The sequence below is a fragment of the Microbacterium testaceum genome (assembly GCF_001476285.1).
GTDB lineage: Bacteria > Actinomycetota > Actinomycetes > Actinomycetales > Microbacteriaceae > Microbacterium > Microbacterium testaceum_B.
In genome coordinates, this window is sequence record NZ_LDRU01000001.1 from 1 (window position 1) to 112701 (window position 112701).

The 112701-nt window shown below is 70.6% G+C and carries 114 protein-coding genes and 1 tRNA gene (1 of these 115 only partly in view); 36 read left to right on the top strand and 79 right to left on the bottom strand.

The features are described from left to right. The 5 genes from NS283_RS00005 to NS283_RS00025 form a co-directional block, all read right to left on the bottom strand. Positions 1-655, bottom strand: a 655-nt coding sequence (locus NS283_RS00005) for a branched-chain amino acid ABC transporter permease (protein WP_058594833.1), incomplete at its 3' end; no start/stop codon positions are given. After that, complete coding sequence (locus NS283_RS00010; RefSeq protein WP_058594834.1) at positions 652-1506, bottom strand: branched-chain amino acid ABC transporter permease; 855 nt, start codon at positions 1504-1506, stop codon at positions 652-654. The genes NS283_RS00005 and NS283_RS00010, both read right to left, overlap by 4 nt. Beyond that, the gene (locus NS283_RS00015) at positions 1503-2264 is read right to left on the bottom strand and encodes an ABC transporter ATP-binding protein (protein WP_241490483.1); all 762 of its coding nucleotides are present in this window, start codon (positions 2262-2264) and stop codon (positions 1503-1505) included. Before NS283_RS00015 ends, NS283_RS00010 begins: the two co-directional genes overlap by 4 nt. Next, on the bottom strand, positions 2261-3103 hold the full coding sequence (locus NS283_RS00020; RefSeq protein WP_241492160.1) for an ABC transporter ATP-binding protein: 843 nt from the start codon (positions 3101-3103) through the stop codon (positions 2261-2263). The genes NS283_RS00015 and NS283_RS00020 overlap by 4 nt, the downstream gene beginning before the upstream one ends. Then, on the bottom strand, positions 3100-4296 hold the full coding sequence (locus tag NS283_RS00025; RefSeq protein WP_193752600.1) for an ABC transporter substrate-binding protein: 1197 nt from the start codon (positions 4294-4296) through the stop codon (positions 3100-3102). The genes NS283_RS00020 and NS283_RS00025 overlap by 4 nt, the downstream gene beginning before the upstream one ends. A 185-nt stretch (positions 4297-4481) precedes the next feature. Here NS283_RS00025 and NS283_RS00030 point away from each other — a divergent pair, with 185 nt between their 5' ends. The 10 genes from NS283_RS00030 (at position 4482) to NS283_RS00075 (ending at position 15847) form a co-directional block, all read left to right on the top strand. Then, positions 4482-6716 (top strand): ATP-binding protein, encoded by a 2235-nt coding sequence (locus NS283_RS00030; protein WP_058594836.1) that lies wholly within the window; start codon positions 4482-4484, stop codon positions 6714-6716. A 150-nt stretch (positions 6717-6866) separates the two neighbouring features. Further along, positions 6867-7583, top strand: a complete 717-nt coding sequence (locus NS283_RS00035) for an alpha/beta fold hydrolase (RefSeq protein ID WP_058594837.1) — start codon at positions 6867-6869, stop codon at positions 7581-7583. Next, the gene (locus tag NS283_RS00040) at positions 7580-9046 is read left to right on the top strand and encodes an aldehyde dehydrogenase family protein (RefSeq protein WP_058594838.1); all 1467 of its coding nucleotides are present in this window, start codon (positions 7580-7582) and stop codon (positions 9044-9046) included. Before NS283_RS00035 ends, NS283_RS00040 begins: the two co-directional genes overlap by 4 nt. Continuing rightward, positions 9043-10167 (top strand): NAD(P)-dependent alcohol dehydrogenase, encoded by a 1125-nt coding sequence (locus NS283_RS00045; RefSeq protein ID WP_058594839.1) that lies wholly within the window; start codon positions 9043-9045, stop codon positions 10165-10167. Before NS283_RS00040 ends, NS283_RS00045 begins: the two co-directional genes overlap by 4 nt. 77 nt (positions 10168-10244) lie before the next feature. After that, on the top strand, positions 10245-10964 hold the full coding sequence (locus tag NS283_RS00050; RefSeq protein WP_058594840.1) for a potassium channel family protein: 720 nt from the start codon (positions 10245-10247) through the stop codon (positions 10962-10964). A 115-nt stretch (positions 10965-11079) separates the two neighbouring features. Then, on the top strand, positions 11080-12009 hold the full coding sequence (locus tag NS283_RS00055; protein ID WP_058594841.1) for an ABC transporter substrate-binding protein: 930 nt from the start codon (positions 11080-11082) through the stop codon (positions 12007-12009). Further along, entirely contained in the window at positions 12006-13052 is a 1047-nt protein-coding gene (locus tag NS283_RS00060; RefSeq protein ID WP_081317166.1) for a FecCD family ABC transporter permease, read from the top strand. Before NS283_RS00055 ends, NS283_RS00060 begins: the two co-directional genes overlap by 4 nt. After that, entirely contained in the window at positions 13049-14083 is a 1035-nt protein-coding gene (locus tag NS283_RS00065) for a FecCD family ABC transporter permease (RefSeq protein ID WP_058594842.1), read from the top strand. The genes NS283_RS00060 and NS283_RS00065 overlap by 4 nt, the downstream gene beginning before the upstream one ends. Beyond that, the gene (locus NS283_RS00070; RefSeq protein WP_058594843.1) at positions 14076-14909 is read left to right on the top strand and encodes an ABC transporter ATP-binding protein; all 834 of its coding nucleotides are present in this window, start codon (positions 14076-14078) and stop codon (positions 14907-14909) included. Before NS283_RS00065 ends, NS283_RS00070 begins: the two co-directional genes overlap by 8 nt. A gap of 59 nt (positions 14910-14968) precedes the next feature. Beyond that, a complete protein-coding gene (locus tag NS283_RS00075) occupies positions 14969-15847 on the top strand; it encodes a siderophore-interacting protein (RefSeq protein ID WP_081317167.1) in 879 nt (292 codons plus the stop codon). Positions 15848-16036: 189 nt separating this feature from the next. Here the strand turns inward: NS283_RS00075 and NS283_RS00080 are convergent, their stop codons facing one another. The 4 genes from NS283_RS00080 to poxB form a co-directional block, all read right to left on the bottom strand. Next, entirely contained in the window at positions 16037-17863 is a 1827-nt protein-coding gene (locus NS283_RS00080; protein WP_193752601.1) for an amidase family protein, read from the bottom strand. Positions 17864-17898: 35 nt separating this feature from the next. Further along, complete coding sequence (locus NS283_RS00085; protein ID WP_058594845.1) at positions 17899-19032, bottom strand: cohesin domain-containing protein; 1134 nt, start codon at positions 19030-19032, stop codon at positions 17899-17901. Between the two features lie 168 nt (positions 19033-19200). Next, positions 19201-19479 (bottom strand): hypothetical protein, encoded by a 279-nt coding sequence (locus NS283_RS00090; protein WP_058594846.1) that lies wholly within the window; start codon positions 19477-19479, stop codon positions 19201-19203. A gap of 89 nt (positions 19480-19568) precedes the next feature. Next, on the bottom strand, positions 19569-21293 hold the full coding sequence (poxB, locus tag NS283_RS00095) for a ubiquinone-dependent pyruvate dehydrogenase (protein WP_058594847.1): 1725 nt from the start codon (positions 21291-21293) through the stop codon (positions 19569-19571). A 103-nt stretch (positions 21294-21396) separates the two neighbouring features. On the opposite strand from poxB, the gene NS283_RS00100 reads away from it, so the two are divergent. Next, entirely contained in the window at positions 21397-22296 is a 900-nt protein-coding gene (locus tag NS283_RS00100) for a hypothetical protein (RefSeq protein WP_058594848.1), read from the top strand. Here the strand turns inward: NS283_RS00100 and NS283_RS00105 are convergent. Beyond that, positions 22293-23069 (bottom strand): helix-turn-helix transcriptional regulator, encoded by a 777-nt coding sequence (locus tag NS283_RS00105; protein WP_058594849.1) that lies wholly within the window; start codon positions 23067-23069, stop codon positions 22293-22295. The two genes, NS283_RS00100 and NS283_RS00105, sit on opposite strands and share 4 nt — an antisense overlap. Before the next feature lie 49 nt (positions 23070-23118). Here NS283_RS00105 and NS283_RS00110 point away from each other — a divergent pair, with 49 nt between their 5' ends. Beyond that, positions 23119-23553, top strand: a complete 435-nt coding sequence (locus NS283_RS00110; RefSeq protein WP_058594850.1) for a DUF2000 family protein — start codon at positions 23119-23121, stop codon at positions 23551-23553. Positions 23554-23560: 7 nt separating this feature from the next. Here the strand turns inward: NS283_RS00110 and NS283_RS00115 are convergent, their stop codons facing one another. Genes NS283_RS00115 through NS283_RS00125 form a run of 3 tightly spaced genes read right to left on the bottom strand, consistent with a single transcriptional unit; the run spans position 23561 to position 25739 of the window. Beyond that, positions 23561-23785, bottom strand: coding sequence for a hypothetical protein (locus NS283_RS00115; RefSeq protein WP_058594851.1), 225 nt, complete (start codon positions 23783-23785; stop codon positions 23561-23563). A gap of 32 nt (positions 23786-23817) precedes the next feature. After that, the gene (locus tag NS283_RS00120; protein ID WP_058594951.1) at positions 23818-24483 is read right to left on the bottom strand and encodes a response regulator transcription factor; all 666 of its coding nucleotides are present in this window, start codon (positions 24481-24483) and stop codon (positions 23818-23820) included. Next, positions 24480-25739, bottom strand: coding sequence for a sensor histidine kinase (locus tag NS283_RS00125; RefSeq protein ID WP_058594852.1), 1260 nt, complete (start codon positions 25737-25739; stop codon positions 24480-24482). The genes NS283_RS00120 and NS283_RS00125 overlap by 4 nt, the downstream gene beginning before the upstream one ends. 132 nt (positions 25740-25871) lie before the next feature. Here NS283_RS00125 and NS283_RS00130 point away from each other — a divergent pair, with 132 nt between their 5' ends. Continuing rightward, the gene (locus tag NS283_RS00130; protein ID WP_058594853.1) at positions 25872-26579 is read left to right on the top strand and encodes an ABC transporter ATP-binding protein; all 708 of its coding nucleotides are present in this window, start codon (positions 25872-25874) and stop codon (positions 26577-26579) included. Then, entirely contained in the window at positions 26576-27874 is a 1299-nt protein-coding gene (locus NS283_RS00135; protein ID WP_058594854.1) for an ABC transporter permease, read from the top strand. The genes NS283_RS00130 and NS283_RS00135 overlap by 4 nt, the downstream gene beginning before the upstream one ends. Before the next feature lie 70 nt (positions 27875-27944). On the opposite strand, the gene NS283_RS00140 is transcribed toward NS283_RS00135, so the two are convergent. Together NS283_RS00140 and NS283_RS00145 are read right to left on the bottom strand one after the other, a co-directional pair. After that, the gene (locus tag NS283_RS00140) at positions 27945-28298 is read right to left on the bottom strand and encodes a YnfA family protein (protein ID WP_058594855.1); all 354 of its coding nucleotides are present in this window, start codon (positions 28296-28298) and stop codon (positions 27945-27947) included. 7 nt (positions 28299-28305) lie between these two features. Then, positions 28306-29295 carry a hypothetical protein gene (locus NS283_RS00145; RefSeq protein ID WP_058594856.1) on the bottom strand — a complete coding sequence of 330 codons (990 nt, stop codon included), beginning with the start codon at positions 29293-29295 and terminating at the stop codon, positions 28306-28308. Positions 29296-29404: 109 nt separating this feature from the next. Here NS283_RS00145 and NS283_RS00150 point away from each other — a divergent pair, with 109 nt between their 5' ends. Further along, the gene (locus NS283_RS00150; protein WP_275934949.1) at positions 29405-30409 is read left to right on the top strand and encodes a zinc-binding metallopeptidase family protein; all 1005 of its coding nucleotides are present in this window, start codon (positions 29405-29407) and stop codon (positions 30407-30409) included. Positions 30410-30504: 95 nt separating this feature from the next. Here the strand turns inward: NS283_RS00150 and NS283_RS00155 are convergent, their stop codons facing one another. After that, positions 30505-31173 (bottom strand): FadR/GntR family transcriptional regulator, encoded by a 669-nt coding sequence (locus NS283_RS00155; RefSeq protein ID WP_058594858.1) that lies wholly within the window; start codon positions 31171-31173, stop codon positions 30505-30507. Between the two features lie 165 nt (positions 31174-31338). On the opposite strand from NS283_RS00155, the gene NS283_RS00160 reads away from it, so the two are divergent. From NS283_RS00160 to NS283_RS00170, 3 genes are read left to right on the top strand one after another with little or no spacing between them, the layout of a single operon-like run. Next, on the top strand, positions 31339-33060 hold the full coding sequence (locus NS283_RS00160; protein WP_058594859.1) for a 2-isopropylmalate synthase: 1722 nt from the start codon (positions 31339-31341) through the stop codon (positions 33058-33060). Further along, positions 33057-33407: a hypothetical protein gene (locus tag NS283_RS00165; RefSeq protein ID WP_193752602.1), complete on the top strand. Its 351-nt coding sequence runs from the start codon at positions 33057-33059 to the stop codon at positions 33405-33407. Before NS283_RS00160 ends, NS283_RS00165 begins: the two co-directional genes overlap by 4 nt. 50 nt (positions 33408-33457) lie before the next feature. Then, on the top strand, positions 33458-36178 hold the full coding sequence (locus NS283_RS00170) for a hypothetical protein (protein WP_058594861.1): 2721 nt from the start codon (positions 33458-33460) through the stop codon (positions 36176-36178). A 30-nt stretch (positions 36179-36208) separates the two neighbouring features. Here NS283_RS00170 and NS283_RS00175 read toward each other — a convergent pair whose 3' ends face one another. Then, on the bottom strand, positions 36209-37180 hold the full coding sequence (locus tag NS283_RS00175; RefSeq protein WP_193752603.1) for an acyltransferase family protein: 972 nt from the start codon (positions 37178-37180) through the stop codon (positions 36209-36211). Positions 37181-37398: 218 nt separating this feature from the next. Beyond that, entirely contained in the window at positions 37399-37866 is a 468-nt protein-coding gene (locus tag NS283_RS00180) for a MarR family winged helix-turn-helix transcriptional regulator (RefSeq protein WP_058594863.1), read from the bottom strand. 192 nt (positions 37867-38058) lie between these two features. Between NS283_RS00180 and NS283_RS00185 the strand changes: the two genes are divergently transcribed. Next, positions 38059-38673: a hypothetical protein gene (locus NS283_RS00185; RefSeq protein WP_058594864.1), complete on the top strand. Its 615-nt coding sequence runs from the start codon at positions 38059-38061 to the stop codon at positions 38671-38673. 127 nt (positions 38674-38800) lie between these two features. Next, complete coding sequence (locus tag NS283_RS00190) at positions 38801-39727, top strand: signal peptidase I (RefSeq protein WP_058594865.1); 927 nt, start codon at positions 38801-38803, stop codon at positions 39725-39727. Between the two features lie 84 nt (positions 39728-39811). On the opposite strand, the gene NS283_RS18240 is transcribed toward NS283_RS00190, so the two are convergent. Continuing rightward, positions 39812-40564 carry a MerR family transcriptional regulator gene (locus NS283_RS18240; RefSeq protein WP_342586558.1) on the bottom strand — a complete coding sequence of 251 codons (753 nt, stop codon included), beginning with the start codon at positions 40562-40564 and terminating at the stop codon, positions 39812-39814. After that, positions 40519-41424 carry a CPBP family intramembrane glutamic endopeptidase gene (locus tag NS283_RS00200; protein WP_081317172.1) on the bottom strand — a complete coding sequence of 302 codons (906 nt, stop codon included), beginning with the start codon at positions 41422-41424 and terminating at the stop codon, positions 40519-40521. Before NS283_RS00200 ends, NS283_RS18240 begins: the two co-directional genes overlap by 46 nt. A gap of 317 nt (positions 41425-41741) precedes the next feature. Here NS283_RS00200 and NS283_RS00205 point away from each other — a divergent pair, with 317 nt between their 5' ends. Further along, positions 41742-42407: a hypothetical protein gene (locus NS283_RS00205; protein ID WP_153003232.1), complete on the top strand. Its 666-nt coding sequence runs from the start codon at positions 41742-41744 to the stop codon at positions 42405-42407. A 21-nt stretch (positions 42408-42428) separates the two neighbouring features. Here the strand turns inward: NS283_RS00205 and NS283_RS00210 are convergent, their stop codons facing one another. Continuing rightward, positions 42429-42569 (bottom strand): chemotaxis protein CheY, encoded by a 141-nt coding sequence (locus NS283_RS00210; protein ID WP_241490475.1) that lies wholly within the window; start codon positions 42567-42569, stop codon positions 42429-42431. 207 nt (positions 42570-42776) lie between these two features. Beyond that, positions 42777-42850, bottom strand: a tRNA-Pro gene (locus tag NS283_RS00215). 146 nt (positions 42851-42996) lie between these two features. Here NS283_RS00215 and NS283_RS00220 point away from each other — a divergent pair. Continuing rightward, a complete protein-coding gene (locus tag NS283_RS00220) occupies positions 42997-43575 on the top strand; it encodes a GNAT family N-acetyltransferase (RefSeq protein ID WP_058594870.1) in 579 nt (192 codons plus the stop codon). A gap of 42 nt (positions 43576-43617) precedes the next feature. Further along, on the top strand, positions 43618-44001 hold the full coding sequence (locus NS283_RS00225; RefSeq protein WP_058594871.1) for an RNA-binding S4 domain-containing protein: 384 nt from the start codon (positions 43618-43620) through the stop codon (positions 43999-44001). 219 nt (positions 44002-44220) lie between these two features. Here NS283_RS00225 and NS283_RS00230 read toward each other — a convergent pair whose 3' ends face one another. The 30 genes from NS283_RS00230 to infC form a co-directional block, all read right to left on the bottom strand. After that, on the bottom strand, positions 44221-45123 hold the full coding sequence (locus NS283_RS00230) for an NUDIX domain-containing protein (protein ID WP_058594872.1): 903 nt from the start codon (positions 45121-45123) through the stop codon (positions 44221-44223). 253 nt (positions 45124-45376) lie between these two features. Then, a complete protein-coding gene (locus NS283_RS00235; protein ID WP_058594873.1) occupies positions 45377-45820 on the bottom strand; it encodes a DUF805 domain-containing protein in 444 nt (147 codons plus the stop codon). A gap of 175 nt (positions 45821-45995) precedes the next feature. Then, complete coding sequence (der, locus tag NS283_RS00240) at positions 45996-47519, bottom strand: ribosome biogenesis GTPase Der (RefSeq protein ID WP_058594874.1); 1524 nt, start codon at positions 47517-47519, stop codon at positions 45996-45998. After that, positions 47509-48246 (bottom strand): (d)CMP kinase, encoded by a 738-nt coding sequence (gene cmk / locus NS283_RS00245; protein ID WP_058594875.1) that lies wholly within the window; start codon positions 48244-48246, stop codon positions 47509-47511. The genes der and cmk overlap by 11 nt, the downstream gene beginning before the upstream one ends. Then, complete coding sequence (locus NS283_RS00250) at positions 48239-49372, bottom strand: prephenate dehydrogenase (protein ID WP_058594876.1); 1134 nt, start codon at positions 49370-49372, stop codon at positions 48239-48241. Before NS283_RS00250 ends, cmk begins: the two co-directional genes overlap by 8 nt. A gap of 52 nt (positions 49373-49424) precedes the next feature. Beyond that, a complete protein-coding gene (locus tag NS283_RS00255; RefSeq protein ID WP_058594877.1) occupies positions 49425-50228 on the bottom strand; it encodes a pseudouridine synthase in 804 nt (267 codons plus the stop codon). Continuing rightward, a complete protein-coding gene (gene scpB / locus NS283_RS00260) occupies positions 50225-50830 on the bottom strand; it encodes an SMC-Scp complex subunit ScpB (RefSeq protein ID WP_058594878.1) in 606 nt (201 codons plus the stop codon). The genes NS283_RS00255 and scpB overlap by 4 nt, the downstream gene beginning before the upstream one ends. Continuing rightward, positions 50820-51734, bottom strand: coding sequence for a segregation and condensation protein A (locus NS283_RS00265; RefSeq protein WP_058594879.1), 915 nt, complete (start codon positions 51732-51734; stop codon positions 50820-50822). The genes scpB and NS283_RS00265 overlap by 11 nt, the downstream gene beginning before the upstream one ends. Next, entirely contained in the window at positions 51718-52620 is a 903-nt protein-coding gene (locus NS283_RS00270; RefSeq protein WP_058594880.1) for a ParA family protein, read from the bottom strand. The genes NS283_RS00265 and NS283_RS00270 overlap by 17 nt, the downstream gene beginning before the upstream one ends. Before the next feature lie 203 nt (positions 52621-52823). Beyond that, entirely contained in the window at positions 52824-53618 is a 795-nt protein-coding gene (locus NS283_RS00275) for a DUF4184 family protein (RefSeq protein WP_058594881.1), read from the bottom strand. Between the two features lies 1 nt (position 53619). Beyond that, positions 53620-54933 (bottom strand): tyrosine--tRNA ligase, encoded by a 1314-nt coding sequence (tyrS, locus tag NS283_RS00280; RefSeq protein WP_058594882.1) that lies wholly within the window; start codon positions 54931-54933, stop codon positions 53620-53622. A gap of 96 nt (positions 54934-55029) precedes the next feature. After that, the gene (locus NS283_RS00285) at positions 55030-55905 is read right to left on the bottom strand and encodes a hypothetical protein (RefSeq protein ID WP_058594883.1); all 876 of its coding nucleotides are present in this window, start codon (positions 55903-55905) and stop codon (positions 55030-55032) included. Then, on the bottom strand, positions 55902-56549 hold the full coding sequence (locus NS283_RS00290; RefSeq protein WP_058594884.1) for a SatD family protein: 648 nt from the start codon (positions 56547-56549) through the stop codon (positions 55902-55904). The genes NS283_RS00285 and NS283_RS00290 overlap by 4 nt, the downstream gene beginning before the upstream one ends. 50 nt (positions 56550-56599) lie before the next feature. Continuing rightward, positions 56600-58030: an argininosuccinate lyase gene (argH, locus tag NS283_RS00295; protein ID WP_058594885.1), complete on the bottom strand. Its 1431-nt coding sequence runs from the start codon at positions 58028-58030 to the stop codon at positions 56600-56602. A gap of 237 nt (positions 58031-58267) precedes the next feature. Next, positions 58268-59389 (bottom strand): heparan-alpha-glucosaminide N-acetyltransferase domain-containing protein, encoded by a 1122-nt coding sequence (locus NS283_RS00300; protein ID WP_081317173.1) that lies wholly within the window; start codon positions 59387-59389, stop codon positions 58268-58270. Beyond that, entirely contained in the window at positions 59368-60291 is a 924-nt protein-coding gene (gene argF / locus NS283_RS00305; protein ID WP_058594886.1) for an ornithine carbamoyltransferase, read from the bottom strand. Before argF ends, NS283_RS00300 begins: the two co-directional genes overlap by 22 nt. After that, the gene (locus NS283_RS00310) at positions 60288-61505 is read right to left on the bottom strand and encodes an acetylornithine transaminase (protein WP_058594887.1); all 1218 of its coding nucleotides are present in this window, start codon (positions 61503-61505) and stop codon (positions 60288-60290) included. Before NS283_RS00310 ends, argF begins: the two co-directional genes overlap by 4 nt. Beyond that, complete coding sequence (argB, locus tag NS283_RS00315) at positions 61502-62404, bottom strand: acetylglutamate kinase (protein ID WP_058594888.1); 903 nt, start codon at positions 62402-62404, stop codon at positions 61502-61504. Before argB ends, NS283_RS00310 begins: the two co-directional genes overlap by 4 nt. After that, on the bottom strand, positions 62401-63558 hold the full coding sequence (gene argJ / locus NS283_RS00320) for a bifunctional glutamate N-acetyltransferase/amino-acid acetyltransferase ArgJ (RefSeq protein ID WP_058594889.1): 1158 nt from the start codon (positions 63556-63558) through the stop codon (positions 62401-62403). Before argJ ends, argB begins: the two co-directional genes overlap by 4 nt. Further along, positions 63555-64604 carry an N-acetyl-gamma-glutamyl-phosphate reductase gene (gene argC / locus NS283_RS00325; protein WP_058594890.1) on the bottom strand — a complete coding sequence of 350 codons (1050 nt, stop codon included), beginning with the start codon at positions 64602-64604 and terminating at the stop codon, positions 63555-63557. The genes argJ and argC overlap by 4 nt, the downstream gene beginning before the upstream one ends. Before the next feature lie 511 nt (positions 64605-65115). Continuing rightward, entirely contained in the window at positions 65116-67626 is a 2511-nt protein-coding gene (gene pheT, locus NS283_RS00330) for a phenylalanine--tRNA ligase subunit beta (protein WP_058594891.1), read from the bottom strand. Continuing rightward, positions 67626-68666: a phenylalanine--tRNA ligase subunit alpha gene (gene pheS, locus NS283_RS00335; RefSeq protein ID WP_058594892.1), complete on the bottom strand. Its 1041-nt coding sequence runs from the start codon at positions 68664-68666 to the stop codon at positions 67626-67628. Before pheS ends, pheT begins: the two co-directional genes overlap by 1 nt. A 169-nt stretch (positions 68667-68835) precedes the next feature. Then, positions 68836-69750, bottom strand: coding sequence for an amino acid ABC transporter permease (locus NS283_RS00340; protein ID WP_058594893.1), 915 nt, complete (start codon positions 69748-69750; stop codon positions 68836-68838). Next, the gene (locus NS283_RS00345) at positions 69747-70397 is read right to left on the bottom strand and encodes an amino acid ABC transporter permease (protein ID WP_058594894.1); all 651 of its coding nucleotides are present in this window, start codon (positions 70395-70397) and stop codon (positions 69747-69749) included. Before NS283_RS00345 ends, NS283_RS00340 begins: the two co-directional genes overlap by 4 nt. An 84-nt stretch (positions 70398-70481) precedes the next feature. After that, positions 70482-71402 (bottom strand): glutamate ABC transporter substrate-binding protein, encoded by a 921-nt coding sequence (locus NS283_RS00350; RefSeq protein WP_058594895.1) that lies wholly within the window; start codon positions 71400-71402, stop codon positions 70482-70484. A gap of 122 nt (positions 71403-71524) precedes the next feature. Continuing rightward, a complete protein-coding gene (locus NS283_RS00355) occupies positions 71525-72286 on the bottom strand; it encodes an amino acid ABC transporter ATP-binding protein (protein ID WP_058594896.1) in 762 nt (253 codons plus the stop codon). A gap of 74 nt (positions 72287-72360) precedes the next feature. Further along, entirely contained in the window at positions 72361-73158 is a 798-nt protein-coding gene (locus NS283_RS00360) for a TrmH family RNA methyltransferase (RefSeq protein ID WP_058594897.1), read from the bottom strand. A 102-nt stretch (positions 73159-73260) separates the two neighbouring features. Continuing rightward, positions 73261-73644: a 50S ribosomal protein L20 gene (gene rplT, locus NS283_RS00365; protein WP_013583374.1), complete on the bottom strand. Its 384-nt coding sequence runs from the start codon at positions 73642-73644 to the stop codon at positions 73261-73263. Between the two features lie 29 nt (positions 73645-73673). After that, positions 73674-73868: a 50S ribosomal protein L35 gene (gene rpmI / locus NS283_RS00370; protein WP_058232311.1), complete on the bottom strand. Its 195-nt coding sequence runs from the start codon at positions 73866-73868 to the stop codon at positions 73674-73676. A gap of 48 nt (positions 73869-73916) precedes the next feature. Beyond that, positions 73917-74582 carry a translation initiation factor IF-3 gene (gene infC, locus NS283_RS00375; RefSeq protein ID WP_081317178.1) on the bottom strand — a complete coding sequence of 222 codons (666 nt, stop codon included), beginning with the start codon at positions 74580-74582 and terminating at the stop codon, positions 73917-73919. Between the two features lie 207 nt (positions 74583-74789). Between infC and NS283_RS00380 the strand changes: the two genes are divergently transcribed. After that, positions 74790-75215, top strand: a complete 426-nt coding sequence (locus NS283_RS00380; protein WP_058594898.1) for a DUF1844 domain-containing protein — start codon at positions 74790-74792, stop codon at positions 75213-75215. A gap of 437 nt (positions 75216-75652) precedes the next feature. On the opposite strand, the gene NS283_RS00385 is transcribed toward NS283_RS00380, so the two are convergent. The 6 genes from NS283_RS00385 to NS283_RS00410 are packed head-to-tail and all read right to left on the bottom strand — an operon-like array spanning position 75653 to position 79990. Beyond that, entirely contained in the window at positions 75653-76480 is an 828-nt protein-coding gene (locus NS283_RS00385; protein ID WP_058594899.1) for an SseB family protein, read from the bottom strand. After that, positions 76464-77210 (bottom strand): bifunctional 1-(5-phosphoribosyl)-5-((5-phosphoribosylamino)methylideneamino)imidazole-4-carboxamide isomerase/phosphoribosylanthranilate isomerase PriA, encoded by a 747-nt coding sequence (priA, locus tag NS283_RS00390; RefSeq protein ID WP_058594900.1) that lies wholly within the window; start codon positions 77208-77210, stop codon positions 76464-76466. The genes NS283_RS00385 and priA overlap by 17 nt, the downstream gene beginning before the upstream one ends. Before the next feature lie 46 nt (positions 77211-77256). Continuing rightward, positions 77257-77907, bottom strand: a complete 651-nt coding sequence (gene hisH, locus NS283_RS00395; RefSeq protein WP_058594901.1) for an imidazole glycerol phosphate synthase subunit HisH — start codon at positions 77905-77907, stop codon at positions 77257-77259. Beyond that, a complete protein-coding gene (gene hisB / locus NS283_RS00400; protein WP_058594902.1) occupies positions 77904-78518 on the bottom strand; it encodes an imidazoleglycerol-phosphate dehydratase HisB in 615 nt (204 codons plus the stop codon). The genes hisH and hisB overlap by 4 nt, the downstream gene beginning before the upstream one ends. Then, positions 78515-79600: a histidinol-phosphate transaminase gene (locus NS283_RS00405; RefSeq protein ID WP_058594903.1), complete on the bottom strand. Its 1086-nt coding sequence runs from the start codon at positions 79598-79600 to the stop codon at positions 78515-78517. The genes hisB and NS283_RS00405 overlap by 4 nt, the downstream gene beginning before the upstream one ends. A gap of 39 nt (positions 79601-79639) precedes the next feature. Further along, positions 79640-79990: a LysM peptidoglycan-binding domain-containing protein gene (locus tag NS283_RS00410; RefSeq protein ID WP_058594904.1), complete on the bottom strand. Its 351-nt coding sequence runs from the start codon at positions 79988-79990 to the stop codon at positions 79640-79642. A 258-nt stretch (positions 79991-80248) separates the two neighbouring features. Here NS283_RS00410 and lexA point away from each other — a divergent pair, with 258 nt between their 5' ends. The 4 genes from lexA (at position 80249) to NS283_RS00430 (ending at position 85083) form a co-directional block, all read left to right on the top strand. Then, the gene (lexA, locus tag NS283_RS00415; RefSeq protein WP_013583385.1) at positions 80249-80938 is read left to right on the top strand and encodes a transcriptional repressor LexA; all 690 of its coding nucleotides are present in this window, start codon (positions 80249-80251) and stop codon (positions 80936-80938) included. Positions 80939-81021: 83 nt separating this feature from the next. Next, a complete protein-coding gene (locus NS283_RS00420; protein WP_153003233.1) occupies positions 81022-82029 on the top strand; it encodes a hypothetical protein in 1008 nt (335 codons plus the stop codon). A gap of 94 nt (positions 82030-82123) precedes the next feature. Next, complete coding sequence (locus tag NS283_RS00425; protein WP_058594906.1) at positions 82124-83146, top strand: hypothetical protein; 1023 nt, start codon at positions 82124-82126, stop codon at positions 83144-83146. Positions 83147-83190: 44 nt separating this feature from the next. Next, a complete protein-coding gene (locus tag NS283_RS00430; RefSeq protein WP_058594907.1) occupies positions 83191-85083 on the top strand; it encodes a S9 family peptidase in 1893 nt (630 codons plus the stop codon). 59 nt (positions 85084-85142) lie between these two features. Here NS283_RS00430 and zapE read toward each other — a convergent pair whose 3' ends face one another. Then, positions 85143-86123: a cell division protein ZapE gene (gene zapE, locus NS283_RS00435; RefSeq protein WP_058594908.1), complete on the bottom strand. Its 981-nt coding sequence runs from the start codon at positions 86121-86123 to the stop codon at positions 85143-85145. Positions 86124-86229: 106 nt separating this feature from the next. Beyond that, entirely contained in the window at positions 86230-87747 is a 1518-nt protein-coding gene (gene hflX, locus NS283_RS00440; RefSeq protein ID WP_058594909.1) for a GTPase HflX, read from the bottom strand. An 88-nt stretch (positions 87748-87835) separates the two neighbouring features. Between hflX and NS283_RS00445 the strand changes: the two genes are divergently transcribed. Next, a complete protein-coding gene (locus tag NS283_RS00445) occupies positions 87836-88480 on the top strand; it encodes a class I SAM-dependent methyltransferase (RefSeq protein ID WP_058594910.1) in 645 nt (214 codons plus the stop codon). Positions 88481-88615: 135 nt separating this feature from the next. Here NS283_RS00445 and dapF read toward each other — a convergent pair whose 3' ends face one another. Genes dapF through miaB form a run of 4 tightly spaced genes read right to left on the bottom strand, consistent with a single transcriptional unit; the run spans position 88616 to position 92434 of the window. Beyond that, on the bottom strand, positions 88616-89470 hold the full coding sequence (gene dapF, locus NS283_RS00450) for a diaminopimelate epimerase (protein ID WP_058594911.1): 855 nt from the start codon (positions 89468-89470) through the stop codon (positions 88616-88618). A 41-nt stretch (positions 89471-89511) separates the two neighbouring features. Next, positions 89512-89964: a GNAT family acetyltransferase gene (locus NS283_RS00455; RefSeq protein ID WP_058594912.1), complete on the bottom strand. Its 453-nt coding sequence runs from the start codon at positions 89962-89964 to the stop codon at positions 89512-89514. Next, entirely contained in the window at positions 89961-90890 is a 930-nt protein-coding gene (gene miaA, locus NS283_RS00460) for a tRNA (adenosine(37)-N6)-dimethylallyltransferase MiaA (RefSeq protein ID WP_058594913.1), read from the bottom strand. The genes NS283_RS00455 and miaA overlap by 4 nt, the downstream gene beginning before the upstream one ends. After that, positions 90887-92434 carry a tRNA (N6-isopentenyl adenosine(37)-C2)-methylthiotransferase MiaB gene (miaB, locus tag NS283_RS00465; RefSeq protein WP_058594914.1) on the bottom strand — a complete coding sequence of 516 codons (1548 nt, stop codon included), beginning with the start codon at positions 92432-92434 and terminating at the stop codon, positions 90887-90889. Before miaB ends, miaA begins: the two co-directional genes overlap by 4 nt. 178 nt (positions 92435-92612) lie before the next feature. Between miaB and NS283_RS00470 the strand changes: the two genes are divergently transcribed. Then, positions 92613-95201, top strand: a complete 2589-nt coding sequence (locus NS283_RS00470) for a helix-turn-helix transcriptional regulator (protein WP_058594915.1) — start codon at positions 92613-92615, stop codon at positions 95199-95201. A 162-nt stretch (positions 95202-95363) separates the two neighbouring features. Here NS283_RS00470 and NS283_RS00475 read toward each other — a convergent pair whose 3' ends face one another. The 10 genes from NS283_RS00475 to dapA all read right to left on the bottom strand — a co-directional run bounded on the left by NS283_RS00475 (position 95364) and on the right by dapA (position 105494). After that, positions 95364-96065 carry a regulatory protein RecX gene (locus tag NS283_RS00475; RefSeq protein WP_058594954.1) on the bottom strand — a complete coding sequence of 234 codons (702 nt, stop codon included), beginning with the start codon at positions 96063-96065 and terminating at the stop codon, positions 95364-95366. A gap of 155 nt (positions 96066-96220) precedes the next feature. Further along, positions 96221-97276, bottom strand: a complete 1056-nt coding sequence (gene recA / locus NS283_RS00480; protein ID WP_058594916.1) for a recombinase RecA — start codon at positions 97274-97276, stop codon at positions 96221-96223. A gap of 317 nt (positions 97277-97593) precedes the next feature. Then, on the bottom strand, positions 97594-97818 hold the full coding sequence (locus NS283_RS00485; RefSeq protein WP_058594917.1) for a DUF3046 domain-containing protein: 225 nt from the start codon (positions 97816-97818) through the stop codon (positions 97594-97596). An 18-nt stretch (positions 97819-97836) separates the two neighbouring features. Continuing rightward, a complete protein-coding gene (locus NS283_RS00490) occupies positions 97837-98145 on the bottom strand; it encodes a helix-turn-helix domain-containing protein (RefSeq protein ID WP_058594918.1) in 309 nt (102 codons plus the stop codon). A gap of 151 nt (positions 98146-98296) precedes the next feature. Continuing rightward, a complete protein-coding gene (locus NS283_RS00495; RefSeq protein WP_058594919.1) occupies positions 98297-98824 on the bottom strand; it encodes a CinA family protein in 528 nt (175 codons plus the stop codon). Beyond that, positions 98821-99408, bottom strand: coding sequence for a CDP-diacylglycerol--glycerol-3-phosphate 3-phosphatidyltransferase (pgsA, locus tag NS283_RS00500; protein ID WP_058594920.1), 588 nt, complete (start codon positions 99406-99408; stop codon positions 98821-98823). Before pgsA ends, NS283_RS00495 begins: the two co-directional genes overlap by 4 nt. Then, positions 99408-102128 carry a DNA translocase FtsK gene (locus NS283_RS00505; protein WP_058594921.1) on the bottom strand — a complete coding sequence of 907 codons (2721 nt, stop codon included), beginning with the start codon at positions 102126-102128 and terminating at the stop codon, positions 99408-99410. Before NS283_RS00505 ends, pgsA begins: the two co-directional genes overlap by 1 nt. Positions 102129-102178: 50 nt before the next feature. Then, positions 102179-102670, bottom strand: a complete 492-nt coding sequence (locus tag NS283_RS00510; RefSeq protein WP_058594922.1) for a GNAT family N-acetyltransferase — start codon at positions 102668-102670, stop codon at positions 102179-102181. Positions 102671-102732: 62 nt separating this feature from the next. Further along, on the bottom strand, positions 102733-104409 hold the full coding sequence (locus NS283_RS00515; RefSeq protein WP_058594923.1) for a ribonuclease J: 1677 nt from the start codon (positions 104407-104409) through the stop codon (positions 102733-102735). Between the two features lie 107 nt (positions 104410-104516). Then, on the bottom strand, positions 104517-105494 hold the full coding sequence (gene dapA / locus NS283_RS00520) for a 4-hydroxy-tetrahydrodipicolinate synthase (protein ID WP_058594924.1): 978 nt from the start codon (positions 105492-105494) through the stop codon (positions 104517-104519). A gap of 83 nt (positions 105495-105577) precedes the next feature. Between dapA and NS283_RS00525 the strand changes: the two genes are divergently transcribed. Further along, complete coding sequence (locus NS283_RS00525; protein ID WP_058594925.1) at positions 105578-106114, top strand: NUDIX domain-containing protein; 537 nt, start codon at positions 105578-105580, stop codon at positions 106112-106114. 7 nt (positions 106115-106121) lie between these two features. On the opposite strand, the gene NS283_RS00530 is transcribed toward NS283_RS00525, so the two are convergent. Genes NS283_RS00530 through NS283_RS00540 form a run of 3 tightly spaced genes read right to left on the bottom strand, consistent with a single transcriptional unit; the run spans position 106122 to position 108182 of the window. Beyond that, positions 106122-106874, bottom strand: a complete 753-nt coding sequence (locus NS283_RS00530) for an SDR family NAD(P)-dependent oxidoreductase (protein ID WP_058594926.1) — start codon at positions 106872-106874, stop codon at positions 106122-106124. 1 nt (position 106875) lies between these two features. Then, positions 106876-107376, bottom strand: a complete 501-nt coding sequence (locus NS283_RS00535) for a dihydrofolate reductase (protein ID WP_058594927.1) — start codon at positions 107374-107376, stop codon at positions 106876-106878. After that, entirely contained in the window at positions 107373-108182 is an 810-nt protein-coding gene (locus tag NS283_RS00540) for a thymidylate synthase (RefSeq protein ID WP_153003234.1), read from the bottom strand. The genes NS283_RS00535 and NS283_RS00540 overlap by 4 nt, the downstream gene beginning before the upstream one ends. Positions 108183-108337: 155 nt before the next feature. On the opposite strand from NS283_RS00540, the gene NS283_RS00545 reads away from it, so the two are divergent. From NS283_RS00545 to NS283_RS00560, 4 genes are all read left to right on the top strand, one after another. After that, the gene (locus NS283_RS00545) at positions 108338-108775 is read left to right on the top strand and encodes a TlpA family protein disulfide reductase (RefSeq protein WP_058594928.1); all 438 of its coding nucleotides are present in this window, start codon (positions 108338-108340) and stop codon (positions 108773-108775) included. Next, positions 108768-109265 carry a DUF4395 domain-containing protein gene (locus NS283_RS00550; protein ID WP_058594929.1) on the top strand — a complete coding sequence of 166 codons (498 nt, stop codon included), beginning with the start codon at positions 108768-108770 and terminating at the stop codon, positions 109263-109265. Before NS283_RS00545 ends, NS283_RS00550 begins: the two co-directional genes overlap by 8 nt. 133 nt (positions 109266-109398) lie before the next feature. Further along, positions 109399-109824: an OsmC family peroxiredoxin gene (locus tag NS283_RS00555; RefSeq protein ID WP_058594930.1), complete on the top strand. Its 426-nt coding sequence runs from the start codon at positions 109399-109401 to the stop codon at positions 109822-109824. Next, positions 109817-110731 (top strand): TIGR01777 family oxidoreductase, encoded by a 915-nt coding sequence (locus NS283_RS00560; RefSeq protein ID WP_058594931.1) that lies wholly within the window; start codon positions 109817-109819, stop codon positions 110729-110731. The genes NS283_RS00555 and NS283_RS00560 overlap by 8 nt, the downstream gene beginning before the upstream one ends. 10 nt (positions 110732-110741) lie before the next feature. Here the strand turns inward: NS283_RS00560 and NS283_RS00565 are convergent, their stop codons facing one another. Both NS283_RS00565 and dapB read right to left on the bottom strand, forming a co-directional pair. Further along, positions 110742-111194 (bottom strand): hypothetical protein, encoded by a 453-nt coding sequence (locus NS283_RS00565; RefSeq protein ID WP_058594932.1) that lies wholly within the window; start codon positions 111192-111194, stop codon positions 110742-110744. Then, positions 111191-112003 carry a 4-hydroxy-tetrahydrodipicolinate reductase gene (dapB, locus tag NS283_RS00570; protein ID WP_058594933.1) on the bottom strand — a complete coding sequence of 271 codons (813 nt, stop codon included), beginning with the start codon at positions 112001-112003 and terminating at the stop codon, positions 111191-111193. The genes NS283_RS00565 and dapB overlap by 4 nt, the downstream gene beginning before the upstream one ends. Before the next feature lie 156 nt (positions 112004-112159). Here dapB and NS283_RS00575 point away from each other — a divergent pair, with 156 nt between their 5' ends. Beyond that, positions 112160-112701: the 5' portion of a class I SAM-dependent DNA methyltransferase gene (locus NS283_RS00575; protein ID WP_058594934.1), read on the top strand. Its footprint extends 94 nt past the window's final position; 542 of the gene's 636 nt are visible here — the first part of the coding sequence; the start codon lies at positions 112160-112162; its stop codon lies off the right edge, out of view.

The window sequence follows — 112701 nt, forward strand, 5'->3', positions numbered from 1 at the left end:
CACAGCCCAGGGCCCCCGCGAACCCCGCGAACCCGCCCGCCACGGCGAACACCGTGAGCTTGCTCCGCAGGATCGGCACCCCGCTCGACGCGGCGGCGGATTCGCTCCCGGCCAGCGCACGGATCCCCCGACCGAAGCGCGACCGCACGAGGTTGTGGCAGACCAGCAGTGCCGCGGCGAGCGCGGCCAGCGCGACGTACGAGTACACCCGTTGATCGGTCACGACGAGACCGGCGACCGAGAGCGGAGGGATGCCGAAGATCCCGACGCCGGCGCCGAACAGCGGTGCGGTGGCCATGACCGTCTGGATGATCAACAGCACCGCGAGCGAGCCGAACGCGAGGTAGTGCCCGCGCAGCCGCAGCAGCGGCCAGCCCACGAGAGTGGCCACGAGCGCCCCGAGGACGGGAGCGGCGACGAGCGCGACGAGGGGCGGGATGCCGAGGGTCACGGTCCCGACCGCGACGGTGAGTCCGCCCACGGCGACGAAGGCCCCCTGACCGAGCGAGGCCTGACCGGCGTAACCCATGAACAGGGACAGCCCCGTGACGACGAGAGCGGTCAGCGCGGTCTGCACGAAGAACGTCTGGTCGGTCAGCAGCAGCGGAGCGATGGCGGCGGCGACCGCGGCCAATGCGATGACGATGCGGGTCATTTCGCCTCCTCGGCGGTGAAGGAACGCGACCGCGCGATCATGATGACGAGCATCATGATGAGCGCGATCTGGGTCTGGTACGAGCCGTTCGCGTAGCCCGCGACGAGCTGCCCGGTCACCCCCAGGACGAGGGCGCCGACGAACGTCATCCACGGGCTCCGGAGTCCCCCGAACACGGCGGCGGCGAGCGCGCTGAGCACGAACGGGAGGTCGGAGGTCACCGACACCGCCGTGGTGGGCGCGATCAGCACCCCGGCGAGACCGCCGAGCACTCCCGCGATCGTGAACGACAGCAGGCCCATCACGCGCGTGTCGATCCCGACGAGTCGGGCCGCCCGGGGATTGGATGCCGCGGCCGTGAGCGCGCGGCCGATGTCGGTGCGCGTGAACAGCAGGCTCATCGCGGCGAGCGTCACGACGGCCACCGCGAGGGTCAGCAGCCGCTGCGTCTCGATCTCGGCACCGAACAACCGGACGGTGCCCGAGATCCCCGCCGGCGAGACGGGGTTCTGCCCCCAGACGGCGATGATGACGGCGGCGGCGACCAGCGACATCCCGAGCGTGATCAGGAGCGACGTCATCGGGTGCGTGCCGGGCTTGCCGATCGCGACGGCTCCCACGACGAAACCGATGAGACCGACGACGACCACCGCCGCGAGCTCGGAGAGTCCGGGCGGGAGCCCGAGCTGCCGGAACGTCTGCGAGAGGAACGCGCCGAACACGACGAACGACCCCTGGGCGAAGTTCAGCACGTGGGTCACGCGGTAGACGACGACGATGCCGCTGCCGACGAGAGCGAACGATCCCGCGAGGGCGAGACCGCTGAGCAGGTAGGTGGCGAGATCGCTCATGAGAGACCGTCCTGACGGGTGATCGGGCGGGAAGAAGGCGTGAGGTCGACCCCGTCGCCGTTCCCGACGGTCGCCGAGTGGTTCACGGTCGGTTCCTGTTCGTCGAAACCGCCGAGATAGGCGGCGCGCACCTCGGGCGCGGCGGCGAGCTGAGCCGTCGGCCCCTCGGCGACGATGCGACCGGCATCCAGCACATACGCGCGAGAGCACAGACCGAACGCGAGCCCCACCTCCTGCTCGATGAGCAGCACGGCGGTTCCGCGATCGGCATTCAGGGCGGCGAGGTGGCGCACGAGGTCGGCCGCGATCAGCGGCGCGAGCCCGAGCGACAGTTCGTCGACGACGAGCAGGTCGGGTTCGGCCATGAGTGCCCGCCCCACCGCGACCATCTGCTGCTGACCGCCCGAGAGCGTGTCCGCGCGCTGACGACGGAGGCGCTGCAGGTCGGGCAGCAGCTCGTACACGGCATCCGTCCGCCGAGATCGCCGCCGCCAGGCGCCGAGGCGCAGGTTGTCGTCGACGCTGAGGTCTCCGAACATCTGACGTCCCTCGGGTACCTGGGCGACCGTTCCGCCGACCCGGACGGTTCCGGACGCCGGACGCACGAGCTGGCTGACGGCGTTGACGAGCGAGGTCTTACCGGCACCGTTCGGTCCGACCAGCGCGACGAGCTCACCCGGGTCGACCCGCAGCGAGACGCCGTCGAGGGCCGTCGCCGAGCCGTAACGCACGACCAGGTCGTCGACCTCGAGCATCATGCGGCGGCCTCGCTTCCGAGATACGCGGCGATCACCGCGGGATCGCGGCGTATCTCTTCGGGCGTCCCGTCGGCGATGAGCCGACCGAGATCGAGCACGGCGATGCGGTCGGCCAGGGCCGTCACCATCGCCACGTCGTGCTCGATGAGGAGGATCGTCGTGCCGTCGTCGTGCAGCTCGCGGATGAGACCGCGCAGGTCGTCGCGCTCGTCCGCGCGCAGGCCCGACGCCGGCTCATCCAGGAGGAGCACCCGGGGGCGCGCGGTCAAGGCTCGCGCGACCTGCAGCCGGCGCTGCTGCCCGAGCGGAAGCTGCTCGGCACCCCGACCCGCCCAGTCGGCGAGTCCGACGCGGGCGAGGGCCTCCTCGGCATCCGCCCTGATCTCCCTCTCCTCGCGGCGGTGACGGGGCGAGCGGACGGCGGCGTCGAGAGCCCCCGAACGGGTGCGGGCGTGCGCTCCGACGGCGACGTTCTCGAGCACGGTCATGCCCGGGAACAGGCGCGCGCCCTGGAAGACGATCGCGACACCGCGCCGGGCGCGGCGGTGCGGAGGCAGGCGATCGATGCGCTGACCGTCGAGGCGGATGACGCCCTCCTGAGCGCGGACGTGTCCGCTGATCAGACCGAACAGGGTGGACTTGCCGGCCCCGTTCGGCCCGATCACGCCACGCAGCTCGCCCGGCGCGACCCGGAACGAGATGTCGCGGTTGGCGTAGACCCCGCCGAAGCGGCGGGAGAGGCCCGCCAGCTCGAGTCCGGCGGAGGAGTTCTCGGCGGGGCGGTTCTCGACGTCCTCGTGCGCCACGAAGCCGATCCCGGCGGGTTCGGGCGTGCTCACTGCGGGAGCTCGGTCGCGAACTGCTTCGTCGCGGCTTCGGTCGGGACCCAGGCGCCGCCCTTCGCCTCGAAGATCGCGAGCGAGCTCGCATCGAGTCCCATGTGGTCGGTGGGGCTGTACGTGTAGCGCCCGTTCGAGGTCAGCAGGTCGGTCTTCTCGAGAGCGTCGCGGATCTTCTGCCGATCGGTCGAGTCGGCCGCGTCGATCGCGGCGGCGAGGAGCTCGACACCCGATGCCCCGCCGAACGCGAACTCGGGCGGGTACGCCCCGTTGTTGGCATCCATCCAGGGCTTCGCGACCGCCATGACCTTGGTCTTGTACGCGCCCTCGGGCAACGCGTCGCCGCCCAGGGCGATGGTCGCCGCGGCCTTCACGCCTTCCGCGGCGTCTCCCGCGGGCTGGAGGTACAGGTCCGATGCCTCGGCGCCGGTGAAGTACGTTGCGATGCCCTTGCCCGCGATCTGCTTCGTGATGATCACGGGAGCGGGGCCCGCACCCCAGACGACGAACGCGTCGGGCTTCGCCGAGACGACCTTCGTGACGAGCGGGGTGAAGTCGGTCGCGGTCTGGTCGTACGACTCGTCGAGCACGACGTCGATGCCGGCTTCCTTCGCGTACTCCGCCGTCGCCTTGTCGCCGTTCGTGCCGTAGAGGTCGCCGCCGGTGTAGCCGATCGCGAGGGTCTTCACCCCCTGGCTGACCCAGTAGTCGACGAGCGCCCGCGCGTACACCGCCGGGATGGGCGGCGAGGTGAACGCGTACGGGTTGCTGCCGTCGGCGAAGGCGTCGACCGGCCCGAGGGCGATCGTGGGGATCTTCGCCGACTGCGCGGTGCTGCCCACGGCGGTCGCGGCGGAGACGAAGCTGCTCGCGAGCATCGCCGAGTACGAGGGATCGGATGCCAACTGGTTGAACTGCTTGACCGATTCGGTCACGTCGGCCTTGTCGTCGACGACCGTCAGCTCGACCTGTCGTCCGTCGATGCCGCCGGCGGCGTTGAGGTCGGCGACGACGCGCTCGGCCGCTTCCTTGTCACCCTGGCCGAGGGCCGAGAGGAAGCCGGTCAGCGGCACGACCATGCCGATCTTGACGGGTCCGGACCCGTTGCCCGAGGCGGTGGAGCCCCCTCCCGAACAGGCGGTGAGGGCGAGGACGAGAGCGGCTGTGGCGACCACGGGGACGGTTCTGCGCATGGACTTCTCCTGGTTCGTCATTGAACACATCGTTGGACGAGAGGACCCGATGGGCCCGGCGCCATTGTTCGGGGGACGACGACGGTCCCGTCTATCCGTGAAATCACGTAATCCGCGCGGAAAGCATTCCGGTGAATCGACCGCCGACCGATAATGAGAACTCCCGGACGCAAGGAAGCTCCCCCGTGATCAGAGAGCCGCGCAGCGAATTCGTCGGGCGTCGGCGCGAATTGGACGCCCTCGCCGACGCGCTCGAACGGAGCCGCCTCATCACGCTCACCGGCGTCGGCGGTGTGGGGAAGACGCGTCTCGCGGTGCGACTCGCCAACGCCCACGCGCGACGCACGTCGACGAACGTCTACTTCGTCGGTCTCGACGCCGTGAGCGATCCACGACGCGTGGTCGCCGCGATCGCGCAGTCGCTCCCCTACGGCGACCTGTCGGCCCGCGAGCCACTCGAGTTCGTGGTCGACGTGCTGAGCGACGAGACCGCCCTCCTCGTCCTCGACAACTGCGAGCACGTCATCGACGCCGCCGCCTCCGTGGTCGACGAGCTGCTCGACGCCCTGCCGTCCCTGACGGTCGTGGCCACCAGCCGACGCCGCCTCGACGTGGACGGGGAGCAGGTCTTCCCCGTGCCCCCACTCGGGACGGAGACCGCCGGCGACGAGCCCGCCGAGGCCGTGGAGCTTCTGGTCGCGCGCGCCCGCGCCGCGGACGCGGGGTTCGAGCTCTCCCCCGCCGACCAGGCCGTCGCCGCCCAGCTCTGCCACGCCCTCGACGGACTGCCGCTCGCGATCGAACTCGCTGCCGGGCGCCTGCGGACCCTGTCGGTCGCGGACCTCGCCCGTCGCCTTTCGCAGCGTTTCACCCTGTTGCGAGCGGGGTCCCGGGCCCCGGTCTCCCGTCAACGGACCCTCCGCGCGGTCGTGGACTGGAGCCACGAGCTGTGCACACCGCCCGAGCGCGCGCTCTGGGCGGCGCTGAGCGTGTTCGCGGGCCCGTTCGACCTGCCCGCGGCGGCGGCCGTCGCCGGCGGAGACGAAGCCGCGACCGTCGAGACCCTCGAGCAGTTGATCGACCAGTCGCTCGTCGAAGCCGACCGTGAAACCGGCCGGTTCCACCTCCTCGAGACTATCCGCGGCTACGGGCGCGACCGCGCCGAGGAGTCGGGGGAACAACACGATCTCGTGCGGCGGCACCTCGAGTACTACCGCGGACTCGCACGTCTCGCGCGCACGCACTGGTACGGGCCGGCTCAGCGGCGCATCCTGGCCGGTCAACGCGCCGACCGCGCCGAACTGGATGCCGCCCTGCGCACGGCCGCGGCGAGCGACACCGACATCGCGCTCGAGCTGTTCTCCGACCTCCGCTACCACTGGGCGGTGGGGGGATTCCTCTCGGAGGGGCGCCGATGGAGCCGCCGGCTCCTGCGGTTGACCGGTGGCTCCGCGGAACGACGGACACCCGCGCTGCTCGTGGCGACCTGGATCTGCGTTCTCCAGGGGGCGCTCGACGAAGCGCGAACGCACCTCGACGAGGCACGCTCACTCCTCCCCTCGCTGTCTCGGGCCGACCAGGAGCAGTGCGAGGTGGAGCTGCGCCGCTGGAGCGGGACCCGCGCGCTGTTCGCGGGCGAGGGCGATCTCGCGCGCGAGGAGCTGAGCCGGTCGATCCGCCTCGCCCGCTCGCTCGGCCGCCCCGAGGAAGCCCTGCTCGCGCAGTTCCAGCTGACCGTGGCCCTCGTGCAGGGCGAGGTTCCCGACACCCTCGGTCCCGCGCGGGAGGCGCTGCGACACGCCACCGAGATCGGCGAGCGATGGATCCGGTCGCTCTCGCTGTGGGCGATGGGCCTCGCCCTCTACGCCGACGGCGAGCTCGACCAGGCTGAGCGCCACGCGCGCGAGGCCCTCGCCCTCGAAGAGGGCATCGACGATCCCGTCGGCGACTGCCTCGTGTTGGAGCTGCTGAGCTGGATCGACGCCGCGCGGTCCCCCACCGAACGCACGGCCGTCCTTCTGGGGGCCGCGCGGGCCTGGTGGCGCCGCATCGACTCGGGTATCGCGGTGCACGGGCCCCAGATGCTCGCGCAGCACGACCGCTGCGTCGCGGTCGTGCGCCAGCGGCTCGGCGAAGAGGCCTTCCAGCGGCTCTCGGCGGTCGGCGAACGCCTGTCCCCCGCCGAGGCGGCCGCGTTCGCCGGAGCTCCCGGACGGCCGGCCGCGGGCCTGAGCGCCCGCGAGAGCGAGGTCGCCGCGGGGGTGCACGAGGGCCTCAGCAACCGCGAGATCGCCGAACGGCTCGTGCTCAGCGTGCGGACGGTCGACACGCACGTGCAACGGATCCTCGGCAAGCTCGGCTTCACGTCGCGCGCGCAGATCGCGGCCTGGTACCGGTCGACGCTGGTGAGCGTGCCATGACTCCGGCCGCCAGCGCCCGAGGAGCTCGGCCGCGCCTCCGGACACGGGCCCGTCCCCGCGTTCCGTAGTCCTACGGATACCGCCCCCTCCGTGGGCGGCGGACACTGGCGAAGACGACGCCGAGGTCGTCCCCGTCCGAGGAGCGTACGCATGACCCCTTCCCCTCCCCGCATCCTTCTGGTCCACGGCGCCTGGGCCGGGCCCTGGGTGTTCGACCGTCTCGCCGCCGAGCTGAGCGCCCGCGGCTTCGCCGTCGACACGGTGGCCCTGCCGAGCATCGGCAGCACGGCCGACCTGTACGCCGACGCGGCCGCGGTCACGGCCGCCCTCGACGCGATGGACGGCCCCGTCACCCTGATCGCGCATTCCTACGGCGGGATCCCCACCACCCAGGCCGGCGACCACCCGGCGGTCGAGCGCGTCGTCTATGTCGCCGCCTTCGCCCTGGACGAGGGCGAGACCCTCCAACAGGCGGTCGGTGGTGGCATCCCGGACTTCTGGGGAATCGCCGACGGCATGGTCTCGATGGGCCGCTCGCGCGAGGAGCGCGTCGCGATGATCGCGGCCGACCTGCCCCCGGACGTTCCCGCAGCCCTGGCGGAACAGCTCGCCGACACGTTCCGGCCCCAGTCGCTCACGGCGTTCACCTCGCCGGTGACGAAGGTCGCATGGCGCGCGAAGCCGACGACGTACGTGCTCACCGAACGCGACGAGCTCGTGCCGCCCGCCTTCCAGGAGCACCTCGTCGCGCGCAGCGGCGCCCAGGTCGTGCGCGTCGACACCGGCCACACGCCGTTCGAGGACGACCCCGTGTGGTTCGCGGGCGTCCTGGCCGACATCGTCACCCCCGCGGAGGTGGCGCGATGAGCCTCACGGTCACGACCGCACCCGGCCGTCTCTTCATCGACGGGCGATGGACGGATGCCGCGGACGGCGGCCGCATGGACGTCATCGCCCCGTCCACCGGCGAGAAGATCACCGACGTCGCGCGCGGCACGACCGCCGACGTCGACGCCGCCGTCGCCGCGGCCCGCCGGGCGTTCGACGAGGGCCCCTGGCCGCGGATGTCGAGCCGCGAACGCGCCCGCATCCTCCAGCGGGCCTACGCGCTCATGCGGGAGCGCAGCGAAGAGCTCGCGCACGCCGAGAGCCTCGACGTCGGCAAGCCCATCACCTTCGCCCGCCTCGTCGATGTGAACAACGCCGCCGAGTTGTACGAGTACTACGCCGCTCTCGGCCATCGCCTCGACGGCGACGTGCGCGAGATCACCGCCGACGCCCACGTGTACGTGCGTACCGAGCCGCTCGGCGTGGTCGCCGCGATCACGCCGTTCAACTTCCCCCTGATCCTGTCGAGCACGAAGATCGCCCCCGCGCTCGTGGCGGGGAACACCGTCGTGCACAAGCCCGCGAGCGACACCCCGCTCACCGCCCTGCTCATGGCGGAGCTGCTGCGTGACGCCGGCGTGCCCGACGGCGTCTTCAACGTCGTCACGGGTCCCGGGTCGACGCTCGGCGACCACCTCGTCTCGCACCCCGACGTCGACAAGGTCGCGTTCACCGGCTCGACCGAGATCGGCGCGCACGCGGCGGCCCTCGCCGGTCGGTCGCTCAAGCCGTTCACCGCCGAGCTCGGCGGGAACGCGGCGAACATCCTCTTCGCCGACGCCGACCTCGACCGCGCGATCCACACCGTGATCTCGGCGTTCGTGTTCAATGCGGGGCAGTTCTGCATGGCCGGGCCCCGGCTGCTGGTCGAACGTCCCATCTACGGTGTCGTGCTCGGCATCCTGAAAGACGCCGTCCCGCACGTGCCCTTCGGCGACATCGACGACCCGGCGACCGTGATCGGCCCGGTCGCGAGCCGCACGCAGCTCGACAAGGTCGCGGCGATGGTCGACCGGGCGCGCGCCGCGGGTGCGCGGGTCGTGACGGGCGGCCACGCGGTCGAGCGAGACGGCGGGTTCTACTACGCGCCCACGGTCCTCGCCGACCTCGATCCCGAGGCCGAGGTCGTCGTGGACGAGGTGTTCGGCCCCGTCCTCACCGTGCAACCGTTCGACACCGAGGACGAGGCCGTGGCCCTCGCCAACGGGACGAGGTACGGCCTGGCGAGCGGCATCCAGACCGGTGATCTCGCCCGCGCCCACCGGATCGCCGCGCGCCTGCGCGCCGGCATCACCTGGGTGAACGGCTGGGCGATCCTCGACCCGGCCGTGCCCTTCGGCGGGGTGAAGGCTTCGGGCTGGGGACGCGAGGGCGGCCCGGAGGCGCTGCAGTCGTACCAGAAGGCCCACTCGATCGTGTTCGACCTGGGCGGCGCGCAATGACCGCGGGACGCGCGGCCATCGTCGAAGAGAGCCGAGACGGCGCCGCTCCCGCGACGCGGACGATCTCGGTCGCCGACGTCGAGTACGCCGAGCCCGGGCACGGCGAAGTGCTCGTGCGGCTCACCGCGACCGGGCTCTGCCACACCGATCTCGGGGTGCTGGCCGGTGGCATCCCGTTCCCCACCCCCGGGATCATCGGGCACGAAGGGGCCGGGCGCGTCGAGCGCGTCGGGCCGGGCGTGCGCGGGGTGAGTCCCGGGGATGCCGTGCTCTTGAGCTTCACCTCGTGCGGCGCGTGCGACGCCTGCGTCGGCGCCCACCCGGCGTACTGCGAGACGTGGCTGCCGCGGAACCTGCTCGGCGGTCTCCGCGACGGCGACTCGGGCGGGGTCACGCGCGACGGGGAGCCGGTCGCCGCGCACTTCTTCGGGCAGTCGTCGTTCGGCACCCACGCGATCGCCGACGAGCGCTCGCTGGTGCGGGTCGCCGACGACGCCGACCTCGCGGCGCTGGCTCCGCTCGGCTGCGGCGTGCTCACCGGCTTCGGATCGATGTGGAACGTGCTCGACCCGGGACCCGCGGATGTCGTGGCAGTCTACGGAGCCGGGGCGGTCGGCCTCTCCGCGGTGATGGCGGCGGCGCTCCGCGAGCCCGCGCGTCTCATCGCAATCGACCGCGTGTCCTCGCGCCTCGACCTCGCGCGCGAGCTCGGGGCGACCGACACCATCGACGCCGTACACGAAGACGTCGCCGCACGTCTGGCCGAGCTGACCGGTGGCCGCGGCGTCACCCTGAGCTTCGACACCACCGGGCACCCCGGGGTCGCCCGGACCGCCCTCGATGCCGCCGCCGCGCGCGGCACGGTGCTCGTGTGCGGGGCTCCGCCTCCGGGAACCGAGATCCCCGTCGACATCCAGCGCATCCTGACCGGCAAGATCCTCCGCGGCGTCACGATGGGCGACGCCGACCCGCGCGAGCTCATCCCGCGACTCGTCGCGCTGCACGCCGAGGGGCGCCTCCCGCTGGAGAAGCTCGAGCAGCAGTACCCCCTCGACGACATCGCCCGGGCGATCGACGACATGCACCACGGGCGGACGGTGAAGCCGGTCATCGTCCACTGAGCACCGGATGCCGTGCGCCCCGCGATCTCGCCGATCGCCCTCGCGCACGGCATCCGTGTTCCCGCCATAATCGCTCCATGTATGGAGAACGACTCGCCCGCTGGGAGAGGAAGGTGGAGTGGCCGCTGGTCATCGCGGCGCTCCTCTTCCTCGCCGCGTACGCGGCCCAGATCCTCGCCACACCGGAGGGCGTCGTCGAGACGGTGGCCGAGGTCGTGCTCAAGACGACGTGGGCGCTCTTCCTCTTGGACTACGTCGTGCGGCTCGCGATCGCCGAGCGTCGGTGGACGTGGTTCTGGCGGCATCTGCTCGACCTCGCGATCGTCGCCCTGCCGATGTTCCGGCCGCTCCGGCTCATGCGGTTCTTCACGATCATCGCGCTCATCCAGCGCAACACCGGCACGATGCTGCGAGGCCGGGTCGCGATGTTCACGATCGGCGCGACCGCCCTGACGGTGTTCGTCGCGGCGCTGGCCGTGTACGACGCCGAACAGAGCAGCGGCGGCCCCATCTCGACCTTCGGCGACGCCGTGTGGTGGGCGTTCGAGACCATCACGACCGTGGGCTACGGCGACTACTACCCCGTCACGGTGACCGGGCGCATCGTCGCCGTCGGCCTCATGGTCGGCGGGATCGCGCTCATCGGCGTGGTCACGGCGACCCTCGCCTCGTGGATCGTGCAGCGCGTCTCGGTCGAGGCGGAGGAGGCGTCGGCCGCCACCGAGACACAGGTCGAGGCGCTCCGCGGAGAGATCGCCGAGCTGAAGCAGATGCTGCGCGAGGCACCGCGGGCGTAGCCTCCGGGGACACGCCCGAGCGCGGGGCGAGGTGGCGGGGCGATGGTACGACTTCGGTAAGGTAACCCTTGCCTAAGTCATCGACGGCATCCCCCACCCGAAAGGACATCTCGCCATGCCCGCTCCCCGCTCTCCTCGACGGTTCGCCCTCCTCGCCGCCGCCGCGGGTCTCGCACTCGCCCTCTCCGGCTGCGCCGGCGGGGCGTCCGCCTCGCCCGCCGAAAGCGCGGCCTCGACCCACGAGGTGACGCACGCGCGCGGCACGACCGCGGTGAGCACGGCGCCGCAGCGCGTCGTCACGCTCGAGCCGCTCGAACTCGATACCGCGGTCGCGGTCGGGATCACCCCCGTCGGGGCGGCCGTGGCGAACATGGTCAACGGCGTGCCGAGCTACCTCGGCGTCGAGGGCGTCACGCCCGTCGGCACGGTGAGCGAGCCCGACCTCGAGGCCATCGCCGCGCTCAAGCCCGACCTCATCCTCGGCACCGAGTCCCGCCACTCCGGGCTGTACGACCAGCTCAGCGCGATCGCACCGACGGTGTTCATCGCCACGCAGGCCGATCCGTGGCGCGACAACGCCGCCCTGATCGGCGAGGCGCTCGGCCGCGAGGACGACGTGACGAAGGCCGTGGATGCCGTCGACCAGCGCTGCGACGAGATCAAGGGCGCGCACGACCTCGCCGGGAAGACGGCCGAGATGATCCGCCCGCGCGACGAGACGACGCTGAGCCTCTACGGCCCGGTCTCGTTCGCCGGGAGCCTGCTCGAGTGCGTCGGCTACACGATCCCCGACCACGAGTGGGAGGACGGCCTGCAGGCCGACATCTCGCCCGAGAACATCGCGAGCGCGACCGCCGACGCGGTCTTCGTCACCACGACCGACGTGAACGACCCGTCGACCGTTCCCGCGGCGATCGCGCAGAACGCCGCGGCGTTCCCCGTCGTCACGCTCGTCGACACGAGCACGTGGGTCGCGGGCGTCGGACCGAAGGGCGCGCAGTCGGTGCTCGACGACATCGAGACCTTCCTCGCATCGGGGAAATGACCTCGGTCGTCTCCCCGCGGGTGCCGGACACGGCACCCCGATCCCCACGGATCGGTCGGACCGCCGTCGGCACCGTCGTGCTGGCGGCGGTCCTCGCCGTCGCGATCGCGCTGTCGCTGATGATCGGCGCGAACCCCCTGCCCTGGCACGCGGTGTGGGCGTCGCTCACCGGCGCCGGCACCCCCGACACCGACTTCGTGGTGCAGGGACTCCGCGTGCCCCGCACCATCGCCGGCATCGTCGCCGGGGCCGCCCTGGGCGTCGCCGGAGCCCTCATGCAGGCGTTCTCGCGCAACCCGCTCGCCGACCCCGGCATCCTCGGCGTCAACGCGGGAGCCGCGTTCGCCGTCGCCCTGACGGTGGCACTGTTCGGCATCCAGAGCTCTCTCCTGCTCGTCTGGCCCGCGTTCCTCGGGGCGCTGGTCGTCACGGTCGCCGTCGCGCTCGTCGGCTCGTCGGGGCGCGGACCGGCCGATCCGATCCGTCTGACCCTCGCGGGTGTCGCGGTCGGTGCGGTGCTCTCGGGCATCACCTCGGGCATGATGCTGAGCAACCCCGACGCCTTCGACCTCATGCGCGGGTGGAACGCCGGATCGCTCCTCGGACGCGGTCTCGACGTCGTCCTCCCCGTGGTCCCTTTCATCGCGGTGGGGCTCGCGCTGGCGTTCGTGCTCGGCCGCGCGCTCAACGCGCTCGCTCTCGGCGACGACCTCGCCCGCGCCCAGGGCATTCCCGTCGGCGCCGTGCGGGTGGCATCCATCGCCGCGATCACCGTGCTCGCGGGAGCGGCGACCGCCCTGGTCGGACCCCTGTCGTTCGTCGGGCTCATGGTGCCGCACGTCGTGCGGTGGATCGTCGGACCCGACCAGCGCCGCATCCTCCCCCTCAGCGCTCTCGCGGCACCGATCGTCGTGCTGCTCGCCGACGTGCTCGGCCGCGTGATCATCGCCCCGGCCGAGGTGCCCGCCGGCATCGTCACCGCGTTCGTCGGCGCTCCCGTGCTCATCGCGCTCGCGCGCCGACGGAGAGCGAGCGCGCTGTGACGGCCGTCGACGTAGGGTACCGCCGGGTGGTCCTCGGCGCGCTGCCGGTGCGGCTGCGGAGCATCGTCGTCGGTGTCGCGGTGCTCGTCGCCGTCATCGTGCTCGCGGTGCTCTCGCTCGGCTGGGGCACGTATCCCGTGGCTCCGGATGCCGTCGTCCGCGCGCTCCTCGGAGCGGGAGACGCCCTCGACACCACCGTGGTCGTGAGCTGGCGCCTCCCCCGCGTCCTCGCCGCCCTCACCCTGGGCGCCCTCCTCGCGATCGCCGGGGCCCTGTTCCAGACGGTCACGCGCAATCCGCTCGCGAGCCCCGACATCCTGGGACTGTCCAACGGTGCCTTCACCGGCATGCTGCTGACGCTCGTGCTCGTCTCGACGTCGTGGCCGGCACGGGCGGCGGGCGCGCTGATCGGCTGTCTCGTGGCATCCGCCGTCATCTGGTTCCTGTCGTACCGCGGTGGTGTTCAGGGGTTCCGGCTGATCGTGGTGGGAATCGGCGTCTCGGCCATGCTCGCCTCGCTCAACACGTGGATGCTCCTGCAGATCGAGCTCGAGACGGCGATGTTCGCGTCGGCGTGGGGGCACGGCTCGCTCAACGGCGTCACCGGCGATGCGCTCGGCGGGGTGCTGCTGTGCGCGGCGCCGTTCGCGATCGCGGCCTTCGCGCTGGTGCCCGCGCTCCGTCAGCTGGAGCTGGGCGACGACATGGCCGCCGCGTCCGGCGTGCGCCCCCACCTGGTGCGCAGCCTCGCGCTGCTCGCCGGTGTGGTGCTCGTGGCCGCGGCGACCGCTGTCGCCGGCCCGATCGCCTTCGTCGCCCTCGCCGCCCCGCAGATCGCGCGGCGACTCGCCCGAACGCCGTCGCTGTCGCTCACGCTGTCGGCCCTCGTCGGCGCCCTGCTGCTGCTGGGCTCGGATGCCATCGCGCAGCACCTGCTGCCGGTGACCCTCCCCGTGGGCGTCGTCACCGTCTCGGTCGGCGGCGCGTACCTCATCGTCATGATCGTTACGGAGATCCGCCGCCGTGTCTGACCCCTCCCGCCTCGAAGCCCGCTCCGTCTCGCTCGCGTACGACGGCACCACCGTCGTCCCCGAGCTGACCGTCGCGATCCCACCCGGGTCGTTCACGGTGATCATCGGCCCGAATGCGTGCGGCAAGTCGACGCTGCTGCGCGGGCTCTCGCGCCTCCTCTCCCCCGCCGCCGGGACCGTCGTGCTCGACGGACGTGACATCTCGAGCTACCCCGCGAAAGAGGTCGCGCGCCGTCTCGGCCTCCTCCCGCAGAGCGCGCTCGCCCCCGACGGCATCACGGTCGCCGACCTCGTCGGCCGCGGCCGCTACCCGCACCAGTCGCTGCTGCGACAGTGGTCGAGCGCCGACGAGGCAGCGGTGAAGGAGGCTCTGGATGCCACGGGCACGACCGATCTGTCGGCCCGCCCCGTCGATGCACTCTCGGGTGGGCAGCGTCAGCGCGTCTGGGTCGCGATGGTGCTCGCGCAGCAGACCGACCTGCTGCTGCTCGACGAACCGACGACCTACCTCGACGTCGCGCACCAGGTCGAGCTCATGGAGCTGTTCGCCGAGCTGAACGCGCACGGTCGTACGGTCGTGGCCGTTCTGCACGACCTGAACCACGCCGCGCGGTACGCGAGCCACATCGTCGCGATGCGCGACGGCCGCATCGTCGCCGAGGGCGCTCCGCGCGAGGTCATCACGAGCCGACGCGTCGAGGAGGTCTACGGCCTGCCGAACGTCGTGATCGACGATCCGGTGACGGGCGGGCCGCTGGTGGTGCCGCTGCGCGGCGGGGCGTTCGCCGCGCGGGCCACGGCGGCGGCGACGGGACTCGACGCGTGAGCGGGGAGCGGATACCGGGGGTGGCGGCGGCAGGGGCTTCCCGCCCGGGCGACGACCGGATGCCGGCGGCCGGTGCCGCGGCGGGACCCGACGAGTCGTCGACGGCGGGGGCCGAGACCCCGCCGAGCGCGAGCCGCCCGTGGGAATACAGCGCATTCCCCGTCACCGTGTCCCGACGCGAGATGCTCTCCCCGAACTTCCTGCGGCTCACCTTCTCGGGCGACGCGCTGCAGCACTTCGCGCCGTGGGGCCTCGACCAACGCATCAAGCTCGTGCTGCCCCTCCCGGGCGGAGGACTCGCCGACTTCGGCCTCCTCGACGACCCCACCCCGCACCCCTCGGACTGGTACACGCGGTGGAAGGCACTGCCGCCGGACGAACGCAACGTCCTGCGCACCTACACGCCCGCCGCGATCCGCGCCGAGGCCGGAGAGATCGACGTCGACCTCTACCTGCACACCCCCGACGGTCCGGCATCGCGCTGGGCGCGCGGCGCGCGCGTGGGCGACACGCTCGTGATCACGGGCCCCGATGTCCGCAACGGATGGACGGGGTACGGCATCCATTGGCATCCGCCCGAGCAGTACACGTCGTTCCTGCTGGTCGCGGACGAGACGGCAATCCCCGCCGTGCGGGGCATCGCGGCGTCATTGCCGCCCGCCGCTCGCGGGATCGCGATCGTCGAGATCGGTGATCACGCCGACGACGTCACCGTCGCGGGCCTGAGCCGCCAGGTCGACGTGCGGGTCGTCGGGCGCGGCGAGACCGAGGCCGCCGTGCGCGCGTGGGCCACGCCCGACGTCGACGTCGCGTGGCTCGCCGGAGAATCGGGGGTCGTCACGGCTTCGCGACGCGTGCTGGTCCGCGAGCTCGGCCTGCCGCGCGAGCGCGTCGCGTTCCTCGGGTACTGGCGCGAGGGCGGAGCGCTCGTGGACTGAAGCGCGGCGGGCTGCGCGAAACTCCTGAGTTTTCGCGTTCCCGAGCGGACAAGCAGTCCCTTGTCGCCCCCCGCGAGCCGGTTTCTCAGGAGTTTCGCACAACGCGACCGCACCACGGCGCGCGCGGACGAAGGCCCGCGTCACGGCAGAGCGTCGGCGCTCGGGTCAGGGCTCAGGTCAGGGCTCGGGTCAGGGCTCGGTCGGCAGATCGGGGAACAGCGAGGGCGCCTGCCTGTGGTGGGTCTGCTGCTCGTAGGCGTACGCGAAGCCGATCAGGCGGTCCTCGGCATAGGGCGCGCCCAGGAACTCGAGACCCCGGTGGATCCCCAGGATCGTCCCCTCCGGCAGGTCGACGTCGGTGGCCCCCATGGGAACCGAGATCGCCGGGTAGCCGCTGGCCGCGCTGATGAGATTGTTGAAGCCCGAGAGGAGGTCGGGGGCGCCCGTGCTCGGATAGATGAGGGCGTCGAGGTCGTTCTCCCGCATGAGCTGGTCGATCCGCTCCTGGACCGCCTTCTGCCCCGCGCGGAAGGGGCCGTAGGCCGCCTCGCGCTGCTCCGTGGTCGTCGAGGCGAACTCGCGCACGACCTCCGCCGGCCAGCTCGAGAGCGGGTGCCCCGCCGCTTCGGCATCGGCGACCTTCTGCGCCAGGTCGGCGAACGTGTAGCCGGGCCGGTAGTAGGTGTCGAGGTACACGTCGACTCCGTGGGTGAAGGTCTTGCTCCCGTGGATGTCCTCCATCCGCCCGCCACCGACCGGGTCGAACGAGGCGATGTCGACCACCGTGGCTCCCGCGGCCTCCAGGTCGGCGCGCGCCGCGGCGACGAGCTGGAAGTCCCCGGTCTGCGCGTCCGTGGGTCCACGGTCCACGAGGTAGCCGACGCGGACGCCCTGAAGAGCGTTCGGATCGAGGCTGCTCGCGTACGAGGCGGGCTTGCGGAACGCCTCCGGAGCGATCGCGTGCTCGCCGGGCGCGGCCTCCGCCAGCGCGTCGAGCGTCAGCGCGGCATCCGAGACCGTCCGTGTCATGGGACCGATGGTGTCGCGGTACTCGTCGAGGGGAAGGACACCCTCACGACTGACGAGGCCGACGGTCGGACGGATGCCGACCAGGGCGTTGTACGAAGAGGGGACGCGTACCGAGCCGCCGGTGTCGGTGCCGAGCCCCACCGCTCCGAGGTTGGCAGAGACCGATGCGCCGGTGCCGCCGCTCGACCCGCCCGGGGGGAGATCGAAGCCGTAGGCGTTCTTGGTGTTGCCGTACGAGCTGTTCGACACGACGGTCGACATCGCGAACTCCGACAGGTTGGCCTTCGCGATCACGATCGCCCCCATCGCCTTCAGCCGCGAGATGGCCTCGGCGTCCGTCGAGGTCACGTTGTCGGCGAGGCACGCGCAACCCGCAGTGGTGGCGAGACCCGCCAGGTTGATGTTGTCCTTCGCGATGACCGGGATGCCGTGCAGGATGCTGCGCGGCCCGGTCGCTGCCCGCTCCGCGTCGAGAGCCGCAGCCTCGGCCATGGCCGTCGGGTTCGTCGCGATGATGGACTCGAGCGCCGCGTCCGGGTCGCGGGGGTCGAGCCCGGCCGTGCGATCGTAGGCGGCGATGCGGCGCAGGTATTGCGCCGTCAGCTCCTGGGAGGTGAGCGTCCCGGCCGTCATCGCCTTCTGGATCGCGACGACGTCGGTCTCCTGCAGCTCGAAGGGGTCGTCGTCGTAGACGAACTGCTTCGAGAGCGCGGCGACGTCGGTCACCGTGATCGCGCCGTCCTGATCCGCGTCCGCCGCGGCGACGGCATCCCATCCGGGATCACCGGCCTTCCGTCCGACGGCGGTCATCAACACGGTCAGGTCGTCGCGGTCGACCTTCGCATCGCCGGTGAGTTCGCCGCGCTGGTAGGCGGGGGCCGGATAGCTGACCGAGTCGGTGTCGGCGCGCGCCGGCGCGACCGTGCCGAACACCAGCGCCGCCGCGGTGACGGCGGTCGTCGCCGTCGCGATCATCGTCCTTCTCACGGGTGTTCCTCTCCCCCGGTCGGAGCGGGTCGGGTTCATGCTTGACCCCCGTGATTGCGCGCGGCGCGACGGAGCCGTCGCCTCATCAGCACGATCGCGGCCGCCCCGAGCAGCACGACGACCGCGATGAGCGCCCACACCAGCGCGGCGGTCGAGTCCGCGGATACCGGCGCGGCGTCGGCGGCCGCCTCGTTCGTGACACCGGCGGCTCCGGCGGAGGGGCTGGCCGAACTCCGCGGGGCGGATTCCGCTTCGTCCGCCGCGCGGATCGTGATCGGGAGCGACGTCACCGCGAGCCCCCGCGAGAGGACGATGATCTCGTGCTCCCCGGCGGGGGCGGTCGCGGGGATCGTCGCCTCGAGGGCGAACGATCCGGTCTCGTCCGCCGTCACCTCGCCCAGGAGCGTCGAGTCGGAATCCAATCCGACCCGATACGCGGAACCCGGGGTCATCCCGCGGGCGGTCAGGGTGATGGTCTCGCCGACCCGCGGGGTGAGCGATGACGCCGTGATCCTCGGCGATGTCGCGGTCGGGGCCGCGGACGACTGCGGGGCCGAGCCGCGGAACGTCGTGTCTCCGCCGCGCGGTGCGCTCGAACCCTGCCCCGTCACCGAGATCGCGGGCGGCTCGGCCTGCCCGCCCGGCGTGGACGGCTCCGGCGCCGACGACGAGGGAGCGACCGTGTAGCTCAGGCCGATGGCGGGCGCGAGCGTCGTGCCGACCAGGGCGGAGTCGATGATCGTGACCTCGTCGATGCGGAGGAACGCCTCTCCCGGTGCTTTCGCCACGAAGCCCAACGACCCGAGGGAGAGGTCGCCCGCTCGGCCGCTCGAGGTTCCCAGACGCGTCACGGTGAAGTCGATCGCTCCCTCGACGCCCGACACGCTGAACATGCCCGGAAAGTCCGACGTCACCGCGGCGGGGTCGAGAACGACACGGTCGGCGTCGTAGGTGACGCGCACCGTCGCGGCGTAGAGGTCGGTCGCCCCGGCCACTCCGAGGTCGAGTGCGACCGGATCCCCCGCCGCGCCGTCGGTGTCGGACAGCTCCGCCCTCAGCGACGGAGAGGACTCGGCGGCCATCGCGGCGGATGTCGCGGAGCCGAGGAGCGTGGTCGCCACGATCGTCGACAGCAGGAGGACGAGCCAGCGGCTTCGGAGTCGCGGCATGCGATGGGCCTCACGGTCGGCGGGAAAACGCGTCGGGTTCGCCGACTCCGCCCACCATACTGTGAATCGCCTGACGGTTCGTTCTGTCTCCGCTGAGTCCGAGCGGGACGCTCGGTCCCGCCGTCTGTGTGTCCGCGCGGAACCACGGCGTCCGGTGCCGACCTCGCGTCAGCGCATCAGGTCCAGCACCGACAGTCCGGCGCCGACGACCCACCCCTGGGTGAGGGCGGCGAGTTCGGGGACATCCTGCAGCGCGACTCCCCCGCTGGTGATGACCACGACGGTGCGGTCGCGCACGACCTGCACACTCGTGATGTTGACCTGCGCGGCCGGATCGTACTGTCCGCCCGCCGTGAGCGCCCACGCGTCGTCGGCAGCGAGCGGAGGGTCGTCGATCGTCCAGCCGAGATCGTCGTAGTCCTGCTCGATGAGGCTCGGGTCGCGCATGATGCCGATGCTGATCCCGCCGTAGGGCCGACGCGCGCTGCACCGCCCCGTTCTCGTGCGCTCCCCTGTTCTCGCGACGTGCACGCCGCTCAGAACAGCTGCCGGAAGTTCGTCGCGGCGAGGTCGATCAGCTCGTCGCCGCGCCCCGAGAGCACCGTGCGGATCGCGTAGAGGGTGAAGCCCTTGGCCTGCTCGAGCGTGACGGAGGGCGGCATCGACAGCTCCTGCCGCGCGGTCTTCACCGAGACCAGCGCCGGCCCGTCGTGCGCGAGGGCCGCGGACAACGCGCCCTCGAGGTCGTTCGCGTCGTCCACGCGGAAGCCCTTCAGTCCGATCGCCTCGGCGACCGCGGCGAAGTCGGGGTTCTTCAGATCGGTACCGAAGGTGACGAAGCCCGCGGCCTTCATCTCGAGCTCGACGAAGTTCAGCGAGGAGTTGTCGAAGACGACGACCTTCACCGGCAGGTCGTTCTGCACGATCGTGATGAGCTCGCCGAGCAGCATCGCGAGGCCGCCGTCACCGGCGAGGGCGATGACCTGCCGATCGGGGAACGCCGACTGCGCTCCGATCGCGTGCGAGACCGCGTTGGCCATCGTGCCGTGCGAGAACGACCCGATCAGGCGACGTTCGCGCGTCATCGTGAGGTAGCGCGCGGCCCACACCACGGGCGAGCCGACGTCGGGGATGAAGACGGCGTCGTCCTCGGCGAGGCGGTCGAGCGTCCGCGCGACGAACTGCGGGTGCAGCGGCTTTCCGCGACCCGTCGGCACGGCGAGGTCGTCGAGCTTCGCGCGCGTCTTGCGGTAGTGCTCGCGCGCGTCGTCGGCGTGCCGCGAGGACTTCCCCTCGGTGAGCAGCGGCAGCAGCGCCTGGACCGTGTCGCGGACGGTGCCGACCAGACCGATGTCGACCGGATGCCGCCGGCCCAGCTGCGCACCCCGGATGTCGACCTGGATGTGCGTGGCGTGCTGCGGATAGAACTGCGGGTACGGGAAGTCCGTGCCGAGCATCAGCACCACGTCGGCGTCTTCCATCGCGCGGTAGCCCGACGAGAAGCCGAGGAGTCCGGTCATCCCGACGTCGTAGGGGTTCTCCCATTCGATGTGCTCCTTGCCGCGCAGGGCGTGCACGACGGGCGCCTGCAGACGCTCGGCGAGTTCGACGACCTCGTCGTGCGCCCCGGCGACGCCCGCACCCGCGAGGATCGTGACCTTCCGGGCGGCGTTGAGCACCTCGGCCGTGCGTCGAAGCTCCTCGTCGGAGGGAAGGATGCGAGGGGTCGCGCGCTCGATCGCGACGACCCGCTCGTTCTTGGCCTTCGCCAGCAGCACGTCTCCGGGGATGACGAGCACCGCGACCCCGCGCTTCTCGATCGCCTCGCGCATCGCGATCTCGAGCAGGCGCGGCATCTGCACGGGGTCGGCGACGTACTCGACGTAGACGGAGCACTCGCGGAACAACTCCTGCGGGTGCGTCTCCTGGAAGTAGTTCGTGCCGATCTCGGCCGTCGGGATGTGCGCGGCGATCGCCAGGACCGGAACCCGCGAGCGGTTGGCGTCGTAGAGACCGTTGATGAGGTGAAGGTTCCCCGGCCCGCAGCTGCCCGCGCACACCGTGAGCTCGCCGGTCAACTCGGCCTCGGCCGCGGCCGCGAAAGCCGCCCCCTCCTCGTGCCGCACGTGCTGCCACCGGATCACGCCGTCTCGGCGGATGGCGTCCGTGAAGCCGTTCAACGAATCGCCCGGAAGGCCGTAGACCCGTTCGATGTTGTGGCGGCGGAGGGAGGCGACGATGTTCTCAGCGACGGTGGTCACGGGGAGTCCTTTCGACGAGCGTGCGGTACCCCTCACGCTACGCCCGTCCGGGAACGGGGAGACGGGCCCACCGAGGGCCACGGATGGATGCTGAGATGGACCCATGAGCGTCACGTTGGCTCCCTACCCCCTGCCGCCCGGCTGGAACCTCCGCCCGGCGCGGCCGCGGTCGCGGCTCCTCACCAGCGTGCTCGTCGTGTGCTGCCTCGCGCTCTCGGCTGCGCTGTGGGTCGCCGTCGTCGGCGAGCAGACCGTCCTCGGGACGATCGTCGCGCTGGTGCTCCTCGGGTTCCTCGCGGTGGTCGCCGTCGGGGGCGAGCGTGCGGGCGGCGAGCGCGCGCTGCCCGAGTTCGTGAACGCGCTCGCGCTCACGCGCGCCGAGACAAGACCCGCCGACTCGTGGGTGTCGTTCTTCCGGCAGCGCGCCCCTTCGCTGTGGTCGTGCCTGTGGCTGCTCGGGGGTGGTCTGGTGACGACGGTGGCGTGCGGCATCCTGATCGTCCGCTGCATCGTGGAAGGCGGTCAGTCGCTGCTTGTTCTCGTCTTCCTCGTGCCGCTGACGCTGGCCGCGGCGATCGTCGCTCTCGCCGGCGCGAACTCACTCGCGGTGCGCGGGCGTGCGCGGTGGTTCGCGCGGCGTCCGCGCGGCCTGGTGGTGGGCCGCTCCGGCGTCACGCTGTACTCGTTCGATCGCGGCGACTACGACCGCTCCTGGCCGTGGGACGCGATCATCGACGTCGTACCGGGCGGACCCGTCGACGCACGGCGCGGGAACACGGTGCCCGAGCTGAAGCTCCGCGCCGCGGGCGCCGACGGGTCGATCGAGGAACACCGCGTCCCCGTCGACTCGCTCGCGTCGCACGCGTGGCTCGTGTACGTCGTGCTCCGGTTCTGGAGAGAGCACCCCGAGGTGCGCGACGAGCTCGACACGAGCGCGGGCCAGGACCGCATGGCGTCCTGGATGGCCGGGTTGACCGAGGCGGCGGACGCGCGCCGCGTCTAGGCCGCGCGGATCGTGCCCGGCGTCACACCCCAGACGCGGCGGAAGTGCCGCGCGAGGTGGGCCTGGTCGTGGAAGCCTGTGCGGGCCGCGACGTCGGCAGGACGGCATCCCTCCCCCAGCAGACGACGGGCGGCGTCGACCCGGCGGCCGACGAGGTAGCGGTGCGGCGCGATGCCGTACGTGGCAGAGAACACCCGGACGAGGTGGCTGGGGTGCGCGCCGAGCTCTGCGGCGGCCTCGGCGATCGTGAACGACTCGGTGTAGCGGTCGTCGAGCATCGCGCGAAGCCGTCGGGCGAGCGGCGTGTCTCGGCGTGCCGACGCCGATGAGCCGGCGTGCGCGAGCACGGTGTCGCGGACGGCGAGCAGCCAGTGCTCGGCGGCCATCTCGTCGCCCGGGTGGGCGAGCGCCGCGTGCACGCGCCGCGCGGCGGTCTGCGCCGGGGCGTTCGTGAGCGTGGGGCGATCCGCGATGCGGGCGGCGACGCCGGCGTCGAGCCAGTCGCCCCGGAGATACAGCACCTGCTTGCGGTAGCCCGAGCCGTCGACCGACGGACGACCGTCGTGCGCGATCCCGGGCGGCAGCAGGGTCAGCGCCGTCGGCGTCGCGTGATGCTCGGCGCGGTCGAGGGAGTAGGTCACGGCACCGCGATCGACGAGCATCACGGCCCAGTCGTCGTGCGTGTGCGGCGGGTAGCTGTGCGCGAAGCTCGCGTGATACACCTCGCGCAGCATCGGGACGTCGGGATGCCACGCCCGCACCCGATCACCCATGCAAGAAACGTACAAGACACCCCCGACACCGGGGTCCGAGGCTGGAGGCATGACCGATGCCTCTCCCGCTCCGCTGTTCGACACGAAGGTGGTCGTCGTGCTCGCCGACGACCTCGCCCCCTGGCAAGAGCTCAACGTCACGGCCTTCGTGATGAGCGGCATCGCCACGAGCGCCCCCGACCTCGTCGGCGAGCCGTACCGCGACGCCGACGGCACGACCTACTCGCCGATGCTCCGTCAGCCCGTCATGGTGATGACCGCGGATGCCGAGACCCTCGCCCGCGCGCGAGCGAAGGCCGCGGCGCGCGACGACGTCGCCCTGGCCGTGTACACGCGCGAGCTGTTCTCGACCTCGCACGACGCCGCGAATCGCACGGCCGTCGCGGCGGTGGCCGCCGCCGACCTCGATCTCGTGGGGATCGCGCTCCGGGGACCGCGCAACGCCGTCGACCGGATCACGAAGGGGGCGCGCTTCCACGCGTGAGGTGGGGTCAGCCCGCCGAGCCCGCATCGAGACGCGCCTCGAGCGCGGCGATCCTCTGCTCGAGGAAGGCGATGTACTCCGCGGTGTACGCGAGCTTCGCTTCGAGACGGTCGAGGCGCGGGGCGACGTGCCCGACGTTGTAGTGCAGCGGCGTCTTGAGCGGATGGTCGGCGTCGATGGCCGCCAGGACGGCGGAAAGACGGGTCGTCGGATCACCGGAGGGAATGGTCATAGGGCCAGTCTCGCGCTCCGCGGGCCGAGCCGTCACCGTCCCGGCGTGAGCAGCCCGCTCTCGTAGGCCGCGATGACGAGCTGGGCGCGGTCGTGCGCGCCCAGCTTCAGCATCGTGTTCTTCACGTGCGTCTTCGCGGTGTGCGGAGAGATATACAGGTGCGCGGCGATCTCGTCGTTGGAGCGCCCGCGCGCGACGTGCAGCAGCACCTCGCGCTCGCGGTCGGTGAGGCCATCCAGCGAGACGGGAGCCGGCACGTCCGATGACCCCGTGGCCCGCACGTACTTCTCGATCAGCGCGCGCGTCGCGGCGGGTGAGAGCAGCGCCCCGCCCTCGTGGACCGACAGCACGGCTCGCACGATGTCGTCGGGTTCGGCGCCCTTGCCGATGAAGCCGCTCGCCCCGGCGCGCAGCGCGGCGACGACGTAGTCGTCTTCCTCGAAGGTCGTGAGGATCAGCACCCGGGTCTCGGCGAGCGCCGGATCGGCGCAGACGAGCGCGGTCAGCTCGATGCCGTCGCGGCGCGGCATCCGGATGTCCGACACAACGACGTCGGGGCGGAGCCTGCGCGCGAGATCGACCCCGGCGTCGCCGTCCGCGGCCTCGCCGACGACCGAGATCCCCTCGGCCGCATCCAGCAGGTCCCGCACAGCCGTGCGGATGAGCGCCTGGTCGTCGACGACGATCACGGTCGTCATGACGCCCGCTCCGGCGAAGACTCGGGCCACCGCGCGGCCCGGGCCGGCCCCCCGGCGGGCGCTCCCTGGCGCGCGGGCAACGGCAGCCGCGCGGCGAGCCGGTAACCACCGGGAGCGAGCCCCGCCTCGAGGGCGCCGCGCACCGCGTCGACGCGCTCTCGGAGCCCCACGAGTCCGAAGCCAGACGGGGGAAGCTCCTGGTCACCGGCGTCGGGCACTCGCTCGATCGGATTCGTCACGACGATCTCCAGTTCGTCACCGTCGCGACGCAGCAGCACGTGCGCGCGGCGGGTGGTGCCGTGCTTGAGCGCGTTCGTGAGTCCCTCCTGCACGACGCGATAGGCCACGATGTCGACGCCGAGCGGGATGCCGGCGGCCTCGGCATTCGTCCCGATCTCGTCGCGCACCACGACGTCCCACCCGGCGACGCGCACCGACTCGACGATCTCGGGCACTCGCGCGAGCCCCGGCTGGACGCGGACGGGAGCGTCGTCGGGGGCGCGCAGGACGCTCATCATCGTGCCGATCTCGCCGAGCACGTCGCGTGAGGCGGTGCGGATGGTGGCGAGGGCCTCGCGCGCGCGGTCGGGGCGCGTCTCGAGCATCGAGGTGGCGACACCCGCGTTCAGGCTGATCACCGAGATCCGGTGCGCGACGGCGTCGTGCAGGTCGCGGGCGATGCGCAGGCGTTCCTCGGTGACGCGGCGCCGCGCCTCGGACTCGCGCGTCTCCTCGGCACGGCGCGCCCTCTCGACGACGGCTTCGACGTACGCGCGGCGCGAGCGCGCCGCATCGCCCACCGCCCCGGCAAGCGACAGCGACAGCGCCACCTGGAGCACGCGGGTGTCCATGCCCGACACGAGCGAGACGATCACGCCGGTCGAGAGCACCGCGACCACGGCGGCGGCCGTCGCGATGATCGACGAGCGACGCGGGGTGCGGTGCGCCACGCCGTAGGTCGCGACGACCATGGCCACCGCGCCGCCGGGAGAGAGAGTGCCGAGCGTCAGGGCGGCGGCCCACGCGGCGACGCACACGGCGAGCACCGTCCGCGGCCACCGACGGCGGAAGGGCAGGGCGAGCGCGGGCGACAGCACGAGGGCGTACGCGAGCGGGCTCGAGGGCCGCATCTCGGCGAAGGGAAGGGGCGCGAACGCCGGGCCGGCGACAAGCACGACGACGAACGCGTCGATCAACCACGGGCGACCGGCCCACGGCCAGCGCGGCACCGCATCGCTCGTCTCGTCGGCCCTCACCGCTCCAGTCTCGCGCGTCCGGACGCCCCGGGCCATCGCCCGACGGGGGCATCCGCGAATCCCCCACGCGGGGTAGACGGTCACCCCACCGGTGGGACGCGCAGCGCCCCACCCGCGAGCGAGGGTGAGGGCATGGCATCCGACCCTCCTCCCCCGCTCCTCTCGGTCACCGATCTGCACAAGTCCTACGGACGCGGCTCCGCGCGCTTCGACGCCCTCCGCGGCGTGAGCCTCGACATCCGTCGCGGCGAGAGCATCGCGATCGTCGGCAAGAGCGGATCCGGTAAATCGACGCTCATGCACCTGCTCGCCCTCATGGACGCTCCGACCCGGGGCACCGTGCGCCTGGACGGAGTGGATGCCACGACCCTGCGCGGCCGTCGACTCAACCGCACGCGCAACCAGACGTTCGGATTCGTGTTCCAGCAGTTCTTCCTCACCCCCAGCGCCTCCGTGTTCGACAACGTCGTGCTGCCGCTGAAGATCGCGGGCGTGGGCCGCGCCGAGCGTTCCCGACGTGGAAAGGCGGCGCTCGCCGAACTCGACATGGCCGACAAGGCACGCAACAAGGCCACCGCGCTCTCGGGCGGGCAGAAGCAACGCGCGGTCATCGCGCGGGCTCTCGTGAACGACCCCCAGGTGATCTTCGCCGACGAGCCCACCGGCAACCTCGACACGGCCACCGGCGCCGTCGTCGAGGACATCCTCTTCCGCCTGAACCGTGAGCACGGCATCACGCTCATCGTCGTCACGCACGACGAAGACCTCGCCGCGCGCTGCGATCGACGGGTGCAGATCCGCGACGGCCTGATCGTCGCCGACGAACGGAGCGCCGCATGAGAACCGTCGACCTCGTCTCCACCGCCGTCGCGAACACATTCCGCTCGAAGACGCGCACGATCCTCACGGTGCTCGCGATCTTCGTCGGCGCCTTCACCCTCACCATCACGAACGGTCTGGGCACGGGCATCAACGCGTTCATCGACAGCACCGTCGCCTCGATGGGCGCCTCCGACGTGCTGACCGTGACGAAGACCACCACGGCGACCTCGACCGGGCCGCAGAAATACGATCCGGATGCCGTCGCCTCGGCGTCGCAACCCGGGGGGCGCCCCGGCGGCACGACGGAAGTGACCGCGCTCACCGACCAGGACATCACGACGATCGGCGGAATCGCGGGCGTCGAGAAGGTCGTCCCCGTGACGTCGGTGTCGATCGACTACGTCGAGGCAGCGGGCGGCGACCCGTACGTGGCACAGGTCGGTAGCCTCGTCGCCGGCCAGACCCCGCGGATCGCCGACGGGTCCGCACCCGACGACGGCTCCGACACGCTGCAGGTCGCCCTCCCTTCGGCACTGGTGACGCCCCTCGGCTTCGCGGACGCCGCGGACGCGGTCGGGGCGACCGTGACGATCGCGGTGACCGACCCGGTGCGCACACAGCATCTCGTCGAGGCGACCGTGACCGGGGTCACCGAAGACGCGTTCGGCGGCACCACCTCGCTCACGACGAACACTGCCCTCGAGAAGGAGCTGTTCACGCTGCAGAACACCGGGGTCCCCGCCGACCAGCTCGACCGGTACGCCTCGGCGAGCGTGACGGTGTCGGCGGGAGCGACGCCCACGGAGATCGATCAGGTGAAGGCGGCGCTGAGCGACGCCGGCTACACGGGCACGACCGTCGCCGATCAGCTCGGCACGTTCGAGTCGGTGATCAACGGCATCGTCCTGGTGCTCAACGCGTTCGCGATCATCGCGCTGCTGGCGGCGAGCTTCGGCATCGTGAACACCCTGCTCATGTCGGTGCAGGAACGCACGCGGGAGATCGGCCTCATGAAGGCGATGGGAATGGGGAGCGGGCGGATCTTCTCGCTCTTCAGCCTCGAGGCGATCTTCATCGGCCTGCTCGGCAGCGCTCTCGGCGCGGTCATCGCGATCGGTGTCGGCACGGCGGTGAGCGCGCAGCTCGCGGCGAGCCTGTTCAGCGACCTGCCGGGGCTGCAGCTGATCGCGTTCGACCCGGTGTCGATCCTCGTGACGACCCTCGCGGTGATGGGCATCGCATTCCTCGCGGGCACTCTCCCGGCGGCGCGGGCTGCGCGGGCCGATCCCGTGGAGTCGCTGCGCTACGAGTGACGGCGAAACGGGCGGCGGACCTCCGGGTCCGCCGCCCGTCGGTCGCGAAGGGCCGGCGTCACGGCATCCGTCACGAGATCTCTCCCGCCGTCGACTGGCCCGGGGCGAACATGATGATCGCCGCGCCGACGAGGGCGATCGCCGAGCCGACGTAGTCCCAGGTCGTGGGACGGAAGCCGTCGACGACGACCCCCCACGCGAGCGAGCCGGCGATGAAGACTCCCCCGTACGCGGCGAGGACCCGCCCGAAGTTCGCGTCGGGCTGGAGCGCCGCGAAGAACCCGTAGGCGCCGAGAGCGACGATGCCCAGCAGCGCGAACCACCAGCCCCGGTTCTCGCGCACGGCCTGCCAGATGAGCCACGCCCCGCCGATCTCGGCCAGGGCGGCGACGGCGAAGAGGATGACGATCCGGGCGGTGGTCATTCCGCCATTATCCGGGTGAGCGCTCGAGGGTCGTCTCGCCCGCTCGCGCCCGCTTCCCCGCCGACACCGTCAACCCCGCCCCCTTCAGCGCGTGGAGCAGGCGTCGCGGGAGCTCGGGGACCGTCGGCGCCGTCCCTCTCGGTCGGCGCGCCATGCCGACCAGCAGCACGAGTCCGGGCCCTTCCGCCGGGCGTACGACGATCCGCGTCGGCGGGTTGCGCGACGACACGGTCAGGCTCCGGATGCCATCGGTCCCGGCATCCATCAGCGTGACGCCGTCGATGGTCCGCACCCGCACGCGCTCCGCGCTGAGGCACAGCTCCACCGTGGTCGTGCGCGCTCGCGCGAGAGCGCCGACCACCAGGTACACGGGCGCCCCCACCGCCCAGCCGAGCAGGAGGAGGATCGCCATCGGGCCGAGCCTCTGCGCGAGGTCGGCGAAGACGAGCACGAACGTCGCCATCGCGCCGGCCGCCAGCACGCCGAGCACCGCGCCGACCGCGAGGTAGGCCGAACGTCGGAGCGGCACGACGGGGAGCCGGAGCGTCCACTCGCTGCCGCAGCGCTCCCACGCGGGCTCGATGAGCTGGGCGGCCCTCTTATCCGAGGTCGTCTGGACGGCCGCGGTCACTCGCCCGACCAACGAGAGCCAGATCCAGCCCGCGAAGGGCGCCATCGCGAACGAAAGGGTCGAGCGCACGGTCAGCGGTACCGCCACGGGCCAGTCCCCCGGCTGCACGATCAGGAAGACCGCGAACCCGGCCGCGATCCCCAGCGCGAGGTGCGCCGCCACCGACACCGCGCGGGTCCGCACGAACGCGAGCGCGTGCAGAAGCGTCTGCGCCAGCGCCCATCCCGCAACGAGCGAGAGCAGGAAGCCCCAGAACTCCTGCGCGAGACCGAACAGCGCCACCGCCCCCGCGAAGCAGACGACCGCCCACGGGAACGGATGCCACAGCACCCGCCGCGCGAGGGATCCGGCCGGGGTGGGGGTCACGGGAGTCCTTCCGGTGGGCGACCTCACGATTCTAGGAAGACCGCGCAACCCCGTCCCCGACACCGAGCGCCCGTGTCAGGCTCGACAGGTGAAATCCTTCCGATGCCGCGTGTGTGGGAACGCCCTCTGGTTCGAGAACTCGGTCTGCGTGTCATGCCACACCCCGCTCGGCTTCTCGCGCGACGAGGTCGAGATCGTTCCCGTCGATGCGAATGGTCGGTACATCGATGCGGAGGGACGAGCCTGGCACGTGTGCCGCAACCTGAACCTGTCGGGCTGCACGTGGCTCGCGCCGGTCGAGGGAGGGCAGTGCTCGGCCTGCGATCTCACCCGCGTGCGCCCGAACGACGCCGACGCGAAAGGGCTCTCGCAGTACCCCGTCGCCGAACGTGCGAAGCGCTGGCTGCTCGTCGAGCTCGACCGTCTCGGCTTCCCCGTCGTCGGCAAGGCCGAGGACCCCGAGCGCGGCCTCTGCTTCGACCTGCTGTCGAGCGTCGCCGAGGACGTCACGATCGGCCACGCGGACGGGGTGATCACGATCGACCTCGCCGAGAGCGACGACGCGTACCGCGTCCGGGTTCAGGAGCAGTTGGGCGAGGCGTACCGCACGATGCTCGGCCACTTCCGCCACGAGAGCGGGCACTACTTCGAGTGGATCCTCGTCGAGGGCACCGACCGCCGCAGCGAGGCGCGCGCGCTCTTCGGCGACGAGACCGCCGACTACCAGGCCGAGATCGACCGCCACTACTCCGAGGGTCCCCCGGCCGACTGGCCCGAGCGCTACATCTCGACGTACGCGACCATGCACCCCTACGAGGATTTCGCCGAGACCTGGGCGCACTACCTCCACATCACCGACACGGTCGAGACGGCCGCCGCCAACGGTCTCTCGCGCGTCGACTCCTCGGCATCCGTCCCCTTCCGCACGCTGGTGACGGATGTCTGGATGCCGCTCGCGAGCGCCCTCAACATGGTCAACCGGTCGATGGGCAAGGACGACCTCTACCCCTTCCTCCTGCCGGATCCGGTGCTCGACAAGCTCGACTTCGTCGCGTCCCTCCGGGACGGGGAATCGGGGAACGGGTCAGCCGGCGCCGACCAGCGCTCGCGCTGAGCCCCAGGAAGGTGCCGCCCCGCCATCTGGACGACGGCGAGCACCGCGGGGTGTGAGATGAGGGACAGCGATCGCGCAACCCCCGACGGTGCTCCTCAGGCGAACCCCGCCTTCAACGCGTCGAGGTGCGCGCGCGTCGCAGCGGCGGCGATCTCGGCCCGGCGCTCGCCGATCGCCGCGACGACGTCGGCGTGGGCGTCGTGGTCACGGCCCTCGTCCGCGACGGGGCGCAGGCGCAGCATGTCGACCATCGCTCGGCGCACGCGCGGGACGAAGCCGTCGAACATCTCGGTGAGAACGTCGTTGTGCGCCGCGACGACGATCGCGCGGTGCAGCACCATGTCGGCATCCACGTGTTCCTCGACGCTCTGCCCCGGCGCCGTGCGCTCCGCCAGCGCGCGCTTGATGGATCGCAGGTCGGACGGGGTCCGGCGCACGGCCGCGAGCGCGGCCGCCTCGACCTCGATCGCCGTGCGCGCCTCGAGCACCGTGACGATGTCGGCGCGACGGAGCACCTGCTCCCAGTCCTCGGGAACGTCGACGGCGGTGACGTACACGCCCGATCCGTGTCGCGAGTCGAGCACGCCTCGACCCGCGAGCTGCCGGATCGCCTCGCGCACGGTGGACCGTCCCACGCCCAGTTGCGGCGCGAGGGTCGTCTCGCCCGGGAGCTTGGCGCCCAGCGCCCACTCCCCCGCCCGGATGCGCGCGAGCAGCACGTCGGCGGCCTGGTCGGCGAGGGGTACGCGTTTCAGGTCCGGCATCCTGACTCCTCAACTTGTCTGAGGACTTATGCTACCGTCTTGCCATGTCCTTCCGCGGATTCCTCCTTCTTCGTCGCCACGACGGGGCCTGATCAGACCGGCTCCCCGTCGTGGAGCCGCACGCTGCGACGGTCGCCCCCGCGACACCCCGAGGAACCGAGAAACATGACCACCTGGAACAGGCAGCGCCCCTCGCACATGCCCTCTCACCGCTACACCGACGTCTTCTCGCGCGTCGACGTTCCCCTGGCCGACACCGAACGGCAGTGGCCGACGCGCCGCATCACCGAGGCACCGCTCTGGGTCCCCGTCGACCTGCGCGACGGCAACCAGGCGCTCGCCGAACCCATGGACCCCGAGCGCAAGCGCCTCTTCTTCGACCTCATGGTCCGGATGGGGTACACCGAGATCGAGGTGGGCTACCCCTCCGCCTCGCAGACCGACTTCGACTTCGTCCGGCTCATCGCCGAGAGCGACATCGCCCCCGACGACGTCACGATCGTCGTCTTCACCCCGGCGCGCCGCGACCTCATCGAACGCACGGTCGCCTCGATCAGCGGCATCCGGAACGAGGTGGTCATCCACCTCTACACCGCGACGGCTCCGACCTGGCGCGAGACCGTGCTCGGCAGGGACCGCGACGAGCTGCGCGAGCTCATCCTCGCCGGAGGCCGCGACGTCTGGGAGCTCGCGGGGCACCTCCCGAACGTGCGATTCGAGTTCTCGCCCGAGGTGTTCAACCTGACCGAGCCCGACTACGTCCTCGAGATCTGCGACGCGATGACGGAGCTGTGGGATGCCACGCCCGAGCGTCCCGTCATCCTGAATCTGCCGGCCACGGTCGAGATCGCCACCCCGAACGTGTACGCCGACCAGATCGAGTACATGCACACCCACCTCGCCCGGCGGGATGCCGTGATCCTCTCCGTGCATCCGCACAACGACCGCGGCACGGGCGTCGCCTGCGCCGAACTGGCCGTGCTCGCCGGCGCACAGCGGGTGGAGGGCTGCATCTTCGGCAACGGCGAGCGCACCGGCAACGTCGACCTCGCGACCCTCGCGCTGAACCTGCACGCGCAGGGCGTGGATCCGATGATCGACTTCTCCGACATCGACGGAGTCCGCCGGGTCGTGGAGCACTGCAACAGACTCGAGCTCTCGCCCCGGCATCCGTATGTCGGAGACCTCGTGCACACCGCCTTCAGCGGAACGCATCAGGATGCCATCCGCAAAGGCTTCGCCGAACACCGCGACCGGGCCCTCGCCGAGGGCCGCGACGAGCGCGAGATCGCGTGGCGCGTGCCCTACCTGCCGATCGACCCGGCGGACATCGGTCGCACCTACGACGCCGTGATCCGCGTCAACTCCCAGTCCGGCAAGGGCGGCATCGCGTACCTGCTCGAGACGGCGTACGGCCTGGAGATCCCCCGCCGCCTGCAGATCGACCTGTCGCGCCAGGTGCAGCGGCACACCGACCGCACGGGCGACGAGGCCACGGCCGACGACATCTGGGCGATCTTCGCCGAGGCGTACCTGTCCGGCCCCGACGACGCCGTGCGGGTGACGTCGCTGCGGGTCGATGCGGGCGCAGAGGTGGCGGTCGAGGTCGACGGTTTCGAGTATCGCGGCGTCTCCGAGACGGGGCCGGTCGATGCGCTCGTCGGCGCTCTGGACCGCGGCGGCATCGCGCTCGAGATCCTGTCGCTTCACCAGAGCTCGCTGCGGGCGGGAGCGGATGCCGAGGCCCTCACGCTTCTCGAGTACCGCGGCCCCGACGGCCCCGCGTGGGTCGCGGGGCGGAACGGCTCCGTGCTCACCGCCTCGGTGGACGCCGTGGTCCGCGCCGCGAACGCGGTGGCGGCGTCGCGGGAGGTGGTCGGATCGTGATGACCGTCGTCCACCTCTTCCACGACGACCCCGACTCGCTCCTGATCGGCAGCCGGCTCCCCCGCCGCATGGCCGAGGCCGCGCGCCCCGACGATCCGCCCCTCGAGGTCTTCGTGTTCGACGCCGCGCAGCGTCGCCTCGGGCGCACCGACACCGACCTCGACCGCCGCTTCAACGAGCAGATCGACGAACTGCTCGCCGCCGGAATCCCCGTGGGCGCGTGCATCACGCTCGCGCGGGCCGACGGCCTCGAAGACGCGCTGCGCGCCCGCGGGCTGAGCCTCGTGATCGCGCGCGATGCCTTCCTGCGTTACTCGCGCGAGGGTGCCACGGTGATCGGCTTCTGAGCGAACGCGCCAGCCCGGTACCGGTCTGGAGCTCCGCATAGCATCGACATATGGGGGACAAAGGTCGACGCAAGAACGCCCTGTACCGCTCGAAATGGATGGTGCCCGTCGTCGCGGTCGCGCTGGCGGCGCTGTCCGCGGGGCTCGCGCAGGTCGCGCAGGCGCACATCCTCGCCCAGCCCGACAAGCCGATCACCTTCCTCGTCGAGGGTGATCTCCCGTACGGGATCACCCAGGAGACCGTGGATGCCGCGGCCCGGGGCCGCGCCCTGAGCTACGAGCCGTTCACGGTGCTGGTCGTCGAGCGCGAGCTCACGTGGGACGAGTACGAGAACGGCGAGCTCCCTCGCGGCGCCGACGTCATGGTGTCGGTGGGGATCGATCCCGACGATCCCGACCTCGTCCTGCCCGATGTCTCTCGCGCCTCGGTGGCGAAACGCCTCGAGGGAGACGATTGGAACCCGAACTACTCGGCGGCCGTCGACATCCGCGAGGCCTTCCTCAACAACCTGACGCAGGGCCAGGGCCCGGGCGCCGTCGTCGGCGCGGCACTCACGGCGGCGTCGCGGGCGTTCGACGGCGGCCCCCGGTCGCCGGTGCTCTGGGTCTCCCTCGCTGCACTTCCGCTGCTCGTCGGACTGTTCATGATGGTGCTCTGGGCGCGCTATCTCGCGCGAGAGCGCAACCGGCGGCGCACCTTCTCGCGGGCGCGGCTCGAGCTCGCCCGCGTCGTCCTCGAACTCGACATCCTCGAGGCGCACGTCGACATCGCCGGCGCCGAACTCGATCGCGGTGCCGACGCTCGCGCCCGGAACGTCGCGAAGGACGTCAATGAGAAGCTCCGCAAGGACTGGGCGGCGATCCGCAAGGAGAGCCTGAAGCTCGCCCACGAGGAGCAGGTCCTCACGCGCGAGCTGCTCGACCCGTGGACCCGCGTGCACGAGCGCGGCGCTCCCGAGACGCCGCTGGATCTCGCGGAGTTCGCGAGGCGCACGGCGGCTCTCCGCCGTCGCGCCGATGCACTCGTCGCTGCCTCGTCGCTGCGTGTCGGGCACGCCGCCGGCGGCACGATCCTCGGACGGATCGCCCTGACCTCCACACTCGCGGTCGACGATGTCCTCGCCCGCCCGGAGCTCCTCTCCGAGAAGGAGATCGAGAGCCTCGGCCGCCAGCGGCGCGACCTCCTCGCTCTCGTACGCGAGGCCGACACGACGTTCGGCGACGACAACGGCCCCGAGGCCGTCGTGCGCCACATCGACCTGATGACCAGGTGGCGCGAAGCCGAACGCCGCCTCTCCGTCACGCTGGCGAGGATCGAGAACCGTCTCGAGAAGAAGATCCCGCGCGGCACGACCTCGCACATCGCCGCCGGGGCGCTGGATCGACGCCTCGAGGACCGGGCGCGCATCGCCACGGGAGGCGCAGCCGAGACGCTCGACGAGCTCCGCTCCTCTCTCGACCTGACCCCGCGCAAGGGCCTCCCGCCGGCGCACCACGCCGAACGGATCCTGCTCATCGCGGACGCTCTCGACGCCGCGAGAAGCGGCACCACTCACCCGCGGAGGTCGGGATCCGGCATCCGGGTCGACAAGCTCGCACCGGACTTCACCCCTCTCACGATCGCCGGGATCCCCCTGGTGGCCGCCCTCATCGCCGGCTTCGTGGCGACGTCCGCCATGGAACGCAGCGATGCCACCTACGGACGCGAGCTGACCGGCGACGTCCCCCTCGCCAGCCTGGAGGTCGTCGGCGACCCCACCCTCCTGCCGACCTACAACAACCCCGAGGATGCCGAACGCGAAGACCCCAACATCGAGACGCTGTCGCTGGATTTCGTTCGGGATGCCATGGAGCGCACGGCACAGCGCAGCGACGACGACGCACTGCTTCCGGAGCGGATCGACCTGGTCGTTCCCCTGCTCCCGATCGACGACTACGTCACGGTTCGCTCGAACCCCGAGGTCGAGGGAGGCGTGAAGCTCGACTACTTCGAGGTGCTGGAGGCCTACGCACGTATCAAGACGGAGGTCGAGGCCGCCGTGCCGGGAACGCTCGACCCGGCGACCGGCGACGTGCGAGCGGGTCACGCGATCCTCCCCTTCTGGATCCGCGACGACGGCTCGTACGGCGTCGGTCTCCCCCTGACGGGAACGCTCAGCACCGGGACGGAGAGCCGGCTCGGAGCCTACGACTTCCTCGCGACGGAGCCCCGCTTCACGAACGAACCCGGCGAGGACTGGGCGAATCCCGCGGGGTGGGTCGTGGCATCCGAGATGATCAAACTCGGCCGCCAGTTGGAGTACAACGACCTCCGTGTGAGCTCCCTCTCCCCCGCGACGCTGTTCTGGGTCGTCGCCCTCGCGACGTGGACCGGCGTCCAGACCCTCGCGATGATCGTGTGGTCACTCGCCCAGCTGCTCCTGCGCGGCGCCGGATCCCGCCGGACGCGCGCCCAGCTGCGCGAGCTGCGCGCCAAGCTCAACGCGCTCGCGATGGGCCTCGACCTGTCGAGACTGGATGCCGTCGCCGTCCTCGGCACGGCCGACGGTCACCGGGGACGAGCGGCCGAGGCGGACCAGCAGCTCTACGAGACGGTCCTGTTCACCGCCTGGCGCGAGGTGCAGGCCCTCGAGGCACTGCCCCGCCGCGAGCAGCGGGGCCCGGAGTGGCGGCAGCGCGTCGAGCGGATGAGTGCCGTGATCGATGCGCTCGCCGTGCGCGAGGCCGGGGTCGCGGAGCGGGCGCTGGTGCTCGTGCGCTCGTACAGCTGAGAACGGGTCGGAAAGAAGCCTCACCCTCGCTCACACGAGATGCGGTCGCCGCCGCGGTATCCGGAACAGCCAGGCGACGGGAAACCTTGACGAGTGTCGCGCCAGCACCGAAGACACCAGGAGACCGACCACGAGGTTGGCGGCGACGAGCCATAGCCCCAGCGGCACGTGGAGCGCCGTCGCGATCTGGCCGACCGCCACCATCGCCGGAAAGTGCGCGAGGTAGAAGACGATCGAATTGCGCCCCATCCAGGCGATGTAGCGTCCCACGTTCGTCGAGGTGACGGCCGGCGCGATGCGGCTTGCCACGATCGCGGTGAGGAGGATCATCGCGCAGACAGCGGGTGCGGTGATGATCGAGAACTGGAAAAAGTGCTCCCCGCTCGCCGCGCTCAGCGTCACCGACGCGACCGTGAACACCACGGTCACACCCGATAAGGCCAGAACCCACACGGCCCGAGCCCGCAAGATGCCCGGCATGACGCGCGCAAGGAAGTATCCCCCGAAGAAGAACACGGCGAAGAATGACATCTTTCCGAGCGTCGAATCGCCCCCGACCGCCGAAAGCATCGCCGCCGGCAGGATCACGATCGGCCACGCCAATCTCGTCGCGAGGGGGGCGACGACGGCGTAGGCGAGGAGGAAGAAGATGAACCACAGATATCCCGTGGCGATCCACGACCGCGGTGACACGATCGAGCCATTGGGAAACGGAAAGGTCAGCAGGTAGAGCGCTGACCACACGAGGTACGGCCACAACAGGGTGCGAGCCTTGCCTCGGTAGTAGTCGAGGAGATCCTTTCGAAGTGCTCGCGTCAGGAGCATGCCCGAGAGAAACATGAGCGCGGGCATCCGCCACGGCATGAAGATCTCGTTGACGAGGAAGAGCCAGACGGGCATGTCCCATCCGAGATAGGCCGGGAGGGACGAGGCGTGCCAGAGCAGGAGAAGCACGACCACCACCCCGCGGAGGAGGTCTACCCAGCCGATGCGCTCAGTCACGATCCATTTCATCGCGGGCACGATCACTCCACACCAAGCGCGAGCGGTCACCCGGGACGTGCGCGCCTCTTCTTCGGCTCCTGATCGCGGGGCCGATACCAGCGGCCGTCTGGCCGGAACGGGCGTGCACCGCTCGCGCGGAGCGCCGAGCGCCACGCGTCGAACGCCGCTGAATTCACCCCTCTACCGCTCGCGGTCGAGGGCATACTCACCACGCATCAGTACGAGGCCGCTTCGCGCAGCCCCTCTTCGATCTGCTGCGTGGCGGTGAGGATCGCGTCCTGGTCGGGGTGGCCGAACAATCCCGACAGCGCTCGGCCGTACAAGCGGCGCAGCTGATCCACCACGGCACGACCCCCGTCTTCGAGCTGCAGAAGGGTGCTGCGACGATCCCGGGGGTTCGGTTCGCGTCGGACGAAGTGTCGCAACTCCAACCGTTCGATCACGGCGCTCGCGAGGCTACTGCCGGCCTGGAGGAAACGGGCGAGGTCCTTGGGCGTTCGCGGTTCGTCATCCATGCCGAGGAACTTCAGAGCCCGGAGATCGATCGGATTGAGTTCGTGCTCCAGCGCCAGACGCTGAAGGAGATGGGCGTTCTGCACCTGCATCCGGTACCACGCTGCGACGATCTCGTCCGGACTCGCGGAGGGGAGCGATTCCCTCGCGGGATTCTGCTCATACCCCATGGACCAAGAATAGTCCACACTCTGTCTCATATTTTGAGTAACTAGTTTACCGTACTTATAGTTCGGCTAGGCACTTTTCGAAGTGCTCAGAGAGCAGTTCCCGGCAGCCTCGGCCGCCCGTGTTTGAAGAATCACCCCGCCTGCCGTACGTCCTTCATCCCACTCGCCCTCCCCGTTCAAGGAGTCTTCGTCATGCGAAAAATCCCCGCCACGCCCTCGCGCCGCCTCGGCAAGATCGCAACGATCGCCGTGATCCCTCTCTCATTGATCGCCGCGGGAGCGCTGGTCTCCACCGCGTCGTACTCCGCTTTCTCGGCGACGACCTCGAACCCGTCGAACAACTGGTCGGCCGGTTCGGTCGGCCTCACCAACAGCTCGCCCAACAGCGCGGCGTTCGACGCGACGAACCTGAAGCCGGGATCGACGGGCACCACCTGTGTCGCCGTCACCTCCACCGGCAGCCTGCCTGCCGCGGTCAAGCTGTACGCGACGGATGCCTCCCAGAGCCAGGGGATCGGCGACTGGCTGAATCTGACGGTCACCCAGGGTACCGGCGGCGGCAACGGCAGCTGCAACGGCTTCTCGCCGATCTCCTCCGGCGCGTCGGTCTACGACAACACGCTCACCTCGTTCGTGAACGACGCCACGGACTACGGCAGCGGTGTGGGGAACTGGGCTCCCGCGGGCGGCGACTCCCCCGAGACACGCACGTTCCAGATCACGTACTCGGTCTCGGCGAACGCCCCCTCGTCGATCATGGGCGCCACCGCGAACGTCAACTTCACCTGGGAAGCGCAAAATCAGTGAGCTGAGGAGTCGCTCCAGAGACGGCGCGGGCGGGTCATCCGTCACGGATCCCGCCCGCCCGTTATGGGCTTGGCTCCGCTTCTGCGCTGTCATCGCCGCACGGGCCGCCCTCGCCGTCGTCTTCGGCATGACATTCTGGGCGGTCGCGCCGCTCGCGATCGGATGGCAGACGACCACGGTCATGACCGGCTCGATGGAACCGGCCATTCAGACCGGCGACCTCGTCGTCAGCCGCCCCATCGACCCCGCCGAACTGCGCCCCGGTCAGGTCGTCCTCGTCCACGATCCGGACCGCCCCGGGCGGCTCCGCCTCCACCGTCTGTACGCCGTCGAGGGCGCAGAACTCACGACGAAAGGCGACGCCAACCCCGAGGCCGACTCGTCGCCGGTGCTCCGGTCGGACGTTCTCGGCATCGGAGTCCTCCGCGTTCCCTGGATCGGCATCCCGATCCAGCAGGCTCGCGACGGTGACGCTGTCGCCCTCGCCTCGACGGTCCTGGGGCTCGTCGCCGTCATCGTGCTCGCTCTCGCTCGTCCGACCGCACGGAACGACGACGATCCCCCCGCGCCGCGCCCCGAGGTGCGCGACAGCGAACGGTCACCGGATGCCGGGACCCGCCGTGCCAGATCGCGGACGATGGCCTTCGTCGCGGCGTTCACGGTCGCCGCGGTCGCCGCAGCCTCGCCGGCGCACGCGGCCGCCTTCTCCGACCGCACCCAGACCCTGGGGTCCGTCCGCGCGGCGACAGCCGAAGCGCCGTCGGACCTGACCTGCCAGAACAATCTGGACGGGTCGGTGACCATCGGCTGGGCCTACGACGCCGAGACGCCCGTCAACTTCGAGATCCTCGTCGACGGCCGCGGCTCGATCGCCACCCTCGGCCCGGACGCTCGCTCCGTCCAACTCCGAGCGAACACCCCGTTCTCGTTCGGCAGAACCTCGGTGGTCCGCGTGCGCACCAACCTCACCCCGACGTGGGGCGCGACGAGCTCGGACTCGCGCAGCGTCACGACCATCACGATCCTGTGGGTCGGCGTGGCGCGGTGCGCCTGAGGCCGCGAGACCAGGACGCGCCACACCGGCTTCGAGCGTGCGGTCGTCGACCCGCATAGCTCGTCGCCTCGATCACCGCTCTCCTCAGTCCCGCAATCGCCTCACCGCGCGGCGTACCGTCTCGCGCTGGACGGGCGGAAGCTGGTCGTCGACGTAGACGTCGAACGATCGCGCGACATCCGGAGTGGGCCGTGAGGCCAAGAGCAGAGGCGTCACCTGGCGGAGCACGGATACGAGCGCGTCCACGACCGTGTCGAGGTGCTCGCGAGAGGCATCCTCGTCGAGGTCGAGAAGAGCGGCCGACACGTCCGCCAATCGCTCGATCTCATCCTGACGAAGCGCGGTGAGTCGTGAGATCGACGCCGGGTCGAGGATCGACTCGAGGAGGAGAGCCGCGTCCCGCTCGATCTCCACCGACGGCGTCGGGAGCTCACGCCGCCCACCCACCACCGCGAGATACTCCCGCGCGAAGGCGGGGGTGTCGACGGGGGTGTCTCGCTGGCGCAGGGCGCGGATCGCTTCGCGACGTCGTCGGAGATGCTCGATCTGCCGGGCGTAGTCGTCGTCCAACAAAGCGAGCTCGGCGTCGATGTCCATGAGGGGATCGATCCGCGAAAGCGGCATTCCCAGATCGGTGAGACGCCTGACCCGCAGAACCCGGATGAGATCGGATGCCGCGTAGCTGCGGTAGCCGTTCGCCGACCGAGGCGGCTCGGGGAGCACCCCGATCTGATGGTAGTGGCGCAATGTTCGTACCGAAACGCCCGCGAGTCGAGCGAGATCGCGGCTTCTCACGTCATCGCCTCCGTCCGCCGAGGTACCCGTGCCTGGAGCCACGGGGTGATCCTCCAGAGTACGAGAGTGAGGGTGACGACCAGGAGCACGGGCACGATGAGGATCGGGCCGGACGGGGTCGAAACGGATGCAAGCTCGCCCGCGAGAATGACCGGCACCAGCAGCAGCGTGTTGTTGACCGCGTGGATGAGCACAGGAACCTCCAATCCCCCGGTGCGCTCGGCGAGAACCGCGAAGCTGATCCCGATGACGATGTAATACGCAACGGCCCAGGGATCAGCCGATCCGTGAATCACGCCGAACTGGACGGCGGTGATCGTCGTCGCGACGAGGAATGCGACCACGGGGCGAACGAACCGCGCGCCGACGGCGCGGAAGATCAGCCCGCGAAACAGATACTCCTCCCCCGCCGACTGAAGGGGGATCGTCACGATGGCGACCAGGCCGAGAAGAAGATGGGAAGCGCTCCACACGGGCTGTCCGGTGCCCAGTACCGGCTGGATGATCGCCGCGTACGCACCCCATACGGGCACGACCACCGCCGCGGCCCGTGCCATCACTGACCAGCGGAACCGCCCGGACACGGACGACAACGTGCCCCACCCCGCACCGTAAATGAGCTTCTGCAGCAGCATGCTGGCGGGGATCAGCAGAGCGAGCAGAAGGTTGCCGGCGACCCAGAACCCGATCGTGAATGTCGGTCGAGACGGGTCGAACGGCGCGACCCCGATCCACCTGTCCACCGCCATGCCGGCGGGAATGGCAAGTCCTCCCAGCACGACGAGCATGACCAGAAGACCCCCGACGACAGCGGCGATCGTCCGCCACGCCTGCGGCCTCGATCGGAGCCCCTGAAGGTATCCGGAGAATGGCGACGACGAACGGGAATGGTGTGCGGTCATGAGGGCACCTGTCTCTGCGAGGAATTCGTACCCCCTCAGGCAAAACGATGACGCCGCGTCGTAGTCAAGGCCGGGGGCCGAGACGAGGTCTGAGACAGTTCTGCGGGTCGGGGTGGAGCGGCGCGGATGCGCCTCCGCGGAAGGCCGCCTCGTGGTCAGTCGGGCCCCTCGATCCCGCTGAGGTTCGTCCCGGTCAGGTCGTCCTCGTCAACGACCCGGACCACCCCGGTCGGCTCCGTCTCCACCGCCTCTTCGCCGTCGAGGGTGCCGAGCTGATCACCAAAGGCGACGCCAACCCCGAGGCCGACTCGTCGCCCGTGCTCCGATCCGACGTCCTCGGCATCGGAGCCCTCAGGGTCCCCTGGATCGGCATCCCCATCCAGCAGGCCCGCGACGGCGACGCCGTCGGTCTCGCCGCGACGGTCCTCGGTCTGGTCGCCGTGATCGCGATCGCGCTCAGTCCCCCGATCGCTCGAGGCGCGGGCGACCCCCCTGAGCCGCGCCCCGAGCCTCGCGAGAGCGCCCGGTCACAGGATGCCGAGACCCGCCGCAGCCGATCCCGCACGATGGCGTTCGTCGCGGCGTTCACGATTGCCGCCGTCGCCGCAGCCTCACCGGCTCGGGCGGCATCCTTCTCGGATCGCACGCAGACGCTCGGCTCCGTCCGCGCGGCGACGGCCGAAGCACCCTCGGATCTGACCTGTCGGAACAACCTCGACGGCTCCGTCACCATCGGGTGGACCTACAACGCCGAGACACCCGACAACTTCGAGATCCTCGTCGACGGCCGCGGCTCCATCGCCACCCTCGGCCCGGACGCCCGCTCCGTCCAACTCCGAGCGAACACCCCGTTCTCGTTCGGCAGAACCTCGGTGGTCCGCGTGCGCACCAACCTCACCCCGACGTGGGGCGCGACGAGCTCGGACTCGCGCAGCGTGACGACCATCACGATCCTGTGGGTCGGCGTGGCGCGGTGCGGCTGAGCGCGGACCCGCGACCCTCGGTCACCCGCCGCGCAGCTGCTCCACGAGGTCTCGGTGAACCGGGTGAAGGAACAGCACCGCACCGCTCGGCCGAACCGCGTGGTGGAAGCTCTCCGGGGCGATGGCAGCCGTGAAGCGCACGTCGATGCTCGGCTGCTCCACGAGGAGCCTCCGTACTCGTTCCGAAACCCGCTCTGGCACCCGCCCCAAGTTAGCCGCGGCTTCGTTTCAGGCGCAATGTTCCCGCGCCCCGACCCTCAGACCATCGCCACGCCGACGCGCCGACGAAAAGCCTGTCCGGCCGGAAAGGCACGGAAACGACAAGAGGCCCGAACCCCCGCAATCCTGCGGAAGTTCGGGCCTCGACTGTCGGGATGACAGGATTTGAACCTGCGACCCCTTGACCCCCAGTCAAGTGCGCTACCAAGCTGCGCCACATCCCGTCGCCCGCGAGCGGGCAACTCCCCTATATTAGCCGCTCCGCGACCGTGCCGCGAACCGGCCGCAGCCCGGGCGTGTGCGCGAGCAGGAGAAACCGAGCGACCGGCAATCCCTTGCCGGTGTCGGACCCCCTCGCTACCGTCGCCGCATGAGCATCGAGATCCTCCCCGCGACCGGTGACCGCTTCGACGACGCCGAGGTCGCCCTCGACAGCGGCGACGGCCCGGAATGCCAGTGCCAGTGGTGGCTCCTCCCCAACGGCCCGTGGAGAGAGGCATCCGTCGCCGAACGCACCGAGCTCTTCCGCGCCGAGTTCAGCGACGGCCGCCCGCCCGGACTCATCGCGTATGTCGACGGCGAACCCGCGGGTTGGGTGCGCGTAGGACCCCGCACCGCCCAACCGCGCCTCGCCCGCACGCGCGACGTCACCGCCTCCACCACCGAGCCGCTCGACGCCGACGACGTGTGGGCGGTCTCGTGCTTCGTCGTCCGCGAAGAACACCGCGGCAGGGGGCTCACCGGCCAGCTCCTGGATGCCGCCGTCGCCGCCGCCCGCGACGGCGGGGCGCGCGTCATCGAGGGGTACCCACTCGACCCCGCCGCCGCGAAGCGGTCGTCGAACCAGCTCTTCCGCGGCACCGTCTCGGTCTTCGAGGCCGCCGGCTTCGACGTCGTGGATCGCCCCAAACCCGACCGCGCCCTCGTCGCGCTCACCCTGCACGACTGACGGCCCGTCCTACGATGGAGGTTCGCCGACGAAAGACCTGACATGACGGATGCCACGACCACCGCGCGCGTCGACGCCTGGCTGTGGGCGGTTCGGGTCTACAAGACCCGCTCGGCGGCGACCACCGCGTGCCGCGCGGGGCACGTCCGCGTCAACGGCGAACGCGCCAAGGCCGCGCAGCCGGTCCGACCCGGCGACGAGTTGCGCGTCCGGATCCAGGGGTTCGACCGCATCCTCGTCGTCAAGAAGACGATCGCGAAGCGCGTCGGTGCCGCCCTCGTCGCCGAGGCGCTCGACGACCGCACTCCCCCGCCACCGCCGCGCGAGAGCATGCCGTTCGTCCCGGTTCGCGACCGCGGCGCGGGACGCCCGACCAAGCGCGACCGCCGCGACATCGAAAAGCTTCGCGGCCGCGACCTCGACTGAGATGCTCACCGCCCCGGAGTCACGCACCCGCCGGTGACGAGCGGAGGGCGAGGGATGAGCGGAGGACGAACCGCGCGAGATCATCCTCCGCCGGTCCCCTGTCCTCCGCTGGTCACGCCCGGACGCCCCGACGCCCCGAGCTCCCGAACTCCCGAACGAAGGCACCGGGGCCGAGGACCACAGGGCCAGCCCGAGAACCCCAAGAGACCCGTGGGTCCGTCAGCCCAACTGATCCAGCAACCACCGCGTCCCACGCACCGATGCCCCCAGAGCCTCCACGCGTTCCGTCAGCCCGCGGTCGCTCGTCACCACGATCACCGGATCCCATGAGCCGACGAGCTTCGACGTCACGCGCACGATCTCGTCATCGCCCGACCCGCTGGCCCGCCACACCGCGACCAGGTCGTGATCGACGTCCGTCGCACGCGCATCGCCCTCCAGCACCGCCGCAACGAACGGGAACCAGCGCGTGGCGGAAAGGCCGAGGGCCTCGGCATCCATTCCCTTCGACGCGAGTGCCGAGAGGCGGGTGAGCAGTCGCCCGGCCGCGCCGGCGCGGTCTTTCCACCAGCCGTCGGGCACCGACCCCATGACATTCGCGACATCGACCACCACCGCGGGACGCACCGACAGCGCGGAGCGGAGGGCGGGCCACGCCGCGGCGAAGCCCGGGTGGAGGGGCCGAGACTCGACCTCGTCGACCGGCACCCACTCGAGCGCCACGCTCTCGGGGTCGCTGATCACGGGTTCGAAGGGCGAGGTGACGTCGGCGACGAGGGTCGTGTAGGTCCAGATGCCGAGGTCGAGCACGCTCTCGAAGCGCGCCTGCACGGCGTCCTCGGGCACGCCGGCCTCTTCGCCCGACTCGCGCAACGCACCGTCGCGCGCCGACTCGTTCTCGTGACGCGCACCGCCGGGGAGCGCCCACGTGTCGCCGAAGTGGCTCCACGACACGCGGTGCTGCAGCAGCACGCCCCGCTCGGCGTCGAGGGCGAGCAGACCGGCGGCCCCGAAACGCCCCCAGTACCTCTCCCCCGTCGGCGCGACGACCCACGCATCCCCGGGATCGCGGGGACCGTGCGGGCGCCGCGGTTCACCGGCGGCAGGGGGCTCGATCGTCATCCCGTCCAGCCTGGCACACCTCGGCGCGCCCGGGTCAGCCCGACGACTCATGGCGCCGCAATCCCGTCCGGAGCCACCCCCGAGCCGTCACGCGGATCCGGATGCCGACACGCCGACCCCACGTCACCGGAAAACGGCGTGTCACCCACCGACTCCGCCCGACGGCCCACCCCGCACCACGGGCCCCACGGCCCCGGAACAGCCGCGTGCCCCGACCCCCGCAATCGGGGCCGGGGCACGCGAAAGAAGTATGTCAGCGGTCGAAGCGCGCACCCTCGGGCTTCGAGCCCAGCAGCGTGAAGACGAAGAGGATGATCGGCCCGACGAGCGGCACGAAGTAGATGAAAGCCCAGAAGCCGCTGCGGTTGGTGTCGTGCAGGCGGCGCACGAGAACCGCGATGTGCGGGACGATCGTGGCCAGGCCCCAGATCACCGACAGCACGACGAAGATCACACCGATCCCACCGGCGAGCTGCACCTCGCCGTACGGGCCCGTGGTGACCCCGCCCGTCACGGCCGCGAGCACGTTGAGCACGAGGACGACGAGGCCGTTCGCGAGGATCCACCACCAGTACTCGCTCCGGCTCGCGCGGCCGGTGAAGGTCGCGTACTTCTTGAAGATGCGGCGCACGGCGGCACCGAACGGCGCTCCGTAGTACGGCTGATCGAGTGCCGGTTCGGCCTGCAGATTGGTCATGGAGATCCCCCTTGTCAGCGGCCGACGTGCCGCACGCGGGCGGACCCTGTAGCCCACCGCTGATGCAGCGTATCCATTCCTGGGAGGTTTCTGTGAGGAAACGCGTGATTGTTTCGCGAACAACGACGAAACGCCCCGGCCACCACGACGGTGACCGGGGCGCTCTCGAGGCGACTCAGCGCTGGCGCTTCTCGCGGATACGCATGTTCAGCACGATCGGCGTGCCCTCGAAGCCGTAGATCTCGCGCAGGCGCCGCTGGATGAACCGGCGGTAGCCCGGGTCGAGGAACCCGGTCGTGAAGAGCACGAATGTCGGCGGACGCGTCGCCGCCTGCGTGCCAAACAGGATGCGGGGCTGCTTGCCACCGCGCAGGGGGTGCGGGTGCTCGGCGACGAGCTCCGACAGGAACGCGTTGAACTTGCCGGTGGGGATGCGGGTGTCCCACGACTCCAGCGCCGTCTCGAGGGCAGGCACCAGCTTGTCGAGGTGACGGCCGGTGCGGGCCGAGATGTTCACGCGCGGAGCCCACGCGACGTGCGCCAGGTCTTGCTCGATCTCGCGCTCGAGGTAGCGACGACGGTCCTGGTTCTCCATGTCGTCGTCGTTCAGACGGTCCCACTTGTTGAACGCCAGCACGAGCGCGCGCCCGGACTCGAGCACGAGGTCGATGATGTTGAGGTCTTGCACGCTGATCGGCTGCGACACGTCGAGCACGACGACGGCGACCTCGGACTTCTCCAGCGCCGTCGAGGTGCGCAGCGACGCGTAGAAGTCGGCGCCCTGCGACAGGTGCACGCGGCGACGGATGCCGGCGGTGTCCACCAGCGTCCAGAGCTTGCCGCCGAGCTCGACGACTTCGTCCACGGGGTCACGCGTGGTGCCCGCGAGCTCGTTCACGACGACGCGTTCCTCGCCAGCGGCCTTGTTGAGCAGCGACGACTTGCCGACGTTGGGGCGACCGAGGATCGCGACGCGGCGCGGCCCGCCGATCTCGTACTTCGCGACGGCCGAGACGTCGGGAAGCACCTTCATGAGCTCGTCGAGCAGGTCGGCAACACCGCGACCGTGGATCGCCGACACGGGGTGCGGCTCGCCGAGACCCAGGTTCCACAGGGCCGTGGCCTCGGGCTCCTGGCGGGCGTCGTCGACCTTGTTGGCGATGAGGAAGACGGGCTTCTTGCTCTTGCGCAGCAGCTTCACGACGTGCTCGTCGGTCGAGGTCGCCCCCACCGTGGCGTCCACGACGAAGAGCACGACGTCGGCGAGGTCGATCGCGACCTCGGCCTGCGCGGCGACCGAACGGTCGATGCCCTTCGCGTCGGGCTCCCACCCGCCGGTGTCGACCAGCGAGAAGCGGCGGTCGAGCCACTCGGCCTTGTACGTGACGCGGTCGCGCGTAACCCCGGGGGTGTCCTCGACCACGGCCTCGCGGCGCCCGAGGATGCGGTTCACCAGCGCCGACTTGCCGACGTTGGGGCGACCGACGATCGCGACCACCGGCAGCGCCGGCAGGAACTCGATCGCTCCCTCGCCCGAGGCGAGACCGGCGAGGAGCGCCGCGTCGTCCTCGTCGAGGTCGAAGTCCTCGAGGCCCGCGCGCAGCGCCTCGGCCCGCTGTTCGGCGAGGACCTCGTCCAGCTCGGCCATCTTCTCGGCGAGCTGGTCGGGCCCGCCTTCGTACTCGTCTTCAACGCCCATCGCGGGCTCCCATCGTGGAGTCGACGACGCTCAGCACGGCATCGACGGTCTGTTCGAAATCGAGGTGGGTCGAGTCGACGACCTCGACGCCTTCAGCGGCGGTGAGGAAGTCGACGACCGTGGAGTCGGCCGCGTCGCGCTTGTGCAGCGCGGCAGCGACGGCTGCGGCATCCTGTGTCGTCAGTTCTGCGCTGCGCCGCGCGGCGCGCACCTCGGGCGCCGCGGTCAGAAGGATCCGCACCGGCGCATCGGGGAACACGACGGTCGTGATGTCACGTCCCTCGACCACGACGCCCGGAAGAGCAGCGGATGCCACGAGCCGACGAAACAGCTCGGTCACCGCGTGCCGCACGGGGGCGACGCGCGCGACCCCGCTCACGGCGTCGGTGACCCGGGGCTCGCGGATCGCGGCGGTCACGTCGACGGGGCCGACGCGCACCCAGCGGTCGGCCGTGTCGAGCGAGATCGCGTAGTCGAAATCGCCGAAGACTTCGAGCACCGCGGTGGCGTCGGACGTGTCGACGCCGTGCTCGAGAGCGTGCCACGCGAGGGCGCGGTAAGCGGCGCCGGTGTCGAGGAAGCCGTAGCCGAGGCGCGTGGCGGCAGCCTTCGACACGCTCGACTTTCCGCTGCCGGCGGGGCCGTCGATCGCGACGACGACGGGTTCGCTGGCCGACGAGCCCTCGACGGGGGCGCCGAGAGCGGGCTTGAGGAGGGGTTCAGTCATGGGTGGTGCTCGCAATCCGCCAACCGCGCTGCTGGAGCCCGTCGACCGCCCGGCGGACCGCGTCGGGGACGACGCTGATCTCGGCGAGGCCGAACGGGGCTCCGGGCGAGTGCTCGAGGCGTAGGTCTTCGACGTTGACGTCGAGGTCGCCGAGTTCGCCGAAGAGGCGACCCAGCTGGCCGGAGGTGTCGTCGACCATGACGACGAAAGTATCGAAACGGCGGTTCTGGCCGTGCTTGCCGGGCAGGCGCTCCACACCCTCGTTACCGCGGCGGATCGTGTCGGCGATCGCGCGCCGCGCGCCGGGCACGTCGGGGTCGCGCAGCGCCTCGGCGACCTCGGACAGGTCGGCGGCGAGCTGGTCGAGCACCTCGACCACGGGGGCAGCGTTCGCGCCGAGGATCTGCACCCACAGTTCGGGAGCGGATGCCGCGATGCGCGTCGTGTCGCGCACGCCCTGGCCCGCGAGGCGCAGGGATCCGTCGGGCGCCTCGACGAAACGACCGGCGAGGAGGCTCGCGACCAGCTGGGGCACGTGCGACATGAGCGCGACGGACTCGTCGTGCTCCTCGGGCGTCATCTCGATGAGCGTCGCGCCGAGGTCGAGCGCGAGCCCCTCGACGAGCGACAGGTCGTGCGCGGAGGTCTCGGCATCCCGGCACACGACCCACGGACGACCGATGAAGATGTCGGCCCGGGCAGAGATCGCTCCCCCGCGCTCGCGTCCGGCCATGGGGTGCGAGCCGATGTAGTGCGTGAGGTCGACGCCGCGCTCGCGCAGGGTGCGCAGCGGTTCGAGCTTGACGCTCGCGACGTCGGTGACGACGGCATCCGGGAACGCCTCCAGCTCACGCTGCACGACATCGGCGATCACGTCGGGCGGCGTGGCGACCACGATCAGCGACGGCCGGTCGTCGGGGCGCTCGGCGCGGCCCGCGCCGTAGTCGATCGCGAGGCGTAGCTGCGAGGGAGAGGCGTCGACGAGCACGACGTCGACCCCGCGCGCGGTGAGCGCGTGGCCGATGCTCGCCCCCAGCAGGCCCGAGCCGACGACGCGGACGGTTCCGCTCGTGCGGGTCGCCAAAGGACCGGCCGCGCGCGCGGACGTTCCGTTCGGTTCGCTCATCGGGTCTCCTGCCCTGGGCGGCGCCCCTCGCACCGCGAGACGCCCCGGAGGCTCACTCCGCGGGAGTGTCGCCGTCCCGACGGGACAGCGTGAGCAGGGCGCCGCGTTCTACTGTAGTCAACTCGCGCGCCTTGCCCACCGGGAGTGTTCCCAGGTGCAGGGGCCCGAACTGCCGACGCACCAGCTCGACGACGGGGTGGCCGACCTCGGCCATCATCCGCCGGACGATGCGGTTCTTGCCCGAGTGCAGCGTCAGCTCCACGAGGCTCTCGCCGCGCGACGCGTCGAGCAGGCGCGCCTTGTCGGCCGCGATCCGTCCGTCCTCGAGCTCGACGCCTTTGATCAGTCGCTGGATCGTCTGGGGCAGCACCTGCCCCTCGACCTTCGCGATGTACACCTTCGTCACGCCGAACGAGGGGTGTGCGAGCACGTGGGCGAGGTCGCCGTCGTTGGTCAGGACGAGAAGGCCCGAGGTGTGGGCATCCAGTCGTCCGACGTTGAACAGGCGCTCGTCCCAGTCCTTCGTGTAGCGACGCAGATCAGGGCGCCCGCGGTCGTCGCTCATCGAGCTGACGACGCCCGTCGGCTTGTTCAGGATGACGTAGCGCTTCGATGCGTCGAGCTGAATCGCCGTGCCGTCGACGTCGACGAGGTCGACCTCTGGATCGATGCGCGAGCCGAGCTCCGTCACGACCACGCCGTTCACGCGCACGCGGCCCGCGACGATCATCTCCTCCGAGACGCGGCGCGAGGCCACGCCCGCGTTCGCGAGCACCTTCTGCAGGCGGACACCCTCTTCGCCCCCGCTCGCCGAGCGCGAGCCCCCGGTCGCTGAGCCTGTCGAAGCGTCACTCATCTCAAAACCTCTCCGTCGAATCCGTCAGCGCCGTCGTCGAGCAACGGCGAGATGTGGGGCAGCTCATCGAGCGAGTTGATGCCCAGATTGACCAGCAGCTGGTCGGTCGTCCCATAGTGGATCGCCCCCGTGTCGGGGTCGGTGAACACCTCGGTGATGAGTCCGCGGGCGAGCAGCGTCCGGACGACCGAGTCCACGTTGACGGCACGGATGGATGCCACCTGCCCGCGCGTCACGGGCTGCTTGTACGCGATGACGGCCAGGGTCTCGAGCGCCGCCTGCGACAGCCGCGAGGGCGCCTGGGTGTTCACGAACTCGCCCACGACGTCGTCATACTCCTCGCGGACGTACAACCGCCATCCGCCGCCGACCTCGCGCAGCTCGAAGCCGCGGACCGGCCCACCGGTCTCGCCGTTGTAGTCCGCGGCGAGCGCCTCGACGGCCTGGCGCACGGCCGGCACGGGCGCGCCGACCGCGGCGGCGAGGCTCACGAGGCTCTGCGGCTCGTCGACGACGAGCAGGATCGCCTCCAGACGACGGGCGACGGATGCCGGATCGCTCGGCCGCGGAGCCGGGATCGGGGCCTGCGGGTCAGCGGTCATAGTCGGCTCCCAGGGCGGCGAGGTTCTCTTCCGACCACCTCTCGGCGGTCCAGCGCAGGGTCAGCTCCCCGAGCGGCTCGAGCTGCTCGAACGACAGCGCCGCGTGGCGATACAGCTCGAGGATCGAGAGGAACCGCGCGACGACGACGCCGGTCTCGGTGACGCCGGCGACGAGGTCGCGGAAGTTCAGGGTCCCCGCCGAACGGAGCAGCGTCACGACGATCGCGGCCTGCTCGCGGATGCTCACGAGCGGCGCGTGCAGGTGGTCGAGCCCGACGGTGGGGATCTGCTTGGGCGCCATCGCGACGACGGCGAGGGCAGCGAAGTCGTCGAGGCTCAGCGTCCACACGAGCTCCGGCACGGCTGCGCGGTACTTCTCGTCGAGCCGCACGTCGCGGGTGTGCCGGCGATCCTCGCGCTGCAGGCACCGCGCGAACCACGCCGATACCTCTTTGAACGCCCGGTACTGGAGGAGTCGGGCGAACAGCAGGTCGCGCGCTTCGAGCAGCGCCACGGACTCGGCATCCACGAGTTCGCCCTGCGGCAGCAGCCCGACGATCTTCATGTCGAGCAGGGTCGCGGCGACAACGAGGAACTCGGATGCCTCGTCGAGATCCTGCTCGGGACCGAGGTCGCGGAGGTAAGCGATGAACTCGTCGGTCACGCGGCTGAGTGCGACCTCGGTGATGTCGAGCTCGGCGCGCGAGATGAGGGTCAAGAGCAGGTCGAACGGTCCGTCGAAGACGGGGAGGGTGACGCGGAAGCCGGCGGCGTCGGTCCCTTCGACGGGCTCCGGGACCTCGGTCGCGGGATCACCAGTCTCGCGCGAGAGGTGGCTGAGCTCGTCGAAGCCACCGGGGGCGGATGCCGCCGCGACGGGGGTGTCGTCAGGCGACGGCGCCACGCGCGACCAGCTCCCGCGCCAACCGCAGGTAGGCCTGGGCGGCGGCGTGCTCGGGCGCGAACTCCGTGATCGGCATGCCCGAGACCGAGGCATCCGGGAACTTCACCGTGCGACCGATGACCGTCTCGAGGACGTCGTCGCCGAACGCCTCGACGACACGCTCGAGCACCTCGCGCGAGTGCAGCGTGCGGGGGTCGTACATCGTCGCCAGCACGCCGTCGAGCTGGATCGCCGGGTTCAGGCGGTCGCGCACCTTGTCGATGGTCTCGACCAGCAGGGCGACACCGCGGAGGGCGAAGAACTCGCACTCGAGCGGGATGAGCACGCCGTGCGCGGCGGTGAGCGCGTTCACGGTGAGCAGGCCCAGCGAGGGCTGGCAGTCGATGAGGATGACGTCGTAGTCGGCCGCGACCTTGCGCAGCACGCGCGCGAGGATCGTCTCGCGGGCGACCTCGTTGACGAGGTGCACCTCGGCGGCCGACAGGTCGATGTTGGCCGGCAGCACGTCGAGGCCCTCGACTCGCGTCTGCACGATGACCTCGCGCGGGTCGCGCTTGGTGTCGAGCAGCAGGTCGTAGATCGTCGGCACGTCATGGGTCTGGATGCCGAGACCCGCCGACAGCGCTCCCTGGGGGTCGAAGTCGATCGCGAGCACGCGGCGGCCGTAGCCGGCGAGCGAGGCGGCGAGGTTGATGGTCGTCGTCGTCTTGCCGACGCCGCCCTTCTGGTTGCACAGCGCGATGATGCGCGCGGGACCGTGGCTGTCGAGAGCCGGCGGGGTGGGAAACCCCTGGTAGGGACGACCGGTGGGGCCGAGGATGACCTCGTCTGCCCCCGTCTTGCTGCCCTTCGTGCTCGCCGACACCGAGTCTCCCGCCTTCGTCATAACGTCGTCGAGTCTAGCCGCCGCCCGCCGCCCCGCCCGGCGTGACCCGCGGGCAGGAGCCGGGCTCCAGGCTCCAGGCTCCGCGAGACGGCAACGCGCTGACATCCCCACTGCAGGCTGCAGTGGACTTGTCAGCCGCGTGCAGTCTCGCCCATCCCGCGCCGTGAGCCGCGCACCCCGGGCCGCGCACCGCGCGCCGCGGGTCAGCCGCGTGCCGTCCGCGCGAGCCGCGCACGCCGCGCCTGCACGAGAACGGCGAGCAGCACGGTCGCGATACCCCACACGGCGGCGACCTTCACGAGCACGCCGTAGATCAGGTGGGTCGGGGTGTACTCCGCGCCGAACCCTCCCTCGACCGCGAGCGCCACGAGGCTCGCCCCGACCAGCGCGACCGGAAGCGAGAGCCACCACGCCGCGCGGACGGCATCCGGAACCACACGCCGCACGGGCACCGCCGCGCGCTTCGACAGCCACCACAACCCGAAGACCGCCAGCCCGGCCAGCCCGAACGCCCCCGAGCCGTACTGCAGCCACTTCACGCCCAGGAGCGGCCCCCACTGCTGCTCGAGCGCGGGGAACAGGGCGTCGCCCGCTCGCCCCTCGTGCGTGAAGAAGTCCCACGCGACGTGCGTGACCGCCCCGAGCGCGAGCGAGACGACGAGCCACAGGATGCCGCTGACTCCCCCGCCGACGGTCTCGCGCGCGGCCGCGGGGGCACCGGCATCCCATCCCTCGGGCAGGCGCTCGGCGACGCGCCGCGGCAGCAGTTCCCGCGTCGCGGGACGCAGCACGCACCGCCACACCAGGAGCAGCGCGAACGCCATGACGACCGTCACCGGCAGCCACGCGAGATCGTGGGTCACCGAGTACGGGGGCACGATTCCGCGCAGGAACAGCGGAAGGTCGGGGGTCATCGCGCCGATCGCGATCGCCGCCGGCACCAGCGGTGTCCGCACGAAGGGCAGGGCGACGACCGCGTGGCTGACGGTGAACGGCATGTCAGCTGAGGAAGAGTCCCGCGAGCGTCTTCTTTCCGCGGCGCAGCACCGAGACGCCACCCGGCAGGGTGCCCTCGACGAGCGCCTCGTCGCCGGTGACCTTCTCGCCGTCGAGCGTCACTCCGCCCTGGGCGATCGCGCGGCGCGCGTCGCTGAGGCTCGACGACAGGCCCGTCGCGGTGAGCGCCTCGACGACGGTGGATCCCGCGGCGACGGTGGCGTGCGGCAGCTCCTCGAGCGCGGTGCGGAGCACGGCGGCATCCAGCGCGGTCACGTCGCCCTGGCCGAACAACGCCTCGGTCGCGGCGATGACAGCCTCGGTCGCCTCCGGGCCGTGCACGGTCGTGACGACCTCGCGCGCGAGGCGCTTCTGCGCCGCGCGGCGGAACGGCTCGGCCTCGACGAGCGCCTCGTACTCCTCGATCTCGGCGCGCGTGAGGAACGTGAACACCTTGAGGCGCTCGATCACGTCGCGGTCGTCGGTGTTGAGCCAGAACTGGTACATCGCCCACGGGCTGCACATGTCGGCATCCAGCCAGATGGCGTTGCCCTCGCTCTTGCCGAACTTCGTGCCGTCGCTGTTGGTGATGAGCGGGGTGCCGATCGCGTGGACCGACGCGCCCTCGACCTTGCGGACCAGGTCGGTGCCGCTGGTGAGGTTGCCCCACTGGTCGCTGCCGCCGGTCTGCAGCACGCAGCCGTACTGGCGGTACAGCTCGAGGTAGTCGAGTCCCTGCAGGATCTGGTAGCTGAACTCGGTGTAGCTGATGCCCGCCTCGGAGTTCAGGCGCGCGCTGACGGCGTCTTTCTTCAGCATCGTGCCGACGCGGAAGTGCTTGCCGATCTCGCGCAGGAAGTCGATCGCGCTGAGCGGTGCCGTCCAGTCGAGGTTGTTGACCATGCGGGCCGCACTGTCGCCCTCGAAGCTCAAGAAGCGCTCGACCTGGGCGCGCAGACGCGACACCCACTCGGCCACGGTCTCGCGCGTGTTGAGCGTGCGCTCGGCCGTCGGACGGGGGTCGCCGACCAGGCCGGTCGAGCCGCCGACGAGCCCGAGCGGGCGGTGCCCGGCGAGCTGCAGACGACGCATGGTGAGCAGCTGCACGAGGTTGCCCAGGTGCAGGCTCGGCGCGGTCGGGTCGAAGCCGCAGTAGAAGACGATCGGGTCCCCGCCGAGGAGCTCGCGCAGCTCGGTCTCGTCGGTCGACACGTGGATGAGTCCGCGATAGACCAGCTCGTCCCAGACGTTGTCGAAAGTCGGGTCGTTGGCGGGCTGGAGGGCGCTCACGGGCGCCGCGTCGATCGGTGCAGACACCCGTTCAGGCTACCAGCGGGGGTATCGGACCCCGGATGCCAGGGCTCGGGGCGCGGCGTCCATCACGGCGGCTCGCCCTCGCGGTGGCGGAGGTCGTCAACCGGCGTTGACACCCCACCACACGAGGAACGCGGCTGCGAGGGCGCTCACCCAGCTGACCAGGCTGCCGATGAGGAAGTACTCGGCGCGGTTGCCGCTCCTCCCGTCGGCCGAGATCTCGGGGAAGCGGACGATGCCCTTCGCGGCGAACACCGCGGCGATCAGGGTGTACGCGCCGGCGAGGGTCAGCACGAAGACGAGGATGCGCTCGAGGGGGCCGATGAGGCGACCACCCTTGAGCACGGGGCTGGGCGTGGAGACCGGGTCACCGGGCTCGGTCGGGGCGGGAAGCGCGTCGCTTCGGGCGCGGCGGGGCCGGTCGGCGGCGCGGAGCGCGTCTGCCGGGGGATCGTCCGCTCGGCGGGGCGCGTTCGCGGCGCCGTCGGCGACCGACGGCGACCCCGCGGCGTCCGACGGAGGGGTCTGCACGGCTTCGCGCTCCCCCATCTCGGAGCGCAGCGCGATGCGCACCACGGCATTGCCCGACTCGAGCAAGAAGACGAGGCAGCCGATCACGAGCAGGATGACGTCGACCGACACCGTGTCGGTCGGTCGATAGGTGGCCCAGAGCTCCCCGAGGGGACCCGGGCGCGGGCGACCACGGGCGATCACGACGCACGCCGCCGCCGTCAGCCCGAGCAGGGCGACGGGCCACAACCCCGCGCGAGCGGGACCGCGTTCGGGCATGACCCACGTCCAAATGGCGGCGACCGCGACGGCGAGGAGCCCCGCGATCACGGCATCCAGCCCCGCCGACACCACCACCAGTGCGACCGCCGCGAGCGTGAACGCGAGCCAACGCCGCGTGCGGACCATCTGGCGCAACAGGTCGACCGCACCGACGGCGAGCAGGAGGAGTCCCGCCGCGATCACGAGCGCACCCCCGACGACAAAGCCGCGAACCCCTCGACGATCGCGGCGGAACCCGCCGCACTGAGGGTCTGCGACACCGCCGATTGGGTGATGCCCTCGCTCTCGGCGAGCCGGCGCTGCGACCGGCCGAGGCAGCGGCCGTACGTGAGCCGCCGCGCCCGCTCGCTCATGCCCGAGACGAGCTGATCGCGACTGAGGGCGTACGCGTTGGCGAGGGCGAGGGCGTCGGCCATGGAGGCATCCTCCCCCTCGCCGAGCTCGATCCACGTGCGCGCGAGCGGCGCGGCGCGCTGTTGTAGATGCTCAACGTGTTCGATCGCGGCGCGCGCCGCCCACCATGCGGGCCCCTCGGGGATCGTGCGATCGTCGAGCGCGATGGGCCGCACCTCCCCGATACCGATCCCGAAGCGGCAGTCGACCTCGTCGGGCAGGGCGAGCCGGAACAGCAGGAGCCAGCTCATCGCGGCGGGCAGCGTGGAGAACTCCCCCTGCAGTTCGTCGCCGACGACCGCCGAGAGCGGAACCGCGGCCACGGCAAGGTCTCGCTGCACGCGGTCGACGGTCTCGGCGAGGCGCTTCTGGGCGGCGGCGCGGTCGGCGAGCTGTCGAGAAGCGACGATGTCGGCGATGACGGCGATGGTCATGCCATAAGCCTATCGCTTATCAAACTGATTTGATAAGCAAATTACTGATATCAGCCGATCAGCGTGCGCGCGGCCGACTGAGCCCGCGACACCAACTCCTCGCGCTGCTCGCGCACCCGCTCGGGGGCCGTGCCGCCGACACCGGTTCGGCTCGAGACCGACCCCTCGATGGTCAGCACCTCGCGCACCGCCGGCGTGAGCGACGGAGAGACGGATGCCAACAGGGCGTCGTCGGCGTCTTCGAGACCGATCTCGCGCTCCTCGCACGCGCGCACCAGTGCGCCCGAGATCTCGTGCGCGTCGCGGAACGCCACGCCCTGACGGACGAGCCACTCGGCCACGTCGGTGGCGAGCGAGAAGCCCTGCGGGGCGAGCTCGGCCATGCGGTCGGTGTGGAAGCGGAGCGTCGCGATCATGCCCGAGAATGCCGGCAGCACGAGCTCGAGCGTGCGCACCGAGTCGAAGACCGGCTCTTTGTCTTCCTGCAGGTCGCGGTTGTACGCCAGCGGCAGACCCTTCAGCGTGGCGAGCAGACCCGAGAGGTTGCCGATCAGACGGCCGGCCTTGCCGCGCGCGAGCTCGGCGATGTCGGGGTTCTTCTTCTGCGGCATGATGCTCGAGCCCGTGGAGTAGGAGTCGTCGAGCGTGACGAAGCCGAACTCGCGGGTGTTCCAGAGGATCACGTCTTCGGCCAGACGCGAGAGGTCGACGCCGATCATCGCGGTGATGAACGCGAACTCGGCCACGACGTCGCGCGAGGCGGTGCCGTCGAGCGAGTTCTCGGCCGGGCGCGCGAGTCCCAATCGGTCGGCGACAAGCTGCGGGTCGAGGCCCAGGGTCGCTCCGGCGAGCGCTCCCCCGCCGTAGGGCGAGACCGAGGCCCGCACCGACCAGTCGCGCAGGCGCTCGATGCCGCGCGTGAACGCCCAGCCGTAGGCCTGCAGGTGGTGCGCGAGGAGGACGGGCTGCGCGTGCTGGAGGTGCGTGCGCCCGGGCATGATGGCTCCGGCGTTCGCCTCGGCCTGGGCGACGAGCGCGTCGATCAGGCGCAGGACCTCGCGGGTCAGGGTGCGCGCGTGGTCGAGCAGATAGAGACGCACGAGCGTCGCGATCTGGTCGTTGCGGCTGCGGCCGGCGCGCAGCTTGCCGCCGAGCGCGGGCCCCACGGTCTCGATGAGCACGCGCTCGAGAGCGCCGTGGACGTCTTCGTCGCCGGGAGCGGCGACCAGCGTGCCGTCCTTCACGCGCGCGGCGAGTTCGTCGAGTCCCGCGTGCATGGCCGCGGCCTCGGCCGCGTCGAGGTATCCGGCGGCCTCCAGGGCCGCGGCGTGCGCGTGCGAGCCGGCGATGTCGTAGAGGGCGAGGTCCCAGTCGAAGTGCGTCGAACGGCTGAGTGCCGCCAGCTCGGGAGAGGGTCCGCCCGAGAAACGGGCGCCCCAGAGGGCTCCCTCGTTCGTCGCCTGCCCGGTCTCGCTGCTCATGCCCCCAGCCTACCGAGGGCGGCCGACAGCGCCGTCGCCGTGACGAGGGCCGGCCCGCTTCGCGTGCCGAACTCCGGAACAACCAGCGGTTGCCGCCGCCTCGGAGCCGGAAAACCGGCCGAACCACCAAATTCTCCGGAGTTCGGCACCGCCACCGCCACCGGCCACCGGCCACCGGCACGCCCCGCGCCTCCTCGACACCCGACAGCACCGACCCAGCCCAGCGAGGCCCGACTCTCAGCGCTCGCTCGGCACCGCGGCATCCCGTCCCACGACGAGACGCACGATCGCGTCGACGAGCGCCTCGAGCGGTCCTCGGCCGACGGTCAGCACCCACACGGTGCACCCGACGATCAGACCGAGGGTCAACGGCCCGAAGAGCTCCAGTGCCCGGATCCCCCACAGATCCGAGGTGTCGCCGAGCACGGCCAGAGCGACGACGGCCCACACCAGCAACTGCACGACGTAAGCGGTCAGCGGCATCGAGCCGACGGCGCGGAGCGGGATCGCGACCCAGCGCAGCGGCGTGCGGCACAGCAGCAGGCACAGGCCGATCGCCGCGATCGCGAAGCCGCCCGAGCCGATCACCTCGCCGAGCCCCGCGGAGTGGTCCTCCGCGGTCAGCACCGTCGAGAGATAGGCGTTCCCCGCCACGAGGGGCGCCGTCGCGAGGGCGAGCCCGTATCCCGCCAGCGTGAGCGCGGAGCCCGCGAGCACGATCAGCGCCTGCTCGGGCAGCAGCCGGAGATCGAGGCGCCCGAGGCCCATCCCGGCGAGCAGGAAGGCGATCCACACGGGGCAGGGGTAGTGCCACCCGAGAGCGGCAGCCAGCTCGTCACCCCCGCGACCCGACCAGATCGGCGCGGCGTCGAGCACCGGCTGGATCCACGGCATGACGAGCGCCAGCGCTCCCGCGGTGAGGAAGAGCGCCCGAGGGCGCATTCCGAGGAACGGCAGTGACAGCACGAACAGCAGGGCGTACGCGGGCAGGATCACGTAGACCGGCACGCCGGTCATCACGAGCAGGATGCCGATGACCCACAGCAGCGCGCCCCGCATCGCCAGCCGCGCCGAGGCGCGCGTGCGGCGATAGCCCTCGACCGGTTTCGTCCCGCCGGTGACGAGCGAGATCGACACGCCCGCGAGGACCGCGAACAGGATCGAGGAGCGCCCGTTGACGATGTCGAGCCACGACGAGGGGTCTCCGGCGACGAAGTCCTCAGTGTCGAGCAGATGCGCGGCCAGCATGCCCACGACCGCGAGGCCCCGGGCGAGGTCGACGCCGGCCAGCCGGCCCGGCCCGTCGAAGCGGGTCCAGAGCCGGCGTGGCCGGGACGTCAGTTCTGGCGCAGAAGCCACACCAACAGCGCCTTCTGGGCGTGGAGCCGGTTCTCGGCCTCGTCCCACACGACGCTCTGGGGGCCGTCGATGACCTCGGCGTCGACCTCGTAACCGCGGTCGGCGGGAAGGCAGTGGATGAAGATCGCCTCGTCGTCGGCGAGGGCCATGAGCTCGCTCGTGACCTTGAATCCGCCCAGGTCGCGGATGCGTGCGAGCTTCTCCTCTTCCTTGCCCATCGACACCCACGTGTCGGTGACGATGACGTCGGCCCCGGATGCCGCGGCCTCGGGGTCGTCGCTGAGGGTGATCGACCCGCCGGTCTCGGCGGCGATCCGCTCGGCATCCGCGATCACGTCGGCGCGCGGCGCGTAGTCCGCGGGAGCCGCGACGCGGACGTGCATGCCGGCGGTGACGCCCGCGAGCACGTACGAGTGGGCCATGTTGCTCTGCCCGTCGCCGAAGAACGACAGCGTCAGCCCCTTCAGCTCGCCCTTGTGCTCGCGGATCGTGAGCAGGTCGGCGAGGAGCTGGCAGGGGTGGAAGTCGTCGCTGAGGGCGTTGACGACCGGAACGCGCGTCCCGCGCGCCATCTCTTCGAGCCCCGACTGCGCGTAGGTGCGCCACACGATCGCGGCGACCTGACGCTCCAGCACCCGGGCCGTGTCGGAGGGCGTCTCCTTGCCGCCGAGCTGGCTGTTCGCGGTCGAGATGATCAGCGGCGACCCGCCGAGGTCGGCGATGCCGACGGCGAACGAGACGCGGGTGCGGGTCGAGGACTTGTCGAAGATCACCGCGACGGTCTGCGGGCCCGCGAGCGGCTTCTGCGCCCAGCGGTCCTTCTTCAGCTCGATCGCGAGGTCGAGGATCTCGGCCTGTTCGGCTGGGGTCAGGTCGTCGTCGCGCAGCAGGTGGCGGGTCACGCGGAGGCTCCTTCGAGGATCAGGGCATCGGACACGGTGGAGAGCGCGGCCGCGAACAGCTCGAGGAACTGCGCGATCTCGGCATCCCCGATCGTGAGGGGCGGCGCGATGCGGATGGTGTCGTCGTTGGCGGCGTTCACGACCAGCCCGTGCTGCTGGGCTGCGGCGACCACGGCCTTGGCGACGGGGCTCGTGAGGCCGATGCCGAGCAGCAGGCCCCGGCCGCGGACGCCCGCGACGAGCGGCGAGCCGAGCGCGGCGATACCGTCGCGGATCTCTCCCTCGCGGCGGGCGGCGTTCTCGACGAGACCGGATGCCTCGATCTCCTGCAGCACCGCTCCCCCGACCGCGGTGCCCAGGGCGTTGCCGCCGAAGGTCGAGCCGTGCGTGCCGGGGAAGAACAGGTCGCTGGCCGCACCGAACGTGATGAGCGCCCCGATCGGGAAACCGCCGCCGATGCCTTTCGCGACGGTGATCGCGTCGGGCACGATGCCGGCGTGCTGGAACCCGAACCAGGCGCCGGTGCGCCCGGCACCGGTCTGGATCTCGTCGATGATCAGCAGCGCGCCGTGGCGCGCGGTGATCTCGCGCGCGGCCTGCAGGTACCCCTCGGGGAGCTCGACGACGCCGGCTTCGCCCTGGATCGGCTCGACCAGCAGGGCGGCGACGCGCTCGTCGACCGCGGCCTCGAGGGCCTCGATCGTGGCGTCGATGTGCTCGACGCCGGGGACCATCGGGAGGAAGTCGGCCTGCAGCGCGGGCTTGCCGGTGAGGGCGAGCGAGCCCATCGTGCGGCCGTGGAAACCGCCCTTGAGTGTCAGGATGCGCGTGCGGTCGGTGCCGCGGCCGTGCAGGCGCGCAAGCTTGAATGCCGCCTCGTTGGCCTCGGCCCCGGAGTTGCCGAAGTACACGCGGCCCGACTCCCCCGTGCCGGCGAGCCGCTTCAGGCGCGCGGCCATCGCGAGCTGCGGCGGCGTGGCGAAGTAGTTCGAGACGTGCGCGAGGGTCGACGCCTGCGCGGTGATCGCCTCGACGAACACCGGGTGCGCGTGACCGAGGGCGTTGACCGCGATACCGGCGAGGAAGTCGAGGTACTTCGTCCCGTCGGCGTCCCAGAGGTAGGCGCCCTCGCCGCGCACGAACATCGCCATGCGGTCGCCGAAGCTCCGGACGAGGTCGCGTCCGGCGTCTTCCTGCCAGGTTGCCGTGGTCATGCGACCACCTCCGTTCCGATTCCCTTGCTGGTGAACAGTTCGACGAGCACCGAGTGCGGCACGCGCCCGTCGATGATGGCCGCGGTGGGCACTCCCCCGTCGACGGCGTCGAGGCACGCCTGCATCTTCGGGATCATGCCCGACTCGAGCTTCGGCACCATCGCGCGCAGCTCCGTCGAGGTGAGGTGCGACACGAGCGAGTCGCGGTTCGGCCAGTCGGCGTAGAGCCCGGGCACATCGGTGAGGACGACGAGCTTCTTCGCGTTCAACGCGACCGCGAGCGCCGCGGCCGCGGCATCCGCGTTCACGTTCAGCGAGTTGCCGGGGTGGTCGAGATCGGGCGCGATGCTCGAGACGATCGGCACGCGGCCCGCGGCCAGGTGGTCGAGCACGGGCTGCGGGTCGACCGTGACGACGTCGCCGACGCGGCCCAGGTCGTGCTCGACCCCGTCCACGACCACGCCGCGGCGACGACCGCCGAACAGGCCGGCGTCCTCTCCGCTGAGACCGGTCGCGAGAGGTCCGTGCGCGTTGACCTTCGCCACGAGCTGCGGGTTGATCTGCCCGGTGAGCACCATCCGCACGACGCCGATGGCCTCGGTCGAGGTCACGCGGTAACCGCCGCGGAACTCGCTCGGGATCTCGAGACGGTTCAGCATCGACGAGATCTGCGGGCCACCACCGTGCACGACGACGGGCTTGACGCCCACGTAGCGCAGGTACGCGATGTCGGCGGCGAAGGCGTCCTGCAGCTCGTCGCTCACCATCGCGTTGCCGCCGTACTTCACCACCACGACCTGGTCGCGGTACTTGCGCACCCACGGCAGCGATTCGACGAGCGTGACCGCCCGATCGCTGGCTTCGGCGGGATCGGTGTCTTGGAGGTCGACGTGGGTCATGAGGAGTAGGCGCTGTTCTCGTGGACGTAATCGTGCGTGAGGTCGTTGGTGCGGATCGTGGCCGCGGCCTCGCCGACACGCAGGTCGACGACGAGGTCGGTCGCGCGGGGTGTCAGGTCGACGTCCTCACGCGGACGGTCCGGACCACCGGCGGTGCACACGCGCACGCCGTTCATCCAGACGTCGACGTCGTACGGGTCGAAGGCGGCGTCGGTCGTCCCGATCGCGGCGAGCACCCGACCCCAGTTCGGGTCGTTGCCGAAGATCGCGGCCTTGAAGAGGTTGTTCCGGGCGATCGAGCGACCCACCACGACGGCGTCGTCCTCGCTCGCGGCGTTCACGACCCGGATGGTGATGTCATGGCTGGCGCCCTCGGCGTCGCCCTGCAGCTGTGCCGCGAGATCGTCGCACACCGCGGTGAGCGCCTCGGCGAACTCCTCGGCGGGAACCCGGATGCCACTGGCCCCGCTCGCCATCAGGGTGACCTGGTCGTTGGTCGACATGCAGCCGTCCGAGTCGAGCCGATCGAAGCTGACGCGCGTCGCCGCACGAAGCGCCGTGTCGGCTTCGGCTGCGTCGAGGACCGCGTCGGTCGTGATGACGACGAGCATGGTCGCCAAGCCCGGCGCCAGCATCCCAGCGCCCTTCGCCATCGCGCCGATCGACCATCCCGCGCCCACGTGCACGGCCCGCTTGGGCTTCGAGTCGGTGGTCATGATCGCGAGCGACGCGTCCTCGCCACCCTCGGGCGACAGTGTCGCTATCCCCTGGTCGACTCCCGCGAGCACCTTCGCGCGGAAGACCTCGTCGCCCGTGCCGATGAGGCCGGTCGAGCACACGAGCACATCGCCCGCGCCGACACCGAGCAGCTCGGCCGCGCGCTCGGCGGTCTGGTGCGTGGTCTGGAAGCCGAACGACCCGGTGAAGCAGTTCGCCCCGCCCGAGTTGAGCACGATGGCCTCGACGACGCCGTCCTTCACCACCTGCTCGGACCACAGGATGGGGTTCGCCTTCGCCCGGTTCGAGGTGAAGACGGCGGCGCCCACCTTGAGGGGGCCGCGGTTGACCACGACGGCGACGTCGCGCGCGTGCGTCGATTTCAGGCCGACGGCGACTCCGGCCGCCTCGAATCCGGCGGGGACGGTCACGCTCACGGGGCGACTCCGTTCAGGGGAAGGGCGGTGGTCTCGGCGAGACCCAGGGCGATGTTCATGGACTGGACGGCGGCTCCGGCCGTGCCCTTGACGAGATTGTCGACCGCGGCGACCGAGATCACGCGGTTCGCCGCACGATCGATCGCGAGACCGATCGAGGCGACGTTGGCGCCGAGCACGTCGGCCGTCCGCGGGAAGACGCCGGCGGGGAGGAGCTCGACGAAGGGCTCGTCGGCGTACGCCTCCTCCCAGGCCGTGCGGATCTCGGCATCCGTCGCCCCCTCCCGGATCGGCGCCGAAGAGGTCGCGAGGATGCCCCGCGCCATCGGCACGAGCACGGGGGTGAACGAGATCCGGATGCCGTCGGCCGGCGCCCCGGCCGCCGCCAGCGCCTGCCGGATCTCGGGGATGTGCCGGTGCGTCCCGCCCACCGCATAGGGGTTGGCGGTGCCGAGGATCTCGCTCGCGAGGAGGTTCGTCTTCGCGGCCTTGCCCGCTCCGCTCGGCCCGACGGCGAGGACCGAGACGATGTCGCCCGGGTCGATGACACCCGCGGCGACGCCCGGCGCGAGCGAGAGCGCCACGGTGGACGCGTTGCAGCCCGGGGCCGCGATACGCGTCACGCCGCGCAGGTTGTCGCGCTGCTTACCGCCCGCGACGGGCAGCTCCGGCACGCCGTACGCCCAGGGCTCGGCGTGCGTGCCGCCGTAGAACGCGGCCCAATCGTCCGACGAGGTGAGGCGGTGGTCGGCCCCCGCGTCGATCACGAGCGGGGTGTCGGCGAGGGCGTCGGTGTACTGCGCGGACTGGCCGTGCGGAAGCGCGAGGAAGACGACGTCGTGGCCCGCGAGGATCTCGGGGGTCGTCGCCTGCAGCTCGAGGTGCGCGAGCGACCGGAGGTGGGGCTGGTGGGCGAGAAGCGGCTGACCCGCGCTGGAGTGCGCGGTGACGGTGCGGATCTCGACATCGGGATGATCGGCGAGGAGGCGGAGGATCTCGCCGCCCGCATAGCCGGAAGCGCCGGAGACGGCGACCGAGAGGGTCATGTATCTACCTTAGGAGTCGGGGCGGGTGCTGAAATTCAGCGCGTACCGGGGCGGCGACGCCCGCAAGCCCGACAACCGGCGGGCTACGAGGTCGCCGAAACTCGGCGTGCGACCCGACGTCGGCGCAGCGCAGCGGTGCTCACGGAGAGCTCCGAGCTGAACGCGGCGATCGACGACATCTGGCGAGGGTATCGGCCCGGTCGGGGCCAGGGCAAATCACGTCCGGACGCGTGTCTGCGCGGGCTCGGCTGGGAGAACGGCATGCAATCCCCCTCTTGTCCCCCATTTGGGGGACAAGAGGGGGATATGCTGTGAGTCCTGCCCTCATCGCTGGTTGCTTCCGACTGCCCCCTTATACCGGCGGTGAGGGCAGGCCCACGTCGCAGGCGGACCTGCGCACCGTTCAGCATAAGCGCGCCTCGACGCCCGAAAAGACGGGCGCAGACGCGAGAGGCGGGATGCCACGGCCTCCGCCGCGGTCACCCCGCCCCGTCGTCGTTCTCGACGTCTGTCAGTCGCGGATCGTCGCCCCGAAACGCTCAGCGGCCACCGCGACCCCCGCGAGCTTGGCCTCGGTGGCCTCCGCCGCGGTGAGGGTGCGATCGTCAGCACGGAAACGCAGAGCGAAGGTCAGGCTCTTCGTCCCCTCGGCCAGGCCGGGACCGCGGTAGTCGTCGACGAGACGCGTGCCCTCGAGGAGCGGAGCACCCCCCTCGAGCAGCGCGGCACGGACGGCTCCGGCCGCGACGTCGACGGGGACCACGAGCGACACGTCCTGCGTCGCCGCCGGGAAGCCCGACAGGGAGGCCGCCACGACACGCGACTGAGCGAGGTCGAGCATCGCGTCGAGGTCGAGCTCGGCGACGAGCACACGTCCCGGCAGGTCGGCGTCGGCCGAGACCGCGGGCAGGACCTCTCCGACGTAGCCGATGTCGACACCGCCGGCGAGCACGCGCGCGGTGCGCCCGGGGTGCAGGGCCGCGCGCTGCGCCTGGACCAGCTCGATGTCGAGCCCGGCAGCACCCGCCAGCACGCGGACGGCGTCGACGGCGTCGGCGAGGTCGGCAGCGACGGCCACCTGGCCGGGCTGCTTCGCGACGGTGTGTCCTGTGAGCAGGACGGCGACGTGCCGACGCTGCGGCGGGATCGAGGCATCCAGAGCCGTCAGTGTGGCGGCGTCCGGACGAACCGCGAGCGGCGGGACCGACGGGGTGCCGTACTGCACGCCGGGCTTCGGGAGGAACACCGTGCCGATCTCGAACAGTGCCAGGTCGACGATGCCGCGCGAGACGTTACGGTGCGCGACCTGCAGCATCGCCGGGACGAGCGAACGGCGCAGGAACGGCGCGAGGCCGTCGAGCGGGTTCGCGAGCTTGACGCTCGGCAGCTTCTCGCCCGAGGGCGAGCCGTGCAGGGCGTTCTGATCCTCGGTCGTGAAGGGGAACGACGGCGTCTCGACGAAACCGGCGGCCGCGAGGGCGTTCGCCACGCGGCGGCGCCCCTGCTGCGCGGGCGTCAGGCCGCGACCCGAGGGCGGCGTGGGCAGCACCGAGGGGATGCGGTCGTATCCCTCGATGCGTGCCACCTCCTCGGCGAGCGTCCACTTGTCGGAGAGGTCGTGGCGCCACGAGGGGGCGGTCACCGACCAGCCGCCGTCGCGCTCGTCGACGGTGCATCCGATGAGACGCAGGGCCGACACGATCTCGTCGTCGGTGTATTCGACACCGATCAGGCCCGACACGAAGCCCGCGGGAAGGGTGATCGGGTCACGGCGGTAGGGCGCGCCGAGCGCTCCCCCGAGCTCGGTGTCGAGCGTGCCGCCGGCGAGCTCGACCATCAGCGACGCCACGCGCTCGGCCGCGACGTACGGGACCAGCGGGTCGACACCGCGCTCGAAGCGGCGCGAGGCCTCCGAGGGCAGCTTGTGCCGACGCGCGGTCCGGGCGATCGAGACCTGGTCGAACGTCGCCGCCTCGATGAGCACGTTGCGGGTCGCGTCGCTCATCTCAGTCGGGCCGCCACCCATGACGCCGGCGAGACCGATCGGTCCCGACTCGTCGGTGATGAGGAGGTCTTCCGCGCTGAGGGTGCGCACCTGCCCGTCGAGCGTCTCGAGCTTCTCGCCCTCCTCAGCGCGGCGTACCGTGATGCCGCCCTGCAGACGGTCGAGGTCGTAGCCGTGGATCGGCTGGCCGAGCTCGAGCATGACGTAGTTGGTGATGTCGATCAGCACACCGAGCGAGCGGATGCCGGCGAGCGACAGGCGCGTGATCATCCACGGCGGCGTCGGACGCGAGGGGTCGACATCGCGCACGATGCGGGCGACGAACTCGGTCGCGCCCTGACGTCCGCGGATCGGCGCGCGGTCGTCCACCGCGATCGGGAAGCCCGAGGGCGTCCGCGCGACCGCGTCGTCGTGCCCCGTCCCCGGGTCGCGGAAGTCCGCGCCGGTGGCGTGCGAGTACTCGCGCGCCACCCCGCGCAGCGACAGCGCGTACCCGCGGTCGGGCGTCACGTTGATCTCGACGGCGATGTCGTCCAGACCCAGCAGGGCGATGGCATCCGTCCCCACCGGCGCGTCGATCCCGAGATCGACCAGACGCAGGATGCCGCTGTGCTCGCTGCCGAGCCCCAGCTCCTTCGCCGAGGCGATCATGCCGTCGGACACGTGGCCGTACGTCTTGCGGGCGGCGATCGGGAACGGCCCGGGCAGCACCGAGCCGGGAAGGGTCACCACGACCTTGTCGCCGGGGAAGAAGTTGCCGGCGCCGCAGACGATGCCGCGCACCCCGCCGTGCTCGTCGCCCACGTCGACCTGGCACCAGCGGATGGTCTTGCCGTTCGACTGCGGCTCGGGCGTGAACTCGATCACTTCGCCGACGACGATCGGGCCGGAGAGCTCGAAGCGGTGAACGTCTTCTTCTTCGAAGCCGACGGACACCAGAGCCGCGAGGACATCGTCGGCCGTGGCGTCCGCGGGCACGTCGACGTACTCGCGCAACCAGGAGAGCGGGACGCGCATCAGACCACCATTCCGAACTGCTCGCTGAAGCGGACATCGCCCTCGGCCATGTCGCGCATGTCTTGCACGTCGCTGCGGAACATGAGCGTGCGCTCGATGCCCATGCCGAACGCGAAGCCCGAGTACTCCTCGGGATCGATGCCGGCGGCGCGCAGGACGTTGGGGTTCACCATTCCGCAGCCGCCCCACTCGATCCAGCGCGCCCCGCCCTTGAAGGTGGGGTGCCACAGGTCGAGCTCGGCACTCGGCTCGGTGAAGGGGAAGAAGTTGGCGCGGAAGCGCGTCTTCGCCTCGGGCCCGAACAGCACGCGCGCGGCGTGGTCGAGGGTGCCCTTGAGGTGGGCCATCGTGATGCCCTTGTCGATGACGAGCCCCTCGAACTGCGTGAACACCGGGAGGTGCGTCGCGTCGAACTCGTCGGTGCGGTAGACGCGGCCCGGGCACAGCACGTAGATCGGGAGGTCGCGCTCGAGCATCGACCGCACCTGCACGGGGCTCGTGTGCGTGCGCATGACGAGGTGACGGGCGACGGGGTCGACGAAGAACGTGTCCTGCATCTGCCGCGCCGGGTGATCGACGTCGAAGTTCAGCGCGTCGAAGTTGAACCACTCGTGCTCGAGCTCGGGACCCTCGGCAATCTCCCACCCCATGCCGACGAAGATGTCGGAGACCTGCTCCTGCAGGAGCGAGATCGGATGCCGAGCACCGACGCGCGCGCGCTGCGGCAGCGCCGTGACGTCGATGCGCTCCGCCTCGAGCTGCGCGGCCGTCTCGGCCTCGGCGAGCGCGGTCTCGCGGGCGGCGAGCGCCTGGTTGACCTGCCCGCGGGCCTGGCCGACGAGCTTGCCGAACGCGGCCTTCTGGTCGGGGGCGACGTGGCGCATCTGGGCGTTCAGCCGCGCGAGGGCGGACTGCTCACCGGTGTGAGCTGCGCGGGCGGTTTTCAGGTCGGCCGTGGTCGCGGCCGCGGCGATGGCCGCGAGCGCGGCATCGACGGCGGAGGCGACGGCCTCGGGGGTGATCTCGGGTGCGTCGGACACGAGATGAGAGTCTACCGACGGGCGGGGACACTCCCCCGCCCGTCGGGATCACAGCCCGGCTGCGCGCAGGCCTCGGCCGTGCTCGGAACCCGACTGCGCGCACCGAACCCGGCTACGCGCCGAACCCGGCCGCGATCAGAGCCCGACTACGCGCCGAGCCCCGCCGCGATCAGAGGCCGGAGGCGTCGTACTTGCCGAGGCCGCGCTGGGCGACGATCAACTCGGTGTCGGTTCCGGTCTGTCCGGGAGGCTCCGCGCCCGCGACCTGAGACGCCTTGGGCGAACGACGCAGACCGATCTCGACGCGGTGGGCGATGTACGACAGCGCGAGGCACATGGCGACGTAGATGACGCTCGCGACCATCGCTGCGGGGATCAGCGGCGATCCGTACTCACCGTTCGACCCGAGCTGGCGCGCGAAGTAGAGGAGCTCGGGGTAGGTGATGATGAAGCCGAGAGCGGTGTCCTTCAACGTCACGACCAGCTGAGCGATGATCACGGGCAGCATCGCGCGAATGGCCTGGGGCAGCAGGACGAGGCGCATGACCCCGGCCTTGCGCAGACCGATGGCATAACCGGCCTCGCTCTGTCCGCGCGGGAGGGACTCGACGCCCGCGCGAATGACCTCGGAGAGCACCGAGCCGTTGTAGGCGATGAGCGCGATGACGACGGCCCAGTACGGCGATACCTTCAGGCCGATCACCGGCAGGCCGTAGTACAGCAGGAGCATGAAGATCAGCACCGGGACGGCGCGGAGCAACTCGACGATCCAACCGACCGGCATCCGCACCCAGGCGTGGTCCGATATGCGGCCGATCGCGAGAATGAACCCGAGGACGACGGCGCCGACGGCCGCAGCCGCGAAGGCCGCGAGGGTCGCGAGCGTCGCCTCGCCGAAACGCACCCAGATGGCCGTATAGGTGAAGACGTTCCACTTGGTGGCCGAGAACTGGCCGGTGTCGAGGAAGCGCCAGACGACGAAGCCGATGACGGCGACGACGAGCAGAAGCGTGACCGCGCCGAGGATGCGATTGCGCATCCGGGCACGGGGGCCCGGCAGGTCGTAGAGGACGGAGGAGCTCATCGGGCGACCTTCCACTTCTTCTCGGCGGCGCGCTGCAGGGCCGAGAGCACGAGCACCAGGAGGACGAACACCGCCATCACCAGGATGATCGTCATGAGCTGGTTCTCACCGTTCTCGCTCATGACCGCGCGGATGTTGCCGAGGTTGACCACCGAGAAGCCCGAGGCGACGGTGGTGTTCTTCAACAGCGCGATGAAGACGCTCATCATCGGCGGGATGACCGAGCGCGTCGCCTGCGGGAGGACGACGAGCGACATGACCTGGCCGAAGCCCAGGCCGAGGGCGCGGGCGGCTTCGGCCTGTCCGACGGGGACGGTGTTGATGCCGGAGCGGATCGTCTCGGCGACGTACGTCGCCGTGTAGATGCCGAGGCCGCAGACGGCGAGAGTGAGGAAGCTCCCTCGCGGGACGTCGATGAGCAGCGGGACGCAGAACGCGAAGAAGAACAGGACGAGCGTCAGCGGGGTGTTGCGGATCCAATTCACGTAGACCGCACCCACCGCGCGCGCGATCGGAATCGGCGACACGCGCATCGCCCCGACGATGAAGCCCAAGACGAGAGCGATCAGACCGCCGCCCAGGAAGAGCACGACGGTCCCCCACAGCGCCTGCGCCCACAGGTCGGGGTAGTCGAAGATCTGATTCACCGAAGGGTGTCCGTTCTGTTCTTTCGTCGTTCGATCGAGCGGAGGGGGTGCGGGCGGCGATCGCTCGCCGCCCGCACGAGGGGCTCAGCTGACGGGGTCGACCGCCGGCTGCTCGCCCTTGACGCCCGAGGCGCCGAGGTTCTTCTCGAAGATGGCCTCCCAGGTGGAGCCGCCGTCGGTGAACATGGTGTTCACGAACTCCTGGAACGCGGTGTCGCCCTTGGCGAGGCCGACGCCGTAGCGCTCCTCGCTGAAGGGCTCGCCCGCGATCTTGAGGTTGTCGGGGTCCTGAGCGGCGTAGCCGAGGAGGATGGCCTCGTCGGTCGTCACCGCGTCGACCTCGCCGTTCTTCAGCTTCTCGACGCACTGCGAGTACGTGTCGAACTCGACGACCTTGGCGGGTGTCTCTTCGCGGATGCGCTGGATCGGCGTCGAACCGGTGACCGAGCAGACCGTGGTGTCGGCGGTCAGCGAGTCCTTGCCGGTGATGGTGTCGTTGTCGGCGGCGACGAGCAGGCCCTGTCCGGTCAGGAAGTAGGGACCGGCGAACGCGATCTGCTCCTTGCGCTTGTCGGTGATCGAGTAGGTACCGACGTAGTAGTCGATGTCGCCGTTGATGATCGCCTGCTCACGGTTCGCCGAGGCGATGGCCTTGTACTCGACCTTGGAGCTGTCAGCGGGGTCGTAGCCGAGCGACGCAGCGATCCACCGCGCGATGTCGACGTCGAAGCCCTTGCGCTCGCCCGTGACGGGGTCGAGGTAGCCGAGGCCGGGCTGGTCTTCCTTGACGCCGATGACGACCTTGTCGGCCGCCTTGATCTTGTCGAACGTCGGGCTGTTCTCGATGGTGACGTCGGTGGCGACCGCGCCGTAGACCGGGGCGTCGCTGCTGCCGCCGTCGGATCCCGCATCGGGCGAGCCGGGGGTGCCGCTGTTGCAAGCCGTCAGGGCCAGCAGGCTCGCGGCGAGGACGCCGAGGCCTGTGAGAGTACGAGGTTTACGCATGTGATGTCTCCTTGGTTACGTGTGCTGTGCGGAAAGGGGTCGGTGACGGCGCGTTCGGGTCGGCCGGGGGGAATGGGACACGAGTGGGGCGAGAGAACCTCCTTGTTCGTCGCCTCTTCCGATCAGTGCGTGATGAGCTTCGAGAGGAAGTCCTTCGCGCGATCGGACTGCGGGTTCGTGAAGAACTGCTCGGGAGCCGCCTGCTCCACGATCTGCCCGTCGGCCATGAAGACGACGCGGTTCGCGGCCTTGCGCGCGAACCCCATCTCGTGCGTGACCACGATCATGGTCATGCCCTCCTTGGCGAGACCGACCATGACGTCGAGCACCTCGTTGATCATCTCGGGGTCGAGGGCCGAGGTCGGCTCGTCGAACAGCATGACCTTCGGCTTCATCGCGAGCGCACGGGCGATCGCGACGCGCTGCTGCTGTCCACCCGACAGCTGGGCCGGGAGCTTGTCCGCCTGATGACCGACGCCCACGCGCTCCAGCAGCGCGCGCGCCTCTTTCTCGGCATCCGCCTTCTTGAGCTTGCGGACCTTGATGGGGCCGAGAGTGACGTTCTCGAGGATCGTCAGGTGGGCGAACAGGTTGAACGACTGGAACACCATGCCGACATCGGCACGCAGCTTCGCGAGCCCCTTGCCCTCCTCGGGCAGGCGCGCGCCGTCGATGGTGATGGACCCGCTCGTGATCGTCTCGAGGCGGTTGATCGTGCGGCAGAGCGTCGACTTGCCCGATCCGGACGGACCGATGACGACGACGACCTCACCGCGGTCGACGGTGAGATTGATGTCTTTCAGCGCCTGGAACTGGCCGTAGTGCTTCTGCACATCGGAGACGACGACGAGGGGCTCGGAGCCCGCCGGGGGAACGGATGCCATGCGTTCACCCTATGAGAGCGACGAGCCGGCGACCACCTCGGAACGCGCGCCTTAACCGTTCTGTAACAGCGGCCTCACCGCGCGCGCTGCGCGAAAGCCGTCTCGTACAGACACACGCTCGCGGCCGTCGCGAGGTTCAGCGACTCGGCGCGGCCGTAGATCGGCAGGCGCAACGACAGGTCGGCATGAGCGAGCGCCGTCTCGTCCAGCCCCCGCGCCTCGTTGCCGAAGAGCCAGGCCGTCGGCTCCGACAGGAGGTCTCGGGATGCCAGGAAATCGTCGCCGTCGACATCGGCGGCGACCACGCGCAACCCGGCCTCGTGCGCTCGCGCGACGACGTCGGCGAGATCGAGGTCGACCGCGACGGGAAGGTGGAACAGCGACCCGGTGGTCGAGCGCACGACCTTCGGGTTGTACGGATCGACCGTGCGCCCGGTGAGGACGACAGCGTCGGCACCCGCGGCGTCGGCGGCACGGATGATCGTGCCGAGGTTGCCGGGGTCGCGCACCTCCTCGCAGATCGCGATGAGGCGCGGGTTGCCCGCGAGCACGTCCCTCAGGGCCGTCGGAGTCTGCCGAGCCACCGCGACGATGCCCTGGGGCGTGACCGTGTCGGCCATGGCATCCAGGACCGCCTCGGTCGTGTACTGCAGGTCGACGCCCGCTCGCTCGGCGGCATCGCGCACATCCGTGTGCTTCTCGAGAGCCGTCGGGGTCGCGTAGAGCTCGAGCACCGTCTCGGGCGCCCACGCGAGGGCTTCGCGCGCGGCCTGCGGACCCTCGAGGAGGAAGAGGCCGGTCTCTTGACGGGCGGCGCGCTTGCTGAGCTTGGCCACGGCGCGCACCCGCGGCGAACGGGGGTTCTCGAGCACGTCCTCAGTGTATGGCGTGGGCGGCATAGACCCCGGAAGCCGCGCGGAAACGACGAACGGGCGCCCTCCGGAGAGGACGCCCGTTCGGTACGAGGACGCGTTTTACGCGGTCTTCGGAGCGTTGACGTCGCTGGGCAGCGCCGCCTTCGCGGTCTGGACCAGCGAGGCGAACACGGCGGGCTCGTTCACGGCGAGCTCGGCGAGCATACGACGGTCGACCTGGACACCCGCGAGGCCGAGGCCCTGGATGAAGCGGTTGTACGTGAGGCCGTTCTGGCGCGACGCAGCGTTGATGCGCTGGATCCACAGGCGACGGAAGTCGCCCTTGCGCTTGCGACGGTCACGGTACGCGTAGACCAGGGAGTGGGTGACCTGCTCCTTGGCCTTGCGGTACAGGCGCGAACGCTGACCGCGGTAACCGGAGGCGCGCTCCAGGATGACGCGACGCTTCTTGTGGGCGTTTACTGCCCGCTTGACTCTAGCCATTTCTGTTTCTTCCTAACGTGCGTCGGCGCTCAGAGACCGAGGAGCTTCTTGGCGACCTTCGAGTCACCGGCGGCCAGGACCTGCTCCTGGTTCAGGCGGCGGGTGCGCTTCGAGGCCTTGCCTTCGAGGTTGTGGCGCATGCCGGCCTGCTGCTTCATGAGCTTGCCGCTACCGGTCAGCTTGAAGCGCTTCTTGGCGCCCGAGTGGGTCTTCTGCTTCGGCATCTGTCTTCCTTCGTTGGTGTTCCCGACGGAGCGGGAGTCTGGGGAGCTTTACTCGGCGGGGGCCGAGCTGGGCGTTTCTTCCGGGGCCGAGTCGCCACGGGAAGCGCTGCGCGCCGCCTCGCGGTTCGCCGCGCGCTGCGCGTTCTGCTCGGTCTTGACCTCGGACTTGTTCTTGTGCGGGGCGACCACCATCACCATGTTGCGGCCGTCGATCGTGGGGTTGGACTCGACGGTGCCGAACTCGGCGACATCTTCCGCGAACTTGCGGAGCAGGCGCACACCCTGCTCGGGACGCGACTGCTCGCGACCGCGGAACAGGATCATCGCCTTCACCTTGTCGCCCGCCTGGAGGAAGCCCTCGGCGCGCTTGAGCTTGGTGATGTAGTCGTGAGCCTCGATCTTGAGGCGGAACCGGACCTCTTTGAGGACCGTGTTGGCCTGGTTACGACGCGTTTCCTTGGCCTTCTGCGCGGCCTCGTACTTGAACTTGCCGTAATCCATGATCTTGACCACGGGAGGCTTCGAGCTCGGCGCAACCTCGACCAGGTCGAGGTCCGCTTCCTGGGCCAGGCGCAGCGCAGCTTCGATTCGGACGATGCCGACCTGCTCGCCGTTGGGTCCGACGAGACGGACCTCCGGGACTCGGATGCGCTCGTTGGTGCGGGGATCGCTGATGCGGAACTCCTCTTGTGTGCGGGTGGTGGCCGCCGCGATCCGATCGAATCGCGGGCGAAGAGGAGTACACACGCCACCCGGCACGGTGCTGTCAGCACCGGCTTCTGCACCCAGACGACCCCGTGCGAAACGGAGCGGAGTGCGGGAACCCGGTAGCCTGGAGCGGCAAGCGCGGGTGGGATGTGATCCTCTTTCGTACGGAGTGAGACACTCCGAAGCCCGCCATAGTCTAGCAGAGAGATTCACGTGGACACGATCCCCTCCGACCAGCCCGCCGACGACCACTCCGCGCACCGCCACGGAGCCGAGGACGAGCGTCTCGCCCGCTGGGAGGAACAGGAGCGCGCCGCATCCTCGGCCACCCGCGACATCGCCGACGTCCCCGCCGTCGAGGTCATCACGACCGCCGCCGTCCACCTCATGAGCGCCGCCGCCGTGAAGACCGGCCTGGCCGACGATCCGAAGCAGCAGCTCGACCTCGACGAGGCCCGCAAGCTCATCAACGCCCTCGCCGGCCTCATCACCGCCGGCGCCCCCGAGATCAGCGACATGCACGCGCGCTCCCTGCGCGACGGGCTGCGGTCGCTGCAGCTCGCGTTCCGCGAGGCGTCGACCATTCAGGACCCGATCGGTAAGGGGCCGGGCGAGAAGTGGACGGGTCCCGTCACGTAGGTCGCTCGTTCTGGGGTACCGGCTGCGGGGTGCCCCTCTTCCCAGGCAAGAACGGGGACCCCTGCCCCGATTGCCTGGGAAGAGGGGCACCCCTTCGCCTGTGCCGCAGGACAGCTCCTCCGCGACACCCGCGAGGTACGGAATGGCATCCCTTCGCCCTGCGCCACCGCAGGACAGTTCCTCCGTGACACCCGCGGGGGTATAGAGGGGCACCCCTTCGCCTGTGCCGCAGGACAGTTCCTCCGTGACACCCGCGGGGCTATAGGGGAGCACCCCTTCGCCCTAAGGCACCGCGGGGCACCTCCTCCCTAACACCCGCGGGAGGAGGGGCGGCTCGGTGGACCGTGGGGTGGTCTGCCGGAGCCGAGGTCCCTGAGCCTGTCGAAGGGACCGGGACCGCTGAGGGCGACCCCCACGCCGTCGGAGTGCTGTGCGGGTCAGGCGTCGGAGCTGCGGTGCAGCTTCACCGTCAAAGAATCGACGAGCACGGCGATGCGATCGTCGGCGGACCAGCGGCGCGCGATGCGCGCCAGCACGGCGTCCAGCTCTTCCTGCTCGAGGCCCGACATCAACTGCAGGTGCACGACCAGCTCGGGCCCGCGCAGGCGGCCCGTCGGATCGCCCGACTCGACCGCGAGATCGAGCACGGCGAGCTCCCCCGAGATGCTTTCCTGCAGCCCGGTGAAGATCGTCGGCGACGTGTGCGCCGGCTCCCACGGCTCGCCCTGCGCAATGGCCCAGACCGCGGGGCGGCGCAGGACGAACTCCGTCTCGGAGGCCGGGTCGATCACGATGAGCTCGGTGTCCTCGGACGCCGCGGCCAGGGCCGTGCGGCGGCCGTCCGCGGGGACGGGGCGGGCCGTGGCATCCCATGTCTGGAGGGCCGCGACGGACGTGAACACGGGCAGCACTTTGCGACCGTCGGGGGCGGCCACCGTCACGATCGACAGCTCTTGGGTCTTGTCGACCTCGAGTCCGTGCGGCCCGACGCCATGATCGCCCTTCTCAGCGACGAGGGGGATCAGGAGGCGCGCTTCGCGGTACGCGTCGACCACTGCGCGTGCATCGCCGTCCCCCGTGCGGAACGCGAGCAGGGCCGCCAGCAACGCGGGATCGGCGGAGCCGTCGTCGCCCGAGTGGGGGTTGGCCTGAAAGCTGCGCCCCTCCCAGGGGACGCCGGCCGAGTCCGCGTGGGCACCGTGCGCGCCGTGCGCGTGAGAACCGTGCGCGTGGGCGCCGTGCGGATCGTCAGTGTCCGGCGACATCCAGTGCCTCGGCCAGCGTGAACTGGCCCGCGTAGAGCGCCTTGCCGACGATCGCACCCTCGACGCCCAGCGGCACGAGTTCGCGGAGCGCCGCGATGTCGTCGAGGCTCGATACGCCGCCCGAAGCGACGATCGGCTTCGGCGTGCGCTGCGTCATCTCGCGCAGCAGCTCGATGTTGGGGCCGCGGAGCGTGCCGTCCTTGGTGACGTCGGTGACCACGTAGCGGCTGCAGCCGGCGTCCTCGAGGCGGTCGAGGACGGTCCAGAGGTCGCCGCCGTCGCGGGTCCACCCGCGCGCCGCGAGCGTGGTCCCGCGGACGTCGAGACCGACGGCGATCGCTTCGCCGTAGCGGTTGATGACGTCGGCTGCCCACTCGGGGTTCTCGAGCGCCGCGGTGCCGAGGTTGATGCGGCTCGCGCCGCTCTCGAGTGCCGCCTCGAGCGAGCGGTCGTCGCGGATGCCGCCGGAGAGCTCGACCTGCACGCCCTTGACCTGCTTGATGACCTTGCGCATCACGTTCGCGTTGCTGCCTCGACCGAAAGCCGCGTCGAGGTCGACGAGGTGGATCCACTTCGCGCCCTGGCGAGCGAAGTCCGCCGCGGCGTCGACGGGGTCGCCGTAACTGGTCTCGGTGCCGGCCTCTCCCTGGGTGAGGCGGACGGCCTTTCCGTCGGCGACATCGACCGCCGGAAGCAGCACAAGTTCGGGCGTGGACGCGAAATCGTTCATGGCTCCTCGGACCCGTCGGCGCATCTCGCCGAGCCTGGGCACGAGGTCACACAGTAGTCGTGCGCAGCCCGTCTATCCAATTGGCGAGGAGCCGGATGCCGGCCTCGCCCGACTTCTCGGGATGGAACTGCGTCGCCGACAGCGGCCCGTTCTCGACCGCCGCGAGGAACGGCGCCCCGTAGGTGCACCAGGTCAGGACGGGCTCGGGGAACGGCGGGGTGACCTCGAGCGACCACTCCTGCGCCGCGTAGGAGTGCACGAAGTAGAAGCGCTCGTTCTCGATCCCGTCGAACAGGCGCGAACCGGCTCCGGATGCCACGGTGTTCCAGCCCATGTGCGGGAGCACCGGGGCCTCGAGCTCGGCGACGGTACCGGGCCACTCCCCCAGACCCTCCGTGTCGGCCCCGCGCTCGATGCCGCGCTCGAACATGACCTGCATGCCCACGCAGATGCCGAGAACCGGCCGACCGCCGGCGAGACGCCGGTCGATGATCTCTCCGCCGCGGCTCTCGTTCAGGGCACCCATCACCGCGCTGTACGCGCCGACACCCGGGACGAGCAAGCCGTCGGCGTCGAGCAGCAGCGAGCGGTCGGAGGTCAGTCGCGCATCGGCACCGGCCTCGATCAGCGCTTTGACAGCGGAGTGGACGTTGCCGGAACCGTAGTCGAGGACAGCGACGAGCGGCTTGGACGTCACAGTGCGCCCTTGGTGCTCGGGATGCCGTCGACCAGCGGGTCGAGCGCCTTCGCCTGGCGGAACGCCCGCGCGAGCGCCTTGTACTCGGCCTCGGCGATGTGGTGCGGGTCGCGCCCCCCGAGGACGCGCACGTGCACCGTCAGACCCGCGTGGATCGAGATCGCCTCGAACGAGTGCCGAACGAGCGAGCCGGTGAAGTGACCACCGATCAGGTGGTGCTCGAAGCCCGCGGGCTCGCCCGTGTGCACGAGGTAGGGGCGGCCACTGATGTCGACGACCGCCTGGGCGAGCGCCTCGTCCAGGGGGACCAGGGCGTCGCCGTAGCGTGCGATGCCCGACTTGTCGCCGAGCGCCTGACGGATCGCCTGCCCGAGCACGATCGAGGTGTCTTCGACGGTGTGGTGTGCGTCGATGTGCGTGTCGCCGGTGGCGCGCACGCGGAGGTCGGTCAGCGAGTGCTTGGCGAACGCCGTCAGCATGTGATCGAAGAACGGAACCGTGGTCTGGATGTCACTGGCACCGCGTCCGTCGAGGTCGAGCTCGAGCTCGATGTGCGACTCGCTCGTCTCTCGCGTGAGAGAAGCGGTGCGGGGCGTGGCGGGGCCGGTCATGACCGCGATCCTACCGAGGCGAGGGCATCGAGGAACGCGGTCGTCTCGTCGGCCGTGCCCGCCGTCACGCGCAGGTGGTGCGCGATACCGACGTCGCGGATGAGGACGCCGCGGTCGTACAACGCCTTCCAGGTGGCGGCGGGGTCGTCGACACCCCCGAAGAGCACGAAGTTGGTCCACGACTCGTGCGCCGAGTAGCCGAGAGCCGACACCGTGGCCGAGATCCGATCGCGTTGAGCGACGATCTCGTCGACCATCGACAGCATGGTGTCGGCGTGGCCGAGCGCCGCAGTCGCCGCAGCCTGAGTGAGAGCACTCAGGTGGTACGGGAGCCGCACGAGGCGCAGGGCGTCGACGAACGCCGGGTCGGCGGCGAGGTAGCCCACTCGCGCACCGGCGAAGGCGAAGGCCTTGCTCATGGTGCGCGAGATGACGAGTCGAGGACGACCGGGCAGCAGGGTGACAGCGGACGGCTCGTCGCGGGGCGCGAACTCCTGGTAGGCCTCATCGACGATGACGATCCCGTCGGTCGCGTCGTAGACCGCCTCGACGACGTCGAGTCGAAGCGGCGTCCCCGTGGGGTTGTTCGGCGCGCACAGGAACACGATGTCGGGACGCTGCTCTCGCACCTGGGCTGCGGCCGACTCGGGGCTGAGCGTGAAGTCGTGCGCGCGGTCTCCCGCGATCCAGCGCGCCCCGGTTGCGCGCGTGAGGATCGGGTACATCGAGTAGGTCGGCGCGAAGCCCATGGCCGTCCGTCCGGGCCCGCCGAACGCCTGCAGGATGTGTTGAAGCACCTCGTTCGATCCGTTGGCCGCCCAGATCTGTTCGGGCGTCAGGCCGTGACCGAGGTAGCCGGCGAAAGCCTCACGGAGGCCGGTGAACTCCCGGTCTGGATACCGGTTGACGTCGCGCAGCGCCCGGGCGACGGCATCCAGGATGTCGTCGGCCACTTCCGCCGGAACGGGGTGCGTGTTCTCGTTCACGTTGAGGGCCACAGGCAGAGCGGCTTGCGGAGCGCCGTAGGGCGTCATCCCGCGGAGGTCATCGCGGAGAGGGAGGTCGTCGAGGCGCACAGTCACCTCACCAATGGTAGGCCGCCGCGACGATCAGCCGACGCCTCAGGGCGCGGCGAGGTATTCGGTGGGGATGGCGATGCGCTGGCCCGCCGAGACCGCTCCGCCGTCGAGGGCGTTCAGGCGCGAGATCCGCGCCACGACGTCGCGGGGATCCGCCTGGGGAGCCACGTCTTCGGCGATCGACCAGAGGGTCTCGCCGCTCATCACGGTGATCTCGGCGAACGAGCCGCTCGGAGCGCCGCTCTCGCTCGACGCGAGCGCGGACCCGCCGCCGACGACGGCGATGGCGAGAGCGACCACCACGGGCAGCGCGGCGAGGAACGCCACGACGCGACGACCGCGTGCGGTCAGACGCAGGCGAGTGGTGGGGGCGGTGAGGGTGATGCTGCTCATGGTGTGCTCCTTGGTGGGGAGAGATTCGCACCCCGCCCTCGGCCGGGAGGGCGGTGGTGCGAATCTGTATTCCGAATCTATCTTCGATACTTTCGAGTGTCAACACCGGCTGTGATCGGAGACGAATCGAACGCGACACGCGTGAGGCTCCGTGTCATTCGGGTCGTCAACCGGATACGGTTTCGACACGGAGACCTCACCACCAACCTCCGACATTCGAATTTCCGCCGCAGAACGCGCGGCGCGAGGGGAGCTCAGATGACCGACGCGACGACCGCCGCCGGCCGCGAACGACCGCAGACCCGGCGGCGCAAGAACCTCAGCGACAAGCAGCTCGCGATCCTCGAGGTGATCCAGCGCTCCATCGCGCGGCACGGCTACCCGCCGAGCATGCGCGAGATCGGCGACGCGGTCGGACTGAAGTCGCTCTCGAGCGTCACCCACCAGCTGAATCAGCTCGAACTCAGCGGCTACCTGCGCCGCGACCCGGGCAAGACGCGCGCGATGGAGGTGCTCATCGACCTGCCGGGCGCCGCCGCCGAGAACCCGGCCGACACCGCCCCGGCGCTGGGTGACGCGGCCCTCGTCCCCCTCGTCGGACGCATCGCCGCCGGGGTCCCGATCACGGCCGACCAGCAGGTCGAGGAGATCTTCCCCCTCCCCCGCCAGCTCGTCGGCAAGGGCGAGCTGTTCATGCTCAAGGTGTCGGGCGACTCGATGATCGATGCCGCGATCTGCGACGGCGACTGGGTGGTCGTGCGCTCTCAGGCGACCGCCGAGAACGGCGAGATCGTCGCGGCGATGCTCGACGGCGAGGCGACGGTCAAGACCTTCCGCCGCCGCGACGGTCACACGTGGCTCCTTCCCCGCAACAGCGCGTTCGAGCCGATCCTGGGCGACGAAGCGGTCGTCCTCGGCCGCGTCGTGGCGGTGCTGCGCGCGGTCTGACGCCCTCTGGCGGCGCGTCCCGGTGGCGAGTCCGGCGCGCCGTGATGTCTCCGGGGCACGGCCCGACCCGCGACAATGGCGCCATGCCTGACGGACACCTCTCCCTCGCGCCGACCCTCGGCGGCGCCACGCCGAAGACCCGGCGGAGAATCCGTGCCGTGGCATCCGTCGTTCTGCTGGCTTTCGCGGTCCTCGCGGTGCCCCTGGCCCTCGTCGCGGCGTGGGCGCGACTTCAGCTCGTCGACGAGGATGCCTTCGCGGCGACGCTCACCCCCCTGGCCGCCGACCCACGAGTGCAGAGCCTCGTGATCGACGAAGCGACGAGCGCCATCACCGCATCACTGGACGCGTCCGCGTCAGACGCCGCGGTGCCACCGACCGCGGCGCGGGCGCTGGAGCTTCTCGGCCGCCCGACCGCGGCGGCGGCGCGTTCGCTCACGGAGCGTGCCGTGACGGAAGTGGTCCGCTCGGACCGCTTCTCGAGCGTCTGGGCCGCGGTGGTGCGCACCTCCCACCGCGCTCTCGTGTTCGGAGCGACGTCGGACGGCGGCGGCATCATCGTGCTGACTCCGGACGGCCTCGGGATACAGGTCGGCGGGGTGGTGTCGGCGATCACCGACGAACTGAGTCTGCAGGGCTCCCCCGTGGCGGCTCTCATCCCGAGTGTCGATCGCGTGGTCATCGTCGACGACGGCGCGCCGTTGCGCGTGTTGCGCGCCGGCTACGCCGTGGCCACCGCGGTGGGCGTGCTGCTACCCGCCTTGGCGGTGGTCCTCCTCGCGGGCGGAGCCCTCGTCGGACAGCGAAGAGGACGTGCGATCATCGGCACCGGACTGGCGATCGCCGTCGGTTCCGGAATCCTTCTGATCGGTGCGGCTGCGGCGCCCGACGTCGTCGCCCGCACCGCCGCCGCCAGCGGTCTCGATCCCGCGGGCGTCTCCGCCATCGTCCGCCAACTGTTGACGTCACTCGTCGGGTCGTCTGGCCTGGCCTTCGGCGCGGGGGTCCTCCTCCTCGCGGCCGGCCTCATCGTCGCGCGGCACACGAACCGGACGGGCGCCCCGTTGAGCCCGGCCGGGCCGAGCAGCTGAGCATCCGACGTCGACGCCCGGCGATCTCGCGACGACCACGGATGGCCGCATCCGGCCGTTACCATGACCGAAAGCGCAATCGGAAGCGAGCCCCGTGTCTCCCAACCCCGCCCCTGGCGACCCTTCTTCCGCCGAGGGTGACACCACGGCACCCACCGCCCTCGGCTCCGCCGAGCCGGCACCCACCGAGACACGCGCTCCCGGCGATGACCACGCGGCCGCCCCGCGGTCGCGGCCCCGCCGCAGCACCGTCATCCTCGGTTCGGGCCTCGCACTGCTCGTCGTCGCCGCAAGTGCGGGGTTCTTCTGGCTCAGCGCGCAACTCGCTGCATCCCAGAAGCAGATCCTGGATCAGCAGCAGCAGATAACCGACCAGCAGCGTGAGCTCGAGGAGCAGCGGGCGCAGCTCGATCGCAAGGAGCAGTTCGGCGCGGCCATGCAGGAGCTCTATGCGACGATCGATCCGCTCGTGGGCCTCCCGTACGCGTCGCTCGTGCCCTGGAGCGAGGTCGAGGGGTTCGCCCACAGCGCCTGGGTGCACCGGGAGAGCGTCGTGACGATGGAACGTGACATCACCGACGTCAAGATGTTCACGACGAAGCTGGCCAACCGCGTGGAGGCCGCGCGCTCCATGGCCTCCACGAACGCGACGGGGAGCCCGTGGGAAGCCGCGCTCGACTCGCTCGGTCACGGGTGGGTGACCATGACATATGACGAGAGCAACCGCCCGTGCGGCCTCGAGGCGATGGCCTGCGTCTCGAGCGCGGATCCCTTCGTCGTCCACGTCAGCAGCGACACCCGCGACACCTCGACACTGACGGACTGGATGCGCACCGGAGTCGCGTACCACGAGTACTCGCACGTGCTGCAGTTCACCAACCCCGAGGCCACGGCATCCGCACTCACCGCCTTCGGCGGCAATGCGGAGACGATGGCGGACTGCTACGCGCTGACCTTCCTCGACGGGTGGACGTTGGACCACGTGGTGCCCATCGACAGCTCCTCCTACTGGGAGGTGAGCGTGGGCTACGGCTACACGTGCGACGATGCGCAACGCCAGGTCATCCGTGACTGGGTGGGAAGTCTGGGCGTGCAGAAGCGCACCGTCTCGCAGTGAGCACGGGCGAGGCGGGTGTCGGCGCCCCTCCTTAGAGTGGATCCATGGCAGACACCCTCCCCTACGGTTCCTGGCCCTCACCGATCACACCCGAGTCGGTGGCGCAGTCCTCGCCGCGTATCGACGGCGCACGGCTCGTGGGCGACGAGGTGTGGTGGGGTGAGTCCGTGCCCGCCGAAGCGGGTCGCGTCGCGGTGAAACGGCGTCGCGTCGACGGAACCGTCGAGACCGTGCTCCCCGCTCCCGCCAACGCCCGCTCCGCGGTGCACGAATACGGCGGAGGCGCGTGGACGGCGTCCGACGACGGTGAGCTGTTCTACGTCGAGAAGACCGACCAGCGCGTCTACGCGCTCCGACCAGGCGGCACGGCGCGCCCCCTCACCCCCGCCGACGAGGCCGTGCGTCACGGCGGCCTCGGGTTCGAGCACGGCGTCCTCCTCGCCGTCCGCGAGACCCACGGTTCCGACCGCGTCCCCGCGCGGGCGATCGTCCGCATCGCCGTCGACGGCGAGGGTGCCGGCGAGGTCCTCGCCGCCGGGAGCGACTTCCTCGCCCAGCCCGCGCTGTCGCCCGACGGACGACGCCTCGCCTGGGTCGCGTGGAACCACCCCGACATGCCGTGGGACGCCACGATCATCCGCGTCGCCGACCTCGATACGGGCACGGTGCGCGACATCGCCGGCGGCGCGAATCGCGCTCCCCTGCAACCGGTCTGGATCGGCGACGACGAGCTGCTCTACGCCGACGACCCCGACGGTCGGTGGAACCTGTTCCGCCACCCCCTCGACGGCGACGCGCAGGCGGTCGCCCCCGCCGACGCCGACACCGGCGGTGGGCTCTGGGTGCTCGGGACGCGCTGGTTCGGCGTCACCGACGACGGACGCATCGTCGCCGTGCGGACCGACGGCGGCGACGAGGTCGTCGAGATCGCCCCGTCCGGGGTCCGTCCGCTGGAGGTCCCCGCCGTCGCGGGCGCCGCGGTCGACGACGCACGCGGTACGCGGGTGCTGGTGTCGGGAGCCGACGCGGGCGGCCGCTCGGGCCTCTGGCTCGTCGACCTCGCCGCCGGCAGCGTCGACCTCGTCACGGGCGGAGCAGGCTCATGGGGAGACGAATGGATGCCGACGGCCCGCGCCCTCGAAACCGAGGGGCCGCACGGCACCGTGCACGCCTTCGCCTACGCGCCGACCAATCCCCAGGTCACCGCCCCGGACGACGAGCGGCCGCCGTACGTCGTTCTCGTCCATGGTGGTCCCACCTCGCACGTCGGACCGGCCCCCTCGGCGAAGACGGCGTTCTTCACCAGCCGTGGGATCGGCGTCCTCGACGTGAATTACGGCGGTTCCACCGGCTACGGCCGCGCCTACCGGGATCGACTGAAGGGGCAGTGGGGCGTCGTCGATGTCGATGACGTCGCGGCCGCAGCGTCCGCTCTCGCCGACGCGGGACTCGCCGACCCCGATCGCCTCGCGATCGCCGGAGGCTCGGCGGGGGGCTGGACCGTGCTCGCCGCGGTGACGAACACCGATGTGTTCTCGGCCGGCATCTCCCGCTACGGCGTGGGCGACGCGCGCGCGCTGGCGGAAGACACCCACGATTTCGAGGCGCGCTACCTCGACGGGCTCATCGGCGCCCTCCCCGACTCCGAGAACGTCTACATCGAACGATCCCCGCTCACTCATCCCGAGCGGTTCCGCGTTCCCCTGCTCATCCTGCAGGGCTCGGAAGACCGGGTCGTCCCTCCCTCGCAGGCCGAGGCGATCCGTGACGCCCTGGCGGCCCACGGCGTGCCGCACGCCTACGTGCTCTACGAGGGCGAGGGACACGGTTTCCGCCGCGCGGAGACCGTGATCGACTCGCTCGAGCGCGAACTCGGGTTCCTGGGCGCCGTGTTCGGTTTCGAGACACCGGGGGTTCCCGTACTCGATCTCGGCTGAAGCCACCGGAACTCGCCGGCATCCCCGCCAGGCACCGCACCTCGACGTGCCGGCGAGGTTCAGCCGTGGCGCAGTAAGCGCAGGCGACTGGCCATGCGGAGCGCGTCGGGTCGTCCCGCGGCACGCGACAGGAACGCCTCGAGGTCGACCGCGGAGTGCACGTCGAGGCGCACGTCGGCGTCCACGAGGACGTCGATGAGGTTCATGAACCGCTGCTGGGCGGCGGGGCCGACCTCGTCCAACGGTGGCACGTCGGTGAGCGTCCAGTGCCGATAGACCGCGCTCCAGTGCCGATACTCCGCGGGTGTCACGGGCGAGTCGCATAGCTGGACGAACGTCGCGATCATCGAGCGCTCAGCGGCCGACGTCACGGTGAACACGCGATCGCGCACCGACAGCCGCTTCGGGGCCGTCAGAGCAACCGGGGGCGAAGCCGTGGACCACACGCCGGCTCGAAATCCTGACGTGTGGTCGGACTCTCGCGTGCGATAGTCCACCGCCCCGTCGAGACGCACCACGTCGAGATGAGCCTCGAGAAGGGCGATGCCGGGAACGAAGAGGTGATGCCAGACGGGGTCGGGCAGCAGGTCTCGCGGCGCGTAGTTCGACGTCGCTACGAGCGTGCAGCCGCGCTCCGCGATGCGCTCGAGGAGACGCGTGAGCAGACGGGCATCGCCCGGATCGTGGACGTGGAGCTCATCGAAGAACACCGCTCGACTCCCGCCGATGACGTCATCGAGCGCCCGGGTCGTGGCATCCGGTTCGCTCCGGTGCGTCTGGATCCGGCGGTGGAGGTCGTCGAAGAAGCCGTGGAAGTGCACCCGCGTGGCACGGCCGTCCGGGAGAGCGGCGAAGAGCGCGTCGGCGAGCCAGGACTTTCCCCGACCCGGGGGGCCGTACACGTAGACACCGCGCGCGGCCCCACCGGCGAGAGCGCGCGCCATCTGTCCGAGAACCGCGCGTTGCGCCGGGGCGAGCTCGAAGCCCTCCTCACGGGCGCGCGACTCGACCGCGAAGAGCAGCGGGTCGGGCGATGACACCTTCGAAGCGTGGCAGGTCGCACGGGCGCGCGCTGCGCCGATGCTCCACCGTCGAGAGGCCCCGTGAGGGCCGGGACCCCCGCGCCGAAGCACGGGGATCCCGGGATCAGGCCGCGTACGGCTCGAGTTCGGCCGCCAGTCGCGCACCGACGTGCGCGTGCAGGAAGGTTCCGGTCTCGCGGTGCTCCTGCGCCACGATCAAGCCGCTCTCGTGGACCGCCGACACGAGGTCGCCGCGGTCGTACGGGACGACGGCCTGCACCTCGACGGCGGGAAGCGGAAGCGCCTCCTCGATCGCGGCGCGAAGCTCATCGATGCCCTCTCCCGTGCGCGACGAGACGAAGTGCGCTCTCGGGGCGAGCCCGCGCAGCACGAGGCGATCATCGTCGCTGACGAGGTCGGCCTTGTTGAATACGACGATCTCGTGGCCGAAGTCGGCCTCGACGTCGCCCATCACGTCACGGACCGTCGCGAGCTGCGCGGCCGGGTCGGGGTGTGACGCGTCCACGACATGCAGGATCACGTCGGCGTCGCCCACCTCCTCCAGCGTCGAGCGGAAGGCCTCGACGAGCTGGTGCGGCAGGTTGCGCACGAAACCGACCGTGTCGGTCAGCGTGTACACGCGACCGTCGGTCGTCTCGGAGCGGCGGACCGTGGCATCCAGGGTGGCGAACAGCGCGTTCTCGACGAGGACGCCGGCGCTCGTGAGGCGGTTGAGCAGGCTCGACTTGCCGGCGTTGGTGTACCCCGCGATGGCGACGGACGGAATCGTGTGGCGCTTGCGCTCGGCACGCTTGGCCGCCCGCGCGGGGGCGAAGTCGCGCAGTTGCTTGCGCAGCAGCGCCATCTTGGTGCGGATGCGACGGCGATCGAGCTCGATCTTCGTCTCACCCGGACCGCGCGATCCCATGCCCGCGCCGCCCGCGCCGACCTGTCCACCGGCCTGCCGCGACATCGACTCACCCCATCCGCGCAGACGCGGAAGCAGGTACTCGAGCTGAGCGAGCTCGACCTGGGCCTTGCCCTCACGGCTCTTCGCGTGCTGGCTGAAGATGTCGAGGATCACCGTCGTGCGGTCGATGACCTTGACCTTCACCACGTCTTCGAGCGCACGGCGCTGGCTGGGCGCCAGTTCGGTGTCGGCGATGACGGTGTCGGCGCCCACCGCGGCGACGATGTCGCGCAGCTCCTCGGCCTTTCCCCTACCGACGTACGTCGCCGGATCGGGATGCGGTCGGCGCTGGAGCACACCGTCGAGCACGACCGCGCCGGCCGTCTCGGCGAGCGCAGCGAGTTCGCGGAGGGAGTTCTCGGCATCCGCCTGATACCCCTGCGGGTGCACACCGACGAGGACGACGTTCTCGAGCCGCAACTGGCGGTACTCGACCTCGGTGACGTCCTCGAGCTCGGTCGACAGACCGGGAACGCGACGCAGCGCGGCGCGCTCCTCGCGATCCCATTGATCGCCGTCGGTGTTGCCCCCGTACGCCGTTGCGGCGTCCTGGAGGGCCTGTGCTGCACCGAAGACCCGGACCCCGCGGTGCGCTTCGGCGCGCGACAGCACGCGGTCCACCGGGTCCACCGGGGCCGCGTCCGTGTTCGGGGGTGTGGTCTGTTCGGTCATGTGTTCCTTTCGTGGGCGGGCTCTCCCGCTCGTTCTCGCACTTTAGTCGTCCCCGGCGTCGGGGAGCCGGGTCCGTTACTCTGTCGGAATGGGCAGCGAGCACTATTTCAGCGCGTCGCCGTCGAGTCCCGAACAGCTCCGCCGCCTCCGTGTGACGCTTGCCGGTCGTGACCTCGAGGTCGTCACGGCAGGCGGAGTCTTCAGTCCCGACCATGTGGATGCCGGGACCTCGGTGCTCCTCGCCAACACGCCGCCCCCTCCCGCCGGTGGGCACTTCCTCGACCTGGGGTGCGGGTGGGGTCCGATCTCGCTGTCGCTCGCGCTCGCGTCACCGCACGCGACCGTGTGGGCGGTCGACGTCAACGAGCGTGCTCTCGATCTCGTGAGGCGTAATGCCGAGTCACTCGGCCTCACGAACATCAACGCCGTGCGTCCCGAGGATGTTCCCGAGGACGTCTCGTTCCGCACCATCCGCTCGAATCCGCCGATCCGCGTGGGCAAGAGCGAGCTGCACAACATGCTCGAACACTGGATTCCGCGCCTGTCCGAGCGGTCGGACGGGTGGTTCGTCGTGCAGCGCAACCTGGGCTCGGACTCGCTGCAGCGCTGGCTCGCCGCGACCTTCGCGCCGGGCTACAGCGTGCACCGCGCGGCCACCGGACGCGGCTTCCGCGTGCTGCGCGTGCGTCGCCACGGTTCGCCGCCGAGCGAGCCGATCGACGTCATCGCCTGACACGGCGTCTGTCGGCGCGACCGGATGCCGAGGCGATCGGCCACGGCCCGAGACCTCGCGGGGTCTCGCGACGCGGTCTCGCGACGCGGTGCCGCCATGCGGTCTCCGCGAGCGCGGAACGCCCGCACGCTGCGCTCAGGCCAGCGCGACCTCACCCGTGAACACCAGTGACGCGGGACCCGAGAGGAACACGTGCCCCCCGGCCACCCGAACGCCCAGGGTGCCGCCCGGAGTGTCGACCGTCCAGACATCGGGCGCGGCAGCGCCTGCCCAGTGCCGCACGGCGAGCGCGGCCGCGGCGACCCCGGTGCCGCAGCTCAGCGTCTCGCCCACTCCTCGCTCGAACACGCGAAGGCGGATCGCTCCGACGCCCTCCTGAACGAGCGGATCGGCCGGAACGACGAACTCGACGTTCGCTCCGTGGCGCGGTGCGGGGTCGAGGACGGGCTGGTAGGTGAGGTCCAACGCTTCGAGCTCGGCATCCGATGCCACCGCCACCACCACGTGCGGGTTGCCGACATCGATGCCGACACCCGGACGCGCGACGGGAAGTCCCTTCGCACGGACGAGGGTGTCGTCGGCCTCGATCGCGAAGGCGCCGAGGTCGACCTCGTAACCGCGTTCGCTGCGCGTGAGGGTCTTGACCCCCGCGCGGGTGCCGATGCGCAGTCCCCCGTTGAGGCTCGCGAGCCCCGTGTCGCTCAGGTACCGGGCGAAGACGCGCGTGCCGTTGCCGCACATCTCTGCCTTGGACCCGTCCGCGTTGCGGTAGTCCATGAACCACTCGACTCCGGATACCACCGCCTCGGCGCCCTCGTCGATCGCTGCCGCGCGGACGACACGCAGCAAACCGTCGGCTCCGATGCCGAAGTGGCGGTCGCACAGTACCGCGACCTGCTCGTCGCGCAGCTCGAGTTCGCCGTCGGGGTCGGAGATGATCACGAAGTCGTTGCCCGTGCCGTGGCCCTTGGTGAACGCGATGGTCGACATGACTCCAGTCTAGGGACGCGGCTCTCTGGGACGCGGCAGAGTCACGCCGTCGGCGCGGGCGGACCGCCCGGGCCATCGACGATGAGCCGTTTGCCCGTGGCCCAGGTGTCGAAGGGCTCGTACCCGAGGGCGTCGTAGAACCCCCGGGCTCCGGTGTTGTCGGGCCGCACCATGAGCTGCACCTTCGGGCACCCCATCGCCTCCAGCAGACGCTCCGCCTCGGCGACCAGCGCCGCCCCGAGGCCCTGCCCCCGGTGCGTACCGGCGGTGGCGAGGTAGTACAGCCATCCGCGATGCCCGTCGTACCCGGCCATGACGCTCCCCACGACGGAGTCCCCGTCGACCGCGACGAGGAAGAGCTCGGGCTGGACGGTGAGCTTGCGCCGGATGTCGGCGCGCGGATCGTTCCAGGGCCGGGTCAGACCGGCTTCCTCCCACAGCGCGACGACGGCGTCTTCGTCGGCGATGTCGAACACCCGGATCTCGACGGTCACGATCGTTCCTCTCGTTCGGCGGCCAGGGCCGTGGCATCCACCGCTCGGGCGTCGACCCACCGCGCGTCGGCGTACCGGCGGAACCACGAGACCTGGCGTCGGGCATACCGGCGGGTGAGCGCCTGCGTTTCGGCGATCGCCTCGTCGCGGGTGAGGTCACCGCGCAGCTGAGCGAGGGCCTGAGCGTACCCGATCGCGCGCCCGGCGGTGACTCCTCGTTCGAGGCCCTCCGCGCGGAGAGCCTCGACCTCGTCGACGAGACCCGCACCCCACATCTGCTCGACACGGGCGTCGAGAAGCGGGACGAGTTCCTCGCGGTCGATCGCCGTGGCGACGATGCGGGTCTCCGGATGCCAGAACTCCGGTGCCTCGGGAAGGGCGCCGCCGTGCGTCTCGCCGCCCTGCGCGAGGACCTCGAGCGCACGCACGACACGGCGTCCGTTGCGGGGATCGATGCGCTCGGCGGCGACCGGATCCGCTTCGCGCAAGCGCGCATAGAGGGCTCCGGAGCCGTGACGTTCCAGCTCGTCCTCGAGCGCGGCGCGGAGGGCCTCGTCGCGCGGGGGGAAGCGGAAGTCCCACAGCACCCCCGAGACGTACAGGCCCGATCCCCCCACGAGGATCGCGTCGGCACCACGGGTGTGAATCTCGCGGATCGCCGCGCGCGCGGCATCCTGGTACCACGCCACCGCGGCCTCGTCGGTCACCGCGAGAGCGTCGAAGAGATGATGCGGGATGCCACGGCGCTCCGCCTGCGGAAGCTTCGCGGTACCGATGTCCATGCCGCGATACAGCTGCATCGCATCCGCGTTCACGATCTCGGCCGGACGGCCGCGGGTCGCGAGCGCCTCCGCGAGGTCGAGAGAGAGCACCGTCTTGCCGGTCCCGGTGGCGCCGACGACGGCCCACAGGGCCGGGGCGGTCACACGCCGACGCGAAGGGTGGGAAGGCCCAGCGACACCGCGCGCGGGGCTCCGCTTTCGCCCGCGGGCGTCGGCACCCCGCACGACTCGGCCTGCGAACGGTCCCACGCATCGCCGGCACGCGTGCGACGGATCCTCAGCGGGGCGCCGTCGGGTGCGTCGGCGAGGAGATGGAAGGGCGCGGCGTGCGTCACCCTGACCGACACGACATCGCCGGGACGAGGAACGGGCGAGCCCGCGGGCAGCTCGAAGTGCACGAGCCGATTGTCTTCGGCGCGGCCGGTCAGGCGGTGCGTCTCGGCGTCTTTCTTCCCCTCGCCCGTCGAGACGAGCACCTCGAGGGTGCGGCCGAGCTGCTTCTGGTTCTCTTCCGCGCTGATGCGATCCTGCAGGGCGATGAGACGCTCGTAGCGCTCCTGCACGACGGCCTTCGGCACCTGGTCGGCCATGGTCGCCGCCGGTGTGCCCTCGCGGATCGAGTACTGGAAGGTGAACGCACTGGAGAAGCGCGCCGCCTCGACGACCCGCAGGGTCTCTTGGAAGTCTTCTTCGGTCTCGCCGGGGAAACCCACGATGATGTCCGTCGTGATCGCGGCGTGCGGGATGCGCTCCCGCACGCGGTCCAGGATGCCGAGGAATTTCTCGCTGCGGTACGACCGGCGCATCGCTTTGAGGATGCGGTCGGAACCGGACTGCAGGGGCATGTGCAGCTGCGGCATCACCGCCGGGGTCTCGGCCATCGCGGCGATGACATCGTCGGTGAAGGCAGCCGGGTGCGGGCTCGTGAAGCGGATGCGCTCGAGCCCCTCGATCTCGCCCGCTGCGCGCAAGAGCTTGCCGAACGCGAGGCGGTCGCCGAATTCGACGCCGTAGGAGTTCACGTTCTGGCCGAGCAGCGTGACCTCGATCGCACCGTCGTCGACGAGCAGGCGGATCTCGTTCAGGATGTCACCGGGGCGGCGGTCCTTCTCTTTGCCGCGCAGGCTCGGCACGATGCAGAACGTGCAGGTGTTGTTGCACCCGACCGAGATCGAGACCCAGCCGCTGTGGACGGAGTCGCGCTTGGTGGGGAGGGTGGAGGGGAAGATCTCGAGGGACTCGAGGATCTCGAGCTCGGCTTCGCCGTTGTGACGTGCACGCTCGAGCATGCCGGGGAGCGACCCCATGTTGTGGGTGCCGAACACGACGTCGACCCAGGGGGCCTTCTGCTGCACGGCGTCCTTGTCCATCTGAGCGAGGCACCCGCCGACGGCGATCTGCATGCCCGCGTGGGCGTCCTTGCGCGACTTCAAATGGCCCAGCGTGCCGTACAGCTTGCCCGCCGCGTTGTCACGAACGGCGCAGGTGTTGATGACGACCACGTCGGCTTCTGATCCGGCTTCGGCCCTGACGTAGCCGGCGCTCTCGAGCGAGCCGGAGAGGCGCTCGGAGTCGTGCACGTTCATCTGGCAGCCGAAGGTGCGGACTTCGTAAGTGCGCGGTCCGTCGCTGCCCTGCGCGGCGGGGGACGGCGCGATCAGCGTCGGGGTCGAAACGGGGGTGGTCATGATGGGAGCAAGTCTAAGCGCCGCGACTCCCCGACAGCCGTGACCGCCCGCCTCGCGAATCGGGCGCAACTCTTCGTTCACGGGACGGACGGCGAAATGGTGCCTCGATAGCGTGGGCTCGACGCGGGTCGCCTCGCGTCCGTCCGCGTGTGCGCGGACGCGCCCTGAAGGAGAAGTCGTGCGGGAAGGCCGATCGTGGACGTGGTCCGAGCCCCTCATCGGGGCTGACCGCGACGCGACGGCCCTGGCCGGATCTCTGCTCGCGGGGACGTCGGTCATCGTGGCCGGTGCGCGCGGAAGCGGCCGCAGCCACCTCTTGCGTGCGGTCGCCGGCGACCTCGCCGCGCACGGAGTCGCCGCCGCCGTCGTCCGCCCCTCGACCGTGCTCTCGGACGTGCCCTTCGGCGCGCTCGACGCCGTCGGCGACCCACGCATCGTCGAGCTGAGACGTGGGCGTGTGCCGGACGGCGGCGTCGTCGTCCTCGTGGACGATGTGCACACTCTCGACGTCGACTCCGCGCGATTCCTCGCCCGCTGCGTAGCGGACGGTCGTGTCACCCTGCTCGCGACGCTCCTCATCCCCCGCGCCCGGGCTCGACGTGTCGACCTCGATGCCACGGGTGTCGGTCAGACCATGCTGAGTCTGTGGCTCGACGGGCTCGCCGAGCGTCTGGACCTCTCGGAACTCACCCCGACCGACAGCGAGCAGCTGCTCGCGGTGCTGCCGGGAGCCTCGACTCTGGATGCCACGATCTGCGGCGCCATCCTCTGGCGCGCGGACGGCTCTCGAACGCTGCTCCGCGAACTCGTCGCCGAAGCGGTGGGCGCGGTCGCCGGGGGTCGGGACCCCTTCGCCGCCATCCGCGACACCCCGCCTCACAGCCGTCTGTCCGTCGCCCTGAAGCTCCACACCGGAGATCTCGCCGAGGGCGACCAGGAGTGCCTCGCATTCCTCAATCGGCTGCCTCACGTCGAGTTCTCGGTCGCCACGCGGTTCGTGTCCCCGACGAGGCTCGAAGCTCTCATCACCGCAGGACTGGTGCACTCGGACCGGAGTCCGGCCCGACGATTGACCGCGAATGAGGCGATCGCGCGCGAAGCGGAGCGACAACTGGGTACAGGGCGCATCGATGCGCTCGTCGCGGCAGCCGGATCCCGCATGCTCGATGACGAGGCCGAATGGTGGTGCGCCCCCCTGGCCGTGTCGATCGCCGAACGCTGGCACCGCGGTGACGACGCCGCCGTGACGGAGGTGACGCGATCGCCCGCGCTACGCGCGCGGATCGCGCTCGATGCCGCGCGCGACGCGAACGATCGCGGTGACGCCGCACACGCCGCCGCGCACGCGGCACGGGGACTCCGATCGCTCGACTCCCCCGAGCTGCGCTTGGAGGCCGCCTTCGCCGTCGCCCTGCTCGGAACGGGAACGGATGCGGACGCGATCGACGACATCGATCCCTCCGACCTCGACGAGGAGGGCCGGGGACGTCTCGCACGCCTCCGGACCGTCGTCGCGGACCGGGGACTCGCGGTGCCGCTTTACGCCGCGACGAAGGGCGATGCGGATGCCGAGATCGAACGGCACCTCGACGATTCAGCGCGCGCCGGGGCGGACTTCGAATGGTCTCGCGCCGTGCACTCCGCCGAGAAGGCCCTTGCACTGTCGCCCGAACGGAGCGCCACCCACCTGCGAGCGCTGCTGAGCGCCGGCATGGCGGAGACGTTCCGCGGTCGATGGCGTCGAGCGCGAGAGCACTTCGACGACGTCCTGCGCATTCTCGACGCGCGCCAGCGACCCTCAGATGTGAGCGCGACGCATCGGCTCAGCGCGATCCTCGTCATGCTTGCGAGCCATCAGCTCGCCGGTGCCGACGGCGGGCCGGTCTACGCCCGTCTGGCCGGTGAACGGACGGAAGCCGCACGGGAACACGACGTCGCCGCCCTCCTGATCGCCGGGGTCGCGGCATCCATCGCCGATACGAACTTCGGCCGACCGGCCGACGGCCTGCGTGAATGGGAGTCGGTTCGCACGAAGTCCGCCGGCTCACTCTCGGGACCCGACGCAGATCTCGCCGAGCTCGGTCTTGCTGAGGCCCTCGCCGCGAGCGGACGCGTCAGTGAGGGGCGCGCGCTGCTGTCACGGATCGAGACGGGCGACGAGCTCCACGTGCGCCACGCTCGCGCGGCAGTGGAGACCACGGTGCTCATGGCCGAAGGGCGCGCGGACGATGCGCGTACCACCGCACGAGTCGCGGCAGGCCTGTCGGCCGCGCGCGAGGTGCCGCCGGTCCGGATGCGCGATCTGTTCCGACTGCTCGTGCTGGGCGACATCACGACGTCGGAGAGCACTGAGCTTCGAACGCTCGTGACGACGACAGATCTCCCCCTCGCCATCGACCTGACCCGTCGGCTCGACGCGTGGGAGAGCGGAGAGGTGCACGACGTCACGGAAGGGCTGCGCCTGCACCGCTTCTGGTCCGCGGAGGAGGGCGGCCACGGCGCCGCGCTCGGGACGATCTCGAGGTTCCCCGTCCCGGCCCTGTCCGCGGCCCCCTCGCCGCTTCGCGACTTGACGCGGCGAGAGCGCGAGATCGCTCTGCTCGTCGAGCAGGGGCACACGAACCGTGAGATCGCGGCGATCCTCTATCTGTCGGTGCGAACAGTCGAATCGCACGTCTACCAGGCCCGGACGAAGATCGGCGCCGCCACCCGCGGCGAGCTCGGGCGTCTCGTGGCGCAGTGGGAGAACCAGCAGTCCCGCGCGTGAGACGGCGCGGTCGACCTCTCGTGGACCCGAGCTGGTTGCCGCGTCCTTCGCGGCTCCCCGTCTTGGCTCTCCGTCCGGGTTCCCGTCTCGGCTCCACCTCACAACTCCTCGTCCCGGCTCCCGTTGCCGGAAGAACCGTGGGTGAGCGGCGCCGCGGGGCGCCTACTCGTCGGGAGTGAAGCGAACCCCCGAGGTCGGTCGAGACGGTCGCGAACGCCCCACACCGACTTCGCGCAGCGCTTGGCGCGCCGCGCTCAGCGCCACCGATGACGGGTAACCTCGGCGCGCGAGCTGGCCGGCGAGCCGGCGCAGCGCCGCGTCGTCGTCTTTGCCGCCGACGTTTCGCGCCTTGCTCCGCGCGAAGTCGAGAGCGCGCTCCGCGTCGTCGTCGGGCATCTCCGCGATGGCAGCGTCCGCGATATCACGAGGGATTCCGCGCTTCATCAGCGTGGTCGCCACCGCCCGACGGCCCTCGCCTCGACGCTCGACAGCCGAGAGCACGAGCTGCTCGGCGAACACCGCGTCGTTGAGGTAGCCGAGGTCGATGAAACGCTCGATCAGCTCGGTGATCACGACCTCGTCGGTGCCCGGTACTTCACGGATGGCGTTCCGGGCCTCCGAGATCGACAGCGACCGAGATCGCAGCTTGCGCAGGAGGAGTGCCTCGGCCCGTTCGCGTACGTCATCGTCTTGCGGATCGTCGCGTCCTCCGCTCTCGACACCGTCGACGTCGGGCTCGATCGGATGGCCCGCAAAACGACGACCGAATCGCGAATCGGTGTCCCGCGCGGGAGCGGAGCTCGAACTCGCGTGGCCTCCCGCCGGGTGAGCGGCTGAACGGCTGCCGCCGAAGAGCGGGATCACCGGTGCGAGAGACTCGTCCCCGTGATCCTCAGGGGCACCAAGGCCGCAGGCCGCGTAGGCCGCGCCGTCCGAGCTGGAACCACCGGCCGTCGGGCCCGGGCCACCGTCGACGGACGAGAGTCCGCCGCGGCGACCCGGGTGCTGACCGTCGACCATCAGGCCGGGCGGCGGGCCGCGAGCTCGTCGGCTGCGGGCTCCGCCGACGCCGCCGGGGCGCCGCCGATGCCGAGCTTGTTCTTGATCTTCGACTCGATCTCGGCCGCGACGTCGGCGTTCTTGATGAGGAAGTTGCGCGCGTTCTCTTTACCCTGGCCGAGCTGCTCGCCCTCGTAGGTGTACCAAGCACCCGACTTCTTCACGATGCCGTGCTCGACACCGAAGTCGATCAGGCTGCCCTCGCGCGAGATCCCCACGCCGTACAGGATGTCGAACTCCGCCTGCTTGAACGGCGGCGCCATCTTGTTCTTCACAACCTTGACGCGCGTGCGGTTACCCACAGCTTCCGTGCCGTCCTTCAGCGTCTCGATACGACGGATGTCGAGTCGGACCGACGCGTAGAACTTGAGCGCCTTACCTCCGGCCGTCGTCTCGGGAGAACCGAAGAAAACACCGATCTTCTCGCGCAGCTGGTTGATGAAGATGGCCGTGGTCTTGGTCGTGTTGAGCCCACCGGTCAGCTTGCGCAGCGCCTGCGACATCAGACGCGCCTGCAGACCGACGTGCGAGTCACCCATCTCGCCCTTGATCTCGGCCTCGGGCACGAGGGCGGCGACCGAGTCGATCACGACGAGGTCGATCGCGCCCGACCGGATCAGCATGTCGGCGATCTCGAGCGCCTGCTCACCGGTGTCGGGCTGCGACACGAGCAGGGCGTCGATGTCGACACCGAGCTTCTTCGCGTACTCGGGGTCGAGGGCGTGCTCGGCGTCGATGAACGCGGCGATACCGCCGGCGCGCTGCGCGTTGGCGATGGCGTGAAGGGTGAGGGTGGTCTTACCGGACGACTCGGGTCCGTAGATCTCGATGATGCGGCCGCGGGGAAGACCGCCGATGCCGAGGGCCACGTCGAGGGCGACGGAACCGGTGGGGATGGTCTCGATCGGGGCGCGGTCGTCGCTGCCCAGTCGCATGACCGAGCCCTTTCCGAACTGCCGGTCGATCTGCGCAAGGGCCGACTCGAGGGCCTTTTCGCGCTCTGCGGGTGAGGGCATGACGTCTTCTTTCTGCTCGCGTTCCGTCGCCTATAGGCTGTCGCGCTCCGCACCGACGGTGAGGATGCCCGACAAGGCGTTCAGAGTGTCGTTCGACGTCGTCCACGTTAGAGAGGGCCTCCGACATTGGTGTCGCGAGAACCCCTCGATGGGGATGGATCGGCCAATCACTCCGGTGTGAAGGAGCCTACGCTCCTATCGAACGAAAATTCGATGACACGCCGAAACGCGGAACGCGAGTACCGAAACCGCCACCGCCGGCGGAAGCGGCTGCACTCTCGCGACAGGCGCGCCCCGCGGCCGCCCGACCCTCGCCACTAACGTCGACGGGGGTCGAGACGACCGACGCCGTATCTCCGCTCAGGCGGCACGTCCGTCTCGGCGCAGAGGGCGAGCCACACCTCACGCGGGTCGACGCCCGCTGCGAGCGCCTCCGCGGGCGTGCGGCCGCCGACCGCAGACAGCACGAGATCGGTCATCAGGGGGCCACCGCGCGCGCCGAACTCATCGGCGACGGCGCGGTCGAATTCGCTACGACGCATGCGGTCGGCCGAAGCCGGTCAGCGCAGCGACAGCTCGGGCTCGACCTCGGCCACGAGGTCGTCGGGAACGATGTCGGGGAAGGTCTGAAGGCCCTCGAGCACCGAGAGACGGTCGCCGACCTCGCGCATGATCGACGAGATCGGAACATCGAGTGCTTCGGCGACCGACGCGAGGATCTCGCTCGATGCTTCCTTCTGGCCGCGCTCCACCTCGCTGAGGTAGCCGAGGGCCACGCTCGCGCGGCTGGCGACCTGGCGGAGGGTACGCCCCTTCTGCTGGCGGAGGTCACGCAGGACTTCGCCGATCTCTTGACGAACCAGGATCATTTCGGGCCCCTCCTCACTGCTGATTCCGACGCTGTCCGGAGTGGACAACCGTACAACACCATGTGGTCACCCTAATGCCGCGCGCTGGGCAGTGGATGGGAATCGCTCATCAAAACCCATCTCTGTCATTATTTGTTCCCGCTCGGCGCGGTCAGAGGGCCGCGAGCGTGCGCCGCACCGCGATTCGGGCGGCTTCTCGACGGATCCGATCCCGATCCCCCGCGATGACGAGGGAGTCGACGCTGGTCCCCAGCGGGGTCGAGACGCCGATGTGAACCGTGCCCACCACGTGGCCGTCCTGCGTATCGGGACCTGCCACTCCGGTCGTCGCCACGCCGACGTCGGCCGGCACCCCGTCGCGCCCCAGGACGTCTCGGACGCCGCGCGCCATCTGCCGGGCGACGCGAGGATGCACGGCGCCGTGCGCGTCGAGAAGCGCCGCATCGACGCCGAGAACGCTCTGCTTCACGTCAGTCGCGTACGCCACGACTCCCCCGCGCACCACACGCGACGCCCCAGGGACGTCGACGAGTGACGACACGACGAGCCCACCCGTGAGTGACTCGGCGACCGCGATGGTCCAGCCGAGCTCGGCGAGACGCTCGAGCAGCAACGCAGCGCTCTCCCGCGGATCCGTGATCAGCGTCTCGTCGAAGTCCTCGGGGATGCCGTGGCTCATCGCGACCTCCGTGCTGTGCGCGCCGCTCGAACCTCCGTCACGACGTAGTCGATCCCGGAGGCGATCGTCAGGATCACCGCGACCGTCATCGTTACCACTCCGGCCCACCAGACAGTGGACTGCCAGGCCGCGGCTTCCGAGAGGCCGGCGAAGGGAAGGAGAGCGATCGAGAGTGCGACGGCCTGCGCGACGGTCTTGAGCTTGCCCATCCAGGCGGCCGCGAGCACGTGGTCGCTGACCACCATGAACCGGTAGACGGTGATTCCCACCTCGCGAACGAGGACGACGATGGTGACCCACCAGTCCAGCTCGCCGAGGATCGAGAGTCCCACGAACGCCACGCCCGTCAGCGCCTTGTCGGCGATCGGGTCGAGGAGCTTGCCGAGGTCGCTGACGATGTCGTACTTGCGGGCGATGTACCCGTCGATCCCGTCCGTGGCGATCGCGACGATGAAGACGATGCCGGCCGCCCAGCGCAGCGCTCCGCCCGCCCCGCCGTCGGCGAGAAGCATCCACAGGAAGACCGGTGCGCACAGGATGCGCGCGATCGTGATCGCGTTCGGCAGCTGCGGGTGAACGGCCATCAGTCGCGGCCCGTCAGCTGCCAGGCGTCTTCCGACCCCTCATCGTCGTCGGCCACCGGGACGCCCTCGAACTGGGCTTCGATCGGGTCGGATCCGTAGCGATCGTCGGACACCGCGGGTTCGGGAGCCTCGTCGCCTCGCAGACGCGCGAGAACCGCGGGGAGCTGCTCGTTCGTCACGAGGACGTCGCGGGCCTTCGATCCTTCGGACGGCCCGACGATCTCGCGCGACTCGAGAAGGTCCATCAGTCGACCCGCTTTCGCGAATCCGACGCGGAGCTTTCGTTGGAGCATCGACGTCGAGCCGAACTGGGTCGAGACGACGAGTTCGGCCGCCGCGAGCAGGAGTTCGAGGTCGTCGCCGATATCGGCGTCGATCTCCTTCTTCTCGGCCGCCGCCTGGACGTCGGAGCGATACTCGGGGCGAGCCTGCTGGGTGACGTGAGCGACGACCTTCTCGATCTCCTGCTCGCTGACCCACGCCCCCTGCACGCGCAGCGCCTTCGACGCCCCCATCGGCAGGAAGAGTCCGTCACCCTGACCGATGAGACGATCCGCGCCGGGCTGATCGAGGATGACGCGGGAGTCGGTGACGCTGGTCACCGCGAACGCGAGTCGCGAGGGCACGTTGGCCTTGATGAGGCCCGTCACGACGTCGACGGAGGGACGCTGGGTCGCGAGGACGAGGTGGATGCCGCTGGCTCGGGCGAGCTGGGTGATGCGGACGATCGAGTCCTCGACGTCGCGCGGCGCGACCATCATGAGGTCGGCGAGCTCGTCGACGACGACCAGCAGGTAGGGGTAGGGCTTGAGAACGCGCTCGCTCCCCGCGGGCAGCTGGATCTCGCCGGCGACGACCGCCTTGTTGAAGTCGTCGATGTGGCGGAATCCGAACGACGCGAGGTCGTCGTACCGCATGTCCATCTCTTTCACGACCCACTGGAGAGCCTCGGCGGCCTTCTTGGGGTTCGTGATGATCGGGGTGATGAGGTGCGGAACACCGGCGTAGGAGGTGAGCTCAACGCGCTTCGGGTCGATGAGCACCATGCGCACGTCCGACGGCTTCGCCCGCATGAGCAGGCTCGTGATCATCGAGTTGACGAAGCTCGACTTTCCCGAGCCGGTGGAGCCCGCGACGAGAAGGTGGGGCATCTTCGCGAGGTTCGCGACGACGAAGCCACCACCGACGTCCTTGCCGACGCCGATCGTCATGGGGTGGGTCGACGAGGTCGCCGCATCGGAGCGCAGGATGTCGCCGAGCGTCACGATCTCGCGATCCGCGTTGGGGATCTCGACACCGATCGCGCTCTTGCCGGGGATCGGCGCGAGGATGCGCACCTCGTTGGAGGCGACCGCGTAGGCGATGTTGTTGGTCAGCGCCGTGATGCGTTCGACCTTGACACCCGGACCGACCTCGATCTCGTACTGCGTCACGGTCGGACCACGCGAGAAGCCGGTCACCCGCGCGTCGACCTTGAACTGCTCCATGACGCTCTCGATCGCCTTCACGACGGCGTCGTTGGCAGCGGAACGGGCCTTGGGGGGCGTTCCGGTAGCAAGGGCGGTGACGGCAGGGAGTCGGTAGTTGGCCGACGGTGGGGCACCGGCGTTGTCGCCCCCGAGTCCCGAGATGCCGGGCATGTCGTCGTCGGGGACGTCGTCGATGGGCGAATCGTCGTGGAGCCCACGACCGCTCGCCGCCTTCGCGAGAGCGGCGGCGTCGAAGACCTCGGTGAGCGCATCGGGAGCGGGAACCGGCGGCGACAGGGGGCGCACGGGTGCGGTGACCTGCTCGGGCGCGACGACGGGAGACTCGAAGCCCCCCTGCGGCGTTCCGGGGGTGAGCAGCTCGGTGAGGTCGTCGGACCCGAGCGAGCCGTCGACGTCTTCTTCGCGACCGGACTTGTTCCGACGCCACCAGGGCAGCGACTTCTCGACCGGCTCTTCGTCGACGTCGTCGCTCGCGGGCATGACCTTGGTCGTGGCGTCGGACTCCTCGACGCGCTCGACCCCGAACATCCAGGCGTAAAGGTCGCCCAGGCGACGACCGATCCGGTTCGGCGGGGTCTTCGTGAGGATCAGGATGCTGAGGATCGCGAGCAGCGACAGGGCGATGTACGCGCCGACGTCGGTCAGGAGGAGCGCGAGCGGCTCTCCCACGATCCATCCCGCGAGCCCGCCCGCGAGGCTGAGCACGGGCAGCCCCTCGTTCGGGGCCGGTCGCCCGCCCGCGACGTGGCAGAAGCCGGCGACGGTGATGATGAACAGAGCCCAGCCGATCCCGACGCGTCCGTTGTCGTGGACGGACGCGGGATGGCGGAATAGCCACCCGGCCAGAAGCAGGAGCAGCACGGGCAGGACGAACGCCACCCGACCGACCAGCGCCCCGAAGCTGTAGGCGCTGACGAGCGCGGCGATGTCGTTGCCGATGAAGAACCACTCGACCACCGCGCCCAGCGCGGCGAGCACCACCAGGAAGAACGGGAAACCATCGCGCCGTTGATCGCGCTCGAGGTTCTCGAGGCCGAAGGCGCGGAACATCCCTCCCACGCCGTGGGCGACCGCCATCCAGGCGCGCACGACGATGGACGGCTTCTCGGGCTCATCGACATAGCGTTTCGGCGCGGGCGCCGATCGCTTGGCCGCGGGCGCCGCGGCTTTGGATCGCGGCGTCCCCTTCGCGGGGGCGCGACCGCCGGAGGGGGACGAGGTACGAGCCATGGTTCCACGGTAGGCGGGACCACCGACATTCGGGCGTACCGACGCGGGCTTCAGCGCAGTCGCTTCACCATGACGTCACGCCCGATTCCTTTGCGCACCACGGCGAATCCCTCGGACCGATACAGCGAGACGGCGTAGTTGTCGCGCTCGACGCTGAGGCTGATGCGGGCGTACCCCTGCGCTCGCGCGTAGTCGACGAGCCGCTGGAGGAGAGCGCGTCCGACCCCGTGCGCGCGCCAGACCGGGCGCACGCCGATGATGAGCTCGGGCACACCGGTTCCGACCCAGCCGAAGCCGGGCTCGTCGCGCGGCAGCATGCGGTACCACGCGGCTCCGATGGGTTCGCCTCCCGGTGATTCGGCGACGAAACCGGCATCGCCGGGTCGTAGCCACCCCGCGATATACCGGCGATGCTCGGCGCTGCTCAGGATCTCGTGGCGCGGGCGCACCGCGCCGGCGCGCCAGGTCGCAGCCTCGACCGTCATGTCGGCGAGGAAGGCGCCATCGGACGGGAGCGCCGCGCGGATCGGGAGAGCGGGCATGCCCGCATGATAGCGGGGAACGACGGAGCGCCACGGGCGAACCCGTGACGCTCCGGAGGGGATCAGGCCTCGATGACGAGCGGCACGATCATGGGGCGCCGACGCAACGACTGGTTCACCCAACGACCGATGGTGCGCCGCACGACCTGCGACAGGGCGTGGTTGTCACGCACGCCCGACTGCGCGGCCTCGGTGAGGGCCGCCGCGATCTTGGGCTTGACGCTCTCGAAGACCGAGTCGTTCTCGGCGACGCCGCGCGCGTGGATGTCGGGCCCGGACACGATCTTGCCCGTCGCCGAGTCGACGACGACGATCACCGAGATGAAGCCCTCTTCACCGAGGATGCGACGGTCCTTGAGGTCGGCATCCGTGATGGCACCCACCGACGACCCATCCACGTAGACGAAACCGATGTCGAGCTGTCCGACGACCGTCGCGACGCCGTCGCGCAGGTCGACGACCGTCCCGTTCTCGCCGAGGATCGTGTTCTGCTCGGGGATCCCGGTCTCCTGGGCCAGCTTCGCGTTGGCCATCAGGTGCCGGTACTCGCCGTGCACGGGCAGCACGTTCTTGGGCTGGAGGATGTTGTAGCAGTACAGCAGCTCACCCGCGGCGGCGTGCCCCGACACGTGCACCTTGGCGTTGCCCTTGTGCACCACGGTCGCACCCAGCTTGGTGAGGCCGTCGATCACGCGGTAGATCGCGTTCTCGTTTCCGGGGATCTGACTGGATGCCAGGATGATCGTGTCGCCCTCGCCCGGTTCGATCGCGTGGTCGAGGTTGGCCATGCGGCTGAGCACCGCCATCGGCTCGCCCTGCGAACCGGTCGACATGTAGACGATCCTGTCGTCGGGAAGGTCGCGGGCCTTCTTGTAGTCGATGAGCACGCCGTCGGGGACGTTCAGGTACCCCAGATCGGCCGCGATCCCCATGTTGCGCACCATGCTGCGCCCGAGGAGCGCCACACGACGCCCGTTGGCGTGTGCGGCATCGAGCACCTGCTGCACGCGGTGCACGTGGCTCGAGAAGCTCGCCACGACGACGCGCCGGGGAGCCTTGGCGATGACCTGGTCGAGCACCGGGCCGATGCCACGCTCGGTGGGAGTGAACCCGGGTACGTCGGCATTGGTGGAGTCGACCAGGAAGAGGTCGACTCCTTCCTCACCCAGGCGGGCGAAGGCGCGCAGGTCGGTGATACGGCCGTCGAGCGGCAGCTGGTCCATCTTGAAGTCGCCGGTGGCCAGCACGAGGCCCGCGGGCGTGCGGATGGCGACGGCCAAGGCATCCGGGATCGAGTGGTTCACCGCGATGAACTCGAGGTCGAAGGGACCCACCTGTTCGCGCTGGCCCTCCTCGACCGTCAGCGTGAACGGGCGGATGCGGTGCTCCTTGAGCTTCGCCTCGATCAGAGCGAGCGTGAGTCCCGAGCCGATGAGGGGGATGTCGGCCTTCAGCTTCAACAGGTACGGGACCGCGCCGATGTGGTCTTCGTGGCCGTGCGTGAGCACGACGCCGACGATGTCGTCCAGTCGGTGCTTGATGGGCTCGAAATCCGGCAGGATCAGGTCGACGCCGGGCTGGTGCTCCTCGGGGAACAGCACGCCGCAGTCGACGACGAGGAGTTTGCCCTCGTATTCGAACACCGTCATGTTTCGTCCGACCTCGCCGAGGCCGCCGAGGGGGAAGACGCGGAGTGTGCCGGGCGCGAGCGCCGGCGGGTCGTAAACGGTCGTGGGCATATGTGCCTCCTCGGATGCCACCGCGTGGCATCCCTCTTCTTTTCGGATGCCGGCCGGCGGCATCCTTCTTGTCACGTCCCCAGCCGCGGATCGGCGGACGCCGATGTCTATCGCGTCGTGCCGTGCACCTTCGGCAGGGCACCGCCGGCGGCCGCGTTGCGGTCGGGGCGGAAGTTGGAGAAGTCGGCGCCGGCCACGTTCTTCACGAGCGCCAGCTCGTCTTCGATGACCGCGGCCTCCCACTCTTCCGGCCCGACGAGGGGTAGGCGGACGCGGGGGCTGCCGATCCGACCGAGACCGTGCAGGATGTACTTCGCCGCGACCGTTCCGGGCACGTGCGTCATGACGGCGCGGACGAGCGGTTCGAGGCTCTGATGGGCGGCGGTGGCGGATGCCAGATCGCCGGCGTTCACCGCATCCACGATCGTCCGGTAGGGCGTCGCGGTGATGTTCGCCGTCACGCCGATGAGGCCGCTCGCCCCGATCGCGAGGTGCGGGAGGACGTTGGCATCGTCACCCGAGAAGTACATGAGGTCGGTCTGATTAAGCACACGGCTGACCTCGCTGAAGTCGCCCTTGGCGTCTTTGATGGCGAGGATGTTCGGGTGCTTCGCGAGGCGGAGGATCGTCTCGTACTTGATGGGCACACCCGTGCGGCCGGGGATGTCGTAGAGGATGACCGGCAGGTCGGTCGCGTCGGCGACGAGGCGGAAGTGCGTCAGGATTCCGGCCTGCGTGGGCTTGTTGTAGTACGGCGTGACGATCATGATCCCGTCGGCGCCGGCCTTCTCGCTGGCCTTGTAGAGCTCGATCGCGTGCGCGGTCTCGTTCGAGCCGCCGCCCGTGATGATCTTCGCGCGACCGGCCGACACGCTCTTGCCGACCTCCACCAGACGCAGCTTCTCGGGGTCGGTGAGCGTCGAGGTCTCCCCCGTGGTGCCGGTGACGACGATGCCGTCGGCTCCCGCGCTGATCACGTCGTCGATGTGCTTCTCGGTGGCGGGCCAATCGACTTCGCCGTCGGCGGTCATCGGGGTGATGAGCGCGACGAGCACCTGACCGAAGGGATTGCCGGAGTGCGTCATGCTCCCAGGGTATCGGTTCGACGGGGTCCGCCTCGTGGCACCGGTGAACAATGTGTGACGGCCCCGGAGCCTAGGGTGGCGGGATGAGCTGGACCACCCGCGCGACGCGCACCGTCTACGAGAACCCCTGGATCCACGTGCGCGAAGACCAGGTCACCGGCCCGCACGGCGACGGCATCTACGGCGTGGTCCGGATGCAGCACCCCGCCGTCTTCGTCATCGCGCTCGACGACGAGGATCGGATCTGCCTGGTCGAGCTCGAGCGCTACACGACGGGCCGTTCGATCGAGGTGCCGGCGGGAGGGTCCGACGGAGAGGATCCGCTCGTCGCCGCTCAGCGTGAACTGCTCGAAGAGACCGGGGTCACGGCATCCGACTGGCAGTATCTGGGGCGGATGAACGCGCTCAACGGCATCGCGGACGCGCTCGAGCACGTCTACCTCGCGCGGGGGCTCTCGATGACGGATGCCGCTGCCTCGCAGCACGAGGAAGGCATCGACGCGGTGCGATGGGTTCCTTTCGCGGAGGCGCTGACGCTCGTCGCCGACGGCGAGATCACGGACGGCGAGACGATCGCGGCGCTCGCTTTCGCCGGCATTCGGCTGGGGCGCTTCCGCTGACGTGCAGTCAGCGGCCGCGGGCCGCCGCGCGCACGACCACCGAATCGGGCAGCAGTCGTGACGCCGCGACGATGACCTTGTAGCGCCAGGAGGGAATCGACACCGCGCGACCGCGGGCCACGTCTCGCAACCCCTCGCGCACGACCGTCTGAGCATCGAGCCAGAGGCCGGGGGCGACCCCTTCTTGTCCCGGCGGCAGGCCGAGTCGCTCGTGGAAGTTCGTGTGGACGAAGCCCGGGCACACGGCGGTGACCGTGACGCCCCGCGGCCGGTACACGACGTTCGCCCACCGGCTGAACGAGATGAGCCATCCCTTCACCGCGCCGTAGGTTCCGCGCGGTACGAAGCCGGCGACCGACGCGACGTTGACGATGCGCCCCCTCCCCCGCGCCAGCATGGGGCCGAGAGCCGCGTGCGTGAGACGCAACGCAGCCTCGACGTGAAGGCGTAGATGCCGCACCTCGTCGTCGACGGGGTTCTTCTCGAAAGCGAGGTCGAGGCCGAAACCCGCGTTGTTGACGAGCACGTCGACGCCGTCGGCCAGGCGGTCCTCGACCGCGGCGAGCGCGTCGGCGTCGAGGAGGTCGGCGACGAGAACCTCGACGCGGACGTCGAGACGGCCGCTGATCTCGGCCGCGATCTCCTCCAGAGCGGTCCGGTCGCGCGCCACGAGAACCAGGTCCGCTCCGCGCCCCGCGAGCTGGCGGGCGAACTCCGCCCCGAGTCCGGAGCTAGCTCCCGTGATGAGGGCGGTGGGCATGTCAGGCCTCCGGTCGACGATACGTCTCGAAGCGATAGCGGATGCCGCCCTGCGAGAGGTGCCACCCGTCTTCGGGGTCCGCGGCGGCGCGACGCCAGCCCTCGATCGACGGTGCGAAGGTGTCACCGTCGACGGAGACGTCGAGACGGGTCACCTCGACGACGTCGGCGCGATCGATGGCCTCGGCGTAGAGTCGCCCGCCGCCGATCACCCAGACCTCGTCGCTCCCGGCGAGGGCGAGTGCCTCGTCGAGGGAGGACGCTTTCTCAGCCCCTTCGGCGCCCCAGGTGTCGGATCGCGTCACGACGATGTTGCGTCGTCCGGGCAGGGGGCGGAAGCGCGGTGGGAGCGACTCCCAGGTGCGGCGTCCCATGATGACGTCGGACGACCCGGTCACGGCGCGGAAGTGCGCGAGGTCTTCGGGGACGTGCCAGGGCATTCCGCCGTCGGCACCGATGACCCCGCCGTGGGCCTCGGCCCAGACGAGCCCGACGGAGGTCATACCGCGACGGCCCCGCGGATGGCCGGGTGGTGCTGGTAGTCGTCGACGACGATGTCGTCGTAGGTGTAGTCGAAAATCGACTCGGGGGTCCGGGCGAAGTGCAGCGTCGGATACGGGTACGGCTCGCGCGTGAGCTGCTCTCGGACCTGCTCCCGATGGTTGTCGTACACGTGGCAATCGCCGCCGGTCCAGACGAACTCCCCGGGCTCGAGACCGGTCTGCTGCGCGACCATCAGCGTCAGGAGTGCGTAGGAGGCGATGTTGAAGGGGACGCCGAGGAACATGTCGGCGCTGCGCTGATAGAGCTGGCACGACAGCTTGCCGTCGGCGACGTAGAACTGGAAGAGCGCGTGGCACGGGGCGAGCGCCATCTCGGGGATGTCGGCGGGGTTCCACGCCGAGACGATCAGGCGCCGCGAGTCGGGGTCGCGGCGGATCTGCTCGATCACCTGAGCGATCTGGTCGATCGTCCCGCCGTCGGCGGTCGGCCAGGAACGCCACTGCACCCCGTAGACCGGTCCGAGCTCCCCATCGGCGTCCGCCCACTCGTCCCAGATGGTGACGCCGTTGTCTTTGAGCCACCCGACGTTGGATTCTCCGCGCAGGAACCACAGCAGCTCGTACACGATCGACTTGAGATGGACGCGCTTGGTCGTGATGAGCGGGAACCCCTCGGCCAGGTCGAAGCGGATCTGTCGGCCGAAGACGCTCGTGGTGCCGGTGCCGGTGCGATCCGACTTGTGCGTGCCCGTCTCGAGCACGTCGCGCAGCAGGTCTTCGTACGGGGTGGGGATGTCGGCGGTCACGGCCCTCACGATACCCGCGATGCGTGCCCGACCGGCGTCGACGGGGCGGTCGCGTGGGCGGTTCGCGGCCCGCCTCGGGTGGGGAGGAAAAGCCGCGGCGTCACGTTCCGACTCATCGGCCCCGACGTCGGATACGGCGGCTAGCGTTGTCGATCGTGGACCTCGCTCTCGCACTCGTGATCGTCGCCGCTCTGCTCGCGGCCACCGTCGTGCTGGGCGTTGTGTGGCGTCGTGGGCAGGGGCGTGCGCGCTCGGTCGACTCGGGCGAAACGATCGACCCTCGCGTGCTCGAGGGTGGCCCCCTCGGTGAGGCGGCCACCCTGGTGCAGTTCAGCACCGAGATGTGCACCCGCTGCCCCGGTGTGCACCGCATGCTCTCCGCTGTGGCGGACGATCGGTCGGGAGTGCGCCACATCGACGTCGATCTGACCCACCGCCCGGATCTCGCGAAGCGGTTCCGCGTCCTGCAGACACCGACGACCCTCCTCGTCGACGCGTCGGGGCAGACCGTCCGTCGTTTCGGGGGTCCGCCGGCACGCGCCGACGTCGAACGCGAACTCGACCTCCTCACGAAGGAAAACGCCCATGGCTGAACCCGCCCGCATCGATGCCCGCGGACCGCGCTTCGCGGCATCCATCACCGCCGTGCTCCTCCTCGTCGGTACGCTACTGAGTCTGCTCGGCGTCTCGACGTGGCGCGAGTCGACCCTGGTCCGCGCCACCGATCCGGGCTTCCTCCTGATCCTCGTCGTCGCGCTCCTCTTCGTCTGGGGCGTGGTCTCCCCGCGGACCGCCCCCTGGGGCGTCCTTTACCGCAAGGTCGTGCAGCCGCGCCTCGCGCCGCCCACCGAGTTCGAAGACCCTCGACCGCCGCGCTTCGCGCAGGGGGTCGGCCTCTTCGTCACGGCGGTCGGACTGATCCTCCACCTCGCGGGCGTGCCGTGGGCGCTCCCGATCGCCGCCGCCATGGCTTTCGTCGCCGCCTTCCTCAACGCCGTCTTCGGACTGTGCCTCGGATGCCAGCTCTACCTCGTGCTGCAGAGGGCGGGGCTCGTGGGGCGTCGGGGTCCGGCATCCGCGTGATCGGTTCGCTAGGGATGGGCTGTCAAGACCTGAACGGTGTCGGTCGCCCTCGTTAGGCTGGCCGCGTCGCGGTCACCCGGACCGCGGGCATCATGTCGCGGTCGCGAACCGCGCAGACACCACGGAGGTTCCCATGGCCGTCACGAGCGAAGCCGCCACCGCCTGGAAGGGCAGCCTGTTCGAGGGATCGGGTGAGGTCACCTTCACCTCGTCGGGCATCGGCACGTTCGACGTCAACTGGAAGGCGCGCAGCGAGGGTTCGAACTCGGTCACCACGCCCGAAGAACTCCTCGCCGGAGCACACTCTGCGTGCTTCAGCATGGCGCTGTCGAACGCGCTGGCCGAGAACGGCACCCCGCCGGAGTCGGTCGACGCGACCGCGTCCGTCACCTTCAAGCCGGGCACCGGCATCACCGGCAGCCACCTGAACGTGAACGCCGTCGTTCCCGGCCTCGACGCCGCGACGTTCGAGAAGATCGCCAACGACGCCAAGGCGAACTGCCCCGTGTCGCAGGCGCTCGCCGGTATCGACATCACCCTCGAGGCGACGCTTGCCTGAGACTCCAGCCCGACGCGTCGTCCTCACCGGCGCGTCGGGCCTCATCGGCAACGCTCTCGCGGACTCTCTCCGCGCTGACGGCGTCGAGGTGACCTCGCTCGTCCGGCACGAGCCCCGCGCCGCACACGAGGTTCAGTGGTTGCAGGATTCCGCTCCCCTGGACCCCGATGTCCTCGCCGGATCCGATGCCGTGGTCTGCCTCAACGGCGCCTCGATCGGTCATTTCCCCTGGACGCCGTCCTACAAGAGCACGCTGCTGTGGTCGCGCATCACCCCGACGCGCACCCTCGCCACGGCGATCCGTGCGCTCGGCGACGACGCTCCCGCCCTCATCAACGCGAGTGCGACGGGCTTCTACGGGTCGCAGCCGGGAGCACTTCTCACCGAGGAGTCCCCGCGCGGAGAGGGCTTCCTCGTCGACATCTGCATCGACTGGGAGGCCGCCGCGCGCGACGCCGGCAGCCGCGCACGTGTCGCCCTGCTCCGCACGGCTCCGATCGTCCATGAGCAGGGTGTCCTCAAGCCGTTGCTGCTTCTGACGAAGCTCGGCGCGGCGGGCCCCATCGGCCGCGGAACTCAGGTGTGGCCCTGGATCACGCTCGACGACGAGGTGCGCGCCATCCGGCACGTCATCGACTCCGACATCGACGGACCGGTCAATCTCACGGGGCCGACACGGGCGACGGCGAACGACCTGGGCTTCGCTCTGGCACGCCGCATGAACCGCCCCTACGTGCTGCGCGCCCCGATCTGGGGCGTCAGGCTTGCGCTGGGCTCGGACGCGACGGAGGCGCTGCTCCTGACCGACGCCGACGTGCGTCCTCGGGTCCTCGAGGACAGCGGCTTCGCCTTCACGCACCGCACGGTCGAAGAGGCCGTGGCCTCCGCCGTTCCGGCGCCGAACTGATCGACGCGCCTCAGACCGCGCGGCGCTCCGCGCTCTCGAGCCGGATCGCCGTGCGGATCGCCTCACGGGCCCGACGACGGTCACCCGCGGCGTCGTAGGCGAGGCCGAGACGGTATCGCGCTCGCCAGTCGTCGGGATGCGCTTCCACATCGGCGCGATACCGCGGGAAGAGCGCGTCGCCGTCTTCGCGCTCGATGCGCCCGCTGGGGCGGACCGGAAGGTCTTCGTCGGGGAGTCCGCCCTCGGCATCCAACCGCTCCCCCAGCCGTTGCGCTCGCACGCCGAACCACAGCTCACGGCCGATGGCCCACAGGGCGAGGAGGGGCAGCACGATCAGAGCCACGCCCATCATCACGCCGATCGGCTCTCCGCTTGCCAGCAGGACGATCGCGCGCTGCCCGGCGAGGAAGACGTAGAGCAGGAGCAACACCGTCATCAGGGCGACGGCGAGGCGAACCCTCATGCGCTCGTCGCGCCCGCCACCTGGCCCGAGACGTCGCCGTCGGCGATGGGCGCCTCGGCGGGAACCGGTCGCGTGCGCACGCCGATGTCGATGAAGCTGTCGAGACCGATCACGACGCCCGTCGCCTCACGCGCCGCGGCGAGCGCGATGCGGATACCCGGGGCGTAGGCGGTTGCCGGGTCGACCGTGTCGTGCACGATCGTGAGCGACTCACCGGGGCCGGAGAGCACCGTCTCTTGACGGGCGATCACTCCCGGGCGACGCAGAGAGTGGATGGGGACGGATGCCACCCGCTGACCGCGGGCACGCTGGTCGACGTGCGGGGACTCGACGGGGCCGACCTCGGCGCGGGCCGCGGCGATGAGCTCGGCGGTGCGCACCGCGGTGCCGCTGGGGGAATCCACCTTCGTCTCGCGGTGGGCTTCGATGATCTCGATCGAGGGGAAGAACGGCGCAGCGGCAGCGGCCAACGCTGTTCCGATGACCGAACCCAGCGAGAAGTTGGGGATGAAGACGACTCCGGTGCCACTGGCATCCACGAGAGGGCGGACGAGGGCGATGCGCTCGTTCGACCAGCCCGAAGTGCCCACGAGCACGTTGATGCCGCGCTCGATCGCCGCGCGGACGATGTCGATCGACACCGCGGGGGTTGATGCGTCGATGACGAGGTCGGCTCCGTCGAGCTCGCTCATGTCGGACTTCGACGTGAGCACGGCCGACACCTCGTACCCGTCCTCGGCGTCCACGACCTCGCGGATCACCCCGCCCAGCTTGCCGGTTCCGCCCACGATGGCCACGCGCGTCGTCATGGTTCCACCCTAGGCGGCGCGGCGGACCAGGTCGCCGCGTTGTCCACAGGCGCGCCGCGCGCTCAGGTGCTCGACACCCACACTCCTGGCGCCCGGTACCGCAAGGGCGCATCCCAGGACCGCGGTCCCACGCCCGGGACCCGGCATGATGGCCGAGTGAGCGACACCGACCGCACCCGGCGCTTCTACGACGTCCTCGCCGACAGCTACGCCGACCTTCTCCCCGACACCCGCGCGGAAGCAGCCCTCGATCTCGGAATCATCACCCAGTTCGTCGCCGACCTCCCGACCGGTGCGGGAGTCGTCGTGGACGCGGGGTGCGGGACCGGGCGCATGCTCAGCCACCTCGGGGCGCTCGGCGTGTCGCCGCTGGCGGGCGTCGACCTCTCCCCCGCCATGGTGTCGCACGCGCGCGCGGCGCACCCCGCCGTGCCGATCGAGGTCGCCGAGCTGACGGCTCTGCCGTTTCCGGATGCCGGTGTCCGCGGCATCCTGTGCTGGTACGCCATCATCCACAGCGACGCCGACGACGTCGCGAGGATCTTCCGGGAGGCCCGTCGCGTGCTGGGTCCGGGCGGTGCCCTTCTCGTCGGCTTCCAGTCCGGCACCGGGGAACGACGGGTCGAGCGTGCGTACGGCCACGACATCGCGCTGACCGCGATCCTGCACGGGCCGACGGCGATCGCCGACGCCCTGAG

What these genes read in the sequence shown, in the direction of transcription:
- NS283_RS00040 (WP_058594838.1), top strand. Translation starts at nt 7,580, where the DNA reads ATGAGCCTCACGGTCACGACCGCACCCGGCCGTCTCTTCATCGACGGG.
- NS283_RS00230 (WP_058594872.1), bottom strand. Translation starts at nt 45,123, where the DNA reads ATGACGATCGAGCCCCCTGCCGCCGGTGAACCGCGGCGCCCGCACGGT.
- NS283_RS00220 (WP_058594870.1), top strand. Translation starts at nt 42,997, where the DNA reads ATGAGCATCGAGATCCTCCCCGCGACCGGTGACCGCTTCGACGACGCC.
- NS283_RS00495 (WP_058594919.1), bottom strand. Translation starts at nt 98,824, where the DNA reads ATGAGCCACGGCATCCCCGAGGACTTCGACGAGACGCTGATCACGGAT.
- NS283_RS00340 (WP_058594893.1), bottom strand. Translation starts at nt 69,750, where the DNA reads ATGAGCTCCTCCGTCCTCTACGACCTGCCGGGCCCCCGTGCCCGGATG.
- NS283_RS00410 (WP_058594904.1), bottom strand. Translation starts at nt 79,990, where the DNA reads ATGAGCAGCATCACCCTCACCGCCCCCACCACTCGCCTGCGTCTGACC.
- NS283_RS00170 (WP_058594861.1), top strand. Translation starts at nt 33,458, where the DNA reads ATGGGGGACAAAGGTCGACGCAAGAACGCCCTGTACCGCTCGAAATGG.
- argB (WP_058594888.1), bottom strand. Translation starts at nt 62,404, where the DNA reads ATGACCCACGTCGACCTCCAAGACACCGATCCCGCCGAAGCCAGCGAT.
- recA (WP_058594916.1), bottom strand. Translation starts at nt 97,276, where the DNA reads ATGCCCTCACCCGCAGAGCGCGAAAAGGCCCTCGAGTCGGCCCTTGCG.
- NS283_RS00550 (WP_058594929.1), top strand. Translation starts at nt 108,768, where the DNA reads ATGGCTGAACCCGCCCGCATCGATGCCCGCGGACCGCGCTTCGCGGCA.
- scpB (WP_058594878.1), bottom strand. Translation starts at nt 50,830, where the DNA reads ATGACCGCTGACCCGCAGGCCCCGATCCCGGCTCCGCGGCCGAGCGAT.
- NS283_RS00485 (WP_058594917.1), bottom strand. Translation starts at nt 97,818, where the DNA reads ATGCGTCGTAGCGAATTCGACCGCGCCGTCGCCGATGAGTTCGGCGCG.
- pgsA (WP_058594920.1), bottom strand. Translation starts at nt 99,408, where the DNA reads ATGGCCGTTCACCCGCAGCTGCCGAACGCGATCACGATCGCGCGCATC.
- rplT (WP_013583374.1), bottom strand. Translation starts at nt 73,644, where the DNA reads ATGGCTAGAGTCAAGCGGGCAGTAAACGCCCACAAGAAGCGTCGCGTC.
- pheT (WP_058594891.1), bottom strand. Translation starts at nt 67,626, where the DNA reads ATGCGCGTCCCGCTCTCCTGGTTGCGCGAGTACGTCGACGTGCCCGCG.
- NS283_RS00350 (WP_058594895.1), bottom strand. Translation starts at nt 71,402, where the DNA reads ATGCGTAAACCTCGTACTCTCACAGGCCTCGGCGTCCTCGCCGCGAGC.
- NS283_RS00140 (WP_058594855.1), bottom strand. Translation starts at nt 28,298, where the DNA reads ATGACCACCGCCCGGATCGTCATCCTCTTCGCCGTCGCCGCCCTGGCC.
- NS283_RS00190 (WP_058594865.1), top strand. Translation starts at nt 38,801, where the DNA reads ATGACATTCTGGGCGGTCGCGCCGCTCGCGATCGGATGGCAGACGACC.
- NS283_RS00200 (WP_081317172.1), bottom strand. Translation starts at nt 41,424, where the DNA reads ATGACCGCACACCATTCCCGTTCGTCGTCGCCATTCTCCGGATACCTT.
- NS283_RS00085 (WP_058594845.1), bottom strand. Translation starts at nt 19,032, where the DNA reads ATGCCGCGACTCCGAAGCCGCTGGCTCGTCCTCCTGCTGTCGACGATC.
- hisB (WP_058594902.1), bottom strand. Translation starts at nt 78,518, where the DNA reads ATGACCGGCCCCGCCACGCCCCGCACCGCTTCTCTCACGCGAGAGACG.
- der (WP_058594874.1), bottom strand. Translation starts at nt 47,519, where the DNA reads ATGGGCGTTGAAGACGAGTACGAAGGCGGGCCCGACCAGCTCGCCGAG.
- NS283_RS00060 (WP_081317166.1), top strand. Translation starts at nt 12,006, where the DNA reads ATGACCTCGGTCGTCTCCCCGCGGGTGCCGGACACGGCACCCCGATCC.
- dapA (WP_058594924.1), bottom strand. Translation starts at nt 105,494, where the DNA reads ATGACGCACTCCGGCAATCCCTTCGGTCAGGTGCTCGTCGCGCTCATC.
- NS283_RS00235 (WP_058594873.1), bottom strand. Translation starts at nt 45,820, where the DNA reads ATGACCAATCTGCAGGCCGAACCGGCACTCGATCAGCCGTACTACGGA.
- NS283_RS00525 (WP_058594925.1), top strand. Translation starts at nt 105,578, where the DNA reads ATGAGCTGGACCACCCGCGCGACGCGCACCGTCTACGAGAACCCCTGG.
- NS283_RS00250 (WP_058594876.1), bottom strand. Translation starts at nt 49,372, where the DNA reads ATGAGCGAACCGAACGGAACGTCCGCGCGCGCGGCCGGTCCTTTGGCG.
- NS283_RS00515 (WP_058594923.1), bottom strand. Translation starts at nt 104,409, where the DNA reads ATGCCCACGACCGTTTACGACCCGCCGGCGCTCGCGCCCGGCACACTC.
- NS283_RS00510 (WP_058594922.1), bottom strand. Translation starts at nt 102,670, where the DNA reads ATGCCCGCTCTCCCGATCCGCGCGGCGCTCCCGTCCGATGGCGCCTTC.
- NS283_RS00385 (WP_058594899.1), bottom strand. Translation starts at nt 76,480, where the DNA reads ATGTCGCCGGACACTGACGATCCGCACGGCGCCCACGCGCACGGTTCT.
- NS283_RS00110 (WP_058594850.1), top strand. Translation starts at nt 23,119, where the DNA reads ATGACCGATGCCTCTCCCGCTCCGCTGTTCGACACGAAGGTGGTCGTC.
- NS283_RS00225 (WP_058594871.1), top strand. Translation starts at nt 43,618, where the DNA reads ATGACGGATGCCACGACCACCGCGCGCGTCGACGCCTGGCTGTGGGCG.
- hflX (WP_058594909.1), bottom strand. Translation starts at nt 87,747, where the DNA reads ATGACCGAACAGACCACACCCCCGAACACGGACGCGGCCCCGGTGGAC.
- priA (WP_058594900.1), bottom strand. Translation starts at nt 77,210, where the DNA reads ATGAACGATTTCGCGTCCACGCCCGAACTTGTGCTGCTTCCGGCGGTC.
- NS283_RS00185 (WP_058594864.1), top strand. Translation starts at nt 38,059, where the DNA reads ATGCGAAAAATCCCCGCCACGCCCTCGCGCCGCCTCGGCAAGATCGCA.
- NS283_RS00050 (WP_058594840.1), top strand. Translation starts at nt 10,245, where the DNA reads ATGTATGGAGAACGACTCGCCCGCTGGGAGAGGAAGGTGGAGTGGCCG.
- NS283_RS00505 (WP_058594921.1), bottom strand. Translation starts at nt 102,128, where the DNA reads ATGGCTCGTACCTCGTCCCCCTCCGGCGGTCGCGCCCCCGCGAAGGGG.
- NS283_RS00270 (WP_058594880.1), bottom strand. Translation starts at nt 52,620, where the DNA reads ATGACGAAGGCGGGAGACTCGGTGTCGGCGAGCACGAAGGGCAGCAAG.
- NS283_RS00115 (WP_058594851.1), bottom strand. Translation starts at nt 23,785, where the DNA reads ATGACCATTCCCTCCGGTGATCCGACGACCCGTCTTTCCGCCGTCCTG.
- NS283_RS00160 (WP_058594859.1), top strand. Translation starts at nt 31,339, where the DNA reads ATGACCACCTGGAACAGGCAGCGCCCCTCGCACATGCCCTCTCACCGC.
- cmk (WP_058594875.1), bottom strand. Translation starts at nt 48,246, where the DNA reads ATGACTGAACCCCTCCTCAAGCCCGCTCTCGGCGCCCCCGTCGAGGGC.
- NS283_RS00555 (WP_058594930.1), top strand. Translation starts at nt 109,399, where the DNA reads ATGGCCGTCACGAGCGAAGCCGCCACCGCCTGGAAGGGCAGCCTGTTC.
- NS283_RS00135 (WP_058594854.1), top strand. Translation starts at nt 26,576, where the DNA reads ATGAGAACCGTCGACCTCGTCTCCACCGCCGTCGCGAACACATTCCGC.
- lexA (WP_013583385.1), top strand. Translation starts at nt 80,249, where the DNA reads ATGACCGACGCGACGACCGCCGCCGGCCGCGAACGACCGCAGACCCGG.
- NS283_RS00310 (WP_058594887.1), bottom strand. Translation starts at nt 61,505, where the DNA reads ATGACCACGGCAACCTGGCAGGAAGACGCCGGACGCGACCTCGTCCGG.
- NS283_RS00420 (WP_153003233.1), top strand. Translation starts at nt 81,022, where the DNA reads ATGCCTGACGGACACCTCTCCCTCGCGCCGACCCTCGGCGGCGCCACG.
- NS283_RS00025 (WP_193752600.1), bottom strand. Translation starts at nt 4,296, where the DNA reads ATGCGCAGAACCGTCCCCGTGGTCGCCACAGCCGCTCTCGTCCTCGCC.
- NS283_RS00055 (WP_058594841.1), top strand. Translation starts at nt 11,080, where the DNA reads ATGCCCGCTCCCCGCTCTCCTCGACGGTTCGCCCTCCTCGCCGCCGCC.
- NS283_RS00120 (WP_058594951.1), bottom strand. Translation starts at nt 24,483, where the DNA reads ATGACGACCGTGATCGTCGTCGACGACCAGGCGCTCATCCGCACGGCT.
- NS283_RS00445 (WP_058594910.1), top strand. Translation starts at nt 87,836, where the DNA reads ATGGGCAGCGAGCACTATTTCAGCGCGTCGCCGTCGAGTCCCGAACAG.
- NS283_RS00565 (WP_058594932.1), bottom strand. Translation starts at nt 111,194, where the DNA reads ATGAGGGTTCGCCTCGCCGTCGCCCTGATGACGGTGTTGCTCCTGCTC.
- NS283_RS00535 (WP_058594927.1), bottom strand. Translation starts at nt 107,376, where the DNA reads ATGACCTCCGTCGGGCTCGTCTGGGCCGAGGCCCACGGCGGGGTCATC.
- NS283_RS00530 (WP_058594926.1), bottom strand. Translation starts at nt 106,874, where the DNA reads ATGCCCACCGCCCTCATCACGGGAGCTAGCTCCGGACTCGGGGCGGAG.
- NS283_RS00430 (WP_058594907.1), top strand. Translation starts at nt 83,191, where the DNA reads ATGGCAGACACCCTCCCCTACGGTTCCTGGCCCTCACCGATCACACCC.
- argC (WP_058594890.1), bottom strand. Translation starts at nt 64,604, where the DNA reads ATGACCCTCTCGGTCGCCGTCTCCGGCGCTTCCGGCTATGCGGGCGGC.
- NS283_RS00130 (WP_058594853.1), top strand. Translation starts at nt 25,872, where the DNA reads ATGGCATCCGACCCTCCTCCCCCGCTCCTCTCGGTCACCGATCTGCAC.
- argH (WP_058594885.1), bottom strand. Translation starts at nt 58,030, where the DNA reads ATGAGCAGCGAGACCGGGCAGGCGACGAACGAGGGAGCCCTCTGGGGC.
- dapB (WP_058594933.1), bottom strand. Translation starts at nt 112,003, where the DNA reads ATGACGACGCGCGTGGCCATCGTGGGCGGAACCGGCAAGCTGGGCGGG.
- dapF (WP_058594911.1), bottom strand. Translation starts at nt 89,470, where the DNA reads ATGTCGACCATCGCGTTCACCAAGGGCCACGGCACGGGCAACGACTTC.
- NS283_RS00035 (WP_058594837.1), top strand. Translation starts at nt 6,867, where the DNA reads ATGACCCCTTCCCCTCCCCGCATCCTTCTGGTCCACGGCGCCTGGGCC.
- NS283_RS00255 (WP_058594877.1), bottom strand. Translation starts at nt 50,228, where the DNA reads ATGAGTGACGCTTCGACAGGCTCAGCGACCGGGGGCTCGCGCTCGGCG.
- NS283_RS00090 (WP_058594846.1), bottom strand. Translation starts at nt 19,479, where the DNA reads ATGCGCGACCCGAGCCTCATCGAGCAGGACTACGACGATCTCGGCTGG.
- NS283_RS00100 (WP_058594848.1), top strand. Translation starts at nt 21,397, where the DNA reads ATGAGCGTCACGTTGGCTCCCTACCCCCTGCCGCCCGGCTGGAACCTC.
- NS283_RS00490 (WP_058594918.1), bottom strand. Translation starts at nt 98,145, where the DNA reads ATGATCCTGGTTCGTCAAGAGATCGGCGAAGTCCTGCGTGACCTCCGC.
- NS283_RS00355 (WP_058594896.1), bottom strand. Translation starts at nt 72,286, where the DNA reads ATGGCATCCGTTCCCCCGGCGGGCTCCGAGCCCCTCGTCGTCGTCTCC.
- rpmI (WP_058232311.1), bottom strand. Translation starts at nt 73,868, where the DNA reads ATGCCGAAGCAGAAGACCCACTCGGGCGCCAAGAAGCGCTTCAAGCTG.
- NS283_RS00155 (WP_058594858.1), bottom strand. Translation starts at nt 31,173, where the DNA reads ATGCCGGACCTGAAACGCGTACCCCTCGCCGACCAGGCCGCCGACGTG.
- NS283_RS00180 (WP_058594863.1), bottom strand. Translation starts at nt 37,866, where the DNA reads ATGGGGTATGAGCAGAATCCCGCGAGGGAATCGCTCCCCTCCGCGAGT.
- miaB (WP_058594914.1), bottom strand. Translation starts at nt 92,434, where the DNA reads ATGACCACCCCCGTTTCGACCCCGACGCTGATCGCGCCGTCCCCCGCC.
- NS283_RS00290 (WP_058594884.1), bottom strand. Translation starts at nt 56,549, where the DNA reads ATGACCATCGCCGTCATCGCCGACATCGTCGCTTCTCGACAGCTCGCC.
- NS283_RS00075 (WP_081317167.1), top strand. Translation starts at nt 14,969, where the DNA reads ATGCCGGCGGCCGGTGCCGCGGCGGGACCCGACGAGTCGTCGACGGCG.
- NS283_RS00045 (WP_058594839.1), top strand. Translation starts at nt 9,043, where the DNA reads ATGACCGCGGGACGCGCGGCCATCGTCGAAGAGAGCCGAGACGGCGCC.
- NS283_RS00105 (WP_058594849.1), bottom strand. Translation starts at nt 23,069, where the DNA reads ATGGGTGATCGGGTGCGGGCGTGGCATCCCGACGTCCCGATGCTGCGC.
- NS283_RS00275 (WP_058594881.1), bottom strand. Translation starts at nt 53,618, where the DNA reads ATGCCGTTCACCGTCAGCCACGCGGTCGTCGCCCTGCCCTTCGTGCGG.
- NS283_RS00010 (WP_058594834.1), bottom strand. Translation starts at nt 1,506, where the DNA reads ATGAGCGATCTCGCCACCTACCTGCTCAGCGGTCTCGCCCTCGCGGGA.
- NS283_RS00015 (WP_241490483.1), bottom strand. Translation starts at nt 2,264, where the DNA reads ATGATGCTCGAGGTCGACGACCTGGTCGTGCGTTACGGCTCGGCGACG.